This window comes from Flagellimonas sp. 2504JD4-2 (genome assembly GCF_053642935.1).
The window spans coordinates 1-115,343 of record NZ_JBSIOV010000005.1 but is presented as its reverse complement, the minus strand read 5'-3'; the positions used below and the strand labels follow the sequence as shown (position 1 = coordinate 115,343).

At 41.4% G+C, this 115,343-nt stretch carries 99 protein-coding genes and 1 tRNA gene (1 of these 100 running past the window's edge); 48 read left to right on the top strand and 52 right to left on the bottom strand.

Going from position 1 to position 115,343, the window contains the following annotated elements:
• A protein-coding gene (locus ACULLH_RS17420; protein WP_454090037.1) for an NAD(P)/FAD-dependent oxidoreductase crosses the window boundary here: on the top strand, positions 1 to 192 show its 3' end. 864 nt of this gene lie to the left of the window's left edge; the window shows 192 of its 1,056 coding nt (coding positions 865-1,056); the start codon falls outside the window, past its left edge; it ends in the stop codon at positions 190 to 192.
• Here the strand turns inward: ACULLH_RS17420 and ACULLH_RS17415 are convergent.
• Positions 180 to 569 carry a DUF983 domain-containing protein gene (locus tag ACULLH_RS17415; protein ID WP_454090036.1) on the bottom strand — a complete coding sequence of 130 codons (390 nt, stop codon included), beginning with the start codon at positions 567 to 569 and terminating at the stop codon, positions 180 to 182. The genes ACULLH_RS17420 and ACULLH_RS17415 overlap by 13 nt on opposite strands.
• Before the next feature lie 65 nt (positions 570 to 634).
• Between ACULLH_RS17415 and ACULLH_RS17410 the strand changes: the two genes are divergently transcribed.
• The 6 genes from ACULLH_RS17410 to ACULLH_RS17385 all read left to right on the top strand — a co-directional run bounded on the left by ACULLH_RS17410 (position 635) and on the right by ACULLH_RS17385 (position 9,660).
• Positions 635 to 2,548 (top strand): ABC-F family ATP-binding cassette domain-containing protein, encoded by a 1,914-nt coding sequence (locus tag ACULLH_RS17410; RefSeq protein WP_454090035.1) that lies wholly within the window; start codon positions 635 to 637, stop codon positions 2,546 to 2,548.
• Positions 2,549 to 2,688: 140 nt separating this feature from the next.
• The gene (locus tag ACULLH_RS17405) at positions 2,689 to 3,573 is read left to right on the top strand and encodes a leucine-rich repeat domain-containing protein (protein ID WP_454090034.1); all 885 of its coding nucleotides are present in this window, start codon (positions 2,689 to 2,691) and stop codon (positions 3,571 to 3,573) included.
• Between the two features lie 155 nt (positions 3,574 to 3,728).
• Complete coding sequence (locus tag ACULLH_RS17400; protein WP_454090033.1) at positions 3,729 to 4,865, top strand: efflux RND transporter periplasmic adaptor subunit; 1,137 nt, start codon at positions 3,729 to 3,731, stop codon at positions 4,863 to 4,865.
• A complete protein-coding gene (locus ACULLH_RS17395) occupies positions 4,862 to 8,152 on the top strand; it encodes an efflux RND transporter permease subunit (RefSeq protein WP_454090032.1) in 3,291 nt (1,096 codons plus the stop codon). Before ACULLH_RS17400 ends, ACULLH_RS17395 begins: the two co-directional genes overlap by 4 nt.
• Positions 8,149 to 9,474, top strand: coding sequence for a TolC family protein (locus ACULLH_RS17390; protein WP_454090031.1), 1,326 nt, complete (start codon positions 8,149 to 8,151; stop codon positions 9,472 to 9,474). The genes ACULLH_RS17395 and ACULLH_RS17390 overlap by 4 nt, the downstream gene beginning before the upstream one ends.
• 3 nt (positions 9,475 to 9,477) lie before the next feature.
• Complete coding sequence (locus tag ACULLH_RS17385) at positions 9,478 to 9,660, top strand: CPXCG motif-containing cysteine-rich protein (RefSeq protein WP_454090030.1); 183 nt, start codon at positions 9,478 to 9,480, stop codon at positions 9,658 to 9,660.
• 13 nt (positions 9,661 to 9,673) lie between these two features.
• Here the strand turns inward: ACULLH_RS17385 and ACULLH_RS17380 are convergent, their stop codons facing one another.
• Positions 9,674 to 10,780 carry a LytR/AlgR family response regulator transcription factor gene (locus tag ACULLH_RS17380; RefSeq protein ID WP_454090029.1) on the bottom strand — a complete coding sequence of 369 codons (1,107 nt, stop codon included), beginning with the start codon at positions 10,778 to 10,780 and terminating at the stop codon, positions 9,674 to 9,676.
• A gap of 235 nt (positions 10,781 to 11,015) precedes the next feature.
• On the opposite strand from ACULLH_RS17380, the gene ACULLH_RS17375 reads away from it, so the two are divergent.
• The 8 genes from ACULLH_RS17375 (at position 11,016) to ACULLH_RS17340 (ending at position 15,464) form a co-directional block, all read left to right on the top strand.
• The gene (locus ACULLH_RS17375; RefSeq protein WP_454090028.1) at positions 11,016 to 11,381 is read left to right on the top strand and encodes a hypothetical protein; all 366 of its coding nucleotides are present in this window, start codon (positions 11,016 to 11,018) and stop codon (positions 11,379 to 11,381) included.
• Positions 11,382 to 11,388: 7 nt separating this feature from the next.
• The gene (locus tag ACULLH_RS17370) at positions 11,389 to 11,949 is read left to right on the top strand and encodes a YceI family protein (RefSeq protein WP_454090027.1); all 561 of its coding nucleotides are present in this window, start codon (positions 11,389 to 11,391) and stop codon (positions 11,947 to 11,949) included.
• Positions 11,946 to 12,329, top strand: coding sequence for an OB-fold protein (locus ACULLH_RS17365; protein WP_454090026.1), 384 nt, complete (start codon positions 11,946 to 11,948; stop codon positions 12,327 to 12,329). The genes ACULLH_RS17370 and ACULLH_RS17365 overlap by 4 nt, the downstream gene beginning before the upstream one ends.
• 5 nt (positions 12,330 to 12,334) lie before the next feature.
• Positions 12,335 to 13,186, top strand: coding sequence for a DUF5777 family beta-barrel protein (locus tag ACULLH_RS17360; protein ID WP_454090025.1), 852 nt, complete (start codon positions 12,335 to 12,337; stop codon positions 13,184 to 13,186).
• Positions 13,187 to 13,197: 11 nt separating this feature from the next.
• Complete coding sequence (locus tag ACULLH_RS17355; RefSeq protein WP_454090024.1) at positions 13,198 to 13,479, top strand: hypothetical protein; 282 nt, start codon at positions 13,198 to 13,200, stop codon at positions 13,477 to 13,479.
• A 78-nt stretch (positions 13,480 to 13,557) separates the two neighbouring features.
• A complete protein-coding gene (locus ACULLH_RS17350) occupies positions 13,558 to 13,998 on the top strand; it encodes an OB-fold protein (protein WP_454090023.1) in 441 nt (146 codons plus the stop codon).
• The gene (locus ACULLH_RS17345; protein ID WP_454090022.1) at positions 13,991 to 14,545 is read left to right on the top strand and encodes a YceI family protein; all 555 of its coding nucleotides are present in this window, start codon (positions 13,991 to 13,993) and stop codon (positions 14,543 to 14,545) included. The genes ACULLH_RS17350 and ACULLH_RS17345 overlap by 8 nt, the downstream gene beginning before the upstream one ends.
• A complete protein-coding gene (locus ACULLH_RS17340; RefSeq protein WP_454090021.1) occupies positions 14,535 to 15,464 on the top strand; it encodes a DUF5777 family beta-barrel protein in 930 nt (309 codons plus the stop codon). The genes ACULLH_RS17345 and ACULLH_RS17340 overlap by 11 nt, the downstream gene beginning before the upstream one ends.
• A gap of 44 nt (positions 15,465 to 15,508) precedes the next feature.
• On the opposite strand, the gene ACULLH_RS17335 is transcribed toward ACULLH_RS17340, so the two are convergent.
• Complete coding sequence (locus ACULLH_RS17335; RefSeq protein WP_454090020.1) at positions 15,509 to 17,044, bottom strand: SMI1/KNR4 family protein; 1,536 nt, start codon at positions 17,042 to 17,044, stop codon at positions 15,509 to 15,511.
• Positions 17,045 to 17,380: 336 nt separating this feature from the next.
• Positions 17,381 to 17,938, bottom strand: coding sequence for an REP-associated tyrosine transposase (locus ACULLH_RS17330; RefSeq protein WP_454090019.1), 558 nt, complete (start codon positions 17,936 to 17,938; stop codon positions 17,381 to 17,383).
• A gap of 848 nt (positions 17,939 to 18,786) precedes the next feature.
• Here ACULLH_RS17330 and ACULLH_RS17325 point away from each other — a divergent pair.
• Positions 18,787 to 19,476, top strand: coding sequence for a hypothetical protein (locus ACULLH_RS17325; RefSeq protein WP_454090018.1), 690 nt, complete (start codon positions 18,787 to 18,789; stop codon positions 19,474 to 19,476).
• 130 nt (positions 19,477 to 19,606) lie between these two features.
• On the opposite strand, the gene ACULLH_RS17320 is transcribed toward ACULLH_RS17325, so the two are convergent.
• The 5 genes from ACULLH_RS17320 to ACULLH_RS17300 all read right to left on the bottom strand — a co-directional run bounded on the left by ACULLH_RS17320 (position 19,607) and on the right by ACULLH_RS17300 (position 31,298).
• Entirely contained in the window at positions 19,607 to 19,921 is a 315-nt protein-coding gene (locus ACULLH_RS17320; RefSeq protein ID WP_454090017.1) for a hypothetical protein, read from the bottom strand.
• Positions 19,922 to 19,989: 68 nt separating this feature from the next.
• Positions 19,990 to 25,725, bottom strand: coding sequence for a DUF6443 domain-containing protein (locus ACULLH_RS17315; protein WP_454090016.1), 5,736 nt, complete (start codon positions 25,723 to 25,725; stop codon positions 19,990 to 19,992).
• Between the two features lie 12 nt (positions 25,726 to 25,737).
• A complete protein-coding gene (locus ACULLH_RS17310) occupies positions 25,738 to 29,247 on the bottom strand; it encodes a hypothetical protein (protein ID WP_454090015.1) in 3,510 nt (1,169 codons plus the stop codon).
• The gene (locus ACULLH_RS17305; protein ID WP_454090014.1) at positions 29,244 to 30,797 is read right to left on the bottom strand and encodes a fibronectin type III domain-containing protein; all 1,554 of its coding nucleotides are present in this window, start codon (positions 30,795 to 30,797) and stop codon (positions 29,244 to 29,246) included. The genes ACULLH_RS17310 and ACULLH_RS17305 overlap by 4 nt, the downstream gene beginning before the upstream one ends.
• A 428-nt stretch (positions 30,798 to 31,225) precedes the next feature.
• Positions 31,226 to 31,298, bottom strand: a tRNA-Met gene (locus ACULLH_RS17300).
• Between the two features lie 221 nt (positions 31,299 to 31,519).
• Here ACULLH_RS17300 and ACULLH_RS17295 point away from each other — a divergent pair.
• Together ACULLH_RS17295 and era are read left to right on the top strand one after the other, a co-directional pair.
• Positions 31,520 to 32,887, top strand: a complete 1,368-nt coding sequence (locus ACULLH_RS17295; RefSeq protein ID WP_454090013.1) for an alanine/glycine:cation symporter family protein — start codon at positions 31,520 to 31,522, stop codon at positions 32,885 to 32,887.
• The gene (gene era, locus ACULLH_RS17290; protein ID WP_454090012.1) at positions 32,874 to 33,758 is read left to right on the top strand and encodes a GTPase Era; all 885 of its coding nucleotides are present in this window, start codon (positions 32,874 to 32,876) and stop codon (positions 33,756 to 33,758) included. Before ACULLH_RS17295 ends, era begins: the two co-directional genes overlap by 14 nt.
• A 140-nt stretch (positions 33,759 to 33,898) precedes the next feature.
• Here era and ACULLH_RS17285 read toward each other — a convergent pair whose 3' ends face one another.
• Positions 33,899 to 34,405, bottom strand: a complete 507-nt coding sequence (locus ACULLH_RS17285; protein ID WP_454090011.1) for a GTP-binding protein — start codon at positions 34,403 to 34,405, stop codon at positions 33,899 to 33,901.
• 76 nt (positions 34,406 to 34,481) lie between these two features.
• Here ACULLH_RS17285 and der point away from each other — a divergent pair, with 76 nt between their 5' ends.
• On the top strand, positions 34,482 to 35,783 hold the full coding sequence (der, locus tag ACULLH_RS17280) for a ribosome biogenesis GTPase Der (RefSeq protein WP_454090010.1): 1,302 nt from the start codon (positions 34,482 to 34,484) through the stop codon (positions 35,781 to 35,783).
• A 5-nt stretch (positions 35,784 to 35,788) separates the two neighbouring features.
• Here der and pbpC read toward each other — a convergent pair whose 3' ends face one another.
• A complete protein-coding gene (gene pbpC / locus ACULLH_RS17275; RefSeq protein WP_454090009.1) occupies positions 35,789 to 38,158 on the bottom strand; it encodes a penicillin-binding protein 1C in 2,370 nt (789 codons plus the stop codon).
• An 8-nt stretch (positions 38,159 to 38,166) separates the two neighbouring features.
• On the bottom strand, positions 38,167 to 43,722 hold the full coding sequence (locus tag ACULLH_RS17270) for an alpha-2-macroglobulin family protein (RefSeq protein WP_454090008.1): 5,556 nt from the start codon (positions 43,720 to 43,722) through the stop codon (positions 38,167 to 38,169).
• Positions 43,723 to 43,906: 184 nt separating this feature from the next.
• Between ACULLH_RS17270 and ACULLH_RS17265 the strand changes: the two genes are divergently transcribed.
• Positions 43,907 to 44,353 (top strand): nuclear transport factor 2 family protein, encoded by a 447-nt coding sequence (locus ACULLH_RS17265; RefSeq protein WP_454090007.1) that lies wholly within the window; start codon positions 43,907 to 43,909, stop codon positions 44,351 to 44,353.
• A 10-nt stretch (positions 44,354 to 44,363) separates the two neighbouring features.
• Here the strand turns inward: ACULLH_RS17265 and ACULLH_RS17260 are convergent, their stop codons facing one another.
• From ACULLH_RS17260 to ACULLH_RS17235, 6 genes are all read right to left on the bottom strand, one after another.
• Entirely contained in the window at positions 44,364 to 44,840 is a 477-nt protein-coding gene (locus ACULLH_RS17260) for a hypothetical protein (RefSeq protein WP_454090006.1), read from the bottom strand.
• Positions 44,841 to 44,913: 73 nt separating this feature from the next.
• Positions 44,914 to 45,708 (bottom strand): TPM domain-containing protein, encoded by a 795-nt coding sequence (locus ACULLH_RS17255; RefSeq protein WP_454090005.1) that lies wholly within the window; start codon positions 45,706 to 45,708, stop codon positions 44,914 to 44,916.
• On the bottom strand, positions 45,689 to 46,126 hold the full coding sequence (locus tag ACULLH_RS17250; RefSeq protein WP_454090004.1) for a TPM domain-containing protein: 438 nt from the start codon (positions 46,124 to 46,126) through the stop codon (positions 45,689 to 45,691). The genes ACULLH_RS17255 and ACULLH_RS17250 overlap by 20 nt, the downstream gene beginning before the upstream one ends.
• 2 nt (positions 46,127 to 46,128) lie before the next feature.
• On the bottom strand, positions 46,129 to 46,752 hold the full coding sequence (locus tag ACULLH_RS17245) for a LemA family protein (RefSeq protein WP_454090003.1): 624 nt from the start codon (positions 46,750 to 46,752) through the stop codon (positions 46,129 to 46,131).
• A gap of 18 nt (positions 46,753 to 46,770) precedes the next feature.
• Positions 46,771 to 47,100, bottom strand: a complete 330-nt coding sequence (locus tag ACULLH_RS17240; RefSeq protein ID WP_454090002.1) for a MerR family transcriptional regulator — start codon at positions 47,098 to 47,100, stop codon at positions 46,771 to 46,773.
• A complete protein-coding gene (locus ACULLH_RS17235) occupies positions 47,100 to 48,077 on the bottom strand; it encodes a M23 family metallopeptidase (RefSeq protein ID WP_454090001.1) in 978 nt (325 codons plus the stop codon). Before ACULLH_RS17235 ends, ACULLH_RS17240 begins: the two co-directional genes overlap by 1 nt.
• 105 nt (positions 48,078 to 48,182) lie before the next feature.
• Here ACULLH_RS17235 and alaS point away from each other — a divergent pair, with 105 nt between their 5' ends.
• The 7 genes from alaS to ACULLH_RS17200 all read left to right on the top strand — a co-directional run bounded on the left by alaS (position 48,183) and on the right by ACULLH_RS17200 (position 57,970).
• On the top strand, positions 48,183 to 50,807 hold the full coding sequence (gene alaS, locus ACULLH_RS17230) for an alanine--tRNA ligase (protein ID WP_454090000.1): 2,625 nt from the start codon (positions 48,183 to 48,185) through the stop codon (positions 50,805 to 50,807).
• A gap of 2 nt (positions 50,808 to 50,809) precedes the next feature.
• Positions 50,810 to 51,466: a hypothetical protein gene (locus ACULLH_RS17225; RefSeq protein ID WP_454089999.1), complete on the top strand. Its 657-nt coding sequence runs from the start codon at positions 50,810 to 50,812 to the stop codon at positions 51,464 to 51,466.
• A gap of 8 nt (positions 51,467 to 51,474) precedes the next feature.
• Positions 51,475 to 52,437 (top strand): GSCFA domain-containing protein, encoded by a 963-nt coding sequence (locus ACULLH_RS17220; protein WP_454089998.1) that lies wholly within the window; start codon positions 51,475 to 51,477, stop codon positions 52,435 to 52,437.
• A gap of 141 nt (positions 52,438 to 52,578) precedes the next feature.
• On the top strand, positions 52,579 to 53,781 hold the full coding sequence (locus ACULLH_RS17215) for a histidine kinase (protein ID WP_454089997.1): 1,203 nt from the start codon (positions 52,579 to 52,581) through the stop codon (positions 53,779 to 53,781).
• A complete protein-coding gene (locus ACULLH_RS17210; RefSeq protein ID WP_454089996.1) occupies positions 53,781 to 55,625 on the top strand; it encodes a histidine kinase in 1,845 nt (614 codons plus the stop codon). Before ACULLH_RS17215 ends, ACULLH_RS17210 begins: the two co-directional genes overlap by 1 nt.
• Before the next feature lie 3 nt (positions 55,626 to 55,628).
• Positions 55,629 to 56,234, top strand: a complete 606-nt coding sequence (locus ACULLH_RS17205) for a DUF4230 domain-containing protein (protein WP_454089995.1) — start codon at positions 55,629 to 55,631, stop codon at positions 56,232 to 56,234.
• 56 nt (positions 56,235 to 56,290) lie between these two features.
• Positions 56,291 to 57,970 carry a M1 family aminopeptidase gene (locus tag ACULLH_RS17200; protein ID WP_454089994.1) on the top strand — a complete coding sequence of 560 codons (1,680 nt, stop codon included), beginning with the start codon at positions 56,291 to 56,293 and terminating at the stop codon, positions 57,968 to 57,970.
• On the opposite strand, the gene ACULLH_RS17195 is transcribed toward ACULLH_RS17200, so the two are convergent.
• Positions 57,960 to 59,723 carry an aromatic amino acid hydroxylase gene (locus tag ACULLH_RS17195; protein WP_454089993.1) on the bottom strand — a complete coding sequence of 588 codons (1,764 nt, stop codon included), beginning with the start codon at positions 59,721 to 59,723 and terminating at the stop codon, positions 57,960 to 57,962. The two genes, ACULLH_RS17200 and ACULLH_RS17195, sit on opposite strands and share 11 nt — an antisense overlap.
• A 152-nt stretch (positions 59,724 to 59,875) precedes the next feature.
• Between ACULLH_RS17195 and ACULLH_RS17190 the strand changes: the two genes are divergently transcribed.
• Complete coding sequence (locus ACULLH_RS17190; protein WP_454089992.1) at positions 59,876 to 60,343, top strand: Lrp/AsnC family transcriptional regulator; 468 nt, start codon at positions 59,876 to 59,878, stop codon at positions 60,341 to 60,343.
• 156 nt (positions 60,344 to 60,499) lie between these two features.
• Here ACULLH_RS17190 and ACULLH_RS17185 read toward each other — a convergent pair whose 3' ends face one another.
• Together ACULLH_RS17185 and ACULLH_RS17180 are read right to left on the bottom strand one after the other, a co-directional pair.
• Positions 60,500 to 61,078, bottom strand: coding sequence for a DUF4136 domain-containing protein (locus tag ACULLH_RS17185; protein ID WP_454089991.1), 579 nt, complete (start codon positions 61,076 to 61,078; stop codon positions 60,500 to 60,502).
• A 66-nt stretch (positions 61,079 to 61,144) separates the two neighbouring features.
• Entirely contained in the window at positions 61,145 to 61,306 is a 162-nt protein-coding gene (locus ACULLH_RS17180) for a DUF5522 domain-containing protein (RefSeq protein ID WP_454089990.1), read from the bottom strand.
• Between the two features lie 159 nt (positions 61,307 to 61,465).
• On the opposite strand from ACULLH_RS17180, the gene ACULLH_RS17175 reads away from it, so the two are divergent.
• The 4 genes from ACULLH_RS17175 to hemL all read left to right on the top strand — a co-directional run bounded on the left by ACULLH_RS17175 (position 61,466) and on the right by hemL (position 65,105).
• Entirely contained in the window at positions 61,466 to 61,795 is a 330-nt protein-coding gene (locus tag ACULLH_RS17175) for a hypothetical protein (RefSeq protein ID WP_454089989.1), read from the top strand.
• A 9-nt stretch (positions 61,796 to 61,804) separates the two neighbouring features.
• Positions 61,805 to 62,710, top strand: a complete 906-nt coding sequence (locus ACULLH_RS17170) for a 1-aminocyclopropane-1-carboxylate deaminase/D-cysteine desulfhydrase (RefSeq protein ID WP_454089988.1) — start codon at positions 61,805 to 61,807, stop codon at positions 62,708 to 62,710.
• Positions 62,707 to 63,558 (top strand): glucosaminidase domain-containing protein, encoded by an 852-nt coding sequence (locus ACULLH_RS17165; RefSeq protein ID WP_454089987.1) that lies wholly within the window; start codon positions 62,707 to 62,709, stop codon positions 63,556 to 63,558. The genes ACULLH_RS17170 and ACULLH_RS17165 overlap by 4 nt, the downstream gene beginning before the upstream one ends.
• Positions 63,559 to 63,827: 269 nt before the next feature.
• Positions 63,828 to 65,105, top strand: a complete 1,278-nt coding sequence (hemL, locus tag ACULLH_RS17160) for a glutamate-1-semialdehyde 2,1-aminomutase (RefSeq protein ID WP_454089986.1) — start codon at positions 63,828 to 63,830, stop codon at positions 65,103 to 65,105.
• 18 nt (positions 65,106 to 65,123) lie between these two features.
• Here hemL and ACULLH_RS17155 read toward each other — a convergent pair whose 3' ends face one another.
• Positions 65,124 to 66,287: an MFS transporter gene (locus ACULLH_RS17155; protein WP_454089985.1), complete on the bottom strand. Its 1,164-nt coding sequence runs from the start codon at positions 66,285 to 66,287 to the stop codon at positions 65,124 to 65,126.
• A gap of 70 nt (positions 66,288 to 66,357) precedes the next feature.
• Positions 66,358 to 67,089 (bottom strand): hypothetical protein, encoded by a 732-nt coding sequence (locus tag ACULLH_RS17150; protein ID WP_454089984.1) that lies wholly within the window; start codon positions 67,087 to 67,089, stop codon positions 66,358 to 66,360.
• A 164-nt stretch (positions 67,090 to 67,253) separates the two neighbouring features.
• On the opposite strand from ACULLH_RS17150, the gene ACULLH_RS17145 reads away from it, so the two are divergent.
• The 3 genes from ACULLH_RS17145 (at position 67,254) to ACULLH_RS17135 (ending at position 69,372) form a co-directional block, all read left to right on the top strand.
• Positions 67,254 to 67,808, top strand: coding sequence for a TetR/AcrR family transcriptional regulator (locus ACULLH_RS17145; RefSeq protein WP_454089983.1), 555 nt, complete (start codon positions 67,254 to 67,256; stop codon positions 67,806 to 67,808).
• Positions 67,809 to 67,872: 64 nt separating this feature from the next.
• Entirely contained in the window at positions 67,873 to 68,829 is a 957-nt protein-coding gene (locus tag ACULLH_RS17140; protein WP_454089982.1) for an alpha/beta fold hydrolase, read from the top strand.
• Between the two features lie 123 nt (positions 68,830 to 68,952).
• Positions 68,953 to 69,372 (top strand): DUF1348 family protein, encoded by a 420-nt coding sequence (locus tag ACULLH_RS17135; protein ID WP_454089981.1) that lies wholly within the window; start codon positions 68,953 to 68,955, stop codon positions 69,370 to 69,372.
• Positions 69,373 to 69,453: 81 nt separating this feature from the next.
• Here ACULLH_RS17135 and ACULLH_RS17130 read toward each other — a convergent pair whose 3' ends face one another.
• The 3 genes from ACULLH_RS17130 to ACULLH_RS17120 are packed head-to-tail and all read right to left on the bottom strand — an operon-like array spanning position 69,454 to position 72,647.
• Positions 69,454 to 69,897 carry a DoxX family membrane protein gene (locus ACULLH_RS17130; protein WP_454089980.1) on the bottom strand — a complete coding sequence of 148 codons (444 nt, stop codon included), beginning with the start codon at positions 69,895 to 69,897 and terminating at the stop codon, positions 69,454 to 69,456.
• A 1-nt stretch (position 69,898) separates the two neighbouring features.
• Positions 69,899 to 70,528 (bottom strand): HmuY family protein, encoded by a 630-nt coding sequence (locus ACULLH_RS17125; RefSeq protein ID WP_454089979.1) that lies wholly within the window; start codon positions 70,526 to 70,528, stop codon positions 69,899 to 69,901.
• Positions 70,529 to 70,541: 13 nt separating this feature from the next.
• On the bottom strand, positions 70,542 to 72,647 hold the full coding sequence (locus tag ACULLH_RS17120; protein WP_454089978.1) for a TonB-dependent receptor plug domain-containing protein: 2,106 nt from the start codon (positions 72,645 to 72,647) through the stop codon (positions 70,542 to 70,544).
• Positions 72,648 to 72,751: 104 nt separating this feature from the next.
• Here ACULLH_RS17120 and ACULLH_RS17115 point away from each other — a divergent pair, with 104 nt between their 5' ends.
• The gene (locus ACULLH_RS17115; protein ID WP_454089977.1) at positions 72,752 to 73,660 is read left to right on the top strand and encodes a DUF6607 family protein; all 909 of its coding nucleotides are present in this window, start codon (positions 72,752 to 72,754) and stop codon (positions 73,658 to 73,660) included.
• A 49-nt stretch (positions 73,661 to 73,709) separates the two neighbouring features.
• On the opposite strand, the gene ACULLH_RS17110 is transcribed toward ACULLH_RS17115, so the two are convergent.
• Complete coding sequence (locus ACULLH_RS17110) at positions 73,710 to 74,126, bottom strand: hypothetical protein (protein WP_454089976.1); 417 nt, start codon at positions 74,124 to 74,126, stop codon at positions 73,710 to 73,712.
• Positions 74,127 to 74,195: 69 nt separating this feature from the next.
• On the opposite strand from ACULLH_RS17110, the gene ACULLH_RS17105 reads away from it, so the two are divergent.
• From ACULLH_RS17105 to ACULLH_RS17090, 4 genes are all read left to right on the top strand, one after another.
• Complete coding sequence (locus ACULLH_RS17105) at positions 74,196 to 75,053, top strand: helix-turn-helix domain-containing protein (protein ID WP_454089975.1); 858 nt, start codon at positions 74,196 to 74,198, stop codon at positions 75,051 to 75,053.
• A gap of 89 nt (positions 75,054 to 75,142) precedes the next feature.
• A complete protein-coding gene (locus ACULLH_RS17100; RefSeq protein ID WP_454089974.1) occupies positions 75,143 to 75,544 on the top strand; it encodes a DUF5367 family protein in 402 nt (133 codons plus the stop codon).
• Between the two features lie 14 nt (positions 75,545 to 75,558).
• Positions 75,559 to 76,050, top strand: coding sequence for an anthrone oxygenase family protein (locus ACULLH_RS17095; protein ID WP_454089973.1), 492 nt, complete (start codon positions 75,559 to 75,561; stop codon positions 76,048 to 76,050).
• Between the two features lie 25 nt (positions 76,051 to 76,075).
• Positions 76,076 to 76,912: an NmrA family NAD(P)-binding protein gene (locus tag ACULLH_RS17090; RefSeq protein ID WP_454089972.1), complete on the top strand. Its 837-nt coding sequence runs from the start codon at positions 76,076 to 76,078 to the stop codon at positions 76,910 to 76,912.
• 49 nt (positions 76,913 to 76,961) lie between these two features.
• Here ACULLH_RS17090 and ACULLH_RS17085 read toward each other — a convergent pair whose 3' ends face one another.
• The 11 genes from ACULLH_RS17085 to ACULLH_RS17035 all read right to left on the bottom strand — a co-directional run bounded on the left by ACULLH_RS17085 (position 76,962) and on the right by ACULLH_RS17035 (position 86,041).
• On the bottom strand, positions 76,962 to 77,687 hold the full coding sequence (locus tag ACULLH_RS17085) for a DUF3307 domain-containing protein (protein WP_454089971.1): 726 nt from the start codon (positions 77,685 to 77,687) through the stop codon (positions 76,962 to 76,964).
• On the bottom strand, positions 77,684 to 78,292 hold the full coding sequence (locus ACULLH_RS17080) for a transcriptional regulator (RefSeq protein WP_454089970.1): 609 nt from the start codon (positions 78,290 to 78,292) through the stop codon (positions 77,684 to 77,686). Before ACULLH_RS17080 ends, ACULLH_RS17085 begins: the two co-directional genes overlap by 4 nt.
• A 137-nt stretch (positions 78,293 to 78,429) precedes the next feature.
• The gene (locus tag ACULLH_RS17075; RefSeq protein ID WP_454089969.1) at positions 78,430 to 79,248 is read right to left on the bottom strand and encodes an SH3 domain-containing protein; all 819 of its coding nucleotides are present in this window, start codon (positions 79,246 to 79,248) and stop codon (positions 78,430 to 78,432) included.
• A gap of 99 nt (positions 79,249 to 79,347) precedes the next feature.
• Positions 79,348 to 80,058: a VOC family protein gene (locus tag ACULLH_RS17070; RefSeq protein ID WP_454089968.1), complete on the bottom strand. Its 711-nt coding sequence runs from the start codon at positions 80,056 to 80,058 to the stop codon at positions 79,348 to 79,350.
• A 2-nt stretch (positions 80,059 to 80,060) separates the two neighbouring features.
• The gene (locus tag ACULLH_RS17065) at positions 80,061 to 80,948 is read right to left on the bottom strand and encodes a sterol desaturase family protein (RefSeq protein ID WP_454089967.1); all 888 of its coding nucleotides are present in this window, start codon (positions 80,946 to 80,948) and stop codon (positions 80,061 to 80,063) included.
• 3 nt (positions 80,949 to 80,951) lie between these two features.
• Positions 80,952 to 81,446: a hypothetical protein gene (locus tag ACULLH_RS17060; RefSeq protein WP_454089966.1), complete on the bottom strand. Its 495-nt coding sequence runs from the start codon at positions 81,444 to 81,446 to the stop codon at positions 80,952 to 80,954.
• A gap of 66 nt (positions 81,447 to 81,512) precedes the next feature.
• Positions 81,513 to 82,076, bottom strand: a complete 564-nt coding sequence (locus ACULLH_RS17055; protein WP_454089965.1) for a Crp/Fnr family transcriptional regulator — start codon at positions 82,074 to 82,076, stop codon at positions 81,513 to 81,515.
• Positions 82,077 to 82,134: 58 nt separating this feature from the next.
• Positions 82,135 to 82,512 (bottom strand): VOC family protein, encoded by a 378-nt coding sequence (locus tag ACULLH_RS17050; protein WP_454089964.1) that lies wholly within the window; start codon positions 82,510 to 82,512, stop codon positions 82,135 to 82,137.
• A gap of 120 nt (positions 82,513 to 82,632) precedes the next feature.
• On the bottom strand, positions 82,633 to 83,073 hold the full coding sequence (locus tag ACULLH_RS17045) for a hypothetical protein (RefSeq protein ID WP_454089963.1): 441 nt from the start codon (positions 83,071 to 83,073) through the stop codon (positions 82,633 to 82,635).
• 104 nt (positions 83,074 to 83,177) lie between these two features.
• A complete protein-coding gene (locus ACULLH_RS17040) occupies positions 83,178 to 83,369 on the bottom strand; it encodes a hypothetical protein (protein WP_454089962.1) in 192 nt (63 codons plus the stop codon).
• Between the two features lie 173 nt (positions 83,370 to 83,542).
• A complete protein-coding gene (locus ACULLH_RS17035; RefSeq protein ID WP_454089961.1) occupies positions 83,543 to 86,041 on the bottom strand; it encodes a zinc-dependent metalloprotease in 2,499 nt (832 codons plus the stop codon).
• A gap of 268 nt (positions 86,042 to 86,309) precedes the next feature.
• On the opposite strand from ACULLH_RS17035, the gene ACULLH_RS17030 reads away from it, so the two are divergent.
• Positions 86,310 to 87,044, top strand: coding sequence for a hypothetical protein (locus ACULLH_RS17030; protein ID WP_454089960.1), 735 nt, complete (start codon positions 86,310 to 86,312; stop codon positions 87,042 to 87,044).
• A 356-nt stretch (positions 87,045 to 87,400) separates the two neighbouring features.
• The gene (locus ACULLH_RS17025) at positions 87,401 to 87,712 is read left to right on the top strand and encodes a hypothetical protein (RefSeq protein WP_454089959.1); all 312 of its coding nucleotides are present in this window, start codon (positions 87,401 to 87,403) and stop codon (positions 87,710 to 87,712) included.
• 70 nt (positions 87,713 to 87,782) lie between these two features.
• Here the strand turns inward: ACULLH_RS17025 and ACULLH_RS17020 are convergent, their stop codons facing one another.
• The 3 genes from ACULLH_RS17020 to ACULLH_RS17010 form a co-directional block, all read right to left on the bottom strand.
• On the bottom strand, positions 87,783 to 89,213 hold the full coding sequence (locus ACULLH_RS17020; RefSeq protein ID WP_454089958.1) for an SLC13 family permease: 1,431 nt from the start codon (positions 89,211 to 89,213) through the stop codon (positions 87,783 to 87,785).
• 119 nt (positions 89,214 to 89,332) lie between these two features.
• The gene (locus ACULLH_RS17015) at positions 89,333 to 92,512 is read right to left on the bottom strand and encodes a TonB-dependent receptor domain-containing protein (protein WP_454089957.1); all 3,180 of its coding nucleotides are present in this window, start codon (positions 92,510 to 92,512) and stop codon (positions 89,333 to 89,335) included.
• Positions 92,513 to 92,654: 142 nt separating this feature from the next.
• Positions 92,655 to 93,824, bottom strand: coding sequence for a FecR family protein (locus ACULLH_RS17010; RefSeq protein WP_454089956.1), 1,170 nt, complete (start codon positions 93,822 to 93,824; stop codon positions 92,655 to 92,657).
• A gap of 91 nt (positions 93,825 to 93,915) precedes the next feature.
• Here ACULLH_RS17010 and ACULLH_RS17005 point away from each other — a divergent pair, with 91 nt between their 5' ends.
• Both ACULLH_RS17005 and ACULLH_RS17000 read left to right on the top strand, forming a co-directional pair.
• Positions 93,916 to 94,461, top strand: coding sequence for an RNA polymerase sigma factor (locus ACULLH_RS17005; protein WP_454089955.1), 546 nt, complete (start codon positions 93,916 to 93,918; stop codon positions 94,459 to 94,461).
• Positions 94,462 to 94,625: 164 nt separating this feature from the next.
• The gene (locus tag ACULLH_RS17000) at positions 94,626 to 95,477 is read left to right on the top strand and encodes a tetratricopeptide repeat protein (protein ID WP_454089954.1); all 852 of its coding nucleotides are present in this window, start codon (positions 94,626 to 94,628) and stop codon (positions 95,475 to 95,477) included.
• Between the two features lie 2 nt (positions 95,478 to 95,479).
• On the opposite strand, the gene ACULLH_RS16995 is transcribed toward ACULLH_RS17000, so the two are convergent.
• The 7 genes from ACULLH_RS16995 to ACULLH_RS16965 form a co-directional block, all read right to left on the bottom strand.
• Positions 95,480 to 96,874, bottom strand: coding sequence for a c-type cytochrome domain-containing protein (locus tag ACULLH_RS16995; protein ID WP_454089953.1), 1,395 nt, complete (start codon positions 96,872 to 96,874; stop codon positions 95,480 to 95,482).
• 9 nt (positions 96,875 to 96,883) lie between these two features.
• Positions 96,884 to 97,759 carry a sugar phosphate isomerase/epimerase family protein gene (locus tag ACULLH_RS16990; protein WP_454089952.1) on the bottom strand — a complete coding sequence of 292 codons (876 nt, stop codon included), beginning with the start codon at positions 97,757 to 97,759 and terminating at the stop codon, positions 96,884 to 96,886.
• Positions 97,760 to 97,794: 35 nt separating this feature from the next.
• Positions 97,795 to 99,303 carry a DUF1501 domain-containing protein gene (locus ACULLH_RS16985; RefSeq protein WP_454089951.1) on the bottom strand — a complete coding sequence of 503 codons (1,509 nt, stop codon included), beginning with the start codon at positions 99,301 to 99,303 and terminating at the stop codon, positions 97,795 to 97,797.
• A 1-nt stretch (position 99,304) separates the two neighbouring features.
• Positions 99,305 to 102,040, bottom strand: coding sequence for a PSD1 and planctomycete cytochrome C domain-containing protein (locus ACULLH_RS16980; RefSeq protein ID WP_454089950.1), 2,736 nt, complete (start codon positions 102,038 to 102,040; stop codon positions 99,305 to 99,307).
• A 126-nt stretch (positions 102,041 to 102,166) separates the two neighbouring features.
• Positions 102,167 to 103,855, bottom strand: coding sequence for a lysine--tRNA ligase (lysS, locus tag ACULLH_RS16975; protein ID WP_454089949.1), 1,689 nt, complete (start codon positions 103,853 to 103,855; stop codon positions 102,167 to 102,169).
• Between the two features lie 262 nt (positions 103,856 to 104,117).
• Positions 104,118 to 104,672 carry a thioredoxin family protein gene (locus ACULLH_RS16970; RefSeq protein ID WP_454089948.1) on the bottom strand — a complete coding sequence of 185 codons (555 nt, stop codon included), beginning with the start codon at positions 104,670 to 104,672 and terminating at the stop codon, positions 104,118 to 104,120.
• A 137-nt stretch (positions 104,673 to 104,809) separates the two neighbouring features.
• Entirely contained in the window at positions 104,810 to 105,862 is a 1,053-nt protein-coding gene (locus ACULLH_RS16965; protein WP_454089947.1) for a response regulator transcription factor, read from the bottom strand.
• 91 nt (positions 105,863 to 105,953) lie between these two features.
• On the opposite strand from ACULLH_RS16965, the gene ACULLH_RS16960 reads away from it, so the two are divergent.
• The 3 genes from ACULLH_RS16960 to lipB are packed head-to-tail and all read left to right on the top strand — an operon-like array spanning position 105,954 to position 107,603.
• Positions 105,954 to 106,109, top strand: coding sequence for a YqaE/Pmp3 family membrane protein (locus ACULLH_RS16960; RefSeq protein ID WP_152131518.1), 156 nt, complete (start codon positions 105,954 to 105,956; stop codon positions 106,107 to 106,109).
• Positions 106,110 to 106,119: 10 nt separating this feature from the next.
• Positions 106,120 to 106,854, top strand: coding sequence for a hypothetical protein (locus ACULLH_RS16955; RefSeq protein ID WP_454089946.1), 735 nt, complete (start codon positions 106,120 to 106,122; stop codon positions 106,852 to 106,854).
• A gap of 32 nt (positions 106,855 to 106,886) precedes the next feature.
• Positions 106,887 to 107,603 carry a lipoyl(octanoyl) transferase LipB gene (lipB, locus tag ACULLH_RS16950; RefSeq protein WP_454089945.1) on the top strand — a complete coding sequence of 239 codons (717 nt, stop codon included), beginning with the start codon at positions 106,887 to 106,889 and terminating at the stop codon, positions 107,601 to 107,603.
• Between the two features lie 34 nt (positions 107,604 to 107,637).
• On the opposite strand, the gene ACULLH_RS16945 is transcribed toward lipB, so the two are convergent.
• The 4 genes from ACULLH_RS16945 to ACULLH_RS16930 form a co-directional block, all read right to left on the bottom strand.
• Positions 107,638 to 108,318 (bottom strand): TapB family protein, encoded by a 681-nt coding sequence (locus tag ACULLH_RS16945; protein ID WP_454089944.1) that lies wholly within the window; start codon positions 108,316 to 108,318, stop codon positions 107,638 to 107,640.
• Between the two features lie 2 nt (positions 108,319 to 108,320).
• The gene (locus ACULLH_RS16940) at positions 108,321 to 109,646 is read right to left on the bottom strand and encodes an OmpA family protein (protein WP_454089943.1); all 1,326 of its coding nucleotides are present in this window, start codon (positions 109,644 to 109,646) and stop codon (positions 108,321 to 108,323) included.
• A gap of 114 nt (positions 109,647 to 109,760) precedes the next feature.
• Positions 109,761 to 112,220 (bottom strand): ribonuclease HII, encoded by a 2,460-nt coding sequence (locus tag ACULLH_RS16935; RefSeq protein ID WP_454089942.1) that lies wholly within the window; start codon positions 112,218 to 112,220, stop codon positions 109,761 to 109,763.
• Between the two features lie 28 nt (positions 112,221 to 112,248).
• Positions 112,249 to 112,845: a ribonuclease HII gene (locus ACULLH_RS16930; protein WP_454089941.1), complete on the bottom strand. Its 597-nt coding sequence runs from the start codon at positions 112,843 to 112,845 to the stop codon at positions 112,249 to 112,251.
• A 134-nt stretch (positions 112,846 to 112,979) separates the two neighbouring features.
• On the opposite strand from ACULLH_RS16930, the gene ACULLH_RS16925 reads away from it, so the two are divergent.
• Complete coding sequence (locus ACULLH_RS16925; protein ID WP_454089940.1) at positions 112,980 to 115,001, top strand: putative porin; 2,022 nt, start codon at positions 112,980 to 112,982, stop codon at positions 114,999 to 115,001.
• Positions 115,002 to 115,343 lie beyond the last annotated feature (342 nt).

Below are 115,343 nucleotides of genomic sequence, written 5' to 3'. Positions count from 1 at the left end.
GTTGATAGAAGACCGTTGGTTGGCCAACATCCAAAATATAAGAACTTGTTTGTGTTGAATGGTTTTGGATCTAGAGGAGTGATGATCGCTCCCTACGCTTCGGCACAATTGTTCAATTATATTGAAAATGGAACCGACCTCGATTCAGAAATAAATATCGAGAGATTTACTAAAAAATACTATTCCAACTGACCGTTTACCTCAGGTTCGTACTTAAAGAAGAAATTGATCCAAATATTTCGTGATAGACGGATGATAACCGGCAAGAAAACGATCAGGGTCAAAACAATGGCAATAAAAGTATTGACCAATGAGGCTCCCAAGATCAAAAATGCGATTACAAAAGCCGCAGACGCGAAAGCAATCCCCACAGCATAGCTTACGTACATGGAGCCATAGAAAAATGAAGGCTCGATCTTGTATTTTGTGTCACAATGGGAGCAACGTTCGTGCATTTTAAATAATTGGGAAATGGCATAAGGATTGGTGTTCTGGTACATGCTTTCCTGATGACATTTAGGACAACTTCCTGTTAAAATACTGTAGAGTTTGTTTCCTTTTTTTAACATTTGCAGCGATTTTATGCAAAATTACGGATTCATGCACTTGTGTGCAGAAAATATGCCCATATAAAATGCTAAATATTCATAACCTTTCGGTTTCCTTCGGTGGAGAGTATCTTTTTGAGGAAATCGCATTCCGGTTAAACGGAGGTGACCGCGTTGGGCTTATTGGAAAGAACGGTGCCGGGAAATCTACCTTACTCAAATTGCTTTCCAAGGAAATGGCTCCAGATTCAGGAACCATTGCCACGGAAAAAGACATCAAAATTGGATTCCTAAAACAGGATATTGATTTTGAATATGGACGAACGGTTTTGGAAGAATCCTACCAAGCTTTTCAAGAAATCAAATCGCTGGAGCTAAAGCTTGAAGAAATCAACCAAGAACTGGCCGAGCGCACAGATTATGAGAGTGAGTCGTACAATCAGTTGATGGTAGATTTGGCCGATATCACGCACAGATATGAAATTCTCGGGGGATACAATTACCAAGGGGATACCGAGAAAGTGTTGTTAGGGCTGGGTTTCAAAAGGAACGACTTCAACAAACTCACAGATACCTTCTCCGGGGGTTGGAGAATGCGTATTGAATTGGCCAAACTCCTGCTGCAAAACAATGATGTGTTGCTTTTGGATGAGCCTACCAACCACTTGGATATCGAATCCATAATTTGGTTGGAGCAATTCCTTAAAAATTATTCCGGAGCTGTTGTGATCGTATCGCACGATAAGATGTTTTTGGACAATGTGACCAATAGGACCATTGAAATCTCGCTAGGACGTATTTATGACTACAATAAGCCCTATTCCAAGTTCTTGACACATCGTAGAGAGATCAAAGAGCAGCAATTGAATGCCCAGAAGAATCAAGAAAAGCAGATTCAGCAGACCGAGAAGCTAATCGAGAAATTTCGTGCAAAGGCTTCCAAGGCCTCCATGGCACAATCGTTGATCAAAAAACTGGATAAAATTGAGCGTATAGAGGTCGATGAGGAGGACAACAGTGTAATGAATGTTCGATTTCCGGTCTCCATTACCCCGGGTAAGGTAATAGCAGAACTTGAAGATCTCTCCAAAAGTTATGGCGAAAAACAGGTGCTTTCGGGGATTGATTTACTGGTCGAACGCGGAAGTAAGACTGCCTTTGTGGGTCAAAACGGACAAGGAAAAACCACCTTGGCCAAAATCATGGTGGGGGAGCTTGACCACACGGGAAAACTGAAAACAGGTCATAATGTACAGATAGGATATTTTGCCCAAAACCAGGCCGAATATTTGGATGGAAGCAAGACCATTTTGGATACCATGATAGATTCTGCCAACGAAAGTAATAGGAGTAAGGTAAGAGATATCCTTGGGTCCTTTTTGTTTCGGGGAGATGAAGTCGAGAAGTATGTGAAAGTCCTGTCAGGAGGTGAACGGAACCGTTTGGCATTGGCAAAAATGCTATTGCAGCCCTTCAATGTATTGGTGATGGATGAGCCTACCAACCATCTTGATATCAAATCTAAAAATGTATTGAAGCAAGCGTTGCAAAAGTTTGAAGGAACATTGATTTTAGTGTCACACGACAGGGATTTTCTACAAGGATTGACCGATAGGGTGTATGAGTTCAAGGATGGAAACATTAAAGAATATTTAGGGGATATCGATTTTTATCTGGAACAGCGCAAGGCGGAGGATTTTCGAAAAATTGAAAAAGGCGAAAAAAAGAGTCAACCTAAGACGGAAGCCAACCCTAAGCAAAATGATTATCAGACGCAAAAGAAAATCAAATCCCTTAAGAACAAATTGAGTGGGGTCGAGAAGAAGATTTCCCAACTGGAAAAGGATATTGCCGACATTGACCACCAAATGCTCATGGATTATGATGCAACCATTTCAGAACCCGGATTTTTTGATGCTTACCAAGGAAAAAAGGACGAATTGGAAGGCCTAATGGAAGAATGGGAGAAGCTCTCCCAAGACCTAGAATCCCTGGGTTAGACCTTAAAAACAAAGTTATACCACAGTTTTAGGTCTGTTTACAACAAAATTTCCCTATTACACCTATTTAATTTGTAGCAGCTCGCATTCTATTGTTAATTTGTAGGTAAATTCTTATAAACTGAATATATCAGCCTCCTATGCGACAGATTGTAATTTACATGTTGTTGTTTTTTATTCCTGCCGTTGCGTTCTCCAATGATGAGATTGCGCAGAAGGAAAAGAATGCCCTAATTGATCTATTCAATAGTACGAATGGGACGGATTGGAGCACCCCATGGGATTTGAATGCCTCAGTAAGTACATGGAAGGGAGTAAAGTTGAAGGACGGACATGTGGTTGGTCTAAACCTTTTTAGAAACAATCTGGAAGGAACATTGCCTGAAAGTATTGGAAGGCTCAGATACCTTACCCACCTGAACTTGGCATTTAACAGTATAACTGGGGTTTTACCTAAGGATATCGTAAAACTTAAAAACCTGAGGGTCTTAAGACTTGAGATGAATCGTATCAAAGGTTCTTTGCCCCTAGGAATTGGCCAACTTCAAGAATTAGAGGTGTTTTCCATGTTCAATAATTTTCTGAACGGCTCCATTCCCCCAACGTTTGGGGAGTTGAGTAACCTTAGGGAACTCAACCTTTCGAGCAATAATCTAAAGGGGATTATTCCAAACTCCATTGGAAACCTAACAAAATTGGAAGCCCTAGGGCTTTTTGAAAATAATCTTGAGGGGTCCATCCCTGAAGAAATGGGCAATTTGGGCGAATTAAAAGAGCTGGTACTGGCCAACAATCAGTTGGGAGGAGAAATTCCGGCAGAATTTAGTCAGTTGGCAAGCCTTAAAATACTGCAGATTCAAAATAATCGGTTTGATTCCTATACAGGGCTCAAACAAATGGATACCAACCAATTTTTGGTCTTTGATACAGATGAAAAATCCTTGAATCCAAGATTTAATGATATACAGCTTCAACGTACCCGCATGGCGGATACAAAATTTGAAGATGATGACGATAATGAGTAGTTAGTTATACTTTAGTTTGTTTGGTTTGGGGATACAGGCGTGTATCCCCTTTTTTTATGCCCTAGAACCGCACTTCTGCAATACAATTTATGAAATCTTTAACCTAATACAGCTGCAACAGCTAATAGCTTTGCAAAGCTAATTCACACCAACACATGCGTAAGTTGATTATTTCCGTCGTTGTGGGCGGGCTCATTATTTTCGGGTCGGTATATTTTGCAGGACTGATTGCCGGAAGCAAAAAAAATAGAAGACCACAAGCTCAAAAGGTTGTTAAAACTGTTTTTGTTGATACCGTGCAGAACGGTATTGTACCCATTGTTATTCCGGCCAACGGTAATCTGAAGGCAAAAAGAAGGGTGGAACTATTTGCCGAAGTCCAAGGTGTCTTTAGGTCGGGCAGCAAATTGTTCCGAACAGGGCAGGAATACAGCACAGGCCAAACCTTGATTCGGATAGACGCCAATGAGTATTACGCCAGTGTCCAATCGTCCAAAAGCAATCTGTACAATTTGTTGACCTCTATAATGCCAGACTTGCGATTGGATTACCCAGAAGTTTATCCCAAGTGGCAGGCATATCTCAATAGCTTCGATTTAAACAAAACAACCCCCAAACTACCGGAGATGGACTCCGAGAAAGAGAAATTCTTTATTTCGGGAAGAGGGGTGATCAGTAGCTATTACAACGTGAAAAACTTGGAGCAGCGCTTATCAAAATATACCATTACCGCTCCATTTACAGGCGTTTTAACTGACGCATTGGTTACCGAGGGTACTTTGATACGATCTGGCCAGAAATTAGGGGAATACATCAATACCGGTGTATATGAGCTTGAAGTTTCCGTAAGTAAGACTTTTGGTGATTTTTTAAAGGTTGGAAAGCAGGTGGAATTGTCCAATTTGGACAAAAGCCAAAACTATATGGGAAAAGTGGCCCGGGTGAATGGAAGGGTTGACCAAAACTCACAGACCATTACGGTTTTTATTGAAGTAAGCAACGATGAGTTAAAAGAAGGGCAATATCTCGAAGCTAATCTCGAGGCAAGGGATGAGCCAAATGCAATTGAGATTGATCGTTCCCTGCTACTTGAGAACAACAAGATTTTCGTGGTGCGCGATTCCATACTTGACATCATTGATGTTAAACCGGTGTACTTTACGGATAAAAAGGTGGTCTTAAAGAATGTCCCGGATAGTGAAGTAATCGTGACTAGGGTTATGACAGGAGCCTATGAAGGCATGTTGGTCAAGGTTTTTGACAGTACAAAATCCAAAAGAGCCAAGTCGTGAGAAAGGTCATTTCCTATTTTATAAAATACCATGTTGCGGTGAACGTGATCATCATCGCATTTTTCATTTTTGGTCTGGTTGGGGCATTTTCATTGAAATCTTCTTTTTTCCCTTTGGTAGGTTCCAAAAATGTCTTGATCAGCGTAACCTACCCCGGAGCTTCTCCTCAAGAAGTTGAGGAAGGTATTATTCTCAAGATTGAGGATAATTTAAAAGGTCTGCAAGGTGTTGAACGTGTCACCTCCACTTCAAGGGAAAACAGTGGGTCTATCAATGTTGAGATTGAAAAAGGGAGGGATATCGACTTTATGCTGTTGGAAGTGAAAAATGCGGTGGATAGGGTACCGACCTTTCCAACAGGAATGGAACCCTTGGTAGTTTCAAAATTAGAGCCGGTTCGTCCTACCATTAGTTTTGCGGTAAGCGGAGAAAACATTCCTTTGGCTACATTAAAGGAAATTGGCCGTCAAATAGAGAACGATCTCAGGGCTATAGATGGCATTTCACAAATAGATATTTCAGGGTATCCCGATGAGGAAATCGAGATTGCCGTAGATGAAAACAGTTTGTTGGCCTACAATATTTCTTTTAATGAGGTGGCTCAAGCTGTTTCCAATGTAAACATTTTGGTCACCGGAGGAAATATCAAAACAGATTCCGAAGAATATTTGATTCGCGCGAATAACCGCTCCTATTATGGCGATGAACTTTCCAATGTTATTGTTAGGGCAGATGCCAGCGGTAGAACAATTCGATTAAAGGATGTTGCTACAATTCGTGATCGTTTCTCTGAAACACCCAATGCATCCTATTACAATGGAGGCTTGTCAGTTACCGTAACCGTAACGAGTACCAATACGGAAGATTTGATTGGCTCAGCGGAAAATGTAAAGGAATACATCAAGGAGTTCAATCAAAAGTACACCAACATCCATTTGGATGTCGTACGGGATCTTTCAAAAACATTGACCCAACGTACCGATTTGCTTACAGAAAATGCCATTGTGGGAATGATATTGGTGCTTTTGTTCCTTTCACTGTTTCTAAATACTAGATTGGCATTTTGGGTGGCCTTTGGTCTCCCAGTTGCATTTTTGGGGATGTTCATTTTTGCCCCAATGCTTAATGTGACCATTAATGTACTGTCGCTGTTCGGGATGATCATTGTTATCGGGATTTTGGTGGATGACGGAATTGTAATTGCAGAAAACATCTATCAACATTATGAAAAAGGGAAAAGCCCTATAAATGCTGCTATTGATGGTACTATGGAAGTAATTCCACCCATTCTTTCAGCAATTATCACCACTATTTTGGCTTTTTCCATCTTCTTGTTTTTGGATGGAAGAATTGGGGATTTCTTTGGGGAAGTTTCGGTAATTGTAATGTTGACCTTGTTGGTATCCTTGGTAGAAGCATTGATTATTCTACCTGCCCACTTGGCACATTCCAAGGCCCTACGGCCTCAAAAAGAAGGGCCAAAATCCAGCATCGCACAAGCTTTTGCCAAACTTAGGGTCATCAACAAAATGGGAGACCAGGCCATGGGTTGGATGCGGGACAAAATTTATAGTCCGGTTTTGCGGTTTACATTGGAATACAAACTCCTGACATTTGCGCTATTTTTTATGGCTTTGGCCTTGACTTTTGGGTCAATTGGAGGAGGAATCATCAGAACATCTTTTTTTCCAAGAATTGCTAGTGACCGAATTGCGGTCGAATTGCAAATGCCCAATGGAACCAACGAAAAAGTAACGGATTCCATTATCAGCATGATTCAGGACAAGGCCCAAATCGTGAATCAAGAATTGACTGAGGAGTATTTGAAGGGTACGGATAAAGTTCTTTTCCAAAACATGCTTAAAAATGTAGGCCCTGGGTCCTCTGCGGCTACCTTGGTGATCAATTTGTTGCCAGGGGAGGAACGTCCCGATGCTATTGTGGCGGATTTGGTGACAGGCAGGTTACGAGAACTAGTTGGTCCTGTAATCGGAGTGGAAAGTTTGATTTACGGGTCTGGTGGAAATTTTGGAGGAGATCCCGTTTCAATATCACTTTTAGGAAACAACATTGCCGAATTAAAAGCCGCCAAGGCTGAATTGAAAACGGCTATGTTGAACAATGCACTGTTAAAGGATGTTGCCGACAATGACCCTGCCGGAATCAAGGAAATTCGATTGGAACTCAAGGAAAATGCATATTTATTGGGTCTTGATCTCCGAACTGTGATGAATCAAGTAAGGGCTGGATTTTTTGGAGCCCAAGCACAACGCTTTCAACGTGGTCAGGATGAAATTCGCGTTTGGGTCCGCTATGACCGCAAAAACCGATCTTCCATAGCGGATTTAGATGAAATGCGCATTTTAGCACCCAATGGAGAGCGAATTCCGCTAAAAGAGATTGCCAGCTATACTATTGAACGTGGCGATGTAGCCATCAACCACCTGGATAGTCAACGGGAAATACAAGTGTCATCCGATTTAACGGATCCCACCACCACAAGTGGTACTGATGCGATGGCATGGGCAAAAGATGAGGTGATGCCCGATATTCAATCCAAATATCCATCAATAACCCCGTCTTATGAAGGTCAAAATAGGGAAGCGAACAAGCTCTTGGATTCATTGACCTTTGTCGGCCTTTCCGTTTTGTTCTTGATTTATGTGACCATAGCCTTTACTTTCAGGAGCTTTAGTCAACCCTTGTTGCTGATATTATTGGTGCCTTTTAGTCTCACAGCGGTAGCTTGGGGACATTGGTTCCATGGATTTCCCATCAATATTTTATCGATGTTGGGAATCATTGCTTTGATTGGGATTATGGTAAACGATGGTCTCGTGCTTATAGGTAAGTTCAATATCAACTTGAGAAACGGACTTGAATTCAATGAAGCCTTATATGAAGCAGGTCGTTCCCGTTTTAGAGCGATATTTTTAACCTCGATTACCACGATTGCCGGTTTGGCCCCTTTGCTTTTGGAAAAGAGTAGACAAGCCCAATTTTTAAAACCCATGGCGATTTCCATTGCGTACGGAATTGGATTTGCAACCGTACTTACCCTATTGATGCTACCATTGTTCCTTTCCTTCGGAAATAATGTGAAAGTATTGGCCAAAAGGGCATGGACGGGTGAAAAAACCACTCGTGAAGAGGTGGAACGCGCTATTAAGGAACAAAACGAAGAACAACATATGTTGGAAGAAGGAGCCCATCAGCTTAATGGTAGTTCAGGCAACGGCGAACTGAAAGAAGAATCTTCACAAGTGCTAGAAGAAACAATAGAATGAAAAGTATTTTTTATACCCTATCCCTTTTTTTACTGGTTCAAATACATACTGCGCAAGCCCAGGAGAAAATGCTCACAAAGGAAGAGGCCATTGCTTTGGCCTTGGAGCATAATTTAGGGATTCAAGTTGCGAAGAACACCCGAAAAATAGATGAAAACAATGCCAGTATCTTAAATTCGGGCTATCTACCTACAGTAACCGCCAATGCAGGAGGAAGCATTGATAAACAAAATACAGAAGGACAGTTGGCCAGTGGGGATTCAAGGACTGCCGATGGGGTGGAAACCAGGCGTTATAATGCAGCTGTAAATGTTAATTACACCCTTTTTGATGGATTAAACCGCTATTACAGCTATAAAAGCTTTCAAGAACGTTCCCAAGAATCAGAATTGGAGGTTCGTCAGACCATTGAAAATACCATTTTACAGCTGTTCACAGTTTATTATGAAGCGGCACGCCTCACAGAGAACACCAAAAATTTGGAACAAGCTCTGGAGATTTCAAAGGACAGGTTAAAAAGGGCTAGATATCAGTTTGAATATGGTCAAAATACAGGACTTGATGTGTTGAATGCCGAGGTGGATATCAATACCGACAGTATAAATCTTTTGAACTCCCGTCAGCAGTTGCGCAATACGATGCGTGATTTAAACCTTGTGCTCAATCAAGATCTTGCGGCACAATTTACAGCGGATACAACGGTAAATTTTGTTCCCGGATTGGAGATGGAAAATATGCATAACGATGCAAAATTGAACAACATCAGGTTGCAATTGGCAGAAAAGGACATGAACATTTTAAACTACAATGTAAAGGCTGCCAAAAGTGTTTTCTTGCCAACTATTGGCCTTACAGGGACTTACGGATGGAACGAATCCAATAACAATAGCCCGCTGGCATTCTTGATTCAAAATACGTCTACTGGATTGACCGGGGCCGTCAACCTATCTTGGAATCTTTTCGATGGTGGCCGGGGAATTACGGGCATCAAGAACGTTAAAATTGGCTATGAGAACCAAGAGCTGCTTAAAAAACAGATAGAATTGGAGGTTGAGCGTGATATAAGAAATGCTTGGGATAGCTATACCAACGCCTTGTATGTTTTGGAGGTACAGGAAAAGAACCTTCAAACCAATCAGGACAATTTTAGCCGCACCGACGAAAGGTATAAGTTGGGCCAGATAACCTCCATAGAATTTAGACAGGCACAGTTGAATTTGTTGAATGCAGAATTGGCACAAAGTCAGGCCAAGTACAGCGCAAAACTTGCAGAACTTCAAATGTTGCAGGTGAGCGGACAGTTATTGAATGTGGAGTTTTAACCCATGCATGAGCATTTTTTCCAATGTCCCTATTGTTGGGAGGAGATTTCTTTCCTTCTGGATAATTCAATCGCAAAACAGACTTATGTGGAGGATTGTGAGGTATGCTGTAATCCCATTGAGGTAACCCCAATTTTTGAAAATAGTGAACTGATTGGTTTTGAAGTAAGGGAATTAGGGCAATAAAACGGGTGGAAATCTACAGATTCAACCACTGTTTAAACTCGGCCGCTTTGTTTTTGCTAATGATGATATTCGCATCAGGTTTGGGCGTCACCAATATTTTTAATTGATTGTTTCCGTAGCGGACAATTTTATCAATGCTCGATATCGCAATAATGAATTGCCTGTTGGCCCTGAAAAAGTGGGCGCTGTCCAACTGAGAAGAAAGCTCCTCCAGACTTGAGTTGGATGTGGAGCGCTTGCCATCAAAACACACTACGTAGGTAATGGTGTTTTCCGTATAAATATGTGCTATCTCTTCAATAGGGATGGGGAGCAATTCATCCCGCAGATAAGTAAGAATACGTCTTTTGGAAGGAGTATCTTCCGATTCTACCGTTGCCGAATCATGGACACGCTGCTGATAATCCCCAACAGCTCGGTTCAATTTTGAAAGATTGAACACTTCATCTTCCAATTGTCTGTTTTTTAGCTCTAATCGTTTTTCATAGGCACTTCCAAGGAATCGCACCGCGGCCACGTAGGTAAGCGCTACCAAAAGCCCCATAACCATAAAAATGAAAAAGAACCGGTTCCTCATTTCGTCAAGTTTTATGGAAATTTTGCCCAGTCCAATATGAGCGGCCACAATCCAATCGGTACCGGCAACCGAGTGCATATGAATCACTTCTGATGGGCTAACAAGGTTGTCGGGTCCGGCATTTTCCATTTCCTTCAACCTCGTCTTCAACTGCGTGTAAAAGCTTTCTGTGGTAAGCTCATCCGTAACTGATGAAACAAAGGACTTTGTTGCACCAGCTTGCTCTCCTACCCTTCTAATATCAGGATGGCATACTATCTCCCCTGACCAATCCAGAATACTTAAATATCCAATATCCAAATCCGTTTCTTCAAGACTTTGTTGCACATTTTGGATGACAGCTTCCTTTCCAATACCAGTGCTCATTTGATGACTTACCAGGGTGGCAAAAGTCTTGGTTTCGTTCTTACTGAACTCTAAACAGGTTTCCAGTAAAGTGATAGTTTCTGACCTGTTGATATAGTGCAGGGCAATACTTGCGATAACCGTATATATGATGGCTATAGTGACAAAAGTTAAGAAATAGAGTCTGTCTTTTCGCATGGAGATTATCCCTGTTTTCTCCGAATATATAATGATTTTACAATCCCACAAAACCTTATCAACGAATTGATAAATGATTCAAACCCGGATATTCCTTTTAACCTAGAATATTCCTCATCAAGGCCGATATTTCCCCTTCACGCACATTTTATAGGTGTACGAAAGAGATTTTCGATTGCTTTGATTTATCAAATTCGATTGGCTTTACCGCCATTAACTTAACAAATCCAACATTATGAAAAAAAGTTTGATGCTCTTCTCCACTTTGGTTGCTTTTGCAATGATTGCAAGTTGCTCCAGTGAAAGTGAGGATGATTTAGTAACCGATGACAATCCAGGAAATGGAGCAGTTACCTACGAGAGCCCTATTAGTGCCGTTATAGGCAGCAACTGTTTAGGTTGCCACGGTTCTCCAACAGCAAACGGAGCTCCTTTTTCATTGACGACTTTCAGTGATGTAAGTAGTAGGGCAAATACCATACTCACTGCGATTAGCAGACAGACTGGTGAAACAAGGGCAATGCCTCCTGCAGGTCGACTGCCACAATCAACCATTGATTTATTCGAGGAGTGGATTGATGCGGGAACCCCAGAAAACTGATTAGGGGATGTTTAGAAGTTTGATAAGTGGAATTGCAGGGTGTCTGATTTGCTTGGGCACCCTACAATTACAGGCCCAGGAAAAATTTATCGACAAAAATGGGATTATCATTTTTGAGGCATCTGAGGAAGTTTTCGAAGAGGTCAAAGCAATCAATAAGTCGGTCACGACTATTTATGACTCTCAAAGCAACAAGATTGCATCATTGGCCTTGGTTATAGGGTTTCAATTCAAGAATTCCCTGATGCAAGAGCATTTTAATGAGAACTATGTCGAATCAGAAACCTATCCGAAGGCAATTTTCAGGGGACAATTGCAAGATTTTGATTTAAAAGAATTGGGTCCGGAGATCATGGATGTGAATCTCGATGGTGTTCTAAATTTTCATGGCAAGGACAAGGAAATAGCCACAACGGTGCAAATGCAACGCATTGGGGATGTGCTCCAAATGATAGGCGGTTTTGTTGTGGCACCTTCAGATTTTGACATTAAGATCCCCAAGATTGTCAGAAACAAGATTGCTAAGGAAGTACAGGTGAAAATTGACTTTAAACTGAGCAAAAAATGATGTCCAAAAAGACTTTGACCATATCATTTACAATTCTGATAGCGTGCGTTTTAGCATTTATGGGCTACAAATACCTTAATCCTGGACAAAGAAATATAGTAGCGGAAACTGCTCGATACGAATTGTCCGCCAATGATCTTTTTTCAGGATTCAGCAAAGACGGTAACACTTACATAGATCAAGTGTTGCTTACCTCGGGACAAGTCACGGAAATTGATAAAAATTCAGTGACCTTGGATAATAAAGTACAGGTAAACTTTATTGATGCCCCACTGTCCAAGGTTGAAAAAGGAAGTCATATTTCCATTAAAGGAAGGTGCATTGGATATGATGACCTTCTCGAACTTGTTAAGATTGATCAAGCAACCATAACCAATTAATGAACATGAAAAAAATAAAAAAACTTTTTATCCTTTTGGCGGTGTTACCGCAGTTTGTATGTGGGCAGGACCTATTGGAGGAAATAGATGTGGAAACTTCCGAGAATTTTGAAACAGCGGCTTTTAAGGGGTTGAAAGTGGTGAATTTTGAATCCACAAAAATGGTGTCGGAAAGGGAACTGTATTTCGTTGTTTCGCATCGTTTTGGATCCATTAAAACCGGAATTGAAGATTTTTTTGGATTGGACCAGGCCGTTACCAGGTTGAATTTAATCTATGGTATTACAGATGGCATCAACGCTAGTATTTCAAGAAGCTCATTTCAAAAAACCTACGAAGGTGCCCTAAAACTAAGGTTGATACGGCAAAAAAAGGGAAGCTTTCCCCTTACGATCGTATGGCATAACAGTGCTCAGATAAACACCTCTTTGGATGAGGACAACTTGCCTGGACTGGAGTTTAAGCACAAACTCGGATATGCCACCCAACTATTGGTTTCAAGAAAAGTGAACGAAGAGCTTTCGTTGCAACTGGCCCCGACCTTTTTCCATAACAACCTGGTCAGTGTTGCCGAACAGGACAATTCACAATATGCTTTGGGCATTGGCGGAAGACATAAGTTGACCAAGCGTTGGAGCATAAATATGGATTATGGCATCCACTTTAATAGAGCTGATACCTCACCGTTCAGAAATCCACTCTCAATAGGTTTTGATTTGGAAACGGGAGGACATGTTTTCCAGTTGCACTTTACCAATGCGCAACCGATGAATATCAACAATTTTTTAGGTCAGGCCACGGGAGATTGGAGTGAAGGTGACATTTTTTTCGGATTTAATATCTCAAGGGTATTTTAAACCATTATGCCATGAACAAGAGTTTAGCAAGAATAAACGTACAGCAGTCATTTTGTATTGATTGTGCTGAAGGAATAGAAAAGGAATTATTATGCATTGAAGACATTTCCAATGTTTATGCATATCCATTGGATTCGTTGATCGTTTTTCACTTTGTCCGTGCCAATGAGCTATCAATGGCGCTTAACAAATTGATGGAACTTGGATACCCTCCAAAGGGAGATGTCATCAAGAAAGAAAACTATGTACCCCCTTTATGTAGCTGTGAGGAGATTGGGTACAGTGCGGCTTAACTAAATTGAAAAGGGAAATTGTTTTAGTAGTTTTGAATCCAGAGCTTGTCAACAGGCTCTGGGTTTTTATTGGAACCAATGCGAGGAATTAAAAAAATAAGTGCTTTTGGTAAAATAATACTAGCGTCCATTTTGCTTATTATGGGCCTTTGCCTTATTTGGTTTACCCTTCCCTTGAATGCTGAAAATGTCCACAATCGAGAACCCGATCTATTTATCAACGCCCACAACTTAATTTCAAACCTGGAAGGAAATGTTTCTGATAGTGTTGGTCTGGTTTCCGAAAAAGTTGTGGAAATTACGGGGAAGATTAAAGAAGTCAACGAACGTAATAATCGAATAACCATAATATTGGGAACGGGTGAAAAAGAACATCCAAGTATCATATGTGATATGGCCGAGGATCAAAGGGACTATGTAAAAAGCCTTTCTGCAAACGATACTATTGTGGTTAAGGGGATATATAAAGGATTTTTGAAAGATGCCATATTTTTGAACTGTATAGTAATTCATGAATAATAGGAACAGACTCATTCCGTTTTTTGTATTTTTTTGCTTTTGCACTTTCGCGCAAGAACATACGAAGTTCATAGAAAGACAAGGCCATGTATCTTTCTTTTCGTACACTTCTGTTGAGCATATAAAGGCAGAGAACAACCAGGTATTGGGAATTGTGGATTTGCAAACGGGCGAAATCGCTGTCAGTATGCTAATGAATGCCTTTATCTTTGAAAAAGCGTTGATGAGGGAACATTTCAACGAAAGCTATGTGGAAACCGACATTTATCCAAAGGCAATTTTTGAGGGAACTATAGCTGATTTTGACCCGTCCTTATCTGGTGAACAGACGCGAATGATAACAGGTAACTTTTCCATGCATGGAGTGACCAAACAATTGGAAATCAAAGCCAAAATAGAGCGAAGGGACCAAACATATCTGTTGTCGGGGACCTTTGAGACCGTAGTTCAGGATTATAAGATCAAAATACCGCCTTTGTTGGCAGGAAACATTGCGAAGACCATTTCAGTAGATTTTAGATTTGAATGTGTGCCTTATGAAGAGTAGAATTTTTTTGACAATGTTGGCATTAGTGGCTTTTGCATTTACGGCAGAAGCCCAAAAGGGTTTATTGGATATTCTGGAGAAAGAACAAAAGGATACACTTCCCCAATATACTTCCGCTACCTTTAAAACTACGCGAATTACGTATGGTCATTCTGTTGAAACCAGAAAGAAGGGAATTTTGGAGGTCTTTGTATCCAATAGATTCTGGAATACACCTGAACTAAGATCTCAAAGTTTTGGGGTGGATAAAATTAATGTACGGATTGCCTTAGAGTACGCTATAAGCGATAGGTTGTCAACAGGTTTTGGTGGATCTACCTGGGATGGACTTTTTGATGGTTATCTGAAATACAGACTTGTCAGGCAACGAAATGATGCCAATGGAGCTCCATTTAACGTCACGATTTTTCAGAACGCCAGCTACAATAGCAGCGCATTGGACAGTCCCTATTTTAACGATTCGTTTTCAGGGAGGTTGTCATACACCTCTCAGCTACTATTTGCACGAAAGTTCAACTCAAAATTCTCGTTGCAGTTAGCGCCTACATTTGTCCACAAAGGATTTGTGGATGGTCCAGGGGATACACAGAACCATTTTTCCCTGGGATTTGGAGGCAGATTCAAACTGAGCAATCATGTTTCCTTGGTGTCAGAGTACTATACCGTGTTTAATCCGATTGAATCAGCGGACACCTATGGGCCATTTGGCTTGGGTGTAAACTGGGAAATTGGTGATGTCATGTTGCAATTTATGCTTACCAACGCCCCGAGCATGGTGGAAGATTCCTTTATCACTAGAACCCGGAACAACTTCAACTTTAAAAATCCCAACCTGAACTTTGGCTTCAATTTTACTTACGTGATTCATTTCAATAGAAAATTGAAGGGGTTGAAGCGGACCAATGCAGGTCAGAATTGAATTTTTCGAGTGTAAATGTGTAAAAGTTAAAAGAGGTCCATCTTTCAATAATTAGGATCAAAAACCAATAGTTTTTCAGACAGCTCTTGCGCCTTTTCAACATTTCCTGAGCGCTTATATGCTTTAATTAGATTGGCATAGGGGACAACCCATTTTTTATTATCAAAACTTTTCTGGAAACTAATGATAGCCAATTCGGAATCTTCCATTCCTTCATAGCATTTTCCCTTTTGATCGTAAATCCAGTCTTGTTTATCTTCCAATAAATCGTCCCTGTTCTGCTGCAAAAAATCCTCATATTTTTCTAAATAGGAGAGTGCTTTAGAGAACAGGTTATGGTCGAATAATTCACGAAATATATCTTCATAGGGGAAGGGCTCCTCAGAGTTGTTCTCCATCTCGTTAAGGTAAAAATTGGCTTTGGTTTGATCATTCAATTTTGCGTACGAGCAGTACAAATAGTAATGCACATCCGATACATAATATTCATACTCTTCATCTTCTTTGAACAAATCAAACTCCAATAATGCTTCTCCCGCAAAAATGGTCGCTTCTGGTGTTTCAAAGTCAACGTAGATATCCGCTATTATTTCCGTACAGCTATCAATGTCATAAAAGTCTTCCCGTGGCAAGAGGTATTTCAGCGCCTTCTTTGTTTGGACAGTCTTCCAATAGGCGGATATTAGCCAATGGGTGAATCCTCCAATCATATCCTGTGGGGAATAATCTACACCAATTTCAAGTGCCTGTTCAAAACAAATAACTGCCTCCTCGAATTGCTTTGACTCCACTAACATTTGTCCTTTGTAGCATAGCATATCTTTATAAAAAGTGTCATCCTTTACCGAAGATTCCTTAAGTGCTCTGTTGGTAAATTGAAGCAACAAATCATAATCTGGTTCTGTGTTTTCGGTGAGAATATGATCAATGATTTCCTCGTATATGCTGCCATCAACATCCTTGACCTCCAAATATTTTGTCAACACCGCATCCAATGGCTTTTGATCATCTATGTCCTTGAATGCATAGAGGTAATCGTTATGCAAGGTAATTTTGTCTTTGGGTAAGGTATCATTCGTAACATTGGAGATCCTTCGGATAGTATCTCCTAAACGGGTGACTTTTCCATTGAGCCGGTCAATATTTTGATCCAACCAACTGTTGTACCAATCAAAGAAATTGGCACTCACGAATCGGAATCCCTCCTCCAAAAGATCCATCCATATTTCTCCTCTTCTTTCTCCTGAGATTACAAGAAGATTGGAAACACCACAACCTTCTGCACTTATGTACAATACCCCATAACTTGAGGATTCTTGGGTTGCATCATCTTCCCAAGGGAGGCTCAAATTTTGGTATTCACTGCTTAGTCGAAGTGGTTCAACATCAAATCCTCCATTTCCTATTTTTAACAAATATTCCCGATATTGTTCAGGAAGTATAATACCGCACTTTTCTTCAAAAGCAACCACTTCCGATTCCTCAAAGGGTAGAAATTGAAGGCTTTTCAATCTTTCAGAAGTGGTTTTGTGTATCAACTGTTTTAAAAGCTGTGTTTTTTCATTCAGGATATCGATCATATTAGAAGTAAAGTAGTAGGGTGTTCTGAATTTATTCAGTAACCTACCGGTGGTGTTTGTGTATCACAAATTATTTGAAGTGCCTACTATTGCCGGAGGTGAATTTATGGATGGCCGATTTGGGTTGATGGAAATATGGAAAGGGTTAAGGGTGGAAGGTTAAATGTGGAGGGTAAACGATAAGGAGAAAAGTCCCTCGCTACCACCAGTTTGCCCCCGCTACCGCCAGTTTACTTCGGCAGGCTCAGTACAGGTGCAACTGGTGGTGTGTAGATTATTCTTTAAATGTGAATAGATTCCCCCGCTACCGCCAGTTTGCAACTGGTGGCATTTTAATCAACCTAAAAAACCTATTTCATCGACCTCTAAAATAGTTGAATCTCCGTTAAAATTCCGTGCGCTACTGTATTTCCAATCCTCCGGGTTGACCACCAACCCAGAGTTCACAGGATTGTTATGGATATAATCCAGTTTTTGTTTGATGACCGCAGGACTCCATAGTTCAATGGGCTTGTTGTGGTGTTGCCAAAACTGTTGTTTCTCAACGTTTTTCTTTTTTTGGGCTGCCCGTTCAAACATTTCAAGTAGCCACTCCTTTCTGCTCTCCTGTGGATTTTCTCGAATCATTTTTAATACTTCTTTGGAAGTATGTCTTTTGAAATCCCGTAGCAATCCGGAAGGGTCATTGTTTTTCGAACGAAACATCAAATGGATATGGCTTGGCATAAAACAATAGGCAAAAAGTTCCATGCCTTTTTCTTTTCTGCAATGAGCAATGCTGTTTGCCAAGACATCGAAATATTTCTGTCTTGTGAACACATCAATCCAATAGACCGTGGCAAAGGAAACAAAATACACTCCAGCCTGATTGTGGAACTTGTAGTTTCTGCTCATGCGGAAAAGATAACCGTTCCTTTTTTCACCCTCCGGTCTAAATTAATCTATGTATGCTATCAATTCATAACTGTTGTGTCTAGAGCAAATGTAAAAGCCACAACCTTCGCCGTGGCTCTTTCTTTTTCATTTTATCGCTTACTCGGTACGCCACTAGACATAGTCTAGCGGGAGCGGGGGCAAAAGATAACCGTTCCTTTTCACTCTCCGGTCTAAATTGATGTACGGATGCCATCAATTCATAACTGTTATGTCTAGAGCAAATGTAAAAGTCACAACCTTCACCGTGGCTCTTTCTTTTACATTTTATCCCTTACTCGGTACGCCACTAGACATAGTCTAGCGGTAGCGGGGGCAAAAGATAACCGTTCCTTTTCACTCTCCGGTCTAAATTGATGTACGGATGCCATCAATTCATAACTGTTATGTCTAGAGCAAATGTAAAAGTCACAACCTTCACCGTGGCTCTTTCTTTTACATTTTATCCCTTACTCGGTACGCCACTAGACATAGTCTAGCGGTAGCGGGGGGAAAAAACAGCAGCTCAAAATGAACTGCTGTTGTTGGTTTTCAAGACCACTAGTTAAAAACTAGCGGTAGCGGGGGGCAACGAATTCGTCTTCGTTAAGATAATCGGCAGTTGGAGTTGAATAACAGAAATAACCAACTGACACAAAATTTTCTATAGTACAAGTGTAGTATAGTAGATTGTTATACCTAAGTACTCTACGTTTTTCAGCTCAAAGTCATTATTTCCATTATTCCTTGTATGAGCTAAATCCAAACCTGTTAACTTTACAGAAATCAAAAAACAGTCAACGATTAAAACAAAATTTCCAAAGGTTGCCTTGATATCACTTATTTTTTTGACTGTTATTGTAGTAGTGGTCAAACTGAAGTTTCTCCACTACAATCTGCTCTTTCCAATAGTACTTATTATCACAATTGCTTTTATCTTAAAGAAATGTATTCTATCCAAAGATTATAAATTCTTCTTTATTGGATTATTAGTATTGAATTTTCTTTGCTTGGTTGTTCCTGATAAGATGGTTTATAAACTTCGAAAAAACCATAGATACTTTTGGTCCGAAAAACCTCTGAATCTTTCCCATTTTAAAATAGTGGTGAATACTGAAACTGATACTACAGCCATGGTACATCCTACTTTAATTGGTGAAATAAGTAAAGTATACAACTATCCTCCGGCGATACTTTTTACTTCGGACCAAATAGGAATATCATGGATTGATACAACTTCGTTTGACGATTCGCCTGAAGGTAAAAAAGCATTACAAGAATTGTTTGAGCATGAAAAAAGGCATTTGGATATAAATGAAATCTATACGAGAAAGGCTCAGGACAGTATTGACCAAATGCTATTTTCGTCGTACATGGAAAAATATAGAGTGATTGATTACTTTTTTGAAATCTCGGATAGTATCCAAGATGTTTTTGATGTTGAAACAAATCATGGATTGGATGAAGAGCAGTCTGAAAAATGGAATGCTTTTGTAAAAGAAGAACTTCATTACAAATAATAGGTGTTTAGCTCCTCCTCTTAACCATCCAAAAAGGGTAGAGGGGTTGGGGGAGGGTGAAAAAACAGCAGCTCATTATGAACTGCTGTTGTTGGTTGTATTCTAAATTACTAGTTAACATATTACTTTATCAAGTAATGTCCAATACTGTTACATCTTTCTTCTGAAGAATAAAACTTGCCCACGAAACATAGTCCCATTTAAAATTACCATTGGATATACCAGAGAAATCAAAATCTTCCATATCAAAGTTTTCCGGTAAATCGACAGACCAAGAAGTTGATATTTTAGATATTTTATCCAGTACTTCAAAAGTAATGTCTTGTTGATTTTCGCTTGATATATCTTGGGTTATTTCCAAATTGAAGAGCGTTTTATCCTTCCAATATAATTCTAAGGAAACTTGCTTCGAATTTACCAAAACACCCAAAATTGTTTCGCTCATCTTTCTTGCCTTTGATTGATTCGTCGTTCTGAGGAATAGTCTCAAATAAATCTCCTTTGCCATAAAGTTTAATGAGTTATTTTACCTTTCAAAGATACATTTAAATGTTTGCCATCCCTAGATAAATGGCCCAACTGAGCTTTTCCTTTAGCTGACAGTTGAACGTCCCATTCGAACGCTTCACCCGCAGTTCTTGAAGGTCCTTTTTTCCATACATTTCCAAATTTGTCAACATAACCCCCATTTTTCTTAAGGATCTTTCCATTCAATATATCAACTTTTCTAGGGATAAATCTTATCTTTCCGGTAATAGGAAGTTTTAATAATTTAACCAGCCTTCGAGCAGAGATGAGCGCTTTAACACCCATAGCCAATTTTACTCCAGCACCAGCACCATTAATATACTCAAAAGGAGAATGGTAAGAAGGTGTCGGTATTTCATAAGCAATAATAGATAATTGTTCTGCTTCTGCTTTTGCTTCCTCCGCTCTTCCTTGTGATGTTTTACCAGTCTTTAAAGTGGCCAATTTATCCAATATCAAAGCATTTTCATTGATCTCTTTCCAATAGGCTTCATTGGCTTTGGTCTGCTCGCTTTTCTCTCCTTCAACAACAACTTCGTCCAATACATTGATATGGTTTTCTTCATTGTCCCGATAATCATCATATAACTCATCTTCGGGACAAGCAATTTGATTTCCGTTAGCATCGTAGCAATACCCCCCATCTGGATCAAAAGAGACAACCGGATTGTTACCCATAGCCAAATACGGAGAATCGAACTGCTCGTACGGATCAGTGGTTACAAACCTTCCAATTGCAGCATCGTAGTGTCTCAACTCAAACTCATACATGTTGTAGTCCAAAGATTCGTTGAGTTCTTGTTGCTGATACTTCCACCGATTCGCAACACTGTTCCCCAACTCAGAAACTGCATCATTGTACCCTTTGTGCTTAAGGCCAAAGGGGTAGTAGTTGTTTTCCTCCACAATTTCCGTGGTCAAAGGGTCGTTGGTCACATCTATATCACCATCACCGTTACCATCAGAAAAGCTTAATCTAATGTTGCCCAAATGGTCTTTGTATTGGTACACATAATTGTAAGACCCCTCGACTGCGCTCGGGGTGACATAGCCCTCGGGCTGGTCAAAAAACTGCAGTGTAGTAGATGTTGTATTCCCCGAATACACGTAGTTGCCGGCATATTCTGTCACAGAACCTTCCGCGGTCTTTTTTAATTTGGTGCCCACGGCATCGTAAATATACGAAATTGTGCCCCCTGGCAAGGTCACCGAGGTAGGTAGGTTTAAGTGGTTATAGGTAATACCATCAGCTTGTATGCCCTTGTTTAGGTCCATGGTCATGTTACCATTGGCATCATAGGCATAGTCATCACCAGAATTGGTGCCATCGGTAAAACCTTCGGCACTTCCACTGGCATCCGCAACGGTTCGCAAACGGTTACTTATCTCAGTGTTGTGGTAATTATAGGTAAGATTATCAATGACTCCAGCAGCTCCTTGGCGCTGAAGATTTCCAATATTGTCGTTACGGTCATATGTAATATTGGAAACATTGTAGTCCCCATTATAACTTGTGGCATCCGTTATACGGTTAAGCGCATCGTAACCATAATGGTACCATCGCTGTATGTTGTCGTTGGCGGTTTCCCATTCGGTTTCGGCGATATTGCCATTAAAGAGAGCTGTTCCCCCATGGGCAACCGTATTGTAATTGATCCCAAAGTTGAACAGGTCATTGTCGTTGTTGGCATCCTCGTTTATGCTCTTGAGCCATCCCCGAACGTTATAGGTGTAGTCCACCTCTTGTAATGGGGATGCAACGGTATTCCCCACATTCTTTTTGATCAATTGACCTAGATTGTCATACTCGTTATCGGCTATCAACTCTTCCTGTCCGCCATTGCCGGTCACTTCCAATTCTCCGTTGGTAATCTCTGTTACCGGTTCCACCGTAATGCTGTTCTGGGCAGCTTGATCAGTGGTCACCGTGGTATTCTGCAACACCAAGTTTACAGTGCTGGCTGCATCACAGGTTCCGCCCAGCGTCTCGTCACCCACACATTGGGTCTGTTTGAGCAAGCGGCCCACATGGTCGTATTCAAAATTGTCCAAGGTGACAATGGTCCCTTCGACTCCGCTCAGGGTCCTGGTATGGGTGCTGCGTACCCTTGTTGGCCTGGCCACAAAATCGAGTTCAGACTCCACTATATCAACTGTCTCCAGATATTCGTTTTCACTATAGGTATAGATGGGTCTGCCCTTGTCATCATAATAGGTGGCCGTGGTAATCCATTGGGCAGGGGTTTGATCTAACACCTTTACCCTGGTTCCTGTAGCTAAACTTCTAACATCTGTATCTATGTTTTCAGTAAATACGCTGGTAGGTACGGTAGGCCAAGTCCCTGGCACAAAACTATAGCCGTCGTAGTAATTCACGGTCAAAATTTCGGACAGCTGCGCTTCCGTGGTCGATTGTGTCGGATATGCCCCATTGTCATAAAAAATATCAGTTCCGCCAAAATTGGTCTGGCTTCCTTGGCTTACCCAAAGATTACCAGACAATCCGTCCACTTCATCTTGCACAGTAGTTCTCGCTGTTCCAACCACCGAGGTCGCCTTACCTGTATAAGCCACTCTTCCGAAAGCATCGTATTTGGTAAACAGCCACTCACCCGCGGCACGTTGTATGCTATCACGGGTCATAACGGGCTGATCCAATTTGTTGTATACAATATGTTCCCATCCCTTGCCTGGAATCTTTTTCTCCACCAAACGGTTGCGATGGTCATAGACATACTGGTAACCCAGTTCGTCCATGTTGGCATTGATATTGGCCAATGTTGCGCTACTGGCATCCATTTTTGGGGACAGTACATAGGTAAGGTTACCATAATCGTCGTACACGTAATAGGTGTCGTGCGCCTCGACTACGCTCGGTGACCCAACTTCGGCATAGGTGCGCTTGAGCACTACCCTGCCTTGCTTATTGGTGAACTCCTCGGTGGTATGCAGTTTGGATGTGGTACCATCATGGTTTTCATCATAAGTGATATTCTTATAGAGTTCTCCCTCACCATATTCTCCGTTGTTATCGGGCGATACAAGTAAGGTCGGCACATGGGTGTTGCCCGTGTGGTTTAAGCTCACTTGGTATTGTTTTATACCGTCCGCCGATGTATTGGTCACGTAACCGAACTCGATCTCATGACCATTACCTAGGGCCCAATCATTACCGGGAGCTCCTTGTTTAAGTACCCTATTGATCGGGGATGCTTCAAATTCCTTTTCAGAAAAGGGATTGGGGGCATTGGATAGGATATCTTGTCCATAATGCTGCACATAATGGGTATCCGTATCTGCCTCAGCAGTTGTCCGGAAACTACCCAAAGCTGCCAGTGGATCAATATCGGTATAGGGAAGCCACTCCTTTTTTAGTCGCCCGAAATTGTCGTAAGCAATGTGGGTGACAATGTCATCTTTAGCAGTATTTGGTGATTGCGCTATACCAACTTGCTGAAAAGGACGTCCTAGACCATCAAAAAAGGCAATCTGCTGTACTAGTGCATCGTTCTGCGTAAAAAATTGGGCATCTATAACTGACTGGCTCTCTTGTTGGTAGGTTCTGGAATAAACGTAATTGTGGTCTTGTGGGTCGCTGCTAAGGCAATCGCCTTGCAGGGGATCTACCACCGCCGATAATGACACAGGTGATGTACAGCCGTTTTGCGTAGCCGTGACGGTATAGTTTCCTGTCGGTGCGGTGATGGTCCCATTTAATATGTTCACTCCTGCGGATGGTTCCACGGCATAAGTGTACAGGGCGTTGTAGTTGGTTATCGAAAAGGTTCCCATCGGGGATGCACAGGTAGGTTGCGTTACCGTCCCTAACACGGGAACATCGGGTGTTGTTGGCTGTGCACTTATGGTCCTGCTTTCTGAGGCCACCGATGTACAGCTTCCCGAAGAGGCTGTTACGGTATAATCCCCCTCGGGGGCTGTGATCAAACTTCCCGCTATGGTTACACCAGTGGATGGATTCACAGAGTAGGTATAGGAATCGTCATAATTGGTAATGGAAAATGTACCATTGGTATTGGAGCACGTAGGGTCTGTGACAACACTTAAAGTGGGTGTCCCCAGTGCGGAGGGTTGTGGGTCGATAACCATCTGGCTCGAAGCTCCCGAAGTGCAGTCATTCAAGGTTGCTGTAACCGTATAGGTGTTCGGTGGAGCTGTTATGGTATCATTGGATATGGTAACTCCAGTTGGTGGACTTACGACATAGTTATAGGTGTTACTGTAGTTTGTGATTACAAAAGCCCCGTTGGGATCAGAGCAACTGGGTTGTGATATAAGGTTCAATGTCGGAGGGGGCGGTAACGGTTTTACCGTAACCGGCACCGGTATCCTCTGCATGGGAAAATCGCAGCCTAGTGCATTCTTCAATGTACCTCCTAAATAATAGGTTTTAATTCCATTATTGGTTTCATTGTAGTTTACGGCCGGTGGGTTAAAGTTGCTTCCCTCATGAAGCGCAGTTCCTCCCGTAGAAACATCATACCACTCATAAACACTTTCACTTGTGCCGCCTGTAGCATAGAGCGTAAAACTGGCCGGTTCGCACAAGGCGCCATTGTTATCAATAAATCCCAGAACAGGTGTGGTGTTACTTGTAAAAGTGGCCGTTACTTGTTGGCGTGCCGTTTCGCAACCGTTGCGTATGGCGCTCACCCAATAGGTAGCGTTCTGGGTTACTGTTTTTTCGGTGGTGTAAGATGCTCCTCCATTAACTACCGAGTGTGTTGTGGTCCCTGATCCAAACTCACTGGTGTACCATATATGTTGAATATTGGAGTCGGATGGGGAAATACCACTGCTCCTTGCGGTAAGTGCAACGCTATTGGGTGTGGAGCATTGATTTTCCACAGGTTCGAGAGGAACCCACAAGGGGGGAGTGTCATTGACCGTTACGGTTACGGTTCTTTTTTCCCCTTCACAGCCATTGACCGTAGCGGATACCCTATAAGCAGTGCCGTCAACAGGGTTGGTGACCGTATAATTTGCTCCGGTCCCAATAGGGCTATCTGATGCATTGTACCAATTATAAGTAGCCCCACTTATCCCAGAAGCGGAAAGTACGGCATTGCTGCTATCACATACCGCAGGGGCACTAGCATTAGGAGTGCCCGTAACCGGTGGGATACTGGCTACATATACCGATGATGAGCTTGCACTCCATTCACCGCTTTGGTCATCTCTGGCTCTGATATAATGACTTCCAATCTCAGTCGCTTTATATGGTTGAGTTGCATTTACTGAAGCTGATGAATCCGTACCATTGGAATTGGTTCCTTGCCAGAACCACGAAACCCCGGTTGCTCTCGGTTTTAAGGAGTCATTATGGTCTACAGTAAGGGTGGCTTCACCACAGCTAGCGGAATCTATCGTTGGGGTAGCTGGACTTTGCAAGGTAACCGTTACATTGAAAACATCAAACCCAGGTGTTCCACTATAATCCGCCCTTACAAAATAGGTTCCTGCACGGTCCCATCGAATTACTACAGTGGAACCCGTGTTTGAACCGATTATGGTTGCAGCGGCAGGAACGGACCAAGTAACATTGGAAGCTGCTGAGCTAAGCGTATAACCTTCTTCGTCACCTCTTTCCACAGGGCTAGGCCCTAGCACTTGCTGAGACCATGTCGTGGTTGAAAAGAACATTAAAATTATCCCTAGAAAAAGGGAGTACCGTATATTGTTTTGATATTTTTTTGTTATCATTTTTGGCAAGTTTTAGTTCTGGGATTTATAGTGGTACTGATAGTCCGTGACCAGGTTATTGGCACCATCCCTGACCTCTTTAAGGCGATTGAAACTGTCATAGACATAATACATGGTATAGCCCTTTGGATCTGTGACACTGTTTAGGCCAATCAAGGGGTCGTAGGTATAGGTAGTGACAAAAGCACCTGTTGCAGCGCTCCTTATATTATCTAGTGCATCACGAAGAGCGCTCTCTGAGGTATTGTCAACATCTAAATTTGAAGCGTTTACGGCGGCGTTAATTGTAGCTTGGATATTCGTGGCGTCCGCTGTTGTGAAATTCTCCAGCTTTGCAATAGGAACCGTGCCGTTATAACCCCAGACATAATACGTATGGGCAGCGTTGGCCTTGCTGAATTCTATCGGATTCCCGCCGGTATCATAATCGTGGTACACAATACGTTCCTGCATGGGGTTGTTTGAAGCATTATACCCATCTTTTAATGACTTGACCGATTTTGGCAATACTAAGTTTACATCCCAATCTTGATAATCCGTCCTTTGGACGTAGCTGGACAAGATATTGTCGTTGGCATCTCTTACAACGGTTTCCACCTGAACGGGTTCGGCAATGCGATGCAATGGCCCTGTTGTTTTCAAACTATCAATGGCCTGTTTTTCCAAGGTGCTCAAATCAGGGCCTACCAGGAAACTGAGTGACGCAATATCATCAGGGTAGGTGATAGTGGTTTCCTGGACCTGCCCCAGGCTATTAAAGGTCTTAGTGCGTGTAGGTTGCTTGTGCACCAAGTTGTCGTAAAAATATTCCATTGTGGTCACCACGGGGTTTTGGCCATTATCATCGTATTTTGTGTTGATGGTCTTGCTCACGACCTTCCTTCCGATCTCGGTCTCCCCAGCCTTATAACAGAATTGTATACTGTTAAAATCCGTATCCGGATTGTATGGGGCCGTTATGGTCCAACCTGACTCATAGGCTGAATGAAATGGGGAAAAGACAAAGTTTTCTCTAATCTTCAGGGATTCAATAGTGGAATAGATGTTCTCCGTCTTTGCAATGAGCATGTCCGAACCGCTTTCGGTCTTGTACACCTCTTCCATGGAAAGCCTGCCACGTTTCCAGCCACGGCTCTCATAAAAGGAATATTCCTCCGGTCCCGCCAATGCATCGAGAAGAAGGTTTTGGGCACTGAGCGACCACCCATTGCCATCAACAAGGTTCTGCGCAAAAAAATAGCTCCAGACAAAACCGGGATGTTTGAACACCTCCGGCCCGGTAATAGAATTGTAAGTTCTGGTCAAGGGTACCTGTTCATAGTACGAAACGGTTTTCCCATTGTCCAATCCAGTAACAGGGTCATGGTCGTACTCGGTCACCATACCATATTCGATAACAGGCTCACCTCCCAGATTGTTGTTAAAATGTGGGGAGGTGGATATAGTGGGTTTTAAGGAAAAACCTGTGTCTAGAATTGTTTTTCTTATATATCCTCTGTTGCGTTCCGGATGAATTATATTGGGGTCTGCATATTCAAAACGTTTTACCCTTACAGGAACGGATGAAACACCGTCATAACTGGAAATGGTTTTGGTTCTCAAGCCACCCACCAATTTTTCCACCTGTTGGGTACCACTAGGCTCATCCCAGGTTATGGTAAGCGCCATAAGCGAACAGTCATAGGCGGCAAAAGGGCCATAGCCAGTGTCAAAAGCTTTGATGGTATGGGTTCCTGGCTGGAAAGGGACAGGTGTCAGGATGTCCGGGCCAAGATTGTACCCAAAATTGATATCAATGGTCTCGTACCATCCATCAGAACTGTCACTCGGGCCTCCACTGCTGTTCGGTGTCGGACGATAGAAAAATTTGCCGTCCAAGGCCACATAGGAAGCCGAACTACCCTGATAATCCACCGGGCTCATGGAAATATGCAGTTTAATATTCTTTGCCCCAGTTGGTATTGTAAAAGTGGTTTCATCATAATGCGGATAAGCGGGGTCGTTGCACTCTTCCCCGAATGCCCTGACCAAATGGGACCTGGGAACATACACTTGATCCGTTGACAGATACCGGTTGGCCTCATATTCGAATGTGGTATATCCTCCGGTCGGGAAGGTAATTTTTTCAAGCACCCCTGCCTTCATCGTAATCTCGTTGGACGAACGGTCGCCATTTCCAACGACATAATAAACGCTGTTGATAGCTTCCACAGTCGTTTCCGTCTGTGGCAACAAGGTGCCCATATTGGTATTGGGATGGCCCCAGGCATCCTGTGCCGTGGTACATCTTATGGGCAATTGCGTATTGTTGTATTCAAAACTGTGCACTTGGCCGTCATTGGGCGAAGCTCCACGATACATCATCAAGAGCTTGAGGGACCTTTCCCGACTGTTAATCTGTCTTGCGGTGTTGAAGAATATGGGAGCGATCTCAAAGTCACGAGAGAAATTCCCACCTGAACGCACAAACTCCCCATATGTAAAATGATACTGGTCAACTAGTTTGTCGTTGATAGTGCCATCTTCGAAATAAACCATTATAGAATCCAATTTATAGTCATCCTCCAAGTCGGGGCGCCCAAATGAAGATTCAAAGTCTATATGGCCATTATCAAAGATGATTGATTCAAGGGTCTGTCTATCAATCTGAGAAAGTTCCCGGTAGGGAGCCTTTAAATCCAGGTTGGGATCATAGGGGGACGAACTGGGATTCACATAAACCGACTCTCCCGCAGGGTCGGTATATCCCTGAACCAACGTCTGCGATTTGTACCGAAAAGAAATGCTATCTTGTCTGTCACTGGATACCAACTCGGTAAGGTACCATGCCGAGACATAATCAAGGGTGTAATTGGGATTGCTGTGTCTAGTGACCTCAGTGGCCACGATATTGTCACTTGTTGTGCCAAAAATAAGTAAAGTACCATCTTCCAGGGTCACGTGCATTTCATCGGCCGAGATCACTTCAACTCGTATCGGGCTACCATCCTCAAATTTGGCCTGACCACTATCGGGGTCAAAATAAAAACTACCGCCAATACCAAGGGCACTGAGCACATACTGGTCAGGGGCGGTATCTCGCAATCCCTTCACCGCTCCCAGCATATAATCGTAGTTAGCCTGAGTAAAAGCGGCATTTTGTAAATTGGGGATACTGGCATTATATGTTATGTCCGGGAGTCCCTTGGTGTTTCTGATAATAGCACCGCCAGCATTGAGCGACCAACCAAGGCCCACCCATGAAGCAAGATCATTCAGCTTGACCCCAGAGGTATTATAGGTAAGAGATATTGGCACATTAAGCCCATTTTCCGATAAATTATAGATGGGGACACTGATATTCGATGTGCCAAGGTTTTTATTGACAGGGTATAGACCAAAACTTCCTAAGCTGGCTGCATTTGGAGATACGGGATGGTAGTCGGGAAGGTTAAAGGTCGATTGTTGTGCCTGAACCATAAATATTCCCAAAAACAATAGTTGCGTAAAAGCCTTTATGGCCTTGGATAAGTACTTAATCATAGTTTATCTTTTTCGAGCTTGATGATTCTTTTTTCCATTTGCCTTTTGTCATTTTCCAGTTTCAGGATATACAGGGTAAGCTCTTCTATCTTCTGCAACAATAACCTATCCATTTCGCCCAGTTCTACACCATTGGTCTTCACTTCCTTGGCCGAGGGGATGTTTGGCAGATGCCCTTTTTCATTGATATGTTGTTGGATCTCTTCCAGTGTGGGAAGGTCATAGCCTTCCTTAAATACATAGTCCGGCCAAGTATCTTGGTCCACCCTTATTTTGCGGGTTCGGATATCACCGTCCACGGCAAGCTTATAGCCCGATGGTACCGAACTTGTGCCAATGGCAACTTCCCCTGTGTGGCTCAAGGTAGAACCGCTTTCCGCCCAAACTGAGCTTCCACCCCCACCGGATGCAGCATCCGTGGTCACCGGTACGGCGGTACTCTGAGCGCTTTCGTTTCCGGCAGCATCCAGGGCAGAAACGGTAAAGCTGTAAGCAGTGCTGGCCGAAAGTCCATCAGCTTGGTATGAAGTTGCATTGACATCGCTGGCCATTATGGAGCCGTCACGATAAACATTGTAGCCCGTAACGCCAACATTGTCCGTGGCCGCGTTCCAGGAAAGGTCAACGGTGGTGTCGGTCTGTCCCGAGCTGTGCAATGCCGTTGGGGCGCTGGGGGCCTGTGTGTCCGGAGCGCTGTTCGTGGTTACCGATATCGAATTGCTGTCCGCACTTTCATTTCCCGCAGCGTCCAGTGCGCGTACAACAAAATTGTAGGCCGTGGAGGCACTGAGCCCAGTTGCCTGGTAGATGGTCAACGGGATATTGTTGGCGATTTCCGTACCGTCCTGATATACATTATACCCGGTGACCGCAACATTATCCGTGGCGCCATTCCATGAAAGATCTACAGTGTTCTCAGAATGTGCAGTGCTCGACAATGTGGGCGCAGTGGGAGCCTGGGTATCGGTTGCACCTATCGGCATTACGGAAAAATTGTCTATAAATACATGCTCTCCCGCAAGTGCAGGTGAACCTGGATAAACGTTCATTCCTATGGTAGTCCCCGAGGCGGTAACGGTTTTGGAATATTGTGCCCAACCCGAACTGGTTATTTGGATCTTTTGGTTTTCAACGACCCCACCACCGGCCCAGTAGAGCGCCGGGTTGGTGGTACTGGCACTCTTGGCGTAGAACGATACTACATATTGCTCTCCCGCGGTGGTTGGAAAACTGTATGAGCTGTAGTTCCAACCACCGTTGGTTGATTCAATCCTAATACTATATGTTCCGGCATATGCGTCGGTATTTACCGAACTTCTCGACGCACTGCCTCCCCATCCCGAGACCGAGTTGGCCTCATTGGCAATGCTGGCCGCATTTGAATGGGTGTGTAGTTCTTGGGAATTTGCAGTGTTACAAACGAAAAATAGGGCCAATACAAGGCCAAGTGAAAAAGTGTTTTTCATGTCATTGGATTTAAAGGAATGTGTTCTATAAAGTTTTAAAAAAGAATTGCTATTTACTGGTGGGGTAGGTTTGGTTGGTGTCATTTGGGAAGATTAGTATTGATGGTTAGAATATTTGTGAGGTTTTGTCTTACAAATTAAATAATAAATGATTATACATTATGAATATATTCTGTTATACATAAGAAAAATCAAAATATTATTTGTGAAAAATACTATAAATAATAAAATACCCCATTCCAAATGGGTATAAGAGAATCGAGGTAAGTATATGGTTAGTGTTGTTAGTCCACCCTTTTATTGAACAGCCTACCTATATTGTTTGTGTGTCACACAGTATTTGAAGTACCTACTATCACCTAAGGTGAATTTATGGATGGCCGATATGGGTTGATGGAATTTGGGTGGGGGTCAAAGAGGTAAAAGGAGGAAGGTAAAGGATAAGGAGAGAATTCAGTTTGACAATGTCCTAAACAAAAAAGACCGAATACTTAAGTAATCGGTCTTCGTAGTAGCGGGAACAGGACTCGAACCTGTGACCTTCGGGTTATGAGCCCGACGAGCTACCTACTGCTCTATCCCGCGATGTATGTTTTAATCGGAATTTAAAACCCGATTTACTTGTTTTTCCTCTCCAGAAGTAAAGTAGGTACTTTATCCTGAGCCTAGTCGAAGGATACTGCTCTATCCCGCGATGTGGACGGCAAATATACAACCGTTTTTGGTTTATTTCCAAATAATAATCCATATTCACGAAATCCTTTTGGCCAAGTCCGGTTGAAATCCATAAATTCGGATTTTACTTTATGGAAGCTATCAACAACTTTTTATCCAACATGTTGCCCTATACCGAATGGGCTATGTTAATTCTTTTAATAGGAGGAGGAATATTCCTTGTTTTTCAATCCAAATTTTTACCATACCGATATTTTGGCCATGCCATAGCCATTACGGCAGGTAAACATGACAAAGAAGGAGCGAAAGGAGATGTGAGCCATCTTCAGGCCTTGTCCGCGGCGGTAGCTGCAACTGTGGGTCTAGGAAATATCTCAGGGGTGGCTATAGCTATTTACATGGGGGGTCCAGGAGTTGTGTTTTGGATTTGGATTACGGCATTGATCGGAATGTGTATAAAGTTTTATTCCTGTAGCCTTTCCATAATGTTTCGAGGAACTGATTCTGACGGTAAGTTGCAGGGTGGCCCCATGTTCTACATCACCCAGGGAATTGGGGAAAAAGCCAAGCCCTTGGCTACTTTTTTCTGTATTGCCGGTCTTTTCGGTTTTTTAGGTGTATTTACGGCCAATCAGTTTACCCAAACTTTTATGAATGTGGTGAATCCTAACGAAAACCTGGCATTGCTCGGAGATTTCAATTGGAAATTGATTGTTGGAATCATTTTAGCGGTAATTACTTCATTCGTCATTTTTGGAGGGTTAAAAAAAATAGCCAAAGTAGCTTCAGCCATAGTTCCCTTTATGGTTTTGGTCTACTTTATTGCTGTGTTAGTAGTAATGATGAATAATGCATCTGAGATTATACCATCCTTAAGACTAATTGTTACCGAGGCTTTTAACTTTGATACTATGGTCAAAGGTGGTTTTTGGGGATTGGTGATTTTGGGAGTGCGTCGTGCCATGTTTTCTAATGAGGCAGGATTGGGAAGTGCTCCTATGTACCATGGACAATCCAAGACCGATGAACCTGTCCAAGAAGGTTTGGTTGCGATGTTGGGCCCTTTTATCGATACGATCATTGTTTGTTCACTAACGGCTATTGTGATTATTTTAAGTGGTGCCTATTTGGAGGCGGAAAGCAACGGAATTTTAATGACACTGATTGCCTTCAAGAAATCTTTGTTCGGTTTTGGAGATGTGCTGCTTATGGTAATTGTAGCAGCCTTTGCTTTATCTACTTTGTTCACGTATTCCTATTACGGTGTAAAATGTCTTTCTTTTTTGACCAACGCCAAGATTGGTAAATACTATAATTGGTATTTTGTGGGCACCATCATTTTTGCGGCGGTGGCCTCGGTAGATTTGGTAATTAATCTCATTGACTTGGCATATGCGCTTATGGTAATCCCCAATATGATTGCAGTTTTGATTTTAGCACCAAAAGTGAACAAGGCAGCTAAGAAGTATTTTGAAAAAATGAAGCATGAAAAAGCATAAATCTGGATTCGTAAATATTATTGGCAATCCCAATGTGGGTAAATCCACACTGATGAACGCTTTTGTGGGGGAGAAGCTGTCCATTATCACTTCAAAAGCACAAACTACGAGGCACCGTATTTTGGGAATTGTGAACGGGGACGATTTTCAGGTAATCCTCTCGGACACCCCCGGGATCATAAAGCCGGCCTACGAACTACAAACATCCATGATGGATTTTGTGAAATCTGCCTTTGAAGATGCCGATGTGTTGGTTTATATGGTTGAAATTGGGGAAAAAGCATTGAAAGATGAGGCCTTTTTCAAGAAAATAGAGAACAGTGGAATACCTGTGTTGTTGCTCATTAATAAAATAGACACATCGGAACAGCAAGTGCTGGAAGAACAGATTCAGCACTGGCAAAACCTATTGCCTCAAGCCGAAATACATCCGATTTCCGCTTTGGAAAACTTTAATGTGAAAGAAGTGTTTGAGCGGATTCTGGAATTGCTTCCCGAAGGACCACCTTATTATCCCAAAGACCAATTGACCGATAAACCGGAACGCTTTTTTGTGAACGAGACCATTCGGGAAAAAATATTGCTGCACTACAAAAAGGAAATCCCTTATGCGGTGGAAGTGGAAACCGAAGAATTTATAGAAGACAAAGATATTATCCGCATCCGTTCGGTGATCATGGTAGAGCGAGATACGCAGAAGGGAATCATTATTGGCCACAAAGGGAGTGCCCTAAAGAGGGTTGGAGTGGAAGCTCGAAAAGACCTGGAAAAATTCTTTGACAAACAAGTACATATTGAACTCTATGTCAAAGTGAACAAAAACTGGCGAAGCAATGCCCGTCAACTTAGGCGTTTCGGGTATAACAATTAATAGCTTTTGTACAATTGATGGAATTTATGTCAATCCTTCTACTGCCTGTCCTCCGTACGAGACTTCGGAAGGCAGGAGCTCAGGATGACACTTCCAAGAATAAACATTTGTGAAAATTAGTGCGATTCGTGTCCGACAAATTATGATTGCATTGAAAAATCTGAAATCAGCTCCCTTAAACAGGTTTTAAGTTGGTCCATTTGAGGTTTCCCTTTGGATTTACCCATTCTTCCAAAGGCATAAAGTGCAAACCAAAGAATGACCAAAAGTACCATTCCGGCAATCCATAACTTAATATCCTTGCCCAGGGAATAGTTGGAATATGCGAAAGCCAAAAGAATCAAAAAAAGAGTGCCAACACCAAAATGCAGGAACATGAAAAAGGTCCAAAGGGTAGGATTGGGGCCAAAAACGCCATGGATTTTACTTATTCCTTTTTCAAAAGAGGTAAGCTCTAAATGCAACTGAGGAGTCCAAAAAGTAGTCTCCTTCTTGGTAAACCGGATGTAGATATGCTCATCCAAGCGTTTTATCAAGAACGGTTCTTTGGATGCATTGTCAAAGGCATGCTTTAGCCGCTCCAATTCGGTATTCAAAGACAGTTCGAACCGGGGGCGCAAAACAACCTCATTGGTAAGATCACTCATAAACGATTGACATTGATTAAAAAAGGTATCATTTTTTCTTCATAAATAGTGGTACTTTTGCCAAAATTTAATGCAGATGGGCGCTATTGTTGCCATTGTGGGAAGGCCTAACGTTGGGAAATCCACTTTTTTTAATCGATTGATACAACGTCGCGAAGCGATCGTTGATGCTGTGAGTGGGGTTACGCGTGACCGCCACTATGGAAAAAGTGATTGGAACGGGAAGGAGTTTTCAGTGATCGATACTGGCGGCTATGTCGTTGGTAGTGACGACATCTTTGAGCAAGAGATCGATAAACAGGTAGAATTGGCCATTGAGGAAGCGGATGCCATAATTTTTATGGTGGATGTGGAATCTGGGGTGACCGGAATGGATGAAGATGTATCAAGATTGCTTCGCAAAGTAGATAAGCCGGTGTTTTTGGCCGTCAACAAGGTCGATAATGCACCACGTGAGGCGGATGCAGTGGAATTTTACGCCTTGGGACTGGGGAATTACTATACGTTATCGAGCATTAATGGAAGTGGAACGGGAGAACTTTTGGATGCTTTGGTAGAAGTGCTTCCAGATGTTGAAGAAGAGGAAAGTGAACTTCCACGATTTGCGGTGGTCGGTAGGCCTAACGCTGGGAAATCATCCTTTATTAATGCGCTAATTGGAGAAGACCGTTACATTGTTACCGATATCGCTGGAACTACCCGCGATAGTATCGATACCAAATACAATAGATTTGGATTTGAATTCAATTTGGTGGATACCGCTGGAATTCGAAGAAAGGCCAAGGTAAAGGAAGATTTGGAATTTTACTCGGTAATGCGTTCCGTCCGGGCCATTGAACACTGCGATGTCTGTATTTTGTTGTTGGATGCCACCCGCGGATTTGATGGACAAGTACAGAATATTTTTTGGCTGGCACAACGAAACAACAAGGGTGTTGTCATCTTGGTGAACAAATGGGATTTGGTTGAAAAAGAGACCAATTCGGTAAAAGAGTATACCCAAAAAATTAAAAAGGTCATTGAGCCCTTTGATGACGTGCCCATCCTTTTTGTTTCTGTATTGACCAAGCAGCGTATCTTCAAGGCGATAGAAACTGCAGTTGAGGTCTATAAGAACCGTTCAAAAAAGATTGTGACACGAAAGCTGAACGATGTGATGCTACCCATCATAGAGCACACTCCACCGCCGGCCTATAAGGGTAAATTCGTAAAAATCAAGTTCTGTACGCAGCTTCCAACTCCTTATCCACAATTTGCTTTTTTCTGCAACCTACCGCAATATGTAAGGGATCCGTATAAACGGTTTATGGAAAACAAGCTTCGCGAAAACTTTGATTTTAGCGGTGTTCCGATTACCATTTTTATGCGGAAGAAATAAGGGCCTCAGTTTTCAGAAGCCATTTGTACATTTAAGCTCTGCTGTACCCTATTACCTTCGTTATCCACTGAGGTAAGAACATACTGCCCAATAGATGTCTCAAAAATCAGTTCATGGAAATTGGTCGTGGAGCCGATATAGGTTTCATCCAAATACCAATGTACTGTACTTTCAGACTGTTGATGTGCCAATTTAAAGACAACCTCTTTGGAGGTCTTGCCCAAATCCTTGGGAAGCAGTATTTCTTCGTTTTTCTTTGGATAAACAAATTCCATTAAGGTACGCTCCTCCGCATAACATCCTTCTAAAAAAGAAGGCATGTTTTTATAGTTGGGGTGGGAATTGGAATAATAATGCTCCACCACCGTGGGCAAACTGAACCAATTGGTATGGACCATATCTTCCAGGGGATAACATTCCGAATTCACCCTAAATTGCTCTTCTTTATCTAAAAAAATGGGATGGTGATACGGACATTGTCCACTTTTGGCACCGTTCACAGGCTGAAATTCTTTTGATATTGTTTCACAAAATGCAGAAGCTCTAAACCCGCTTTCCTTGCAAGTTTCCAAGGCTACCAGGTCGTCATAGGGTTCTTGAAACCATCCACTTTGGGGCAATAGGTCCAAAACATCAAAAAGAACCGGAGCGGCCGCTGTGATTCCTACAAGGCCGGGCCTACCTTCTCCGTCCGCATTACCCGCCCATATGCCAATAGCGTACTTTGGGGTCACTCCAACGGCCCAAGCGTCTTTAAATCCGAAGCTGGTTCCCGTTTTCCAGGCAATTGGTTGGGATGAATCAAAAAAATGCCAGTTTTCGTCTCCTTCGGGTCGATTTACTTCCTGCAACGATTTAAAAGTATGGTAAAGCGACCCAGCATTTAGTACTGGAGACTCAAACTGCTGTGGACCAAAATCAATCTCATAGTCCTCTAAATATGATGGTTCCACAAACTCGTTGGCTCGATAGGTACTCGAGTTGGATACAAAGTGATTTAATGTGGATGCTGCTGAGGCGTAGGTTTTGGTGATATCCCATAAAGAGCTTTCGGCACCCCCTAATATCAGGGATAATCCGTAATAGCTTGAAGGTTTGTCCAGCGAACCCAAGTCCATTTTATGTAGCTTATTATAGAATTTTTGAAGTCCGAATTGTCTTAGTAATCGAACGGCAGGCACATTAAGGGAGCGTGAAAGTGCCCTACTGGCGGGGACAGCCCCTGCATATTTTTTGTTGAAGTTTTTCGGATTGTATCCATTGATTACTGTGGGAATGTCTTTGACCAAACTGTTCGGCAACAATAGCCCCTCGTGCATCAAAGAAGCAAACAAAAATGGCTTTAACGTACTTCCGGTACTTCTGTTTTTGGTGATGATATCCACATAGTTGCCATGCGCCTCCGCAGTGGGGGAATTACCCACATAACAAAGTACTTTTCTAGTTTCCACATCCAAAACTAAAATGGATAAATTGTGGATTTCATTGCTTTTTAGTCGATTGTAATGGCGTTCTGCCACAATATTGGCTTGTTGCTGCAAATGCCTATCCACGGAGGTCTTTATCCGCTTGCCAGTGTGCTCCTTTTTTATCCGTTCGGTCAGATGTGATGCGATATTGGGCAAAACTTTGGGTTTTTGGGGTAAAGGCTCCAAAATGGCCAGTTGGTAAGTTGTTTGATCAATAAATTCCTTATCCAATAGTTTTTTCAAAAGACGATTGCGCTTTTCCATCAAAGTTTGTTCATTCCGTCCAGGAAAAATCAAAGATGGTGCGTTGGGCAATACGGCAAGCGTAGCGGATTGCCCCCAACTCAACTCATGCGCGGGAATCCCAAAATAACGCCATGAAGCAGTCTCCAACCCGACCACATTTCCACCATAGGGTGTGTATGTCGCATACAACTTTAGAATCTCGTCCTTGGAGTATCTGGCTTCCAATCGGGTGGCCATCAAAAGTTCGATGCTTTTTTCAAAATAGGTTCGCGGTCTATTTTTTCTGCTCAAACGAACCACCTGCTGTGTGATAGTGCTACCTCCTCTTCGGGTTTTTTTGGTGAGGTTATGCTTTATGGCATTGAAAATGGAAATGGGATTGAACCCGGGATGTTTGTAAAAATATTCATCTTCAAACAGCAATACACATTGTTTGAACCGTTTGGGGATCGAATCCATTTGCGGAAATCGCCATTGACCATCATCCGCAATACGGGCACCTATCAAAACACCATCAGAACTTGTGACCACAGTAGAGGTTGGAGCCTCAAACATTACTTTCGGCAAACAGAACAGCCATATTAAAAAGAAAAGAAGCAAGACCGAAAGTTTGACCTTATGTCTTTGAATACTTCTTTTTAATACCATGACCCGCTTCATCTATAATCCTATTGAACCACTGAAATCCACTTTCCTTTGTTTCTTGCTTTGTAATTATCATCGTACATCGCCTCAACCTGTGACCCGGGTAAATAATAATCCCCCAAGAAAGAAGCATTGAGCTTTACAGTGAAGGTCTTGGACTTTTTGGCACCCAAATCAAAATAGAAATGGGTACGGTCATCACGCACATCAATATGCTCAGCTTTACTCGAATTGGGATCGCTGGTTCCTGCATAGGAAGTATTTACGATTTCCCATCCACTAGGAACAATTTGCGTCAAGGCCAAGTTGTCAATATAATCATTGGTGCTATTGAAAACAGTAATGTTAGCCTGTAGTTCTGTGCCCTGCCTAAGTTGCGTGACATCAATGTTATTTCCAATAGCATCTGAATACGCAACGGATAATCGGAGATTTTGCTCCTGGGCCAACTCCTGTCCGACCGGAAGTTTCCCACTTTGAACCAGTGTGGCATAAATGATATTGTTTTGATTGTTTTTGACCTGAATCTCCTCTTTCAAGGCTGAAATCACAAGACTACGTTGCGCGATGGCCCTATCTGATTTTACCACAATGTTCTTTCCATTATTGGTGTACGTTAGGTCTAGGGATTTACCACCACTTTTGGCTACCATTTTGGCCATGGCCAGCAAGGCATAAGCGGTTTCTTGCGTACTATACCATCGTTGCGAGGATAGATTTTTCGCCAGAGAAACAGCTAGATCCCGTTGTTGGGGGTCATCTAAAATTACCAGGGTTTCCAAAGCCATTGCCCGATTCCTGAATACAGAACCATAGGTCCGATAGTTATAGGAATTTGGTGCAAAATTGATGTTGGCAATTTGAATCAACTCCTTGGCCACTTCTTTTTTACCAATAAGTGCGTAAGATGCTGCCAATCTCCATTTCGCTTCGTTGCTTAGGTTGTTTGCTTCACGAAGACGATTCATGGCTGCTAATTCAGGCTGTTGTGCCAAGGCCAAGGTGTACAAGCGGTATGCTTGGGCAATATCATCATTGTAATAGGTTTGCTGATTGCTCCATTGTTGTGCCGCATTCTTTTGATAGCGCAGCCAATTGCTCAAAAAGGTCAAAGGCAATTGATACCCTTTTTGTTTGGCTTCCAGCATAAAATGACCTGCATAAGAAGTTCCCCAGTCATCTGTGCGACTATAGCCAGGCCAGTAGCTCAATCCACCGCTTGAAGTTTGGAAATTATTCAATCTTTTTATCGCCGCTTTGATGTTTTTTTCGGCCTCTTTTTTCTTTTCGAAGGTGATATCAAGTACATCATCCAAAAATAACTGGGGGAAGGCCGAAGATGTCGTTTGTTCGACACAGCCATGAGGATATCTCAGAAGATATTCCATGCGTTTGGAAAAATCCATGGGCGGAAGCGTTGAAAACTCGATAGTGGCCGTATTGGTGCCCGAAGTACCAAATGTTTCCATGGAAATAGCTTGTGATTGATTGGCACCTAAAGTGTATAAAGTACTCTTTGTTGTAATGGGATTGGGATTTTCCACATCGATTTCAATCTCATTGCTTGCTTTTTCCCCAGCACCCGATGCGGTTACTTTTATGGTTTGAAAGGACCTGGTCGGATTCACCTTAAAATCAAAATTCACTATTTGTTCCCCAACAGCATTGAAAACGATATTTTTTGAAGTTGCCCCCAAGGGCTCCAAAGCTTTACCAGCATCAATGGAAACGGTTACATTTTTCACCTTTTTTTCCATGGCGAATACCGTGACCGGAATGGTTACTTTTTCACCAGGAGATAGTTTTCTGGGCAAAGAGGTCAAAACCATCAATGGTTTTCGCACAGGGGTTGCTTTTTCAGCATTGCCATAGGCGCTGTTCTGATTTCCGGCAATCAACATCGTTCGGACAGAACCTACATAATTAGGCATATTGACAGTATGGGACGCTTTTTCACCAGCTTTCAAATAAAACGGGCCTAAGTAAGTGACAACGGGCTTAAAACGCTGTGCTTTTCTGTTTTTGGCCCCTTCACCGATACCACCACCACCGATTTCGTAGATGTTGTCAACGCTTACGGAATAAGCGCCCATGACATCATCAAAAATGTCGAAAGTCTTTACTCCCAGCGCCTGTCTCGCGTAAAAAGCGTTATGGATATCAGGCGTTTTGAATCGCGTTAGATCTAACAAGCCTTCATCTACCACTGCCAAAGAATAGGTCATGGGTTTGTTGTTGGTTTCTGAAACATTGACCTTAAACGAAGTTTCGAGTTGTAATACATCGGGCATTTGAAGTTTTGGATTCAAGTGGGTTGCAGGATTTTCTATCAGCAATGGCACCACTCCGTACAAACGGATAGGAAGGTCATTCGCTACTTGCCCATGGGGTTGTAACAGTGAAATATTGATGTAGACATTGGGTGCCATCTCGGCGTTGATAGGAACTTTGGCTATGGTTTCTTTTGCCGAGGTTTCAATCCATTGTTGAGATAATACTTCGGAACCATTTTCGATACTCAAAAGCGCTCTACCGCCTCTATCCGAAGGAAAGGTGATTACCGCCTCCTCTCCCAAAGCGTATTTTTCCTTATCCGCAGAAAAAACCAAAATCTTAGAACTTTCTGAATCCCCCGAAGCGGGCCTTCTCCACCAATTACGATAGAAATAAGCCGTACGCCCCGTGGCATGACCGGAGACTTCATCGATAACCCGAATCAAGAAACGTCCGCCATCATCATCCGGAATGTTTACACTAAAATTACCCTTTCCATTGTTGCCGGTGATAACGGACAGTTCCTTATAGGGTCTATGCACGGTGGCATTTTCATATCGAGAGAGATTGTCACGACCTCGATTCCACCACCAGCGCCATTCAATCTTAAAGAGCTGCACTTTTAATTTGCGATTGCCAACGGGTTTGCCATCCGCATTCACGCTCGCCACATCAAATTCGGTATTTGCGTCCGTCAAAAACGAGCCATAACGGTGCGCTTTTGGGGAACGAAGTCCGACAAAATGCGAAAAAGGAGCCAATTTTTTGGAGAATACATCAATGGAGAAATCACCCCCACCTTCAAAAACCTTTGTGGTAAATGTAGCTTGGAGCATTCCAGGGGCATTTCCGTTGATATTTATTTTTTCATTGATGTTGAGTACCCCATTTCCATCCAATTTGGATTGAATGAATTGATTTTCTATCTCATTGAACGTGCGAACCGGGTCTTGGAACGTATAATCCTTAAATTTTGGGAAGGCGGCTGAGGCACTTTGTATTTTGGCGTTGATATCAATCTTAAGATTACGGGCGGGAGCGCCATGTAGCCATTGGACTTGGGCTTTGCCTATATTGTTTTTGTTTGCCTTTAATATTTCATCCTCAAAAGAGAAATCTACCTTGAGTCTATTCGGTTTTATAGTGGCAATTTTTAGACTTTTATGATATTCCGCGCCGCCCACAATAATCTTGGCATTCCAAGTCCCAGTCGGTGCCTCAGGTTTGGTAGGTATGGGGAAATAATAAAAAGCCTTTTCCTTTTTGGCATACAATCCATCCTCAATGTGCAAGGAACCTCCTTTTAATACATTTCTTTGAACCAATTTACCTCTGGCATCACTTACTTCCAACGTTACGGGATGGCCATCTGGAATAGGGTTGTTTTTATCGTCCAAAACAAAGGTCAAATGGACGGTGTCGCCTGGACGATGTACACCTCGTTCCGTATAGATAAATCCTTGCAGACCATTTTGCAAAGTTTCACCGGAGACGTCAAACTTGCTTAACGAAAGCGCATTTCCATCGGCTAGTTTTGCATAAGCGAAATGGTTGTTTTTTTCCGCCACCGCGAAAGCAATCTGTTTTTCACCATCGTAGATGCCAAATCCGGAGGCGTCTGTGGTAATTTCACCCAATAACTGTTGTTGATAGTTGTACAATTTGATGTTCGTATCGGCCTCTGGTTTGGTGGTAAGCAGATTGGTCGCTGCAAAATGATAGGAGCGATTGTTTCCTTTTTTTACGATTAATCCCAAGTCGCTTCCCAATAAATTTGTAGTGACAATACGGTTGTCGTTGTAATAGGCTTGATGACATGGATTATCCCTTTCCTCCCAGTTCCAATCGTAATTTCTCCAATTGTATATTTCATTGTCCCAGTAGCGCTCTTCCAGAGTCTCGTCTTGGGCGGTAAAGCCAATATCTTCTGCAATTTCTTTGGATTCCTCAATTGCTCCGCAATCGTAATTGGTGTGTTCCTTTTTAAAACTGAACTCAACCCGATACAAGGATCCTGGATTCACTTTGATCAATTCGGAAAGGTCTAAGGCATGCGCCTTCCAGTAGCTTGTGTTTTCATCACCTTGTTTAGAAAGAGGAATCACTTTATAGGCTACTCTTCTACCCACAGTTCTGAGGTCAGAGTTGTATTCTTGGGTGAGATTGTTCGCTTGAAGAAATTGCAACATGTTGTTCTCAAAAACTTGAATCACCCGGACTTCCACAGCGGAAAGATTTACAGTTTCAAAATATATTGGGGTTGAACTTGCATTGGGCAAGATGGTTCCCTTGGAGATTAACCTCACGGAAGGCTTTAGTTGTTCAAAGGATACCAATTCTGAAAATGGTTTTTTAAGGGTGAAGCCATATTCACTTTTTATCCCCTCGAAAACGGTGACTTTCACCTCACCCAAAATCCGATTGGAGGGATATACCTTAAGCAGATTTCCATCAATTTCATAACGGAGATTTTGTGCATTTTCTATGGTAACAAGACCTTTTAGGTTTTGATTTTGTTTTAGCGGCTCCGAAAAATTAAGGGTCAGGGCAGCGTTAGGTGCCGATGCGGTTTTTGCATCCACCACCACAAATTTGTTCAGCCCGGGAATTGGATATTTTTCCTCCCCTTGGTTATCGATACCGAAGTCTTTTCCATTCCATCGAATAGTTAATTCGCTATCCTCCGTTTTGCGTTGGATACTGTCGATTTTAAAGCTGAAATATTGGGCGTTTTCCGAGCTATTGTCCCATTTGACCGGAATTTCCTTTGCTCCCTGCCTAACGGAAATAATACCCTTAATCTTTGAAGCATCCATAATGTCCGAAGCATTCAAAGTTCCCGATAGATACTGCCAATCTTTGCTGTAGGATTGCAGATTGCCCAAATTGATTTTGAAGTTCGGAGCTATCGTTTTAAAGCTAAAGGCGTATTTTTTGAAATCACGGTCGATATCCTCAAAAAGCTTGTTTAAAGCCAAATCCACTACATATTCGGTGTCGGATTTTAAATATTCCGATGGTTGAAAAACAAGTTCTCTTCCGTTTTCGATGGACAGTTTTCCATCGACCTTTGGAGAAATTTTTAAGTATTCCGAAGGAAGCTCTTGCGTAAGCTCGAATTGACTTAGTTGTTTGGCAAGAACAATGGTAATCGGAGTGGAAATACTTTGATTACCATGTGTGTGGTAGCTGATATAATCCTTGAACTTGAATAAGTTATCAGTTTCTGTTGAGGGGGCCTTTTTTTTACAGGAAACCGAAAAAATAATCAGGAAAAAAAATAGAATTCTTAACGAACGGAACATATCAAAAATGGAATATAATTAGACTGTGACTTAACCACAGACAAGATAGCTTAAAAATGGATTGAGGGGGCTAGCGAGTATATAAACTACTCGTATAGATTTACGGATGGTTTTTATATGCTGGATTGAACCTTATGAAATATTTATGATTTGAAAATAAATCTCCGGTTTTAAAATTGATAAATTGAAAGCACTAACAACAAAAAACTTTACAGCCATGATGCGCAATCTTCTCTTATTTTTCTTTGTAGCAAGTGTTTCTTGCACTGTAAATGCCCAAGAATCGGATTATCAATTGATAGAGAAAACCCTAAATTATTATATGGAGGGTGGTTCAAACCGGGATTTTGATACCCTTAAAAAGGCCTTTCACGATACGGCGACCATGAAGTACGTAACAGAAGAAGGGTACAAAGAAGTCAACGCCCTTGAGTTTTTCAGTGGGATGAAAAAAGGAGATAGGATTGATAGGGCCAACCGTATAGCCGAGATCACGGTTTCTGGTCATGCCGCCAATGCCAGATTGGAGCTGGAATACAAGGATTTCACATTCGTAGACTTTATGAATCTGCTAAAGATTGATGGAGAGTGGAAAATCGTAAATAAGATTTTCTACAAGAGGGTGGATTGATCCTTGCTTACTAAGGAATAAAAACCGTAACCGCAATGGGAAGAACACCACTGTTCGAGAATTCTCCAGTAATTCCTGTTAGGGATGCATCATCAACCCCTGTGTAGGGGCCGCAACAGTCACTTCCTCCTCCATCAAAAGTGGTTAGGCTAAAATTGAACAGCGGTATGTCTCCAAGTCGTATTTGGTAGGTTTGTTCCCCAATCGACTCGTTTTGTAGGTCGATTACCAAAAGATCTTGGTTTTCAAAATCTTTTTGCAATTCAAAATCCACAGCATTCGTGTTGGCATCCAAAATCGATATTTGGGAAGCTTGGTAGGTGCCGTTGGTGATGACATTTGCTCCATTTTCATTGTCGATAAATTCGATATAGATTGAATTGTCCACGGTTAAACAGTCCACCAAGGAACAATCCGGATCATCTTCTGAGCAGCAAAAAGCGGCACAGAGTAATATCGAGGAAAAAATCAGTTTTTTTAATAGCATGGGAGTGTTTTTTTGTTGAAGATGGTAGAATCGAACCAGCGTTGCGTCGAAACCAAAAACTTAGGACAGCAGGTTACCAACCCCCAGAGGCGCCTCCGCCACCAAATCCGCCTCCGCCAAATCCGCCTCCGAATCCACCAGAACCAAACCCTCCACCACCGAAACCACCCCCGGAGGAGCGGGAGCTACGCCCCATATTGCTTAGGATGATCATATCCCAAATATCCATTCCTGAATTTCGGCCTCCGCGACCACCTCTATTGTTGCGGTTGTTTTTTCGACCTCTTGCAAGGATGATCAGAATGATGATGAAAATGATAAATGGCAGCAATGATTTAATGGAAAACCTAGGGTCGTTTCCAAAACTGCGTTCTTCCTTAAACTCTCCAGTTAAGACTTGAAATATAGCATCAGCTCCTTTATTGAGACCCCCGTAGTAATCACCTCTTTTAAATTCCGGAATAATTACGGATTCGATAATGCGTTTCGACATGAAATCGGTCAAAGCGCCTTCAACCCCATAGCCGGTGTTAATGGCTATTCTTCGGTCATCCCTAGCTAAAAGTACAAGCACACCATTGTCCTTGTTTGCTTGTCCAATTCCCCATTTTTGGCCCCATTGAGCACCGAGAAAGTTGATGTTCTCACCTTCAGTGGAAGCAATAATGGCTACAACTATCTGTGTAGAGGTACTATCGGAATAGCTGATGAGTTTTTGCTCCAAAGCTTTGCTTTGAGAAGCTGGTAACAGGTTTATATAGTCGTAAACACTAGTTTGCTTTTGTGGTTTTTCAGGAATAGTGAATTGCCCCCAAGAAAGAGAAATGCATAAAAACGCGAATAAAAAACTAACCTTTGGATATGGCATCGCTCAATTCATTGGTATCGTTATGATCCCATGGAAAATGGGCTTCCAGTTCCTTGCCGGCCATCAATACACCTTCAACAATACCTTGCTTAAAGTTCCCTTCTTTAAAATGGGAGGAAATTACATCTTTGGTACTGTTCCAAAATCCTTTGGGAACAGCTCTATCAATTCCGGTATCGCCATATATGACAAACTTTTTGTCATCAACGGCCACATAGAGCAAAACTCCATTTTCATCTTTGGTGTTGTCCATTTTCAAAAAGTGGAAGACCTGCTGGGCTCTGCTGAAATGGTCCATTTTGGCGGTTGCTTCGATATGCACTCGAATCTCACCTGAAGTGTTCTTCTCAGCTTCTAAAATGGCATTGATAATTTCTCCCTCCTCTTCGGCGGTCAAAAATTCCTCTACGTGCGACATGTTTAATTGAAATCAAAATTTACATCTGTTGCATTTTCTGCGCCTGGATCGGATTTAAAACGTGGCATCTCTTCAAAACCGAACCATCCTGCAAACAATTTCCCAGGAAATTTAGAGATGTATTTATCGTAAATATTTACTGACTCATTATAGCGATTTCTTGCTACGTTTATTCTATTCTCAGTACCTTCCAATTGCGATTGCAATTCCAAAAAGTTTTGGTTTGTCTTGAGCTCTGGGTAGCGTTCCACCGTCACAAGTAATCTGGAAAGGGCGGAAGAAAGACCCGTTTGTGCCTGTTGAAACTCAGCTAGCTGTTGTGCATTAATATTATTGGCATCAATGGTAGTGGAAGTAGCTTTGGCACGTGCCTCGATGACTTCCTTGAGTGTATTTCTTTCAAAATCAGCTGCACCTTGAACAGTTTTGACCAAATTGCCTATTAAGTCGCTTCGACGTTGGTACGAACTCTCTACATTGGCCCAAGCAGTTTCCGCATCTGCTTGATATTCCACTGCTGTGTTATTAAAAGTAAAGGCATATAGAGCTCCTGCAGCTGCTATTACGACAATGGCTATTATCGAAATTCCAGCACAGCCAAGCCCTGCGAAGATTCCTTTTTTCATTTTCTATGGATTTAGTGTTTATAGTTGTTCTTTGATTTTTAAAAGTTCAGCCTTTACCATTTGTAGTTTTTGTATGACCTCAAAATTGGAAAGTGCCTTTTGTTTTTCTTCTTTCAAATGGATTTTGGCCCCTTCAAGGGTAAAGCCCCTTTCTTTGACCAAATGGTAGATAAACTGAAGGTTTTTTACGTCCTGAGGGGTGAACTTTCGGTTGCCCTTGGCATTTTTTTTGGGTTGAAGCACATCAAATTCCTTTTCCCAAAAGCGAATCAGAGAGGTATTCACCCCAAAGGCCTTGGCCACTTCGCCAATGCCATAATATCGCTTTTCCGGAAGATCTATGTGCATTAATCCAAGGATTGATTCTCTTGATTGGCGAATTTGAGCATATTTTCAAACTCTTCCGCCGTCAAACTTCCATAGTAGAAGTTAATGGGGTTGATGCGTTCATCGTCCTTAAACACTTCGTAATGCAAATGGGGAGCCTCTGAGCGCCCTGTGTTGCCCACAAAACCTATCAGATCTCCACGTTTTACTTTTTGACCTTTGGTCACATTGTATTTGCTCAAGTGGGCATATAAGGACATATAGCCGTACCCGTGATCAATTCGTATATGTTTTCCGTATCCCGAGGAGCGATTATCGGCCCGTTTTACAACACCATCCCCAGTTGCATAGATGGGAACCCCTCGAGGAGCAGTGAAATCCATTCCCCAGTGGAATTTACGTGCCTTGGTAAAAGGATCCGAACGCCATCCATAACCTGAGGCCATGCGGGTCAAATCCTCATTTCTAACAGGTTGGATTGCAGGAATGGAAGCCAAAAGCTTCTCTTTTTCCTCGGCCAATTTGGCGATTTCATCCAAAGATTTGGATTGGATAACCATCTGTTTCTGGATAATGTCCAATCGCTGGGCAGCGTTGATAACGATTTCTGAATTATTGAAACCCTCTAGGGATTTATATCGATTGACCCCTCCAAAACCTGCCCTACGTTGTTCTTCGGGAATGGGGTTGGCTTCAAAATAGAGGCGGTATATATTATTGTCACGATCTTCAATATTGGTCAAAACCTGCTCCATTTGCTCCATTTTTTTGGTCAGTATCTCAAATTGGAGCTCATAATTGCGTACTTCCCGATCTAAAGAAAGCTCTTTGGGAGTGTTCAATAGATTGGTGTTCAGCAACAGTATAAGGCCAAGGAACCCAAATAGGGCGGCACCCACAATAAAAAAGAAAAGATTCCGGTACTTTTTGGATTTTTTGGGCTCTATCTTTCGATAGGACAGCGTATCGGGATCGTAATAGTACTTAACTTTAGACATGAAGGGATTTTATCCTATTTTTGCGCATTCTTTTTTAAGAAAACAAACAAATATAAAAATTGTTTTCCGTAAAGTGTTAAATTTAATAAAACCCTAGCAAATTCAATGACATCCCAAGAAGTCAGATCCCAGTTTTTAAACTTTTTCAAAGGGAAGGAACACAAAATTGTTCCATCCGCGCCCATGGTGATGAAAGATGATCCTACTTTGATGTTCACCAATGCCGGAATGAACCAGTTTAAGGAATTTTTCTTAGGGAATTCAATATCCAGCTCCAAAAGGGTAACAGACACACAAAAATGCCTTCGTGTAAGTGGAAAGCACAATGATTTGGAGGAGGTTGGTAAGGATACCTACCACCATACCATGTTTGAGATGTTGGGCAATTGGAGTTTTGGGGATTATTTTAAGAAGGAAGCCATTCAATGGGCTTGGGAATTATTGACCAAGGTCTATAAGATTGATAAGGACAGCCTTTATGTTTCCGTTTTTGAAGGAAGTGATGATGCGGATAATCTTGAAATGGATAAGGAAGCCTTTGACCTCTGGAAGGCTATAGTGCCCGAGGACCGAATTATCATGGGCAATAAAAAGGACAATTTTTGGGAGATGGGAGACCAGGGTCCCTGTGGTCCTTGTTCAGAAATCCATGTTGATATCCGATCTGCCGAGGAAAAAGCAAAGGTTTCCGGAGCATCATTGGTGAACCAAGATCATCCCCAAGTGGTTGAAATTTGGAATCTGGTTTTTATGCAATACAATAGGAAAGCCAACGGATCTTTGGAGAGCCTTCCAGAAAAGCATGTGGATACTGGAATGGGCTTTGAACGCCTTTGTATGGTTTTGCAAGGCGTACAATCCAACTATGATACGGATATTTTTACCCCTCTTATTCGGGAGGTAGAAACCATTACCGGTCATAAATATGGAAAGGATGAACAGACCGATATTGCTATCCGCGTGGTGGCTGATCATATTCGGGCTGTGGCTTTTTCCATAGCTGACGGTCAATTGCCGAGCAATAATGGTGCGGGATACGTTATCCGAAGGATACTAAGACGGGCAATCCGATATGGGTTTACCTTTTTAGATACCAAGAAACCTTTTATCTATAGATTGGTAAAGGTTCTTGGCGAAAACATGGGTAAAGCTTTCCCAGAGCTAAGGGAGCAATATCAGTTGATCGAGAATGTGGTCAAAGAGGAAGAAAATTCCTTTCTGAGTACTCTCGAACAGGGATTGGTGCTTCTAGATTCTGTCATTAAATCAACCAAAGGAAAGACCATAGAAGGAGAAAAAGCATTTGAGCTATACGATACTTTCGGGTTCCCAATTGACCTTACTTCCCTGATTTTAGAGGAAAAAGGATATCAATTGGATGTTGAGGGCTTTGAAAAGGCCCTAAAGGCCCAAAAAGATCGCTCCAGAGCTGCTTCGGAAGTGTCAAAAGATGATTGGACCGTTCTACTGGAAGATTCAGAACAGGAGTTTATTGGGTACGATAGCCTTGAGGCCGATGTGAAATTGGTCAAATATCGCAAGGTAAGTAGTAAAAAGGGCGGAGATCAATATCAAATGGTCTTTAATTTGACCCCATTTTACGCTGAAGGCGGCGGACAGGTTGGAGACAAAGGTTATTTGGAAGTTTCCAATGGTGATGTGATCTATATCATCGATACAAAAAGAGAGAACAACGAGATTGTCCATTTCACAGAGAATCTACCCAAGGATGTTTCAGGGACGTTTAAAGCCGTGGTGGACAAGAAACAACGTCAACGCACAGCTAGTAATCATACCGCAACGCATTTATTGCACCAAGCACTTCGAGAAGTTTTGGGATCCCATGTGGAACAAAAGGGTTCTGCAGTGCATTCCAAGCATCTTCGATTTGACTTTTCCCACTTTTCCAAATTGACCGTCGAAGAACTTCGTGATGTGGAAAACTTTGTCAATGCTCGAATCGAAGGGCAACTTCCATTTGAGGAAAATCGGAATATTCCCATTGACGAGGCTATGAAACAAGGGGCTCTGGCCCTGTTCGGTGAAAAATATGGCGATACCGTACGGACAGTCCGCTTTGGGCAGTCTGTAGAATTGTGTGGAGGAACGCACGTGAAGAACACAGCGGATATTTGGCACTTTAAGATCATATCCGAAGGAGCTGTGGCAGCTGGAATCCGTAGGATTGAGGCCATTACCTCGGATGCCGTAAAGGAATTCTATTTTAAGAACAACCGAATGCTGTTCGAAATCAGGGATCTGTTGAACAAAGCACAAGATCCTGTAAAAGCTGTTGAAGGTTTACAGGAGGAAAACGCGGCTTTAAAAAAGCAGGTTGAGCAATTGTTGAAACAGAAGGCAAAAGGACTTAAAAACGACTTGATTTCCGAATTGGAAGAGGTCAATGGAGTTCAATTTTTGGCCAAAAAGGTCGATTTGGACGCTTCCGGTATCAAAGATTTAGCTTTTGAGATTGGCGGTCAGGTGCCCAACTTATTCCTTTTGTTGGGGGCCGAAAATGATGGAAAAGCCTTGTTGTCTTGTTACATTTCAAAAGAAATGGCGTCAAACAAGGGATTAAATGCTGGCAACATTGTCCGTGAGCTGGGTAAATATATTAAAGGCGGTGGAGGTGGACAGCCCTTCTTTGCGACCGCAGGAGGTAAAAACCCTTCTGGGATTACGGAGGCATTAAAAAATGCCCGTGAGTTTGTTGCCGCAGCAAACTAATTATGCGATTCTTCAAGCTAAAAAGTTTTAACTGGAAATACATTGTCGGGGAGATATTGCTTCTTTTCGTTGGAATCAACCTTGCCATCTGGTTCAATGATTGGAACGAGTCCAAAATCATTCAGAAGGATAAGGAGATTGCCCTGACCAAAATCAAAGGAGAAATAGAAGCCAACCTGAACGAACTGGTCACGAACAGGGCTTTAAACCAACGAATACCTTCGTTTTATAGGGAGTTGGACAGTTTAAAAAGCAAAGAAGGAGCCTTGGTGCTTTCTCCCGGAGGAATGTCCAGGTTTGTAGAAAAGTATCCTGAGTATTTTGTAAAGGTTGATTCTGTTGCTGTTGGCGATGGGCTTTATCGATACCAAGGTGACACTTTTTTGAATCTTGAAATCAGTGATTTAAGCAGTATTGCCTGGGATATCTCAAAATCCACTGGAATATTTCACGAATTTGGATACGATTGCCTCTATGAGCTACAAGGAATGTACTATACCCAGGATTTGGTCAGAAATGAGTTCAAAAATGCTACGGAGGCGCTAAGAAATCGTGCTATAGATGACTTGGTCCGGATTATTGGTATTTTAAGTCAATTGGAAGGGCAGTTGGAAAGCCAATACAAGGATATGATCATCAATATAGATAATTGTAAGTAAGGCAGCGTATGAAGCTTCAAACAACAATTTCGTTTGAGAAAGCTGAAGACCAGATTGGTTATCAAGACAAGATACTATTGTTAGGGTCTTGTTTTGTTGAGAATATAGGCAAAAAATTTGAGTATTTTAAGTTTCAGACTACCCAAAATCCCTTTGGGATACTTTTTCATCCACTTGCTATTGAAAATTTGGTTGAAAGGGCGATGGACAATACATCTTATCAAAAAAAAGAGGTTTTTGAGCATGCCGGAATTTGGCATTGTTTCGATGCGCATTCCGACATACGTGCTGCCTCAGAACAGGAATTGCTCCGTAATTTAAATCAGGGGCTACAGGACGTCAAGCAAGCACTTAATGACGCTACCTATATCATAATCACCTTAGGAACATCATGGGTTTATCGATACAATGCTACCCAAAAAACCGTCGCGAATTGCCATAAAGTTCCCCAGAAAGAATTCTCCAAAGAGCTGTTATCAGCCCGGGAAGTCCAATCAAGTCTTGAAAAAATTGTCGATTTGATAACTTCAGTAAATACAGGGGCAAGTATCATTTTTACGGTTTCGCCTGTACGCCATTTGAAAGATGGATTCGTGGAAAACCAGCGGAGCAAGGCGCATCTAATTTCTGCCGTTCATGCAACATTGTCCTCACGAGAAAATGCAAACGGTGTTTCTTACTTTCCTAGCTATGAGATTATGATGGATGAGCTTCGCGACTACCGTTTTTATGAAAAGGATATGGTACATCCCAATGAGTTGGCCGTGGATTACATTTGGGACAAGTTTAAATCGGTGTGGATTTCCCCTGAGTCTTATCCAATCATGGATGAAGTATCGAATATTCAAAAGGGATTATTGCATCGGCCCTTTAACCCCACTTCGGAAGAACATCAAAAATTCCAAAAATCACTACAAACAAAAATTGAACACCTACAAGAAAGATATCCTTTTATAAGATTCAATTCATAGAAGTGACATACAAAACTTTGTAAGTCCATTCATCAACTCTAGAACTTCATAGGTCAATACAAAAAGCCTATTCGTCAATTGAGGTATAAAGCGGCGTGTGAAACATGTTATATTCCTGTGTTAAACCTCAGCATAATACCCATGGCAAAAATTACCCAAAATGCACGGTTGTTTCCAGAAACCGAGGAGATAAAATTTGCCAATGTACTCATGTACTTTTCAGAATCCCTGCTGGGGATAGAAAACGAAGAAGAGATTCTATGGGATTTGGCGAAAAACTGCATTGCCAAATTGGGCTTTATTGATTGTGTGGTGTATCTATTGGACGAGGATAGGGATGTTATGGTGCAAAAAGCGGCCTATGGCCCTAAAAATCCAAAGGATTTTGAAATATATGAACCTGTGGAAAGGCCTTTGGGATTTGGAATTGTAGGCCATGTGGCGCAATCGGGCAATGCCGAACTTTTACATGACACATCCAAGGATAAGCGCTATAGAATGGATGATGAATTCAGGTATTCTGAGGTTTGTGTGCCTATTATTATCGATGGTGAAGTAATTGGCATCATTGATTGTGAGCATAACGAAAAGAATTTCTTCTCAGAGCACCATTTGCATATGTTACTTACCATATCAGCGATTTGCGCCATAAAAATTAAAGGCGTACGAGACAACAAAGCACTGGTCAAAAAACAGAAAAAGCTCCTAAAACTAAGGAAAGAAATGATGGAGTTACGATTGAAGGCCCTAAACTCCCAATTGAACCCACATTTTGTGTTCAATGCCCTAAACTCCATCCAGTTTTTTATCACTTCTGAAGATAAAAAGTCGGCACTTGAATACCTCACGGTCTTTAGCAAGCTTGTACGTTTCTATTTGAAGCATATCGATAGTGATAAAGTCAAAGTTTCGGATGAAATCAATATGCTGATATGGTATTTAAAGCTTCAAAAACTGCGGTACATTGAGCGACTGGAATATGAGGTCAATATTGAAAATGATGCAGCGCTGAGGAGTGCGATGGTGCCTCCTTTCGTTGTCCAGACCTTATTTGAAAACATTATTGAATATGCCGCATACAATCAATATGAAAACCAAAAATTGAGGGCAAACTTCAGGAATGAAGAAGGCTATGTTGTTTTGGAGCTGGAGTACAGAAATGTAGCTGGACAAAATGTTGAGCATAACCCGGAGTATCGGGATCTTATACTGGGTTGGCAAGACCAGATCAGATTATTGAATTCCGTTAGAAATTATAATATCGAAAAGGAGGTCACCTGTATCGATAAGAAGAACAAAAAGGGCGGGAATGTCACTTTAAAACTCCCAAATCTGCATGAATAATGACAAAGCCCTGTTTACACCTACTACTGTTGGTTGTTTTCGGATTTGGATGCCACTTTTCTGTTAAGGCACAAAACACACTTGACAGCGAGGGGAAAAATCTAACATTCGAAGTATTTAAAACATCCAATCAAAAGCTGACCATACATGATATTCTGGACCAAGAATATCCTTTTAAAAATTCTTTGGATTACTCAGAAAGAACGTGTCCCGACGATATTTTTTGGATTAAACTGGATTTCACAAATGAGCTTGATCATTTAAAGAAAGATTCAATTTGGATATTGACACCGCCACTTTTTGACTATGGTACGTTATATCAGAATGAAGGTGGATCCATCATCCGAACAAAATTTGGGTGGTTCGAGGACATCCCTTTTGAGGGATCTATGTTGCACAGTCCGGGAGTTCCATTCAAACGTACAGCACTTTTTCAAAATAAGTATATCTATCTGAGGGTAAAAAGTGTTGTTGATCTAGAAAAAATAAACGGTTGGAAAATAAGTTATCGATCGCAATTTAAGAATGGGCTTTCCAAGAATTTTTATAACACGGCAAATTTGAAATTTGTGATTCCTTCCTTTCTTTTTGCAGGGATGTGCATTATCATGTTTTTAATGATGATGATGTTCTTTGTGTACTCCAAACGAATGGAGTTCTTATTTTACTGTACCTACGTATTGTGCTTGTTTCTCTATTTGTTGCCCTACGTTTCCAGGCTTCATGTGCTGTTTCTGCCAAGTTTTAACTTGATCAGTTATACCTTTTATCAGCAAATGCAAATGTTGATCAACTTGAGCTATGTCCTGTTTGTGATGTATTACCTCAATACAAAAATTCTATATCCAAAATTGCATGCTGTCTGTAAAAAAATTGCTTGGATGTTGGTCATTGTCACTGTTTTGGACGTAATTTTTTTATTGGGCAAAAATTTCTTTGGACATATCTACCTGCTGCATTTTCAACGCTTGTTCATGACCCTGTTCGGACTAATTGCGATGATATATGTGTTGCTAAAAAGGAAGAACCATCTTGCCAGTTTTATCGTAGGGGGGTCCTTTTGTTATATGCTGGGCGCCTTGGGATTTTTATTCTTTAGAAATGGCTATTTCATGATTATAGGATCCAGTTTGGATATTTTAATTTTTGCAACTGGACTAACCTATAAAATACAAACAGAGTACAAAGAACGTCTTCAATTTCAACGGGAGGCACATATAAGTAAGGTCAAGGCACTACGGGCCCAGATTAATCCGCATTTTATTTTTAATTCCTTAAACTCCATACAAAATCTTGTTGCACAAAATGATAAGACATCGGCTTTAAAATATTTGTCCAGATTTAGTAGGCTTACCCGCAATGTTTTGGAGAGTTCCATAGAAACTAAAATAGCGTTGGTCAATGAGATCAGCATGCTTAATGATTACCTTGAACTGGAATCGCTCCGTTTTGACAATGCATTTGACTATGAGATAGCAGTAGACCCGTCATTGGATGTTGACACGATAGGATTTCCTTCGATGATCATACAGCCCTTTGTAGAGAATGCCATCATACACGGATTGTTGCCAAAAAAGGACACGGATAAAAAACTCTCCTTATCTTTTAAGAATGAAAACAACCATGTGCTATGCGAAATTGAGGACAATGGCGTAGGACGAAAAGCAGCTGGCAAAAAACAGAATGGTTATAAAAATAAAAGAGCAAGAGGAATGCAAGTGACCCTGCAACGCATAAAAGCCCTTACACATACGGAACACAAAAGCGCAATCAAAATTATTGACAAGGTAGATGGAAATCAGAATGCTTTGGGGACAAAAATCAGTATAGAAATACCAATCTAAACCATGAGAAAAGTTCTAGTAGGAGCAGTCATTGCCTTAGCCTCGGTGTTGATCTACAAATCCTGTGCGGATGATAGGGAACAACAAACCATGCTTGAAGAAACCTCGATGCTGATTCAACAGGAATTGAAAAATGTCTCCAAACTGATTGTGACAGAAGGACATTTTGTTGAGGTTTACAATTATGCAGATTCCAAAGAACTGTTCGGGTCCCTGGTCACTGCGGATAAAAAGGCTTTGGTAGTGGTGAATGCCGAAGCGACAATTTCCTATGATTTGAGTAAGATTGTCTATGAATTGGATGAAACGCAAAAAACCATTCGGATTTCTTCCATTCCAGAGCCTGAGATTAAGATCAATCCCGATTTTGAGTATTATGATGTGACCGCGGATTATTTTAACCCCTTCAATGCCGAGGACTACAATTCCATTAAAGAGAGCGTAATGGAGTCACTTTTAAAAAAGATAGAGGCATCCAATTTAAAATACAATGCTGAGAATCGATTACTGAGTGAACTTTCCCGAATATATGTACTATCAAATTCCATGGGATGGACGCTTCAATACAACAACAAACCGATTTCCGAAATTTCCAACTTTTTGGATTAAGTTGTTTTTGTAACATCACGGACTTTCTAGAGTCTTATGTAGAAATAAAAGGGATAATGAGGTACTTTCTTTTCGTTTTTGGCTGTGGTTTGCTGTTCACTTCTTGCATCCAGAACAGCCCCAATCAAATTGAATATGCAATCCGGACAATACATCAGGACAGTATCCATCAATTAAAGGTGGACATGAGTTTTATGCCCTCCGAGGACGGAATTACCATTTTGGAGTATCCCAATGAAGCATGGGGGCAACAGGATCTGCACAATGCCATTCAACATATGGAAGTGTCCGATGTGGCGAGCGATATTGAAGTCAATAAGGATAGCGGGTGGGTAATAATTAATCATCCCAAGAATCTAGATGAATTGAAGTTTCAATATGTATTACAGCAAGATTTTTCACACCCAATTACCTCCAGGAAAACATATAGGCCTATAATTCAACCAGAATACTTTCACCTATTTTCGCATAACCTATTTATGGTTCCCAAAACTGCGGGCGACACTTTGAACGTGCATATGGAATGGCAAGGACTGTCGAATAAGGAGGTTGTTCATAATAGCTTTGGAAGCAATGAGATAAGGCAGATTTTAAAGAATATCCCCAAAACTGAGTTTTTGGAATCCATTTTTGTAGGAGGGGATTTCGCCATCGAAGAAATCAGCATAAAAGGAAACAAGGTGTATTTGGCTACTAGGGGGAACTGGATTCCATTTTCAGTTGATGATGTAAAGGAACTTCTTGCGGAAACTCTGAAATATCAGCGTGAATTTTGGAACGATCATAGTCAAGAATATTTTACAGTGACCATGCAGCCCATTCAACAAGAAAATGGCAGTAGTTTTCAAGGTACGGGCCTAACCAATTCTTTTGCTACCTCGATTTCCAATAATGATTTTACAGATTTGGGTCAGATAGTATATCTCTTCAACCATGAATTGATGCACAACTGGATAGGGCATGTGATCCAAAATGAAAATGAAGAGGAACAATATTGGTTCAGCGAGGGATTCACAGAATATTATACCTATAAGAATGTAGCGAAAAACGGCATCAATGGTAAGGATGGAAGTTACTTTATCAATGCAATAAATGACCTTGTCAAAAATTTGTATTCACTTTCGATAAAAGAAGCTCCCAATAGTGATATGAACTATGAAAATTTTTGGTCCAACCCGGAGTATCAAAAATTACCCTATTACCGGGGCGCGTTGTTGGCCTTTTATCTGGATTATGGTATTATGAAGGATTCTCAAGGGAAGCATAGTTTGGATGATTTGATGAAAGAGGTGCTGACAGCGGCGAAGGAAAAAGGACAAAAACTCAATCATCCCTATTTCTTAAACGTATTGAAGAAATATTTGCCTAAGGATTCAGCCCATATTTTTAACACCCATGTAAAAGATGGAAAATTGTTGCCTTTGGCAGATTTTTATAATACCATGGGATTGGATTATACCGAAGAGATCCATGTTTTTGACCTTGGATTTCAATTTACCGAAGATAGGAGGGGTATACTTTCCGTTATTGAGGGAAGTGAAGCGGATAAAGCCGGATTGAAGCCAGGCGATAAGATAATTTCGCAAAGCATTTGGTTCGGCGATACCAATATGCCTGCGGAAATTGGTGTGGGCCGAAACGGGGAGAAATTGAATTTCTCATACATGCCGGTCAAGGCAGAAAATGTGGCTGCGTTGGTAAACTCAAAGGAGAATATTGAAAAACTCAGGCTTTAACGTGTGCATTTTCGATTAAGCCTATCCCATCATCAATCAGGTGACCCACTTTTGGGTTGTTTTGCTTAACGGTTTCCAGATGTGTCTTAATTTCTTGCTGAAACCCTGGGTCATTGCTTTTTCTGGCAAGTTCAAAAAGTTCTACGGATAACAGCCAATCATCAGGATAGTTTTCCTGAAGCTCTTTAAAAACTTTATTTCTAGAAGTTGTGGTGTTCGTGCCCTCTCTGAAATCCCGTATCTGCTGATAATACAGCTCCAATTGTTTTGTTGAAGTGCTTTTTTCCTGTTTAATGGTCGTTTCGGAAAGCTCGTGGGTGATGAGATTAAAACTGTGCAAATCAGCCGGTCCGTTAAAGGCTGAGACTACTTCTTGACCAACAGCCATATGGTAGAGACCCCATTCCGGCAAAAACAAAATGGTGCCATCGTGGGTGACTTTGCAATCCTTGAACGTGATCAACAAGATTTTTCCCTGCAGATTTCGGGTTCCGGTAATAATAGTGCCCTCAACTTTGACACCGCCTTCAAATTCCAAGGAAATCTGCTCGCCTTCATAAATTTTGTATGCTTTTAAATCTCTCGGGCCCATATCCTCTATGGCCAGATTAATGCCCTTTAATTTTCCAATGGGAGAACCGAATCCTTCAGCATGGTGGGCCGTGCTATGTCCTACCAGTTCCTTTTCCCGATAAGCTAAGGCGGTAGGTCCAACAGTCCTTACGTAAATGGGTTTACCATCATGTGCTATAACCGAATTGAACTGTCCTGAAATTTGCAATCCAGTACTGAGTTCTATGGTGCCCAATGCCCTGGATTCAACCAGTTTATCAAGTCCTTTGAGTCCGCCTGTCCTAAGGGCCATAGTGTTAGCAAAATCTTCCAGTACCTGACTCAAATGGGCAAAGTCGGGAGTTACAAACAACTGTGGTTGTGGTTTGGTGATATCAAAAGCTCTTTGAGCAGTTTCAATGGTGTATGGTAATTTTTTTACATCATCTTGCATGCACCATGTACTTTCCCCTATGGAGGACAGGAGACCAGCACCATAAATTTTTGGGTCTTCAACCGTTCCGATCAGTCCATATTCGACGGTCCACCAATGTAAATTTCTTATTAGGGCCATTTCGCTGGGATTGCCCATGTTTTCCTGAAGGTGTTCGATGTGTTTTTCAGCCTCATCGATTTCATTCTGGGGAGTGCCTTGCGCTTCTTTGATTATGGAAAGATGCCTTACCGCTTCATAAAGCTCATAATCCTTGGCACTGGAAATAGCCTTGCTTCCAATTTCGCCGAACCGTCTAAGATATTCTGCATATTCAGGGTTAGCTATGATTGGGGCATGGCCCGCTCCCTCGTGGATGATATCCGGTGCCGGGGTATACTCAATGTTCTCCAATTGTCGTATATCCGAAGCAATGACAAGTACATTATAGGCTTGAAATTCCATAAAGGCGGAGGGCGGAATAAAACCATCCACTGCAACAGCGGCCCAACCTATCTCCTTTAAAATACGGTTCATACCGTACATGTTCGGGATATGGTCAATAGAAATGCCTGTCTGTTCCAATCCCTCCACATACGATTGATGTGCTACTTTGCTCAAGTAGTCCACATTCTTTCGCATCACATACCGCCAAACAGCTTGGTCAATGGCCGAGTATTCCTCATAATTCTGGGGCTTTATAAACTGCTTTAAATGTTTCGGCAGTTTATCTAGAATGGGATTGCTTTCGTATGCGCTTTTTTTCATGGTGATATCATAACAACTTCCTATAAAGGTAATATGATTAGAAAAAATAGCATGTTAAATCGAATATCGTAGGAATATATACTTTTTTAATGCTATATTTTAGGAATAAGTTATATTTTTAATATGTTGAAAATCGCAAAACAGGAAAAAGTATGCAAGCTCAATTGGATACCATTGATCGGGAGATTCTAAGAATCTTGGAAAAAGATGCCAAAACGGTTGCTAAAACCATTGCTGAGCAACTTGGCCTGACCAAAACACCGGTATATGAGCGTATACGAAGATTGGAGAACGAAGGTTTTATTAAAAACTACTCAGCCATCATTAACAAAGAACTGGTTGAGAGCAGCATTACGGTATTTAGTTTTGTTTCTCTGGAAGCCCAAAAAGGACATTTGATGGATGATTTTTTAAATCAGATGAAACAGTTTCCAGAGGTTACGGCCTGTTTTGTAGTGGGCGGGGAGTTTGACTTTCTATTAAAGGTTATTGTGAAGAATCTGGATGCATACTACAATTTTGCGAAGACTAAAATTGCATCTTTGCCCAATATCGGGGCAGTCAAAAGCGCATTTGTTTTGAACGAGGTAAAGAATGAAAATACTTTTCCTTTACTATAAAGCGTGAAAAAGAACGAAGAACCCACTTCACTTTTCCAACTTCGATGAACACATTCAACTTAGCTACTTTGGATTCTTCGCCCTATTTTTTATTATGCTGTCATTCCCGTTTTCGCGGGAATCCATAGATTCAGGATTTTATTATAATAAAATCTTCTAGTTTGCGGCTACAGCCGTCGATGATGGAGGATATTCTTCAAGAATATGCGATACGAATTCGCGAATACGCTCCTCTTTCTTTTCGATATTCTTGGTGTTGTTTAACGTACCTACACCACGACCTTGCCATACCAATTCTTTCTTTTTGGCGTCAATTACGTCTATATAAAGTGATCCTTCTGTACGGGTACTTACATTGGGTTGATTATTCCAACCCCATCCCCATCCAGGGCCCCAGACCCACGGGTTGTAGAAACCACCCCAACCCCAGCCAAAGTTGTTGTTATATACATCAACACGTTCGCGCTCCTTGGTAAAGATGCTCACCAGCACATCCGGATTTTGGGATTTTACAAAGCCTCTCGAGCTCATTTCGTTATCAATGGCCCGTAGAATACGTTTTTTGTCCAAATCGGAAATTTGGGCTTTGTCTATACCTGTCTTATAAAAGGCATAGGATTTATAGGTTTGAAAATCGGCTTTTTTATCGTAATCGGAAATCACCCTAACAGAGCTGCAGGATGCCAATAAAACAACTGCAAGGGCAGCTAAGGAAAACAGTTTTACATTTTTCATAGGAATCTTTTTTGAGTTCAACGAAATCATTAAAATAAAGTCACAAATATTATGCCGAAGATTGCCTTAAAGCCTTGAATTTGTTTTTTTATCATATCCATAAGGGCAATGGCGGCAACCGCTCTCGCAACAATACCCTCGCTTAAGATGATATTGCTTTGTAAACACTTTATAACCTTCCTCCGAGAGGTAAAAATCACCCTCTTCCAAGGGAATATATTCCTTCATATAAATCTAAACCAATATAAAATTAAGGTATTCCGATGAAAAGCACCCAAAGCACAATTGTTAAGTAATTCACCGAAATTGTTAATGTTATTATCGGATCATTTCAATTTTCTAATATCTTGGAGGTTATCTTTGTAGGAAACCTATTATAGTTTTAGCGTGATATTGGTTTTTAAACATTTCTTTTATAAAAACTACGTGGGCCTTTCCCTATGGCCATTTATCTTTTTAAAAGAAGATACCCTTAAAAATGATGAAGTACTCATTAACCATGAGCGTATTCACCTAAAACAGCAGAGAGAGTTGCTGATTCTCCCATTTTATATCCTGTATATTGCTGAATGGTTGATAAGAACCCTTTGGTATTTGGATAGTTATAGGGCATACCAAAACATTAGTTTTGAACGCGAAGCCTATGCCAATGAGGATGATAAGCAGTATCTTGCACGCAGAAAGTCCTTTGGTTTTTTGGACTATTTGACGCGTTAATCATACCACTTGCTTGTTCCCAATCAAAAAATAGATTTACCTATTCTTAAGGAAAAGGCAGTTTCTCTTTGTATCAAAAGGGAAGATACCATCCACCCCCATATTTCAGGGAACAAATACCGAAAGCTTAAATACAACCTGCTCGAAGCAAAAAAACACAACCATTCCACATTGCTCACCTTTGGAGGGGCTTTTTCCAACCATATAACCGCAACAGCTTGCGCGGGAAACGAAAAGGGATTTAACACTATTGGCGTTATTCGGGGGGAAGAGCTCAAAGCCGACTGGCAAGATAATCCGACTTTAAAACTGGCACACGAACACGGGATGACATTTCATTTTGTTTCCCGAAGCGATTTCAGAAAGAAAAACGAAAAATCTTTTTTAAATGGATTGAAGGATGCTTTTGGCGAGCTTTATATCCTTCCTGAAGGAGGAACTAACGAGATGGCCGTAAAAGGTTGTGAAGAAATCCTGACCGAGGCCGATGCCGAGTTCAATCTTGTTTGCAGCTGTGTGGGGACCGGTGGAACCATTGCAGGTCTTATCAATTCAACGCTGTCCCATCAAACTGTTTGGGGGTTCCCAGCACTTAAGGGGGATTTTCTAAAGGAAGATATCCGTAAATTTGCCCGAAATAAAAATTGGGAACTGATTTCCGATTACCATTTCGGAGGGTATGCCAAAGTTGATGCAGGTTTAATTGAGTTCATCAACACCTTTAAAAGGGAAACTGGGATTCCTTTGGACCCTATTTATACAGGAAAGATGCTTTTTGGTATTTTTGACTTGATTAAAAAGGATGCTTTTAAAAAAGGAACCCAAATTTTAGCCATCCATACCGGAGGGCTGCAAGGAATAAAAGGTATGAACCTTGTATTAAAGAAAAGAAACTTACCGCTGTTGGACGTATGATAAGGAGAATAGGATATGTTTTGGCGCTTGTTATCGTGCTCGCAAGTTGTAAATCCAAAAAAAGGACGGTAACCCAGCAACCCAAACCAGTTGTTGAGGTAAAAAAAGACCGGAATCCCAATGCTGGGATTCCCAAAGATGGACCCAAAGATTCTGAACTATACCCATTGCCGGTTAATCCGGGTCGATTTGTAAAATTTCCCATTGCCAATACCCAGGAATATATTGAAACCTTTGCCGAAATGGCTAAGTATGAAATGCGGGCTTTTGGCATTCCGGCCAGTATAACCTTGGCCCAGGGTATTTTGGAAAGTGGTTCGGGCAAGGGAGAACTTACCCGAAAGACGAACAACCATTTTGGGATAAAATGTCACACCGGGTGGGATGGAGAGTTCGATTTTCATGATGATGACGCCAAAGGGGAGTGCTTCAGAAAGTACAATCATCCCATGTATTCCTTCCGGGACCACAGCATTTTCTTGTCGTCACGTTCGCGCTACAAGTTTTTGTTCAATTACCGAAGGGATGATTATAAAAAATGGGCCTACGGTTTACGCCAGGCAGGTTACGCCACCGATCGAAAATATCCTCAAAAGCTGATTGCCCTGATCGAACGGTACGATCTAGATCAATATGATGAAGAAGTGGTACGTGGCGGATTGGAAACTGTTCGTAAACCCATACAATACGAAGTGTTCACCCATGTTGTGGAAAAGGGGGAGACCTTGTATGCCATCTCGCGGAAATATGCCATTTCTGTGGATGAACTAAAACAAATCAATAACCTAAGCAATAACACCATTTCCATTGGGCAGGTGCTCAATATCCGGAAAGAAAAAACCAAATAAACTGTCATGTCGAGTGTAGTCGAGACGTGACAGTTGTAAAAAGATGTCATCCTGAGCTCCTGCCTTCCGAAGTCTCGTGCGGAGGACAGGTAGTAGAAGGATTGACTTCTTAAACAAGCAAATTGATTTTTTGGAAAAAGAAACGATTGCTAAGTTTGCATTTCATTTTTTATTACCGATGGATGCTGAGCGGAGTCGAAGCATGATGCGGAATCCAAAAACATGAGAATTAAAGATTCCTGCCTTCGCAGGAATGACAAGAAAATTAAATGATCTATCAAAGAAGCAGTGCCCTGTTCGCAGAGGCCAAAAAGTATATCCCAGGCGGAGTAAATTCCCCGGTTCGGGCGTTTAAGGCCGTAGGAGGCGACCCCATTTTTGTAAAAGAAGCCAAGGGAGCTTATCTATATGACGAAGATGGAAGCCAACTTATCGATTACATTGCCTCTTGGGGACCACTGATTCTCGGTCATGCACATGAGCCTGTAATCAATGCGGTGATAGAGAAGGCTAAAAAAGGGACTTCTTTTGGAATGCCCACTGAAATTGAGACCGAACTGGCCCAACTGGCTGTTTCCATGGTGCCCAATATTGATAAGATTCGTTTTGTAAATAGCGGTACCGAAGCTTGTATGAGTGCAGTTCGCTTGGCGCGAGGTTATACCGGAAAAGATAAGATCATCAAGTTTGCGGGTTGTTATCACGGTCATTCGGATTCATTTTTGATTCAGGCCGGGAGCGGCGCCGTAACTTTTGGAAGTCCTAATAGTCCCGGGGTGACCCAAGGAACCGCAAAAGATACTCTTCTTGCCAATTATAACGACTTGGAAAGTGTAAAAGCTCTGGTTGAGGCCAGTAGGGGGGAGATTGCCGCCTTGATTTTGGAACCTGTGGCTGGGAATATGGGCTGTATTATTCCAACTAATGAATTTATTCATGGTTTGCGTGATATCTGCACCCAAGAAGGCATTTTGTTGCTGTTTGATGAGGTCATGACCGGATTCCGATTGGGCAAGGGAGGTGCACAGGAAGCTCTGGGTATTGATGCCGATATCGTAATGTTCGGAAAAGTGATTGGAGGAGGACTTCCCGTAGGGGCATTTGCCGCACGAGCGGAGATTATGAGCCATTTGGCACCAGAAGGTCCAGTGTACCAAGCAGGAACATTGAGTGGAAACCCCTTGGCCATGAGTGCCGGACTTGCCATGCTCACAGAACTCAATAATAAACCCGAAGTATTTACCAGTTTGGCTCAAAAAACGGAATATCTGCATAAAGGGATAGCTGATGTGTTGACCGATAAAGGGGTGACACATCAAATCAATCGCTATGGAAGTATGATTTCGGTACATTTTTGTGAAGAACCGGTAGTGGATTTTGCATCTTCCGCCAAGGGGAATAACGATACCTTTAAAAAGTACTTCCACGGCATGTTGGAGCAGGGGGTTTATCTCCCTCCCTCTGCGTTTGAAAGCTACTTTTTGAATGATGCCTTGAGCTATGCTGATTTGGACAAGACCATCGAAGCGGTTAAAACGGTTTTTTAGTCCCTAGTTCTTAGGATATTACTTTTTTCGCAATCCCAATAACCCAAGAATGGGACCGATGGCCAACACCACAAAAAGGTATTGGGATGGAACTAAATCTTGAAGTAAAGTAACCACCTGCAAGCTCACAATGGTGATGGCAAAACCAATGCAATTCACAATGGTCAGGGCGGTACCCTTGATTTCCATGGGTGCATTTTGAGCCACAAGGGTTGAAAATAAAGGTGAATCCATGATGACCACCATACCCCAAAACAAAAGAAACAGAACAAAAACAGGAGTAGTGGCATAACTCAAGAATAATGGAGATGCCAAGCAACACAGGCCGGAAAGCAATAATGCGGTTGTTGCCGTTGGTTTGGCTCCTTTGTGAAGCGAAATGTATCCCCCAATCACACAGGCCAACCCGCCAATGGCGATAATCCAGAACGACCAAAAGGAAATTGGGAAGAGGTTGAGACCTTTCCATTCCATATGTAGCGCCAGTAATACAGGAACAAAGGCCCAAAAGGTGTACAGTTCCCACATATGTCCAAAGTAGCCGAAGGCCGCAGCCCTGAATTTTTTCTTTTTAAATACGGCGTAAAATGCGGTCAGGTCCAAATGCTGACTGGGTTTTCGGTATGGACCATCAGGAACTAAAAGTACCATTAAGATTCCGCCTAAAACTGCCAAAGCTGAAATAGCGTAGATTACATATTGCCAGGGAAACACTGCAGAAATCCATTTTAGAAAGTGCGGTAGGGCTGTACCGACAACCAAAGCTCCTACCAAGTATCCCAATGATTTTCCCAAGCCCTTATCGAAATAATCAGCGGCTATTTTCATTCCAACGGGATAGATACCTGCCAAAAAGAAACCGGTAAAAAAACGAGAAAGTAATATATGGGTGCCGCTTATTCCATCCCAAACCAGGATCAAATTGCTCAAGGCCCCCAAAATGGCACTCCATAAAAATACTTTGGAGGGTGAAAAACGATCCGTGATGGTCAGGAGGGCGAATAACAACGTACCCACAATAAACCCAAATTGAACGGCTGAGGTAATGTTGCCAACACTATCCACTCCCAAATTGGAATCCGCAATCAGAGAGACCAATACCCCATTGCCTGCAAACCACAAGGATGTGCAAAAAAATTGTGCGATTACAATGGTGGGTAAAATGTGCTTGGGCGGTTTCACAAAGGTGTTTGCTTAAAACTGTCGTCTAGATTACAACAGCTTTACGAAAATAGAGGATTATTTATAGGTTCTACCCTTTAATTATATGGCGCAAAAAAGTATCCACGGCCTCTGACCGACCTAGTGGCTCCAAAAAGCAAGTATAGACGTTTACCATAACCGCCAAATACGTTGCTGGGTGTTTGAGTTTTTGATATTTCCAGGCTGCAAGAAGAATGAGTGAAATAATAATCGTCTGAGTCAAATATACAGGAGCCATAATGTCTATATTGGGCCAATCATCAAGATGTATCAAAACTTGTGTGTTCTGAACTCCGCGACCGAAAGCGGGCATCATAATGATAAAAACAGTCGTTATCAACCACCAGGCATGGTCTTCCAGATTTTTGCGTTTAATGATGCTCATGACCACGGCATAACCAAATGCGATTATCATTACAATTTCTACCGCTGCTACGCCCATAAAGAACCAAGGCTCAAACGGACCAAAAGCATCACGCAGTTCAGCGGAGCGATTAGCATGGACAATATCCCGGTGTAACATGCTAAAAGCCGTAATGCAAACTCCACCAGCCAAAAACATTCCGATAATACCATTGGTTCGGTGTTTTTCCAATCGACCATGGGTAGCATAATAAGGTTGCAGCATCAGGAAGAGATACCAAACAGTACCTGTCCAATAATGCACGTGTACAGCCCATGTATTTTCAGTGAAGTCTCCCCAATAATCCCTAAAAATTCCAAGTTGCATTAACACCATAGGAATAAGCATCCAAAGGTGGAGTGTTTTGTATTTGTTCATAAGACCAATATTTAAGGGGGGACTTTAAAGGGGGGAAATTCGTTGGCATTAAGATAGTTAAAAGATATGGAAAGGAAAAAATAAAAGGTTGGTTCATAAAAAATGTTAAAATTTTACCGAACGTTTGGTAAAATTGAAATTCTTGTTACATTTGCCCCATGAGAATGGCAAAAGTATCAGATCAGGAAATTTTAAACGGACTCATGTCCGTGTTTCGCTCCAAAGGCTATGACGGGGCCAGCTTAAACGAGTTGGCTGAGGCTACGGGGCTTAAAAAAGCCAGTCTGTACCATCGCTTTCCCGGAGGAAAAAAAGAAATGACCGCTGCCGTGCTCGATTGTATGGAATCATGGATCAACGATGAGGTGTATAAGGTGTTGTCCAACGACCAGATTGCCCCTACTCAGCGCTTGAAGGATGCTTTAAAGAACATTAATGGCGTGTACAACGGAGGAAGGGAAGTATGCTTGTACCGTTCGCTTTCCATGGATACGGGAATGGCACTGTTTGGTGAGAAAATAGAAAAAGGGATCAACCAATGGTTGGCGTCCTTCAGCATTTTGGGACAAGCTTTCGGACAGGATACAGAAACAGCCATGCAAAAAGCGAAGCAAAACTTTATTGAAGTGCAGGGAAGTTTGGTACTTTCAAAAGCGATGGATAGCACTGAGCCTTTTCAGCATGCCATCAAACAAATTGAAAATAGGTATAAAAACTAAAAAAATTTAAGCATTAAAATTACCGAACGTTCGGTAAATAAAATAACAATTAAATATAAAAACAATGAAAACTAGAAAAACAATTGTAACACTATTTACGATGGCGACTTTGCTCGCTTCGAACCTTAACGGACAAAGGTCCAATGCAAAACAAGATTATCCAACTACATATCACACTGTACAGGTGTCCGGATTGGATATTTTTTACCGCGAAGCGGGTCCAAAAGACGCACCAACCCTACTTTTATTACATGGCTACCCTACTTCTTCGCATATGTTCCGCAATTTGATGGAAGATTTATCGCAAGATTACCATTTGATCGCACCCGATTATCCTGGTTATGGACGTAGTTCCCAGCCGCCAATGGCAGAGTTTGAGTACTCCTTTGACAACTTTGCGGAGATTGTTGACCAGTTATTGACACAGCTCAAATTAGATCGTTATAGCTTGTATTTAATGGATTATGGAGCACCAGTTGGATATAGGATATTTGAAAAACATCCTGAAAGAGTAGAGGCATTTATAGTGCAAAATGGAAATGCGTATGACGAAGGATTGGCGGATTTTTGGATTCCTTTAAAGAAGTATTGGAACGATTACACCATTGAAAATGGAAAGGCTTTGGAAGGATTTCACCAACTAGGAGGTCTTAAATGGCAGTATTTGCACGGTGTACAAGACAGCACGAAGGTAAGTCCAGATAATTGGAACCAGGATTTACAACACCTTACCCGCCCTGAGAACAATGAGATCCAATTGGCAATGTTCTACGATTATCGCACTAATGTGGATAGATACCCTGGATGGCAAAAACTGTTTCGCGAGTATCAGATACCCACTTTGATTGTATGGGGAAAGAACGATTACATCTTCCCGCCTTCTGGAGCATATCCATATAAAAGGGATTTAAAGAATGTGGAATTCCACTTACTGAACACTGGGCACTTTGCCTTGGAGGAAAAGGGTGATGAAATTGCCAACTATATCGATAATTTCTTAAAGAAGAACAAGATTCAGTAATTAGGTTCGCTGCCCGTAGCACAGTTTTTTCATGATGCTGCGGGTAGTGTTTTTTACCTTTTTACGACATAATCCAAGAGACCTTTGCAAAGGTCTTTCGAAATCAAAAATTATACAAACATCATGGAAAAAGACGAAATAAAATTGCCCGTACCTCCCTTTACTTTGGAAACGGCCAAACAGAAAATACAGATGGCAGAAGATGCTTGGAACAGTAAAGATCCTGTTAAAGTATCGAAAGCATATACGGTAGACAGCGAATGGAGAAATCGTTCACAATTTATTCACGGAAGGGAAGAAATCCGGTCATTTTTGGAAAACAAATGGCAAAATGAACTCAATTATAAGCTGAAAAAGGAATATTGGGCGCATGGAGATGACCGTATTGCGGTTCGGTTTGAATACGAATACCAAACCAAGGAGGGTGATTGGTTTCGGGCCTATGGCAACGAGAACTGGGAATTTGAGGCAAAAGGCTTGATGAAAAAGCGCTATGCCAGCATAAACGATGTACCCATTAAAGAAGAGGAACGGAAGCTGTAAGAGATATGGGTAAAGAAAATGGGGCCAAGGCCCCATTTTCAACAAAACAAACTAAAACTAACCAACTCAGACTTGGCTCGATCAAATCGGTCTAATCCAGAGCAAGTGTTTCCATTTATCACGCTCCTTAAGGATGAGCAATATGTTGATGGCAAAAAGCCCTCCCGTTTCAAGGAGTTCACCTATCTCATCCGCTTCCAGGAAAACGTGAAATAAAAAGATATGTAGCGTAATGGGCAAGAGAAAAATAGCTCCTACAAAACTGGTTCCCTGCAACAGCAGCAATAATCCAAAAAGCAGTTCGGCAATTCCCAATACCTGCCAAAAATATCCGGTTTGTTTGGCTCCGCTGATGTACAATATCTTTTGAAGTGTACTTTCCTTTTCAGGAGCTTTGAACTTTTCCGCTTTCTCCAATACTTCGATGGGATATGGAATAGGTTTTTGGAATTTTTGGAATCCGCCATACACCATCATTCCGCCCAAAATAAGACGCAGGATAATAAACAAAATGTGTGCCTTCATCTTACTGGGTTAAAGTAGTTTCACCTGCATTGGGATTGTACACGTAGTTAAACGTGTAAAATCTTGAGGCATCTGTGTTTGGATCAGGATTGGCTGGTGCGTCCTCATAATAACTTAAAAACTCAACCTTGGCATACTTTCCATCATGGGTGCGTATTACAAACACCTTTCCGGGTATTGCAGATACCACATTGGTCATAAAATTATAATTGTACCAACCATTGTCGCTACCTGTTGGAATTGCAAAAGCACCGTCGGCATCCTGGGTAAATGTCAATCCTTCTGCACTGGTGATGCTTGCGAAGGTTCCTGATTGAATAGACACCCCTCCATTTCCATTTCTGCTGGGTTCTTCGGCAGTTCCGGTCACTGCACCACCATTTACCGCTACCGTAGTACCTCTAAAAGCAAGATCCCATTCGGTATCACTTGAGGTAACCTCCCCGGTGGCAAAACTAAATTTGGTGAAGTCACCTCCCACAGGTTGACCCTGGCCACCCGTTTGGGGAGCAGCAATGTTTGAGGCAGTCCTGCTTTCAACGGGATCCAGATTTGGACCGTCATCGTCACTGCAGCTTACAAAAGCAATATATAAGAATAAAAGGCTGAAAAGTTTAAAATTGGTTTTCATGAGTATTTATGAATTAAAATTGAATATTAAGTTTTGTGAATAGTTGAATTCCAGGGTTTATGAGCACTTCGCTGTCCTGGGCCGCCAATGGGTTGGTTCCTTTAAAATTCAAAAGGTTGTTGGCTCCCAATTGTAGCTGATAGTGCTTTAAAAAAGTTTTGCCAAAGGCCAGGTTCACCAATGCATAACCGTCTACGAATGAATCATCAAAATCATCCAACAACCCATTGCCATTGCGATCTGTAAGTCCAAATTTGCTTCTATAGGTAACCCTTAGATTGGCATTGGCCTTCCATTTGGGGATTTCGTAAAACGTTTTAAAATTGAGGGTATGTCTAGAGCGGTTTTCCAATCCAAAGTAATCCGATTTTTCCAGCTGGATGGTGGCTAAAGTTTCCGGATCACGGGCAAACACCTCACCATTGTCAATAGCATCCAATTTATCCTTGTCGTAGGCAAATAAAAGTTGATATCCCGCTGAGAAATTAAGTTGATTCGAAGGTCTGTACTTTATGTCTACCTCCAGACCTTGGGTATATACACTTTCCCTGTTGATGTAGCCAAAAACATTTTGTCCGTTGGTTTTGGCTGCCAAGATTCTGGTATCGATGAGGTTTTTAAAGTCATTTCTAAAGAAATTGAGGTCAGCTGATAACTTTCCCTTTTTAAAAGCAAAGCCCAGATTGTAGCCGATGGAACTTTCCGCATCCAATTTTTCCCCTAATTCAGAGGCATCTACCTGAAGCGTTGCTATTTCACCGTTATTTTGAAGTCTTTGTATGCCTGCAGCTTCAACCTCTTTCCCAAATACGGAATACCCGCCTCCCGCGGCATTGGTAAAATCGAGGTAGAGTTGCCTAAAATCAGGCGCTTTAAAGCCACTGCCGACCGAAGCTTTGACCGCTATATTTTCTGAGAGTTGGTAACGCGTTGAAATTTTTGGACTCAGCTGTGAATTATACTCGCTGTGATTGTCGAAACGCGCACCAGCAATTAGATTTAGGTTTTGCAATGGCAAAAAATCATACTGGGCGAACACGTATTGGGAATCGAAGGATACGGTTTCAGCAAAAAGAGAACGGTTTAGACTTTCAAAATTATAGCCTCCACCTATGGTGAGCGTGTTGTCTGCTTTAAAAGTATGGTTGAAACGAATTTCAGGTCGAAAGAGTTTTTGGTCGAAGTCATTTTCAATTAATACTTCATTATCTATGGGATCGACGGTGCTTTCATTGGTGATATAATTGGTATAATAAAATTCATATTGAAGATTGGTCTTTTTTGAAGGATCATGATTGACTTTCAATTGCAGGTTGGTGTCCTTTTCTTCACTGGTACTTGGGGAAACATCAAATTCTTGAAAAAAATGGCGGCCAGAGGCATAAATATCCAACTGATCTGAGAATTCATAAAACAAACGTCCATTGAAGGTATAATTGAAAAAAGGGTTCACGGTGCTACCTTCTTGACCTGGAGCCAGGTCATACCCATCCGTACTTAGTCTGTCACCAAAAAATGAATAGCCAAGCTTATCTAACCGTTGGTTGATGCTGAGATTGCTGTTCTGGTTATTAAAGGAGCCCACGCGATGAGATACTTGGCCACTTACTTTGTCCGAAACTGGTTTTTCGCTGATGATATTGATAACTCCGCCCAAGGCTTCTGAACCAAAAAGACTGGAGGAAGGTCCTTTAACGACCTCAATTTGTTTAATGTTGCCTATGGCAAACCGGCTCAGGTCAAGATTCCCGGAACTTCGACCCACAACGGGAACACCATCTATAAGTACCAAAATGTAATCTGATGCTATACCTTGAATCTGGACGCCCTCGCCGCCTCCGATGGTGGCATCAGGTGTCATTATGATTCCAGTCTGCTCGTTCAATATCTCATTCAAACGGGTTACGCCGGTCTGTTCCAATTGTTTTTTTGGAATCAAGGTCACAGGGAGGGGGAGGGAAGATAACTGCCTTATAGTACGAGTGGCGGTCACTACAACTTCATCCAAGTTTTCTGTAAGAATGGAATCTTTTTCCAAAGATGGATTTTCCTGGGCGCTAAGTCCAAGGGCAATCAAGCAGGAAAAAATAAATGCAATATTATTTTTATTTAGACTCATTCTAGTTTAGATTTGCGACAAATATATATTTATTTTAATTCAATCTAAATAAGAATAATATTAATTTTTAATTTTTTTTAATTCCAAAAAACAAGACGTTTAAAATGAGACACGTAACACTTTTTACTGTATTGAGCTTAATGTTTGTGGTGGGTGCAGAGGCCCAGAGCAAGAAAAAACAAGACCAAAAAGCCATCAAGAACATGTGTGGTTGTTATGAGGTTGGTTTCAATTTTGCCGAAACTTTTGAATATTCCGATGATGAAAACTATGTGCCATCCAAAGTAAAACACGATAAAGCACTAGAATGGGTGCAACTGGTATCGGACGACAAGGACAAGATTGCCATGCAGCACCTTTTAATTGTTGGAAAACCGGATTCTCCAAGGATAATCAAGCATTGGAGACAGGATTGGTTGTTTGAGAACACGGATTTATACACCTATAATGCAGACAATGCTTGGAAATATGTCTCACTTCCAAAGGAAGAAGTGAAAGGGCAATGGACACAAAAAGTGTATCAAGTAGACGACAGTCCTCGGTATGAGGGATCTGCGACCTGGATTCATGGGAATGGACAAAGTTATTGGGAAAATGCTACTGACGCACCGCTACCCAGAAGGGAATACACCAAAAGAAGTGATTATAACCTGACCCTTAGAAACAACAGGCATGTTGTAACTGAAGAAGGATGGGTGCATGATCAAGACAATAAAAAAATCATTAGAAAAGAAGGTACTTCAGATGTGGTTTTGGCCGAGGAAAAAGGTTTCAATACCTATAAAAAAGTAGCGGACAGTCGATGCAAAGCTGCCCAGGACTGGTGGAAAGAGCATGGTGCTGATTGGGCCAAGGTTCGAACCAAATGGGATAATGTCTTTGCACAAAAACAGGACTTGAAACTAAATGCCAAAGTGGACGGCATGCCGCTTTATGCCCATCTTTTTTCTGAGGATTTTGATAGTTCAGAAGAGAATATTGCTAAGACTATAGATGCTTTTATTTCAAAGTAATATAGAGATTGGTTAGTTTGGTTGAAAGCCACCTGCATGGGTGGCTTTTTTATGCTTGGTAGTTTTTTTCCACCAACCGTTTGGAAATCCACCAATAATTACCCGCTGGATCAATGATGCCTCCTTGACGGTCTTCATAATCCATATCCATCGGATCTAAACAGTTTTGGGCACCATGGTCCAATGCATTTTGAAATACTTGATCAACATCGTTTACAAACAGGTAGAATGAAGTTCGCATATTTTCAAACTCTCCTCGGGCCTGACTGATCATAAAACAACTATCCCCAATTTTAAGGATAACATTGGCGACATCGCCGGTTTTTTCATTTACGGTGCGATTCAGTTCCTCGGCATAAAAAGCTTCCTTTAAAAAATTGATTTCTTCTTCCGGATTCACAACAAATAAATAGGCGTTTACTGTATGAAATCCTTCGGGTCTGAACGTATTAAATATTGCTTTCATAGAACGTGAATTTTATGTGAGCGATTATTAGCTCAAATTAGGTAAATTTAATATGTACTAGTAAGACGAATGACCCGCGATATTTTGGACATAAATGATTTTACCGTCTTGGTCGAGGTGGCAAATTCGGAGAAGACTATTGTCGACTCCTGCTATTTTGATGAACCATTGATTGCCGTTGCACTCTATGGTTCGGGCAACGTGCACTTGTCCATGAAATATGGGGACAAACAAAAAGAGTATGAGCATACGAAAGGGCTGGCCCTCTCCTTTTATGCAGATGAAACAGTGGAATGTGTTCATACCGTATCGGCCAAAAAACCGTTGCAGTGCCTAGTAATTGCCACTTCCCCCAAAAATCTTGTCAAATTGCCCAACAACGAAGGGGAATTGTTTGCCGAACTTTTGGATCAATTGGTAAAACCTTCGGATAGTTATGTTGAGGGACCACGATTTTTTATGACCCCGGAGATGCAACATATTGTAGATGGCATTTTCAAAAATACTTATGAAGGAAAAGCTAAGATGATGTTCTTTCGAAGTCAGATAACGGCCTTGTTGTCACATTTCTTTTGGCAGTTGTCGACTTTGCAGGACCAGGGCATTAAAAATATCGAACGGAAAAAATTATATGAAGCCAAAGAAATCTTATCAAACAATTTGGACACTCCTCCTTCACTTACCGAACTTTCACGTCAGATAGGATTGAACACTTTTAAGCTTAAGAAAGATTTCAAAGAGCTTTTCGGCGTACCGGTATTCAAATACCTTCAGAATGAGCGTATGACCAAGGCCCATGACCTTATCCGAAAAAATGAGGCTACGGTCCAGGAAGCCGCATGGCATGTTGGATATGATAGTCTGAGCTCCTTTTCCAACGCTTTTTCAAAGAAATTTGGTTTCCGTCCCAGCGAAATCAAGCATTAATACTTTTCGAACAAATCATACTCCTTTTCGAACAACTGCTCCCTTGAGAGCTGCTCTAGTTTTGTCTTGTAATTAAAAAACGAGCAGTCATGAAAAACGTAAGAGCAATTTTAATTGGAGTATTGATTTGGATCCTTGGTGTTAGCGCATACGCCTTATCCTTTTATCTCCCCTTTATGGATGATAAGGAACAACAGGCCAATGCTGTCTTATTTGCAACTGTGATACCCTTGGTTTGGATGGGGTCGTGGTTGTACTACAAAAAAGGAGCCAACACACATGGGTGGCAACTTGGCCAAACACTTTTCCTTACAAGTGCAACGTTGGATGCCCTAATTACCGTACCCTTTCTGATCATACCTAACGGAGGTAGTTACTATGCATTTTTTACCGACTTGGGCTTTTGGTTGATTGCCCTGGAATTTATGGCAGTGGCCCTGCTGTATTGGTACATCAAAGTCCACTTGAAACTTAACAAACTACAGAACTAATCAAATTATGAATCATGGAAATTACAATGAGCAATCTCACACTTTTCGCGGTCACGTTATGCTTTGGCCTGGTCGCAGGACTATGTTTTACATGGGGAAACGCCGTAACCCCTGGTATTGGACAATTGGACGACCTGAGTTATCTGCAGGCATTTCAGAAAATGAACCGCAGCATTGAAAACCCTTTGTTCTTTACCGTATTTATGGGGTCATTTTTGATGGGCGTAGCTGCCATATTTGCGAACAAAGGTATTTCTACGACGCATTTTTGGTTGATCTTGATCGCCGTGGCCATATACTTTTTTGGATTGATTTTGGTCACTGTCGCGGGCAACATACCCCTAAATCAAATTTTGGACAAGACGGATTTACTCCAAAGCAGTGCCGAAGAATTGAAAATACTCCGCGAAAAGTTTGAAAACCCTTGGAATCGGTTTCACACCATCAGGATGGTGTCTACCACGATTTCATTTGCACTATTGATCATAGCTGGAATAAGTAAATAAGTATAAACATCTAAATCGAACAATTATGAAAAAAAACATTTTAGTATTAGGAGGAACTGGAAAAACTGGACGTAGAATTGTCCAAAAACTGAACAAACGTGGGCACAATGTGCGCGTTGGATCACGAAACGCAAACCCAGCTTTTGATTGGAACACCCCTGAAACTTGGGGAACGGCCTTGGAAGATATAGAGAGCGTTTATATTACCTATCAACCCGATTTGGCAGTTCCAGGTGCCTTGGAAGCCATTGAAAGTTTCGTAAGAGAGGCGAAGAGAAAAGGTGTACAAAAATTGGTGCTGCTTTCTGGAAAAGGTGAGCGCGAGGCCGAATTATGTGAACAAGTGGTCATTAATAGCGGAATTGATAGCACCATTGTTAGGGCCAGTTGGTTCAACCAGAATTTTAGCGAGAGTTTCTTTTTAGAGCCTATTCAGGCAGGTTTTGTGGCCTTGCCCCATGCGGATGTGAAAGTACCCTATGTGGATGCTGATGATATAGCCGAAGTTGCTGTTGAAGCTTTGCTTGACAATAAACATAATGACAAAATTTATGAACTCACTGGAGGGCGTTTTTTGACTTTTAGGGAAGTCATTGCCGAAATCACTGAAGCCACAGGAAGGGAAATTGCATTTACACCGATTGGGTTGCCGGCATATACCCAAATGTTGAAGGAACATGGCGTGCCAGAAAATTACGTTTGGTTGATTAATTATCTTTTCACGGAAGTTTTGGCCAATGAGGCAAATCAAGTCATGACGGATGACGTCGAGAAGGTGTTGGGTAGAAAACCAAAGGACTTCTTAACTTATGTAAAGGAAACAGCGGCAACAGGTGTTTGGAACCAAGCTGTGGGAGTTTGATAAGATTCATGCCTTTATAGATAAAGCAGATCTAAAAGATCTGCTTTTTTTATGGCTGAATTTCAGACAAATGATTGTAAAACATTCCGGCCAAAATAGCCAATCCAAAACTCAGGAGGGTTCCAATTAGAACATACTCGGTAAGTTTTCGGTTCTTGCCCTTGTTGAGGTCTCCAAATCGGAATACGGATTTGGCCGCTATTAATAATCCAATGGCAGCCCATTGATTGATCAGGATAAAGCCAAAAACAAATAATCGTTCCAACATACCGATGTACTTACCGGCATTTTTAAGGGAGCCTCCTTCGTCAGTATCATCTTTCAATACCTCCGCAACGTAAGGAGCCAATAACATTCTCATGATAATTCCTGAAACATAGGTCACGAATACCAAGAACGTAAAGAATAACAGATTTTCTTCACCAAATAAAGATTGAAAATCTACCTCAAATGGGGAAACCCATTGAATTATGGCTATAAGAACACCTATGTGCAGCAATTGATCTAGTGCAAAGAGCCATCTATAATTTTTTTCATTGGTGAACGCTAGTTTGCCTAGATCGATCAAGTAATGGGAGACAATTATTATGGCAATAATTCCCAAGTGTTGAAATTGCAATAAAAGGAGCAATGCCAACAAATGGACGGCCATGTGCCAATAGAGGTACTTTGACCTCCATTTTTTTTCAAGTTTATCGTCGACCCAGTGGACAGGCTGGAATACAAAATCGCCCAGAAAATGGGCCAGAATCAGTTTTAAGGCAAATAACGTCATAGTTGTGCGAGTTGGGTGGTATAAAATTGGATCATTTTTTGCACTTCATCAAATCCGGCACGTATCAATGCTTCGCTGATGTTGCTTTGTGATTTTTCCAAAAGGGCTGCCAACTTTTTTTGATTGGCTTCAGGGTTTTCCATAGCTGTTTTAACAACCCTTGAGGTTGCTGGCAACCAGGTATCTGTAGTTAGGGATGCGAGTTGTAGCATAAGATTGATTTGGGTGTCGAATGTTTTGGAATTGGATTTTATGGCCAATGTTTGTTTTTTCAAATTTTCGAAGCACTCCCCTGAATATACAAAGGCAGAACCGTTGGATTCGGTTATTTTCTCAGAGATATAGTCTTTTTCTCCTAGACCGATACCCATGCGAACATCTATACCTTTTTTCTGTTTCAAGCTAGCTTTGATATGGATTGCCGTTTCAAGGGCTTTCTCCGGGGATATCTCCAATTGGAAGCTATCTCCTCGATAAATCTCCCATTGTTCGGGTTCTTTTCCATGGGCGTTCAATGCTTCCTTTAAGTTAGGTAACCAAGCTTCTGGGCTATCCTTTCGGGAATTGATAATATCTCCAGTGATTATGGCTGTTGCTATATCCATAAAGCAAATATCGGTTATTTTACCGATATTTGCAAATATCGTTGAAATAGCCGATAATTTAATATATCGGTAAAATAGCAGATAATAATATCAAAAGATGGAACCCTTCAAGTAATTTATATAGAAGGGTCCCTTTTTTAATTCGCTACTTTCTGTTGATAATCCGGAATCAACTTGCCATTCTCCCAGCTCAATTGACGGGTCTCGACAAAGGTCCTGGTCCAAAGTGAGGCTTCATCCAAGTTTTCTCCTTGTTCTTTTTTGAAGAATATTTTTCCTGGAATACCACCTTGATCATCTGGGAAGATAAAACGCTCAGAACGGTAAAATACCCCTGCATCGGAAACTTCAGAGAGCTCCGCAACTTTAGTAAGTCCATTGGCATTGGCAAAAAGATAAACGCCGCCGCCCTCTACACCACAAGCCTCCGCAATGTAATCAACATATAAAATTCCATCCAGATTGGGAACACCCTTACCATTATTGAGGGTGCGGATGGTAATATTGGTATGGGACAGGGCAATTTTTTGCTCGTGGTATTCCCCGCCAATCACATTTCTGATATTTAAGAAATTACGGTCACCTTCTTTGGAAAAGGCGAAAAAGAAATCCATTCCATTCAAGGTTTTCTTTTCAACGGACAATAAGCCAGCCAGAATATATCCTGTTTTATCATCATATTTTACCTTGTAGAAAAAGGAATCATAACCTCTATAGGGCCATGAAAATTCCGTTTTTTCCAAAATTTGGATCCACTCCCCAATTTTCAGGAACTCCAATACTTCAGATTCCATTTTTGGGGCGCTACGCAATTTTACATTGTTGCCAAACACATAGACCTGTTCTCCAGGTTCAAAATCATTCCCATTCCAAGCGTGAAGATTTTCATCTTGGGCTGAGCAAAAGAATATAGTTAATAGATAGGTTAGGGCCGAAATCAGATAGTCTACTTTCATTTTTATCATTTTAGGATTAAGACAGCCCTTATGGGTGTTATATTATATACGCCCCAAAATGTTAAAATGGTTTTGGCTAAGTCGAATTAATGCATGAAACTAGTTCTCGACTACCTGAAACATAGCGCCAAAGGCATCGGTCAACAGTGCAGAATGATTATCTTGATAAATCAACTTGCCGCCCAATTCCAAAACCTTGGAAATGGTTGAATCAATGTTCGCTACCTTGAAAAACACCGCCCAATATTCATGTTTTCCTTTGATCTCATTATCCAGCTGTTGAATAGCTGCTATGTTTTCACCTACATTATTGTGAACCAACAACCTCTTGTGTTCGGTCTCTTCCATGGTCCAATCAAAAAGATGGGAGTAGAAATCCAACACCAACTTTATATCCGAAACAAAAAGTTCATTCCAAACCATGGTACCTTCACTATCCACGGTTCTAGCGTTTAATTGATTTCCATCATAAACGGTAAAACCGGCGCCAGAGGGATCTCTGATCAGGGCTACGGATCCAAAACCGCCCATAGATTCGGTCAACTCGACACGCCCGTCAAGGGTTTTGGCCTTTGAAACAGCTTCTGAAACGCTGTCCACTTGTATGTAGGGCATCCAAAAAGAAGGCATACCCATGTCTACAAAAGTCTTGGGCATTAAATAGAGACCCGATGTTTCCTTATTTGCTTTGTAAGCATAATGGTAATCTGTATCTATTTGCTGATAATTCCAACCAAAAACTTCCGAATAAAATATTTTGGAAACCTCAAGGTCGAAAGTTGATAAATCCGTCCAAACAAAATTGTTCATTTTCATTTAGATGTTTTGGGTTGCCAATCGGGTGGCATGATCAATACCTTCAATTTATTGATAAAACCTGGAGTGTCCGAAACCTTGTTGAACAAACGCTGCAAACCATGGAAAAACACTTTAATTGGGTTGTTGGAATTTAGGGGTTTATTGATGCCATACCTTACTTTTTCGACCTCAGGTTCAAAGGTTCCCAACATTCTGTCCCAAATAATCAGGATACCCGCATAATTCTTATCCCAATATTGACGATTTGATCCATGATGCACTCTATGATGCGATGGAGTATTGAAGATATACTCAATTGGTCTTGGAAGTTTTTTAATGACTTCGGTATGCAACAAAGTTTGGAAAACCTGGACAAAAACCTCCGACAACAATACCAGAATGGGATCAAACCCCAACATCACTATAGGTATGGAAAACAAAATTGGAAAAACGGCATCCAAGGGTCCAAACCGGTAAGCAACCGACATATTGAAGTGCTTTGAACTGTGGTGAACCGTATGGGTCGCCCAACCCAAACTTACCCTATGTGTCATCCGATGTTCCCAATAGTAGGCGAAATCTGCCAATAAAACACAACAAATAATGGTAGCCCAGCTAAGGGGCAGATGCGGCAGACTTAGATGCTCATAGACCCAAAAATATACTTTGGTGATCAAAAGAAGCCCCAAGATGTATTCTATCAATACAAAACCAACAAATGTGATAACATTGGCAATAGAGTCAAAAACAACATCCATAGTGAGCCTTTTAAGAATCGTATATCGAATCAATTCTACCAAAAAGAAGGGGATGATGATATAAATAAGACTCCAATCATTAAGGACGGAGAACCAGTATTCAACGTCGATCCAGTTGAGCTCTTTGGATAAAAATTCAATCATTTGTCAAGGTATTTTGTTCCAAATTTCGGTGTCGGCATAACCGTAATAGTCATAGCTCAATCGTAGCTGTGTTTCAGAAACCAATTGAATTTTACAGGGGACTTTATAACTCTCACCTTCATAATCCAATCTATAGACTCCTTTATAAAGCTCAGTTTTTTCAGCGGTTATTTCCAAGATAATGTCATTGGCTTCTTCCACATTGCCATATTCGTCCATATAAGCAACCGTGACACCAGTGATCTTTCCATTATGTTCCGATATTTTGTTGATTGCGGCACCTTTGAATTCTCCTGGGTCATAGGTTACCTTCCATTTACCCAATAAAACATTGTTGTTCTCCTTTTCAACCTGATCAGGTTGTTGTAGGGTCTTTTGCGGGGTTGTTGTTAACACTTCCTTGGACTCTGGCTTGGTTTGCTCTGCCACCAAATGGGGAATCCCTGCAAGTGTAACTATCACCACTAGACTTATGACAAATAATTTAAGATTATGCATTGTTCCAGCTTTATGGGACAAAAATAAATCAGAGGAATGGATAACTTTTTGACCTATATCAAAAAATCACTTTTGGGTCCTTAAACGGCTTAGGGTCTCCTGCGACATTCCCAAAAAAGAAGCAATATGCCCGAGTTTGGCCCGTTGTTCCAATCCGGGCATCTCTCGCATGGTAAGCTCGTATTTTTCTTTGGCCGAAAGGTCTTGAAAGTTTTTAATGACAAAATCCATTAATGCGTACTGTTGCTCTACAAAGCAGCGTGCAAATTTTTCAAATTCGCGAAAATCATCGATCAATTCTTGGAATTGACTTTTTGATATTGTAAATATTTCGCTGTACTCAACCGCTTCAATAGATTCAAAACTAGGTTGATTGGCATAAAAACTATACCATGATGTGAAAAAATCCTTTTCTGAATAAAACCAATAGGTCCTTTCCTTTCCCTTGTTTAGATAATACGAACGAAAAATACCTTTATCTATAAAGTAGTATTGCTTGCAGTACTTACCTTCCTCAACAAGTTTGTCATTTTTGGGGACTACGATTTTGGTAAAGGCGCTAGCCATTCTAGACTCCAATTGGTGAGGAACCACAGTAAACTGTCTTACTTGTTCGATTAGGTTTTTCATGTTGATTAAAGATATTCCTTTTTAAACCCATTTGGATTCCAAAACTTGGGAAAGAAAATCAATTGATGCGCCACGGAGGATTTAACCTATTTTCTCCGGCGAAAAATAAAATCAGGTGATTGTTATCAGGATCTTGAAGCCTTGCTTCTCTCCATAACCATGTACGATCGGCAGGGGGTTCATAAAAATCAATACCTCTCGCTTGAAGGAATGCTACCTTCTCATCGAGATCTGAACATTCGAAATAAACGGAAATACCCTCTCCTTTTGGCAATTCTTCCACCAAATGCACTGAAAACGTACTGTTACCATCCGGACAAACAAAACGGGCATAGTGGGGAAGTGCCTTTACAATTAGCTGTAGGCCCAAGGTGTTATAAAAGGTAATGCTATTTTCAACGTTTAGGGAAGGAACCGTAACCTGATTGAGATTCATAAAATTGTATTAAGAATATAAATTCCAAAATACGATTTTCGTTTTATAGGAAACTGGGATTGGGGCAAAAAAAGAAGCCACGTCCATGGCAGGCGTGGCTTCTAAAATCAACAAAAAACACTATCCTCTTCTTCCCTTCTCCTGCATTTTCTTTTTGCCGTTCAATCCTATTTTCATTTTCAATTCTTTCCAAGTTTGATATTGATCTTTGGTCAATACCTCCTTCATTTTTTGCTGATGGGCAATTTGACGGTCCAATCGAGCATTCTCCAGTTCATACCGCTCATCAGATGTGGGCTTTTTCCATTCGCCACTTTCTTTTCTGGACCGAATCTCTTCAAATCTCAATTTTCGAAATTCTGCCTGTTCCAGATTAATGTCCATTACCTTTTCTTGCTGCGCTTTGGTCAGGTCAAGGGCCAAGGTCATTTTTTTTGTCTTTAAGGTGGCCATTTGCACGGCTGTCAAATCCATTTTTGATCCCTTTCTGGTCTGCGTGTACTTTTGTGCCACAACATTCATAGTGGTCATTAAGACCAACAATACTGCTATCTGCTTCATATGTTTAAATTTTAATGATTTGGTTGTTGGACAGTACTTGCGTACTATGGTTTAACTACCATATCATCATTTATGAAGCATTTAACACATGGGATCTTTGGGTGCTACTCTAAATCAATTTCAGGATTTTCTGGTATCTCCTGGAGCTTGTCAACATCTTCGAAATCAGTTTCAACTATGGAAGAGGTGTTTACCTGATCTTGGAACCTTTTATCTGCTTGTTCAATGTTGTTGTAAATATAGGCGGCGATTGCAAAGCATAAAAAATAGAGGAAGCTCTTGATTTTGTAGGTCATGATTTTGAGATTTGGGATTACTAAAATAGGGAAAGCAAGAGCACTTACCCATCATATGTTGTGAAATGACCTTTTTTAGATGTGAACTGGACGAAATGTATGGTATAATCGACAAAACGCACAGTTTAACCAAAAAAGGCCATTTTTCAGTGTAAGTTCCTACATATAGGAAACTATTTTGGATCCAAAATCCTATCAATACGCTCCAACGCGTCTTGAAGGTGGTATCTGCTCATGGTATCGGAAATCCGCCCAAGACCATTCCTAATATCCCTTTTTAAATTATTGAGCTCCGCTCTGGCTACGGAACGAATATCCGATTGACTGGTATTTACGACTGTGGATTTACGATATCCTCCAAAATCCGATAATTTACCCTGATTTTCAGCCGTCATCAAATATTCCAATCGGTCAATATGGGCCTTTTGGAGGTTTCTTCGATAGGTATCTATGGACTTGCCACTTCGGGTTTCTGCCCATATACCCCTTCTTAGATCACGCATCATTTCCAATAGACCATAAGCATCATTTCCATTTACGGTTTCATTCTCAATGATTCGAGCCAGTTTTCCCAGATGCATGATGTTGTTCAAATAGCGTACTTGTGTGGAGCGCAGTCGTTCCACCGAACCAGAATATTCTGTTTTATTGAAAATCTCATGATCGATAAGCCATTCTGGCGTTTTGAACAATTGTTCTTGCATAAAGGCCATAGCATTTTTTTGATGGTCTTTGTCCACATGGGTATAGACGGCTCCTTCTTGGTCGGCTGTCTTATAATATTCGTAAACACCACCAATATTATTGGATACATGACCCATATATCGTCTGTACTGCGCAACTACCTGACCATATAATGTTCCAAGGTCATCATAATCTTTTCCATCTTCGGTTGTCCATTTGGCTAGGTTCGGTACAATGCGTTTTAGGTTGGCAATACCATATAAACTTGCTTTTATGGCATCATCTCCTAAATCTTCGGTCTGGGAGCTAGGATCATGGATGTCACCTACTTGCTGATGCCCAAACCTGTACCTAGGGTCATTTTCATGAGCTATGATCCAGCTATTTAATATAGGTTTCTCATCTTCGGCACTGGTGTTTAAAATAGGCTTGTACCCCCATCGAATGGCATGTTTATCGTAGATGCCAATATTTGGCATAAGAGCTACACCTTTATCCTCCGGTTGGGCAACATAGTTGAACCTCGCATAATCCATGATTGAAGGTGCCGTACCATATTTTTGGGTAAAACTTTTGGAACGTAGTGAGTCAACGGGATAAGCCACACTACTTCCCATATTGTGGGGAAGCCCGAGGGTATGTCCTACTTCATGAGCCGATACAAAACGAATCAATCGACCCATAATCTCATCCTTGAATGCAACGCCCTGCGCTTCTGGATTGATGGCAGCTGTTTGTACAAAGAACCAGTTACGGAGCAAAGTCATCACATTATGGTACCAATTAATATCTGATTCCAAAATCTCACCACTACGGGGATCACTAACGTGTGGACCATTGGCATTGGGAATGGGTGAAGCCAAATAGCGGACCACAGAATATCTAACATCCTCTGGAGACCATTCGGGGTCCTCATCTTCCGAAGGAGGATCTTTTGCTATGATGGCATTTTTAAACCCGGCCTCCTCAAAAGCAACTTGCCAATCTTCTATTCCCTGCTTTATATAAGGAACCCATTTTTCAGGTGTGGCACGATCTACATAATAAACAATTTGCTTTTTGGGCTCTACCAGTTCGCCTGCCTTATACTTCTCAACGTCCTCATCCTTGACCTCAAGTCGCCAGCGGTCCAAGTAACGTACCATTTTACTTTCTTGGGCCTCCAAGCCATAATCAACCTGACCCCTTGCAAACCAACCTACACGCTCATCAAAATAGCGACGTTTCATAGGTTCTTTAGGTAGAAGAATCATGGAGTTGTTGATTTCCACGGAAATGGAACCCAGGCTTTGATTACTTGGGGGAGTTCCCGCAGCATAAGTTTTTACATGCCGTGCTTCAATATTTAAAGGATAACTTTTGATGGATTCGATATAGCTTCGGTCACCCTCCAAGCGACTTATTTTAAACTGTTTTCTTCTTCCATCCGGCATTCCAAGTGCCTTTACATCTTTGCTAAATAAAGGGTCGACCTCTATAACTGTTGCTGGATTCAAGGAATCTTTTTTGTTGAAGGCTTTAATGTCAAAGGCAAAAAGCACCGGTTCAAAATTAGAATTGACCACGGCTTCATGAACAGGGAGCGAATCTGCTGCTACATTTCCGTAGGAAACAACCCTAAGCAATACCTTTTTAGGCTTTTTTTCCCAACGTAGTACCTGGGTGTTGATTTTTCCTCCCCCAAAACCAATACCTGTTGCGGTTTTGGAAATTCGGCTGACCATCAACATTTCCCTATTAAAAAGGGAATCTGGAATCTCATAGAAATATTTGTCATCCACTTGATGAACTTGAAAAAGACCTTCATCGGTTTTTGCATCTTTGGTGATGACCTTTTCATAAGGTTTGATATCCCCTTTTTTGGGTTTATCCTCCGCCTTTTGCTCGGTCTTCTTCTTTTTCTTTTTAAAAAGTTGTGCATCTGAAGTCTGTACGGCAGCTAGAAGAAAAAGCGCCAAACAAACTTTGGAAAGAAGCGTTTTGATCATTTTATATTGGTTTGATGTGTTCAATAGCTACCAAAGAACCTAAAAAACATAAAAAGAGACTGTTAAATAAATATTAACTCTCCATTTTTTCCAAAGATGCCCCAACCTTCGGGAGTGTCTAATTTTACTAGAGTTTCCCGTTGAAACGCCACCTATAGTTGGGCTGAGGGGTAATTCGTTTTTCCTAAAAAAAATGAAAAAGTTGTAACAATTTAGAATTTGGATAGTCTTATAAGCATACATCATCAATCAAAAAATTCAATCAAAAATGAACAAGTTATTAATGATTTACGGTTGCGTACTCTTAGGTAGTACGGCTGTAGCAAACGACCAACAAAGTACGGCGGTCTCTGTTGTAGAAACCAGATTGGAATCCTCCGGTACGTTTGAGAACAATTTTACAGTATTGCAGATCAATGCTGAGGTAAAAGAAGCAGCTTCAAAATTATACGCCTTGTATAGTGAAGAGTTGTTTGAACTGAATTTAAATGACATAGAATTCGTAGAAGAAGAATCTTTGGAAGATTTGGGGTTTGATACCTCCGACTACCTTCCCGAGGGCTTCAACCCTTACGAAACCTATTTTGATTTGAATTCCATTATATACATCGAAGACGAAACTGAGTTAAACCTAGATTTTAATACCTCGGAATATTTACCTGAGGGATTTGATCCCTACACCGACATCGTTGATGTCCACTCCATTAACTATATGGAGGATGAGGATACCGATTTAGGTTTCGATACCAAGGATTATTTGCCAGAGGGTTTTTCGCCTTACAAAGCATATATAGATTTGAATTCCATCCCTTACATTGAGGAAGAAGTTGAACTTAATTTGGGCTTTAACGGTGAGTATTTACTGCCAGAAGGATTTGATCCATACGAAGATTCAGTGGAAGTTGCTTCCATCAATTATATAGAGGAAGAAGATATAGATTTGGGGTTTGATGCCTCAGTGTATCTCCCTGAAGGTTTTGACCCATACACAAGGGCAAACTAGGTAGGATGTTTTAGTTTTCATTTTACAAATTTTTGAGTTAGTTAGTTAGAAAAGCCCTCGATCGAGGGCTTTTTGTTGTCTTAATGTTAATTTATGTGCTCAGGACCACAATTTGAGGCAGTTAACAAAAAAATAACACAAAATTCGACCAAGTGTAAATGGCAATAAATTCGTTTTAATACTAACAATCCTACAAGTTTTGCCTTCCAGAATCGCTAGTTTTTCAATAATTGAAACCTAGAATTACCGACTTCATTTTTCACCTGATTTCCCCCCTACGTTAACAAAAAACTAATTGTAATAAACTTCACATATTCTGGTTTTACCTTTGTATAACAATTAAAAAAACGACGGTTATGAACTATAAAAACTTTAAACTAGGAATAGCATCAGGCTTGGCCTTTATCATGGTTTCACATGCAATGCAGCCTAAAGAACTTGAATCGCCAAAAGAAGAATTCGATATCAACAAAGTAGTGTTTATCGAAGAGGATCAAAATTGGGAACTGGGATTTGATACATCGCTATATCTACCTGAAAATTTTGACCCTTACAATGGCGAATTTTCATTGAAAGCAATCAATTATATGGAGGAATGTGACCATATAGAACTCGGATTTGACACATCTGGATATCTACCAGAGGGTTTTGATCCGTATATACAGTAAAGTTAGTTTCATACTTTTTTTGAGTTAGTTAGTTTGATAATGGCCCTTCCAATTTGGAGGGGCCATTTTTTTAGAACAAAAATGGTATCACAAACTGAAAAACCAATATCAACAGTCCAACTGCAATAAGGTTCAAGATTATACCAACTCTGGCCATCTGGGCGATTTTTACATAGCCGCTGGCAAAAACAATGGCATTGGGCGGCGTTGCCATGGGGAGCATAAAGGCACAGCTGCTGGCAATGGTCACCGGAATCAATAGATACAGGATAGGAATGTTCAATCCTATGGCAATACCGGCAACAACGGGAGCCAATACGGCCACCAAAGCCACGTTGCTCATCAATTCGGTCATAAAGAGCATCAGGAGGATTAGCAAAGAAGCGGTCAGCAAAATACTGATGTCACTGCTCGCAATGGCAGCAGCGACCATATCCACAATTCCACTAGTGGACATTCCCTTGGCCAGGGCAAGTCCCCCACCAAAAAGAATTAAAATACCCCAGGCCAGTCTCGATGTGTCCTTCCAATGAATAATAAAATCTCCCTTTTTAAGATTGTAGGGAATAGAAAACAGCGCAACTGCGGCAAAAATACTGATCATGGTATCTGTAAGGCCCAGTTGAGGGAAAATAGCATTGATAAGGGTACGGAAAATCCATAGAAAAACGGTAACACCGAATATGGCCAATACCAATTTTTCTTTTCCAGAAGTCGGTCCCAATTTTTTTAGCTCCGTGTCGATTACCTCTTTGGATGCATTGAACTTCAAATCACGATTGGGAAACATCCATTTTACCAACACCACATAGCAAATGGTGACCATAATGATTGAAAAGGGAAGACCCAAGGTCATCCATTTCAAAAATGATATCTCGGTATTGTATTCATTCTCCAACAGCCCGATCAAGACGGAGTTTGGGGGAGTTCCGATTACTGTTGCAATTCCCCCGGCGTTGGCCGAAAAAGCTATCCCCAGCATTACACTAAGGGCAAAATTCCTGTCATTCTTGGTAAATCCGTCTTCGTCATTGATCAACAGATTGATTACCGATAAGGCTATGGGCAGCATTACCACGGTACTCGCCGTATTGCTGATCCACATGCTTAACGAAGCGGTTGCAATCATAAAACCCAGGATAACCTTGTTGGGGGTTGTGCCCGTCAATCTTATAATGTTAAGTGCGATGCGTTTGTGCAAATTGACCTTTTCCAGGGCCAAGGCCATGACAAATCCGCCAAAAAAGAGAAACACTATTGGACTGCCATAGTTGGCCCCCACCTCCGCAATGGGCAATATTTTTAGAATGGGCAAAAGCAACAGCGGCAATAATGCCGTAACCGAGATGGAAACGGCCTCCGTAATCCACCAAATAAGCATCCATACGGCCACTGCGATTACCGAGTCGCCTTTTTCAGATACCATTTGCCATGGGAGGTTAACAAGGATAAGAAATGCAATCGGGCCTAATATGAGGCCCACAATTTTGGATTTTTCCATTTTGGGAACGAGAATTCAAAGCTCTAAAGATAACGGTCTCACGGTCATAAAAAAAACCCTCCGTGGCAGGAGGGTTTCTTCAATAAACCAAACTCAAATAATTCAAGCAGTATGAAATATTAAAGACTAAAACGTAATCTTGCGAAGAGGTAACGACCACTGTACCCGAATTGGGAAGTACGTCTTGAGAACACAAACTGATCTCCGGAGGTTCCTCCTTCTCTATTTTCATCGGGATATACATCAAAAAGGTTGTTGGCACCTACAGTCAATGACAAGTTTTCTGAAAATGATTTTGTCACGGTAAGGTCCGTAATCAATTTTCCTCCATAAACGGCGTCGTCACTTACTTCTGTACCTTCTACCCGAGCATCTCCGTTAAAATCGTCGGGATCGGTAACTTCTCCAAAAAAGACATTTCTCATTAGGAAATCCCACGAATCATAGGAGATCATATTGGTCAAATTTAATTTGGCCCGCGGCTGCGCCAAGGTCAAGAAAGCCTCTTCTTGTCCATCAAAAAAGGAACCACTCAAGCCGGCGTTGGCTATAAGCGTGGGGACAAAAATATCTTCTACTTCAGTTTTGTTGAAGCTAGCTGCAAAGTCATTCTTTATAGTAGCATCTCCCAAGGAGGCCTTATGTGAAATCACGACGTCCAAACCGGTGGATTTGGTATCGATTGCATTCACAAAAAAGCGGGCACTTGTAGCTCCAGCAGCGTCAAAAATTGCCGTAAGCTCCGGGTCACCTCCGTTACCAAAGCTTCCACTATACACAATACGATCATCAATATTGATCAGATATCCATCTATGGTTATGGTAAATTGACCAAAGGTTCCTGTCAATCCTGCGCTAAAACTGTTGGAGGTCTCTTCTTTAAGTTTGTCAATCCCAATCAGGGAAGCCGCTCTACTGTCGTTGGTGAAAGTACCTTGTTCAAAAGGAACATTGTCCACAAAAACTGTACTGGTTCTACTGAAGAACTGCTGGTGAAGCGAGGGGGCACGGAAACCTGAACTACTTGCAGCCCTTAAAGCCAAGTTTTCAGATAGTTTCAATCTTGTGGCCAGTTTGTAATTAAAGGTGCTTCCAAAATCAGAATAGTTCTCATACCTACCCGCTAGGCTCAATAGCCAGTTTTCAGTAAAATCGGCTTCAAAATCGGCGTAGATTGAGATATTGTTTCTAAATTTTTCTGTGGCATTCCCTGGATCGTAGCCCCTGAACACCTGCGCTCCTCCTCCCAAAGGTGCTCCCGTAAAATTATTACGTACCAATTGGTCGTCTGGAGTGACACTGTTGACCGGGTTGCCGTTGATATCATAACTGGTGTATGACGATTCTTCTCCTGCAATAATTTCATATTTCTCTACTTTGTATTCAGCACCGAAGGCTACGTTAAAGCCTTCAAAAATGTCTTCATGGAATCTGCTAAAATCCAAATTTGTGGTATTTTGGGTGAAGCCCAATCCGCCAGCATCGAAAGAGCGGGGAGTAGCTACACCAAGGGTTCCGTTACTGGAGTTTCCAACAGTGATATCAAAAGTATTTCTTCCATAAGTATTTGAAAAATCGACATCCCATTCATTGATTTTTCCACGAATTCCAACAGCAAGGGACTGATCCAGGATATCGGTTCCGATATTGGGCAAGAATCCATTTGGAAAGGCTGGAGTGTTGGCACGACCATCACCCTGGGCGGGTCTTCTATAGAACCCGGAAGCCAAACCTTGGCGATAGCTAATGCCTCCAAAACCATAAATTTCGGTTGATTCGGAAACTGGAATCGACATGTTGGCAAAGAATTTACCTTCCCTCAGTCTGGAAGTACCCACTTTGAATCTGAAATCCTTTCGGGTAAGTCCGCGGGCGGCAAGCTCATCTTCGTCAGCATCAAAGCTCAATAAATCCCGGAACGTAGCAATATCGGTATCATCATTCAGATTCAAGCCCACTATTTGATCTTTGACTGATTGATCTAAATAGGTGATGCTCTGTGCGGCATTGGCATAGTCTTGCAGGGTCATATCGGCAACAGTACCTCCACCAGCTGCAAAAATGCGCTCAGCTCCATGAAATCCCTGAAAAATATCTCCAGCATAGTCCTTATTTCTCAATGCAGGTTCCCTTGTGGAAAGTGATCCTGTAAAATTGATGTATCCTCGGTCACCAATAGGCAGTCCGAAGTTGGCATCCAACTGAAATTTTTCACCATCGCTACCGCCTTCAAACTGATTGCTGTTTTCACTAAAGTTGGCACCAGAGGTCAAGGAAAGGTCAAGTTTTCCCGTTGATTTTTTCAGTACGATGTTGATGACCCCTGCGATGGCATCCGAACCATATTGTGCCGCAGCTCCATCCCTCAACACTTCAATACGTTGTATGGCAGCAGCAGGAATTGCGTTCATATCGGTACCTACGCTACCAGCACCTACAGTACCATTTACATTGATCAGGGCGGTATTGTGTCTTCTTTTACCATTGATCAACACCAAAACCTGATCTGGACCTAATCCACGCAAGGAAGCAGGGTCAATATGGTCGGTACCATCCGAAACGGTCTGTGATTGCGAGGTAAACGATGGTGCGACATAGTTCAAAATCTGATTTACGCTCACCTGCGGCCCTTGATTTGCAATTGTGGCCACATCGATAACGTCAACAGGAACAGTCGTCTCGGTTGCGGTCCTATTTGGATTTCTGGATCCAACCACAACGACATCATCTAATTGGGCGGCATCTTCCTTAAGAACAATGGCAATGTTTGATTGGCCATTCAAAGCAATTTCGGTAGTCTTAAATCCAAGGTAGGAAACTACAAGAGTGGCGTTTGAATCATCTACCTCAAGTGTGAAATTTCCATCAAAATCAGCTTGGGCTCCATTTGTGGTTCCCTTGACCAAAATATTAGCGCCTGGCAAGGGATTACCATCACCATCCTTTACTGAACCCCTGATTTCTTGTTGATCCTTGGAGTGAGACTTCATATTGTCCAACGATTGTTTTTTGAGGACAATCTGATTTCCGTTTATGGAATATTCAAGATTTTCCTTAGCCGAAAGTCTGTCCAAAACCGCAAATATCTTTTCGTCCGAAGCAGATAGAGATGTTCTTTTGGTATCGTCTATTTCTTTTACGTTGTAGAAAAATTTAAAGCCCGACTGTTTTTTTATTTCGTTGAGCACTTCTTTCAAAGGAACATTTTCCAAGTCAAAATGAACCCTTTTCTGCGAATAGACATCACTCGCAGAGAGCTGACAAATAATAAAGAAAGTAAGCAGGAAACTTAGCTTCATTTTAAGATTGATTTTTGTGCATGACACCACAGAAAAGGGTGGCTTGCAAACCATGCTTTTTTTCATAATTTTGAGTGTTTGATTGTTAATAATCCATGTTAGCGATCTGATATTCGGGAAGGTGGTGCAACACCTTCCCTTTTTATTTTGAAATGGTAATTACATTGTTCTCAATTTTATAAGTGAATGGGGTACTCGAGGCGATGGTGCCCAAGATAGTCTGTATATCCTCTCTTTCAAATTCTCCTATGAACACTTCATTGTTTAAATGCCTTGCATTGTTTGTGATGGAGACATTGTGCGTTCTTTCCAATTTATCCAAAATCTCTTGGAAGGAAAGGTTATCGATAATTAACTTGTTCTCCATCCAGCTTGTGTATATCCTAGTATCCACTTTTCTTTTGGTCAGAGTCCCTTGTTCTTTGCTGAAAGCTGCCTGATAGCTTGGTGTCAACAAGATTTTAGCGTCTGGATTCGAGTTTTCATAAACGTTTACTGCACCTTCAACCAGGGTAGTGGCAATATTACCATCCGATTTATATGCTGATACATTGAATTGCGTTCCCAATACTTGGATATCAAGATTTTCGGCATTCACTATAAAGGGCCTTTTTTCATCCCTGGTAACATCAAAATAAGCTTCTCCATCCAAATAAACGATTCGGTTTTGCGCAGTTGCATTCAAATTTTGTGGGAACTTCAATCGGGTTCCGGCGTTCAACCAAACTTTGGTTCCATCCGAAAGGGTAAGGTTAAAAGTTTGTCCGTAAGGAACGTAAACTTCATTGAAGATTAGGTTCTGGCTCTGCTCATTATCAGCAAGACTGAAGTCCAACCCTTGGGCTTGCTTCTTCGCGATGGTGTTTCCATCCTTATCAACAAGTTCTGTAGCTCCATCAGCGGTAATAATCTGTTGTGTGCCATCAGCCAACGAAATCACTACGTTGTTTTGTTGGTTTTCGTTGGACTCCTCAATTTGAACTACAGCATTCGTATGTTCTGTATTGGTCAAAGATTGATAAGCGACAAATCCGACCGACAATACCCCCACAAAAACGGCAGCATATTTCAAGAATCTTTTTGGGAACTGTTTTTTGGATTGTTTCTTTTCCACAGTAGCCATGAATCTCCTAAAGGCCTCACTTTCATCAAAATGATGGTAAAGGCTATTTCTAGAGCGCTTTCTTATTTCCTGCTTGAAGAATTCAAGGTTTTTACGCTTCTTAAGCACCCATTTTTTTAGAATTTTCCGCTCATTTGGCGAAATGGTCCGGGCTAAAAACTTCTCAATTAATGCTTCTTTGTTTTGCATTTTTGCATAGGGTTGTGTTATAAAGATGCAGGATGTTCAAAAAACCCCTATTTATTTTATTTTTTTACTTTTAACCAGTTTATGCAAAACCATGGATGAGCAAGAACTTATTGAAAAGCTGAAGCAAGGAGAGATTCATGCTTATGAGTATTTGTTCCACGAACATTACGATTGGTTGTGCAATTATATTTTTCAACTGAGTGGGGATAGGAACTTATCCAAGGATATTGTTCAAGAAGTGATGGTCCGAATTTGGGAGAAAAGGAAAAAACTGACCATTAAAGGCGCTATCAAAGGATATTTGTTTAAATCTTGCCATAACCAATTTCTGCAACAGCTAAGAAAACAAAAGAAACAGCCCGATTTGTTGGATAAAATCCGATGGGATACCATTCATGATAGTTATTTTGAACAGACGGAGGACGATACCTATTTAAAATCGACACTGCTCAAACTGGAAGAACTCATTGATAAACTCCCACCAAAATGCAAGGAGATTTTTATCATGAACAAACTGGAGCGAAGAAAATATCGTGAAATAGCCATGGATATGGGAATCTCCATAAAAACTGTGGAAAATCAAATGTCAAAGGCGCTGAGAATTATTAGGGAAAATGCTTCGGTTTTGATGTTTTAGTTTATTTCTTCAAGCGGAATACATCAATTCATTAGAAATAATGTGATTATTCACAAAGACTTGCCCAGTTTGTTATGTTACTCATTTAGGCACACGTTTCACTCATTCCTGGTGGATTTATTCTGATTGTTTTTGGAATTTCAATTGAACTAAATTTCACCATTATGAAAAGAATTTTCCTTTTAGCGATCTTATTTTTCGGTTTCCACGGCATTTCTCAGAACAATAATCCCAAAAAAGAGGTGGAATGGTACGACGAACTTATGGAGAAATATTACGAAGGGGATTACATGACTGCTTATTTAGGTTTGGGAAGGTTTGTTGAGCAATATCCGAACTCTGAATTGGTGCCAAGGGCCATTTTTAATCAAGCTTGCCTTTTACGGGATCTTGGAAAAGATGATGAAGCAAAGTCCATTTTTCAGCGGATTATGTTATCCGATTATGATGAGCATGAGGCGTACGGTGGAATCATGGAGCAATACGCCCTATATAAGAACCGCAGTGCGAAACACCTTGCCGAAATTTTTCTTGAGGAAGGGAATTTTAAAATGGCTGAGAAATATATCTATCTTTTTGACAAAGTCTATCCTTACAAGCATTTTTGTGGTAATGAGCTGTCTGCAAATGCCATTTATACCGATGTCATGTATGCCAAAATTTATCATGGAAAGGGCAAAACAGACAAGGCTATAAAAAAGCTCCTACCACATTTATTCTACAATGGTTTGACAGGAAATCAGAGTGTAATCGATTTACTTCAGGAGTATCTTCCTTTGGCATATACCAATAACGAACTAAAGGCTTTGTTGAAGGACAGTTTGGAGAACTTCAAAATAAAAAGTGATGAAGAGGGGTTTTTGAAGTTTTTGGGCGTGAAGATACCGGTATATACCTATCTGTTGTATGATTTCACGAATAAGGATTTGGCTGACAACCTAGATTTGGACCAAAAGTCAAAATTTTTGAAGGTGTTTGCATCGCATCCAGTGCTTTCAACATATTTGGAGGAATAAAATCAGTAAATAATGGAATCCGCCGCTATTTTTGGCAATTCGTAGTTGCCATAATCTAAAATGGAATCACTTTTACTAAGACGCTTAGTGTCTTCTTTGCTTGCCTTGGTGTTGTACAAATAGACTTTTTCCAATTTTTTGAACTCACCAAGGGATAGGATATTGGAATCCTCGAAATTGGAATGGGTCAGATTTATCGATTTCAAATGCTCCAATTGGGCAAGAATGGCTATTCCGTTGCCGGTTATGGAAGTATTATCGAGTTTTAAAGTGGTCAAATGTGGAAGCAAGACCAGTTTTTCAAAAACAGTATCAGTTATCTGGGTTCCACCAAGATCTAAAACCACTATTTGTTCTTTGATTGGATTGAAAACCTTAAAGTCATGGTCTTCAAAAGCGGGTTTATTGATACAGGAAACACTTAAAAAGTTGGAGGTATTGCTAATTTGCTGCACATGAACTCCAAATTTTTTAATCTGTGCTATGGAATCGATGGAAGCCGCTGCAATAGTAGTGTCGGGATAGAATTTATTTTCTTTTTGAGGGAAAAATGAAAGAAACAATTCCTTGGGCAATCCCATTTCACCAATAGTTGTTTCGGAGGGATTGCCATTGGCTATCCAGGTTTTTATGATAGCGATTTCTTCCTTGGTCAATTGCGTTTTTTCTTTCGGAGGCATATGGTCCTCATCATCCTTGGGCAATATAAGTCTTGAATATAATTCACTTTCATCCGGATTGTTTTGCAGGATAACCTCCCCATGTTCCCCACCACGCAACATAGCTTCCAAGGAATGTAGCTCCAGATCTCCTTTTGATTTCTTTGGATTGTGACAGCTTACGCATTTGTTATTGATAATTGGGTGCACCACATCTTCATAAAACAACGAAGTTTCCCAATTTTCCTCATGGAGTGTTATAGGTTTTTCCTCAAAGGTTGCAACGCCGAAAAATGATTTTACACTGTTGGGAAAAGGTTCGATCAAATAGCCCTTGCCATGGGTAATATCACCACCAAGATGCCCTGTGAATGAAACCAAAACAAATAAAATCAACGAAAGCGGCCTTATGGAAAATCGTTTCGGAAGTTCAAAAAATGACTTTTCGGCAATCTTGAGATACATCAAAAAACAAAATAGCGTTGTGGCGATACCCAGCCATAAATGCCATTTTACCGTGTTAAAAGCATATCCCTCACCCAAATATTGAAGATATCCGGTTATACAGGTGAATATGGAGCAGATACCAGCCCAAAGGAATACGAGTGCGATTATTTTTTGATAAGTATTTTTCTTTCGGGCATACCATTGTAGCAATAGCCCTAAAATGATAAAACCAATGGGCAAATGGACAAGGAGTGGGTGCAAACGACCTAAAAACTGCTTAAGGATTTCCATAGTGTGGGGTTATTCAGTTTCCATTCTTTTTTTCAGGACGTTCATGATGAATACATTGGCTTTCCACTGGTCCGCCACCGGAATCTGGGTATACGGAAGGGCCGGTAAATAGGTGGGCGGGCCAAACTCTGAAGTAATTGTAACGGTCTGTTGTCCTTCTGCCCAACGTTTACGGATGATTTGCTCCCAAATATCCAAATGCCTCTGCAAAGCTTTTTCCCATTCAGGTGCTTCTGGGTCGTTCACCTGAGGACCCTCGGCATGACCTACCCTAGCATGAATGTGATGTGAGCGATCAACAACTTGCTCTAAATCCTTTGTCTGCCCTTCGAGCAACGACTCATGAACCACCATCCAATGACTGATGTCCAAAGTCAATTTTAAATCTGGAATTGCGCTAAGGTATTTTTTGGTGTCTGGAAGATTATAGCTAAAACGTCCGCGATGGGTCTCATGATAAACAGGAATACCACTTTCTTTGGAAATTTTGTTGGCAACATCGATAAAGGCCTGATTCTGTTTCAGGGTGAAAAAGTCACTTCCCGTATGGCAATTGACTAACACCGGGTTCCATTTCACCAGAACCTTAAGTTTTTCTTCAAATTGCTTCAGGCTCTGCTCAAAAGGAATGTTTTTGTTGGTCCCATGCATAAGATTGAGCAGTAAACCATGCTTTTTTAGTGCGGTTTTGAGTGCTTCTTGACTTTCGGGAGCTGCCGGCAACCATACATCAATTCCATCAAAACCAGATGTTTTTGCCCTTTCGCAAAATGCATCCCAGGAAAGCGTGTTGCCCCAATTTGTCTGAAAGAATAAAAGTTTTTGCTCTTGGGCATACAATTGACCCCAGAGGATTAAGAGAAGGACAGTAAGAATGTTTTTCATAGGCATTTAAAGCTCAGTTGTTGGTTGTGGTCGGTTTAAGCAAGTATTTCTCGTATGATCTCTCCTTCGACATCGGTCAACCTAAAATGTCTTCCTTGAAATTCAAAGGTGAATTCTTCATGATTGAAGCCCAGCAAATGCAAAATAGTGGCATGAACGTCATGCACCGACACCCTTCCTTCAATACCTAAAAACCCGATATCATCCGTTTTTCCGTGACAGGCTCCTTTTTTCACACCTCCACCGGCCATCCACATGGTAAAGGCATCACCGTGATGATCTCTACCTTTAAAGCCCATTTCCCTATTCCCTCTGTTTTCCCGCATAGGTGTACGACCGAATTCGCCTCCCCAAACCACCAATGTTTCATCTAACAATCCTCGTTGTTTTAAATCCAGCAACAAGGCGGTTATGGGTCTATCTATTTCACGGCACTTATTTCTTAATCCTAAATCTACTGCAGTATTATGACTGTCACCATGACTGTCCCAGCCCCAGTCGAACAATTGCACAAAACGAACCCCATCTTCCACTAATTTTCTGGCCAAGAGACAATTGTTGGCAAAGGACTCCTTACCTGGTTCCACGCCATACATTTCCTTGATATTTTCGGGTTCATTTGCAATGTTCATAACCTCGGGAACGGCTATCTGCATGCGATAGGCCATTTCATATTGGTTGATACGGGCCAAAATTTCCGGGTCTGCATATTTGGTGTATTCTTCCTTGTTGATTTTGTTGATGGCATCTATGGTGCTCTTTTTCAAATCCCTCGATAGTCCTTTGGGGTCTTCGATGTAGAGAACGGGGTCTCCTTCAGATCTACATTGCACACCTTGATAGACGGATGGTAAAAAACCACTTCCCCAAACACTTTTCCCTGCATCAGGAGTTTTTCCGCCAGAGGTCAAAACCACAAAACCTGGTAAATTTTGGTTTTCAGACCCCAAACCATAGGTTGCCCATGCCCCTATACTGGGTCTTCCCAGCCTCGGGCTTCCAGTGTGCATGAATAACTGTGCAGGACCATGATTGAATTGATCCGTGTGGACAGCTTTCAGAAATGCCACTTCATCAATCACTTTTTTGAAATGAGGCAAATAGTTGGATATCCAATTCCCGGATTCGCCTTCTTGTGAAAATTCTGCTTGTGGGCCCAACAATTTTGGAGTCCCTTTGATAAACGCGAACTTTTTTCCTTGCAAGAGTGATTCAGGACAATCCTGATTGTTCAATTTATGAAGAACAGGTTTGTAGTCGAACATTTCCAGCTGGGAAGGGGAGCCCGCCATGTGGAGATAGATGACCGATTTAACTTTTGGAGTGTAAGGAGGTGCCAAGGTGGCCAATGGATTTAGGTCACGTTCGGAAAAAGTAACCTTTGTTTTCTTCGTCTTTGGTCCCAAGGGGTCACATCCTAAAAAAATAGAACCTAACGCAAGTCCTCCCAGACCGGTAGCACAATCTTTGATAAAGTGCCTCCGGGTCTTCGCCTGTGCGTCCCGCATCAATTGCTCTCGAATAAGTCGTTCGATTTTGTCCATCTTAGGCCTTGGTTAAAAATTCATCCAGATTCATTATGGCATTCGCTACTACAGTCAATGCTGCTAGCTCGGCAGTTGGGCTGGGGTCAAAATGTAAAAATTGAACCAAGCTATCGTTGTCATTCTTAAATTCGTTCAGGGATGCGTTGTACAGCTCCTTTAACGCGTCTAATTTTTCAGGTATTATTTTGGTTAAGGTTGCTTTTTCATAACCGAGGGTCAATTGTCCGTCAATATCTTCAGAGGATTGCATGGCCTTGGCCAAATGGTATGAAGCTTCCAGATAAACGGGGTCATTTAACGTAACCAATGCCTGCAAAGGTGTGTTGGTTACGGTTCTTCGGATTGTACAGACCTCCCTACTGCCAGCATCAAAAGTTACAAACGAAGGATACGGACTTGTTCTCTTCAAATAGGTATATACAGCCCTTCTATAGCGGTCCTCATCCTTGCTCTCAACCCATTGTTCGCCGCTGTATACAGTTTGCCACACTCCATCGGGCTGTGGCGGCATTACTCCGGGGCCGTACATTTTTGGACTAAGCAATCCGGAAACGGTCAAAGCTTGGTCTCGGATTTGCTCTGCACTCAAGCGCTGTCTAGGACCTCTGGCGTAAAGCTCATTTTCCGGATCCCGTTGATAGGATTCAGGGGTCAACTCCGATTGTTGACAATAGGTCCCGGACAATACAATTTCTTTTACGAGTGATTTTATGCTCCACTGGTGTTCATTCATAAATCGCAATGCCAACCAATCCAATAAACCTGGGTGTGATGGGAAATCGGATTGGGATCCAATATCTTCAACGGTGGAAACCAGACCTCTTCCAAATATCTGATGCCATACGCGGTTTACCAATGTCCTTGCAGTTAAAGGATTTTTCTTATCAACCAACCATTTAGAGAACCCTAAACGGTCATTGGACCAAGTTTTGTCCCACGAATTTAATACAGCAGGGGTCGATGGTTGTACAGTATCTGTTTGCAGTAACCAATTTCCGCGTTCAAAAACTTGGGTTGTACGCGCCATATAGTCGGGGTTTTCAGCCATAACAGGCAGAATGGGTGCCTTAAAATCGACAGCTTGCGCAAACTCCTTTTGAATTCTGGAAAAACCAGCTTGATTTTTCCCAGGAATATCCGGTAAAAACCCAACCCAATAAATATGCAAAGCATTGGTGGTTTTGGGAATCCTTGGATGATTAATTTCGATATGAATGTCTATTGGCCCGTTCACTCTTTTGATAGGAATCCGTTTAGTGGTGGGATATTCCGTTTTATTGAGTGTGAATTGGGTCAGAATTTCGCCTTCGGCATTGTCTTTTCTTACGGTGAATGAAACACCACTATAATAGGAATAATGATTGAAGTAGAAATATTCCGCTCCGTGGGTCCATACGTTTTCCAAACGACACGAACCATTATTCCATAAAACGGATGAAGCATGATCATCATAGGAACCATTGACGAAATCCTGCAACGAATGGGATTTGTAAACAGGTTCCTTGAACCTTAAAAAATCTTTGTATGCTTTAACAGTGCTTGGGTCACCGTATTGTGCCACCCAACTATTGATTTCATCCACGGACTTTTGTTGCTCAGGGGAAAAGAATCGTAATGCTGGAGCCTCATCTGGCGTATCTTCGTCACGGGTATTGTTGAAAAAAGCCATGACATCATAATAGTCCCTTTGCTTGAAGGGATCGTACGGGTGACCGTGACATTGCACACAGCCCATGGTTGTACTTTGCCACACGTCAAAAGAGGTGTTTACCCGATCGATTATGGCTGCGACCCGAAATTCTTCGTCATCGGTACCACCTTCGTCGTTGTTCATGGTATTTCGATGGAAGGCTGTGGCTATGAGTTGATCAATTGAGGGGTCGGGCAACAAATCTCCCGCCAATTGCTCTATCGTAAATTGGTCATACGGCATATCATCGTTCAACGCTTTAATGACCCAATCACGGTATTGCCACATACTACGTCCCAAATCTTTTTCGTAGCCTTTGGTATCGGCATATCGAGCCATATCGAGCCACCAACTGGCCCATTTCTCACCGAAATAGGATTGCGCCAAAAGACTGTCGACCATACGCTCATAGGACAGCTTCCCTGACTTGAAATTTTGAAAAAGAGCGGGATCCGGTGGAAGCCCGGTGATGTCCAAAGCCACCCTTCTGGCCAGAATATTGTCGGGAGCAGATGGACTTGGTTCAACAGCTTCTTTTTTCAGGCGATTTAATATGAAATGGTCTATGCTGTTTTTAACAAAGGCTGTATTCTCATTCGAAAAACCTGCTTCTTCGGTGAGGGTAGGAACTTCAACTTTTTCTGGTAAGGTATAGGCCCAATGTTCGCCCCACTTCGCCCCTTGATTCACCCATTTGGTCAATAGGCCGATTTCTTCATCGGAGAGTCTAGGTTTTTCATAGGGCATGCGAAGTTCTGGGTCTTCTTCCTTCAATCGCTTTATGAATTCGCTCCCCGAAGCATTACCAGGGATAATGGCGGGTTTGCCAGACTCCGTATTTGCGAAGGCCTCTTCCTCAAACAAAAGACTGAATCCTGCATTTTTTTTAACCCCACCATGGCAGGTGATGCAATGTTTGTTGATGATGGGCTTGATTTCAGCACTGAAATCCACCTCATGTGAAGGTTTGAGCAAATTCCAGAGCAATACCAAGGCAAGCAACCCCAAAACTAGCCCAATGCCTGATGTTACTTTCTTGCTCATATTTATGTTCGGAATACGCTAAACGCTGTGAATCATAAATATAGCAATTTTGAAAACGGTTTGGTCTAAACTTCGCCGAACGACTTTTGAAAGATGCCGAACAAAGATTTAGGAAAGAAGCACGTCTTATTTTTGGGAAGCGAAAAGCCCGTCTTCCCTCTTCTCAACCTTAAAAATTCCCAATTTGGAAAGGTTCTTGGTGCTCTTGTCCCATTTTTTTCCACTGAGGTCAGCTTTTTCCTTCAATTCTGCCAAAGGCATCTCATCAACGGGTTTTAAAATATCCATGATGATTTTCTCCTCTTCAGTAAGCTCCACCTGCTTTTTCTCTGGACGCATTTGTGGGAAGAAAAGAACCTCTTGGATGGATGAGTTATTGGTCATCAACATCACCAAACGGTCTATTCCGATACCAATTCCGGAAGTGGGCGGCATTCCGTATTCCAGAGCCCGAAGAAAATCTTGATCAATGAACATGGCCTCATCATCTCCCTTTTCAGAAAGACGAAGCTGCTCTTCAAAACGTTCGCGCTGATCTATAGGGTCGTTCAACTCAGAATAGGCGTTGGCCAATTCCTTTCCATTCACCATAAGCTCAAAGCGCTCGGTTAGGGCTGGATTGTCTCGGTGCTCCTTGGTCAACGGACTCATTTCTTTGGGATAATCCGTAATGAAGGTAGGTTGTACGTAGTGATGCTCGCATTTTTCACCGAATATTTCATCGATCAACTTGCCTACACCCATGGTTTCATCCACTTCGATTTCGAGCTTTTGGGCCACTTCCCGCAATTCGTCTTCGTTCATTCCGGCAACGTCATGACCGGTATGGATTTTAATGGCTTCCAAAATTGGTACGCGGGCATAGGGAGCCTTAAACTCAATTTCATTGTCTCCAACAGTCACTTTTGTGCCCCCAGTCGCATCCAAAGCAATTTTTTCCAACAACTGTTCGGTGGTGTCCATCATCCAGTTGTAGTCTTTATAGGCCACATAGAGCTCCATTACGGTGAACTCTGGATTATGGGTACGATCCATTCCCTCGTTTCTAAAATCTTTGGAAAACTCATAAACTCCATCAAAACCGCCTACAATCAACCTTTTCAGGTACAATTCATTGGCAATTCGAAGATATAGAGGGATGTTAAGGGCGTTGTGATGGGTCAAAAAAGGCCTTGCCGCAGCTCCCCCTGGAATGGGTTGCAGGATTGGGGTCTCAACTTCCAAATACCCTCTTTCATTGTAGAACTCCCGAATGCTATTGGTGATTTTGGTACGCTTGATGAAAGTATCCTTTACTGACGGATTTACCACTAAATCCACATAACGCTGACGATAGCGAAGTTCTGGGTCATTGAATTCGTCGAATACTTTTCCATCAGCATCTACCTTTGGTAGCGGAAGCGGACGTAGCGCCTTGCTCAACAACGAAAAGTTTTTGACCATGACCGTTTTTTCACCCACCTGGGTAGTGAAAAGTTCCCCTTCTACACCGATGATGTCACCTATATCCAACAGTTTTTTATAAACCTCGTTGTAATGGGTCTTGTCATCACCAGGACAGATTTCATCACGATTAAAATATACCTGAATACGTCCTTCGCTATCTTGGAGTTCTGCAAATGAAGCTTTTCCTTGGATTCTTCTCGACATCAGTCTACCGGAAATCACCACCTTCTTTCCTTCTTCAAAATCGTTTTTAATGCTCTTTGATGTTGCATCCACTGGATAAAGTGCAGCAGGATACGGGTTGATTCCCAGTTCCCTAAGCTTTGATAATTTCTCCCTTCGAACGATTTCCTGTTCCGATAGTTGCATAGTCGATAAAAAATTAAAGCGCAAAATTACACTTTTGCGCTTTAATCAAAAGAATGGAGGTTGTCTAAAAAGTCTTTGAAATAAAAAAATGTCAGTCTGAGCTTGTCGAAGACATCTTGATGATGGAATAGTTAAAACTTCGACAGGCTCAGTTTGACGATATGGCACTTCTTTTTAGACAACCTAATTCCGCTAAAATGTCATTCCCACAAAAGTGGGAATCTAAACAAAGAATTTCAATTTGAAGAAATTCTTTGTTTCCTTACTTGGCCTTGCTTAATGTCGCATAATTGGGTGTATACAATTCGCCCATCATGATTTGGGCCATATCTTCTTCCAAAGATTCGAGCGGGCTTTCGACAATTCTGTTCACTTCTTTTTTTCCTTTGAAGAAGACCATCGTGGGAACCTTAATGATGTTCAAGCCTTTTTCCTCGCCTGTTGGACTCTTCTTGTAATGTCCCTTACGATAATCCAAAGCAACAATCTGCAATTGGTCCATGGGGAATTTGGCATCATGTAGAATTTTCAGCATTCTGGGGACTTCTCTTTTACTATCCCCGCACCAGGTACCCAGAAATAGTTTGATGTGATGTCTTTTAAGCTGTTTTTTAAACATTTTCACCATGGATTGGTCCACCTCATAGTTTTCATAGTTTGTATTGAACCAATTGGAATAGGGTTGGGATTGGAGTCCTTCCATTGTAATTTGACCAATCAGAAAATTTTTACCGTTTTCCAGTTTAATTTCTTTGTTAAAATCTTGTGCAAGCAAAGAGGTACTCGCAAACAAAAGCGCAATTAAAATTGATTTCATGATTTTCAGTTTAAAATTTGGAACCGAAAATTGACCAAAATCAGAACGTCAATGGCTTTTTGAAGGATGGAAATGGGGACTAGACCCCGGGTGGAATTTTAGAGATTTAACACTTCGAGGGTGTATGCTGAGGAAATTTATTTTTTGTTGAAGATGGAAACAATTTCTTGCCGTGATGAAACTTCCAGTTTTTTGTACAGATTGTTGATGTGGGTTTTGATCGTGCTATGACTCACAAAAAGTTCGGAAGCAATTTCCTTGTTGCTCTTGTCTTTCAGAATCTGCTGTACAATTTTCTGCTCTTGCGGAGTCAATTTTTGGAGCAGATTATTGTTTTTTGCTCGGGATGCGGACTTTCTGGTGATAATCAGGTACAAATTCAACACCAGGGATAGACCAAGAAGGATCAAGGCGGCCCATTTCCAATTCCAATCCGAAGACCCACCAAAATTGGCCAATTGTCTGTCCACGGTAATTTCAGCTTCAAATTGTTTGGTAAAGAGGGTGTTTGGATAGCTTGTGTTCAACCGATCCAGAAGCTGGTCATAGTATGGGTTCGAAGCAATATCCTTGAGATAATGGGCATAGGTTTCATTCCGTTTGTCCGATAGATAATCGTAAATAAGTAACTCCACCAAAGGTTCGCTGGAATCCTCACCGAATTTTTGAAGGGTAGCGAACCATTTTTCCAGATTCAGTTTTCGGTTGGCTTCACTGCGATAATCAACAAAATCAAATATCATTTCCTCTTTTAAACTTTCAATTTCCAAAAGCAGCGAGGATTTAGGATTGGTTGAGGTGATGGTGCAGAGTGCTTGATCTTCAAAAGAGGTTGGGAATTCTATGGTATCTCCATTGTTTGCTATAAAAAGGACGCTTTTGCTATCATCGCAACTACCCATAAAATGACTTGCCTCAGAATTGTTTGAGCAACCATCCAGATGAAGGCGGTATATGCGATTATCTCGTAACAGATTGTCGCCAGTGAACTTGAAATAACCAAAGGAGTCAACGGTTGTCTTGCTTATAATTTGCTCTAGGTACACCCGGGAGGTCTTCCGGTAATCCTCGACCAGGGACAGATAAATGGCATTTCCTTGATTAGCCTTGGAGACACGGCCCGAAAAGTTGAACTGGCCTACTACGGACAACTGGCTCAACAGTAAAACAAGAAATAGGGCAATCCTCATAAATGCGTTCTAACGTAATAAAAATAAAGGTTTTGTGTAACAAATAAGGTAAATTATATACTAATGAGGTACATCAATCAAAATCAAATCAATGAGTTTCTGGAGAGTTTTATTGGCCATTCTATTTCCACCCTTGTCGGTCATCGGAAAAGGTTGTGGTTCTTTTCTTATTGTATTACTTTTAACGCTTTGTGGATGGGTGCCTGGAGTTATTGGGGCACTTGTCATATTGAATAACACAAACTAAAACCACCAAAATGAAAAAAATCCAAATCTTGGCATGGGCAATTATGGTTGCCTTGACCTCTTCGTGCAATTTTACAGAAGAAATTACGCTACAAGAAGATGGCTCTGGAAAACTTTCCATCAATTTTGATGGGTCCGAACTTATGGAAATGGCCGGTGACGAAATGAAAAAGAGCAACGAAAAGCCTGTTGACTCCCTAATTTCCTTTAAAGATTTGCTGGAAGATAAAAAGGATAGCATAGCTACGTTGTCCCCAGAGGAACAGGCCAAGCTTAAAAAACTTGAGCCTTTTAGTATGCATATGATAATGAATCCTGATGAAAAGTTGATGAAGTTTGATTTATTCAGTGAATTCAAAAATGTCAATGAGGTAAACGATGCATTTAATGCCTTTCAAGGGGCGAACATACTAGGGTCCCAAAAAGAGGGAACTCCACCTGCTCCTATGGAAAGCTCAGCCTCGGAAGTTAGTTACTCTTTTGACAACAATAGTTTTACCCGAAAAGCCACGATTTTGGACCAAGAGCTGTTTCAACAACAAATCGATAGTCTACAGGGTGCTGAAATGTTTCTTTCAGGCTCCACATATACCCTCAAATACCATTTCCCAAGAAAAGTAAAATCCACCTCTGCTGAGGAAGCTACCTTTAGTGTGGATGGCAAAACACTGATTTATGAAGTGAAGTTTCTGGATCTGATGAAGGATCCTTCGCTTTTGGATCTTGAGGTACAACTCGAGGATTAGTTTTGCGATAAAGCTCTTCGTATCTTTGCTGGATGAATAAGAAAGTCCAGTTACAGGATTTAGGCCATAAGGATTACAAAGAAACTTGGGATTACCAGGAAGCACTTTTTAAAGAGATTGTTGATCTGAAGATCAAGAATCGAAGAGAAGAAGCCAACCTTGAAACTCCAAACCATTTTCTGTTTGTAGAGCATCCCCATGTTTATACTTTGGGCAAAAGCGGGAATATAGACAACCTATTGGTCGATGAGAAAAAACTGCAGGAAAAGGGCGCTACCTTTTATAAGATCAATCGGGGAGGAGACATTACCTATCACGGACCCGGACAAATCGTAGGCTATCCCATCTTGGATTTGGACAATTTTTTTACCGACATCCATAAATATCTCCGCTTGCTGGAAGAAATGGTAATCCTGACCTTGGCCGAATATGGGTTAAAAGGTGTCCGTTCTGAAGGGGAAACAGGAGTGTGGTTGGACGTTGGAACCCCTTTCGCCCGAAAAATTTGCGCTATGGGCGTACGGGCAAGCCGTTGGGTGACCATGCACGGCTTTGCATTGAATGTGAATGCTGATTTGGGTTACTTTGATTTAATGATTCCCTGCGGGATAAAAGGCAAGGCTGTTACTTCCCTGAATGTGGAGTTGGGCCAAAAGACAGTGGATATGGATGAGGTAAAAGAGAAACTGAAACATCATTTCACAACACTTTTTGAAGCAGAACTATTAAAAGAAAAAACCGAAGCCTAAACTTCGGTTTTCTGTTTTTTGATTGGTTTTGTCGTTATCTCTCATAGGAAGTGAGTAAACTCATGCTCCGTAACTTTCCTTTTTTGTTGTAATCTTCGGTTTTTACCATGCCGATATCTTCCGCTAACCATTGTTTTGTTTTCCCCGTGGATTTAATGCCCATTTTCATATCGGTATCATAGCTGATAACAAAACATTCAAAAGTACCTGCGGGAGTAGTTATGGTTTCTTTGGCATCCACTGTTCGGTTATACATTCGTATGAATGATTTCATGGCAATTGGTGCCCCGGTAATGGTCATTTCCATCTCGGCATCTGGTAATGTCTGACCTACGGACAAATCGTTAGGAATATAAATGTTGTTTCCTTTTATGTCCAATTCCATATTATCAAACTGACTGGGCCTTCCGCTTCCCATTAACGATTTAAAATCAATGGAAACACCATTTTCTTCACATTTCATCCCATAGGAAGAATCTCCGATTTGAGTGCCATTCTTATCAAACATTTCCATGGTGTAGAGCACGCTATCGCCACCGTCATCAGTAACAGAATAAACTACTTTCCCTTCTTTGTTCATTCTATTGCCATAAAGGGTATGTTCAAATTTAGCACCATCAGAAACCGGATAGTACTTGCTGCAATCAGTCTGTGCTGAAACAGCCACACTTCCTATTAAACAAAGGATGGTCAAAATTGATGTAGATATTTTCATTTTTATTGTCTTATGAATTCAACTCTTCTATTTTGGGCTTTTCCATCAGGACTATTGTTGTCCGCTACGGGTTCACTTTCACCCTTACCGTCAACGGTTAAGCGGGAAGCATCAATATTATAAATGTCCACAAGTGCGCTTTTTACAGCAGCGGCCCGATCTTTGGATAGTTGCGTATTGGTTGTATCGGCACCATCAGAATCCGTATGCCCAATGATTTTAAGATTGATAGCGGATTCTTGGAGCAATACCTGGGAAATTTGGCGAATAACGCCCATGGATTGTGGCTGTAAGTTTGCCGAACCAGAATCAAATAAAATGGCATTGGTGGATATTTTTCCTTCGGAAATAAGTTTTCGTCTTAAATCCACGCCACCTTCTGCAACCTTGAGATTGGTGATAAAGACTTTTTCCTTTCCATCCTTAAAACCGTTCGCAAGGAATTTAACTGTATGCAAGACTGCTCCAGGAGCCACCAATCTAGGCACATCGATATATTTTGCTTCATTGACCCACAGCCTAAAGCGCTGCTTGTTCACTGCAATGGAAACGTGCGGGTTGTTCAACACCACATCCCTGATATCCGCTTTGACCGTACTTCGTATCTCCCTTTTATTGTTGATATTGTTTTGGACTGTGATTCCGATAGCCGAATATTGGCAAAAAGGAATCTCGGCATAGGCGTTATAACTACCAGACTTAAATTTATCATCATTACTTAAGGTGATGGCCACTTTTGCTTGCGAGGAGGTTTGTCTGTCCAGACCTACGGCGGCAAGATCAAATTCGATGGTATATTCTTCCGGCAGTTGCGGAACGTCGGGGATATAATAAATATTAAAACCCGATTTTAGTTCCAGCCATTTTTGGGGTGACTCGCCTAAAGTGACCAGCTCGCCACCGGCATTAGTGTTCCATTTGGATGGAAAATCCCCAATAAAATCATAGCCGAAATCGTCAAAGAACAGTTGTTTGTCGCCAGGTACATAGTCAAACTTGCTGTACACCTGAATGGTTTTGGCACCAGAAGCATCGGACCCACCCGTATTTGGGGATTGGCCTTGAGTTTCTCCCGAGTTTGGTTGTTTTTCATCATTACCTGGTGCCTTTGGGTTCTTTTTGCCCTTTGACCCTGGTTCTAGAATACTGTCGAGTGCCTGATCGGTTTTTTTTGCGGTTTCAGATTCCACACGACGTTCTATGGTACGTTCAGCAGCTTTTTCCGCTTTCTTTCCCAATTTCTTTAATAATTGGCCATTGCTGTTCGTGTTAAAGGTAAATGCTAGGATTGAGCAAAAAAGAACTTTGCCCAAAATGGAGGTTTTCATTGTAATAGTGTTTAATTAGTGTAATTACCTGTAAATTAAAAATTTACAATGTAATTGGAAAGAATGGTTGTGTATGTTGTCTGAACTATTGTATAGGTTGCAGAATAGGGGCTACTAGTTCATTTTGTACACAATTATGGAATTTTCTTGATCTTTTGCCACCAGTTCCAACTTGTTGTCATTGTCCATATCCACCATATCAATCAGGGAATTCCCAAAAACCGGAAAATTGGGAATGGGTTTGGCTTGGCTATCGAACAAGTATATTTTTTGGCTTTGGATGTCGGTTACACTTACATAGATTTTATCATAGATGTAAAAAATCTTGGGTTTGGTGTATACTCCAAGATCTAACTCTACTTTTTTTCCTTTAATGCTTAGAATGTTATCATCCATAAAGACCAAGGTTTTGCTGGTAGTATACATTCCATGGTCTTTGCTAAGGTTAAAATTGGTGGCTGTTAGTTTCCCTTTGGTATCGATTTGATGCAGTACTCCCTTTTTATTGGTCATGGAAAACTTATTTTTATACAGAAACACATCATTGTCTGAAAAATCTATTTTCTCCGCAATTTTTAAACGTTCATGCCCTGTCCTATGTAAAATTTTGAGACTGTTGTTTTCCAACTGAAATACCAAGTAATCCTTGTTGGCCACCCTAAAGTGTTTTGGTGGGGTTAAAATTGGGCTTTGGGCTTGTGTGTAGGTAAACCCATTTACCGCCTGCATTTGGTTGTTGTACATAAATACTTTATTGCCCTGGGTAATTACAAACCGGTAATTTTTATTGCCCTCGTAATCAAAAACGGCCAAGGGATTTAAATTTCCTCCTTCGAATGTTTTTTTGAATGGAGGTACGTCTTCCCCATTGCGGTCTATGAGCATAAATTCGTTGCTGGTGCAAAAGGCCAATTGCAAGCGACCATTTTTGTAGATATCGACCTGCTTTATAGGTCCTTGTATCCTTCCGTTCAGCTGTTTGCTCCAAATTACTTTTCCTTCCGTGGAGATTAGGTACAAAACATTGTTTTGGTCTTGGACCACAATTTCCTGTTTATTGGTGCGATGGTTTTTGACGAATTGTGGATCCAAAGTGAGGTCCGTATCCAATTCCAAAGTAAATAATGGTGTAACCGAATTGACTTCGACGGTTTTCCCTATCTCGGAGACCAAAAAATTGGCATGCACAAAATTTTGATCTGCCACCGCTTGGCTAGCGAAGACATGATCAGAAAAATCAACTTTTTTGACAGCATTAAAAAACTCAGGGGCAAAATGTTGTTCCGAAAGAAAATCGATGCCTGAATCATTTGATATGAATAAGATACTTGATTCATTCGCAAGCTGCCCCATTGCTGTTTTATAGACCGATGAATTGCTGAAAGAGGATGCATTGCCATGATTACTTATGATGGTCTGCAAAGGCTCCCTACTTTGGGCAAAAAGAAAGGTGTTTTCTATGATGACGCAAAAATTGGACTCAAAATCTTTGACCAAAGGATCAAAATTATCGAACAAAAAACTGCCATCTTTTAGGTTCATGATCTCACTTCCTTGATACATGGTGGAAGCCGTTTTCTGATTATTTAAAGTCTCGGTAAGGCCTTCGGCCCCAAACGAACTGAGAAGAACAACCTTTTGTTTATTTAAATAGATTGTCCCGACTTCCTCAATGGTGTTGAAGAGCGAATCTATCTGTTTAACCCTGTCCAAATAGCTATTTTGATTTTTGGCAAAAACCTGATAGTCATGAAAGGTATATGAACTTATCGCCTGAGCACTTAGGGGTGCAAATTGAGTGGTTTTATGGGCCAAAGGATTGGTTCCCCGGAAAAGGTTGATAAAGTTTTTGGTCGAGTCGGAAGCTACAGCCACTCCCGAGAGCGCCAGATTATCCGAATTGGCAGAAAAATCCATAGAAATCCAGTCCGCAAATGAAGTTACCTCGTCACTTTCATTTTTCAACTGATTTGAAAATAATGATGACGGTTCATCCAAATTCACAAATAGGGTGGCCGATTTATTTGGGCTCGAGGTATCGTATAGTTTTTTCAGCGTGCCATTGACCGGATTGGTCTTTTTAGTCCGAACTATATTTTCCATCAACATTAGGGAGCTGCCGATGACAATATTTTCATCCAGTTGCAAACTAAATACCTCCTGGTCATCCAAGGTGAATTTGGTGATGTTTTTATTTTGGTAGCTAAGGGTTTCAACAGTTTTATTCCCCACATCATCCAAATTGAAATAATCAGGGGATGCTTTTAAGATAAGAACAAATTCATAGTTGTCCTTTCCAACGGCATAGAGTGCAAACAAGCTTTTGGATTCGGTTTTTAAATGATCGAGCACCTCAGTTTTTTTGGCTATTTCTTTGTAAAGTGAAAAGCTCTCGAAAGTCTCAAAAACCGAACTGTTCTTTAACTCGCTTTTAAAATTGGTAAGGTTGTTTATTTTGATGATCAAAGAGGCATTCGATGGAAAATAGCCCAATAACGAATCTGTGGTTTTTACTTCAGTTTTACAATTGATAAGAAAAAGTACAAGCAGGACCAGGAGTGCCTTTGATTTCATTGTTGAAGTTTCGAACAAATTTAGGGTTTTAGATATCGAGTGTCAACTGTTCAGGAAGTTGTCGGAAACTTTTTCTGTGATATTTGGTCAACCCATATTTTTTTATTGCCTCCCTGTGCTCTTTGGTAGGGTATCCTTTGTTTTGTATCCAATTGTACATCGGGAACTCTTCGTGGATTTTCGCCATATAGGCATCGCGATGTGTTTTGGCCAGAACCGAAGCCGCTGCGATACTCATGTACTTGCCATCGCCTTTAATAACGCATTCATGCGAAATGGAAGCATAGGGTTTAAAACGATTGCCATCTACCAAGATGAAACGGGGAGGTTCCTTTAACTGGTCCAACGCCCTGTGCATGGCCAAAATGGAAGCATTCAGAATATTGATTTTGTCAATTTCCGCTTCAAAAATGTGGCATACCGCATAGGTGACTGCCTCTTTTTCCAAAATGGGGCGAAGTAGTTCCCTTTTAGATTCCGATAGCTGTTTGGAATCGTTCAGCACAGTATTGGTGAATCCCTTGGGTAAAATAATGGCCCCTGCAGTGACCGGACCTGCCAAACAGCCTCTCCCGGCTTCATCTGTTCCAGCTTCGTTGGGGTATTTAAAAAAATGCTCAAGCATGGGCCCGTTCTTGGATTTGGTCGCTATAAAACTGGATAATGTTAAAGTTGTCCAATATTATTGATTTTTATGATATAAACTTTCACATTTCTTTAGAAACAAAACATATACCTTTGCCTGACCAATAATATGGAATGAGATTTTTAGTATTTGCCCTTCTTCTTTTGGTAAGCCCATCTTTAGTTGCCCAACAAGATTCAATCCCCCCAACACAGGAAGCAGATTCTATAAGTAAGGTTGATACCGTCGAGACCAAAGATTCCATAGGGGCCAGAAAACCGAAATTCCGCATTCCGGAAAGACCTGAACAGGAAAAGGACACCGCCCATATCTCAGATTATAAGATTATATCATACCATAGAGATACGACCTTTGTAGATACCACCCTTACCATAAGAAAGGAATACAAGTACAATTATATAAGGGAAGATGATTTTGAATTGATGCCCTTTTCGAATATCGGACAACCCTACAATGTTCTTGGGAGGACTTTTTCCAAGAATACACTGTATCCAAAGATAGGGGCCGTTGCCAAGCATTATAATTATTTTGAGATAGAAGATATCAACTATTACCATGTGCCAACGCCAATGACCGAGCTGATGTTTAAGACCACATTGGAACAAGGGCAGTTATTGGATGCGTTGTTGGCATTTAATTTCACGGAGAGGTTTAATGTCTCCGTAGCGTACAAAGGTTTTAGATCGCTGGGTAAGTACAGATTCGACCAAGCACAATCTGGGAATTTTAGAACGTCCTTTAATTATATAAATAAAAATGGCAAGTATAATATTAGGGGGCATATTGCGGCCCAAGATATTGAAGCTGAGGAAAACGGTGGGTTGTTGGACCGGGATCAGTTTGAGATAAACGAAAACAATGACTTTACGGACAGATCTCGGATAGACCTTAGATATGAAAACGCCAACAACCGAATTTTAGGTAAACGGTATTTTCTGGATCAAGAGCTTAAGCTTTTTCGGGGGAAGGACTCCACCAATACCAGAAGTACTTCATTAGCTATTGGACATGAGTTTAGTTATGAAACAAAATTTTACGACTTTACACAATCTGCCCAGAACGATGCTTTTGGTGAAGATCCTTTTGTGACCCCAATTGAGGACCGGGCCAGATTGAAGACCATGTTTAATAGAGGGTCCTTAAAATTCTCGAACAAAACTCTGGGAGATGTAAAAGGATGGGCTAGCCTCTATAACTATAATTACTTCTTCAATAGTATTCTAGTAACTGATGATGGGACTATTCAGAATCAATTGAAAGGTGAGGAAATCGCTATAGGTGGAAGCTATAAAAAGAATTTTGGACGATTATTGTTGAAGGGGGATATCAATTATAACGTATCTGGAGAGTTGGGAGGAAACACTTTCAATGCTTCAATAGATTATGGAATCAATGACAATAATATGATTTCCGCTGGCATCCATGCATCATCACGCATGCCCAATTTCAACTTTCTATTGTACCAAAGTGATTACCGTAACTTCAATTGGCAGAATACCGACACCTTCGATAAGCAGCAGGTACAAAGTATTCGTTTTGGGCTGAACTCAAAAAAATTGGGCTACCTGCAAGCGGAGTACAGCGCATTGGATAACTACACCTATTTTGCATCAATTGCCACGCAGGAACAAATAGACAATGCCCAAGAAACAGCCTTTGTAAAACCTTTTCAGCAGACAGAGACAATTAATCACCTTAGGGTTAAGTATACGAAAGATTTTATATGGAGAAGATGGACGTTGACCAACACGGTACTCTATCAGGAAGTTACCCAAGACGAACAGGTGCTGAACCTGCCCCAATTGGTGACAAGGAATTCGCTCTATTTTTCAAAAGATATTTTTAAGAAGGCCATGTTCCTGCAAACAGGAGTTACCTTTAAATATTTTACCTCATATAATATGAATGCCTATAACCCACTGTTGGGAGAGTTCTACATTCAAAATAATGAGGAATTAGGGGCATACCCGCTGTTGGATGTATTTATCAATGCCAAGGTTAGGCAGACACGTATTTATTTAAAGGCAGAACATTTGAATTCCATTTTTTCCCCGCCGGAATATTATTCGGCACCTAACTATCCGTATCGTGATTTCGTAATCCGTTTTGGACTGGTTTGGAATTTCTTTTCTTAAAAATTCTTTAAGTTGAAATATTTTGGGATTGAAAAACAGTGATTTACGGGAGAAGGGAGATTTTTGACAAAAAAATAGTTCAAAACTATTTGCGGAGAAAAAATAACCTGATTATATTTGCACCCGCTTAGCTGATAGGGCTGGGTGTTTAGAGGGGGATATATAGGGCTTGATTTGGCCCGATTTTTTTCTCTTGGAAAGATTGAAGAAGTTCATTTGACATATTGTATAGACAGCGTAAAAGAGAATAACAAGGAACCATTTTGATGTCAAGGACTTGGGTATTGTTTTAGGGAGTTGAATAGATATTTAACGATAGACAATGAAGAGTTTGATCCTGGC

What these genes read in the sequence shown, in the direction of transcription:
- ACULLH_RS17415 (WP_454090036.1), bottom strand. Translation starts at nt 569, where the DNA reads ATGTTAAAAAAAGGAAACAAACTCTACAGTATTTTAACAGGAAGTTGT.
- ACULLH_RS17410 (WP_454090035.1), top strand. Translation starts at nt 635, where the DNA reads ATGCTAAATATTCATAACCTTTCGGTTTCCTTCGGTGGAGAGTATCTT.
- ACULLH_RS17405 (WP_454090034.1), top strand. Translation starts at nt 2,689, where the DNA reads ATGCGACAGATTGTAATTTACATGTTGTTGTTTTTTATTCCTGCCGTT.
- ACULLH_RS17400 (WP_454090033.1), top strand. Translation starts at nt 3,729, where the DNA reads ATGCGTAAGTTGATTATTTCCGTCGTTGTGGGCGGGCTCATTATTTTC.
- ACULLH_RS17390 (WP_454090031.1), top strand. Translation starts at nt 8,149, where the DNA reads ATGAAAAGTATTTTTTATACCCTATCCCTTTTTTTACTGGTTCAAATA.
- ACULLH_RS17385 (WP_454090030.1), top strand. Translation starts at nt 9,478, where the DNA reads ATGCATGAGCATTTTTTCCAATGTCCCTATTGTTGGGAGGAGATTTCT.
- ACULLH_RS17380 (WP_454090029.1), bottom strand. Translation starts at nt 10,780, where the DNA reads ATGCGAAAAGACAGACTCTATTTCTTAACTTTTGTCACTATAGCCATC.
- ACULLH_RS17375 (WP_454090028.1), top strand. Translation starts at nt 11,016, where the DNA reads ATGAAAAAAAGTTTGATGCTCTTCTCCACTTTGGTTGCTTTTGCAATG.
- ACULLH_RS17370 (WP_454090027.1), top strand. Translation starts at nt 11,389, where the DNA reads ATGTTTAGAAGTTTGATAAGTGGAATTGCAGGGTGTCTGATTTGCTTG.
- ACULLH_RS17365 (WP_454090026.1), top strand. Translation starts at nt 11,946, where the DNA reads ATGATGTCCAAAAAGACTTTGACCATATCATTTACAATTCTGATAGCG.
- ACULLH_RS17360 (WP_454090025.1), top strand. Translation starts at nt 12,335, where the DNA reads ATGAAAAAAATAAAAAAACTTTTTATCCTTTTGGCGGTGTTACCGCAG.
- ACULLH_RS17355 (WP_454090024.1), top strand. Translation starts at nt 13,198, where the DNA reads ATGAACAAGAGTTTAGCAAGAATAAACGTACAGCAGTCATTTTGTATT.
- ACULLH_RS17350 (WP_454090023.1), top strand. Translation starts at nt 13,558, where the DNA reads ATGCGAGGAATTAAAAAAATAAGTGCTTTTGGTAAAATAATACTAGCG.
- ACULLH_RS17345 (WP_454090022.1), top strand. Translation starts at nt 13,991, where the DNA reads ATGAATAATAGGAACAGACTCATTCCGTTTTTTGTATTTTTTTGCTTT.
- ACULLH_RS17340 (WP_454090021.1), top strand. Translation starts at nt 14,535, where the DNA reads ATGAAGAGTAGAATTTTTTTGACAATGTTGGCATTAGTGGCTTTTGCA.
- ACULLH_RS17335 (WP_454090020.1), bottom strand. Translation starts at nt 17,044, where the DNA reads ATGATCGATATCCTGAATGAAAAAACACAGCTTTTAAAACAGTTGATA.
- ACULLH_RS17330 (WP_454090019.1), bottom strand. Translation starts at nt 17,938, where the DNA reads ATGAGCAGAAACTACAAGTTCCACAATCAGGCTGGAGTGTATTTTGTT.
- ACULLH_RS17320 (WP_454090017.1), bottom strand. Translation starts at nt 19,921, where the DNA reads ATGAGCGAAACAATTTTGGGTGTTTTGGTAAATTCGAAGCAAGTTTCC.
- ACULLH_RS17315 (WP_454090016.1), bottom strand. Translation starts at nt 25,725, where the DNA reads ATGATAACAAAAAAATATCAAAACAATATACGGTACTCCCTTTTTCTA.
- ACULLH_RS17310 (WP_454090015.1), bottom strand. Translation starts at nt 29,247, where the DNA reads ATGATTAAGTACTTATCCAAGGCCATAAAGGCTTTTACGCAACTATTG.
- ACULLH_RS17305 (WP_454090014.1), bottom strand. Translation starts at nt 30,797, where the DNA reads ATGACACCAACCAAACCTACCCCACCAGTAAATAGCAATTCTTTTTTA.
- ACULLH_RS17295 (WP_454090013.1), top strand. Translation starts at nt 31,520, where the DNA reads ATGGAAGCTATCAACAACTTTTTATCCAACATGTTGCCCTATACCGAA.
- era (WP_454090012.1), top strand. Translation starts at nt 32,874, where the DNA reads ATGAAAAAGCATAAATCTGGATTCGTAAATATTATTGGCAATCCCAAT.
- ACULLH_RS17285 (WP_454090011.1), bottom strand. Translation starts at nt 34,405, where the DNA reads ATGAGTGATCTTACCAATGAGGTTGTTTTGCGCCCCCGGTTCGAACTG.
- der (WP_454090010.1), top strand. Translation starts at nt 34,482, where the DNA reads ATGGGCGCTATTGTTGCCATTGTGGGAAGGCCTAACGTTGGGAAATCC.
- pbpC (WP_454090009.1), bottom strand. Translation starts at nt 38,158, where the DNA reads ATGAAGCGGGTCATGGTATTAAAAAGAAGTATTCAAAGACATAAGGTC.
- ACULLH_RS17270 (WP_454090008.1), bottom strand. Translation starts at nt 43,722, where the DNA reads ATGTTCCGTTCGTTAAGAATTCTATTTTTTTTCCTGATTATTTTTTCG.
- ACULLH_RS17260 (WP_454090006.1), bottom strand. Translation starts at nt 44,840, where the DNA reads ATGCTATTAAAAAAACTGATTTTTTCCTCGATATTACTCTGTGCCGCT.
- ACULLH_RS17255 (WP_454090005.1), bottom strand. Translation starts at nt 45,708, where the DNA reads ATGCCATATCCAAAGGTTAGTTTTTTATTCGCGTTTTTATGCATTTCT.
- ACULLH_RS17250 (WP_454090004.1), bottom strand. Translation starts at nt 46,126, where the DNA reads ATGTCGCACGTAGAGGAATTTTTGACCGCCGAAGAGGAGGGAGAAATT.
- ACULLH_RS17245 (WP_454090003.1), bottom strand. Translation starts at nt 46,752, where the DNA reads ATGAAAAAAGGAATCTTCGCAGGGCTTGGCTGTGCTGGAATTTCGATA.
- ACULLH_RS17240 (WP_454090002.1), bottom strand. Translation starts at nt 47,100, where the DNA reads ATGCACATAGATCTTCCGGAAAAGCGATATTATGGCATTGGCGAAGTG.
- ACULLH_RS17235 (WP_454090001.1), bottom strand. Translation starts at nt 48,077, where the DNA reads ATGTCTAAAGTTAAGTACTATTACGATCCCGATACGCTGTCCTATCGA.
- alaS (WP_454090000.1), top strand. Translation starts at nt 48,183, where the DNA reads ATGACATCCCAAGAAGTCAGATCCCAGTTTTTAAACTTTTTCAAAGGG.
- ACULLH_RS17225 (WP_454089999.1), top strand. Translation starts at nt 50,810, where the DNA reads ATGCGATTCTTCAAGCTAAAAAGTTTTAACTGGAAATACATTGTCGGG.
- ACULLH_RS17220 (WP_454089998.1), top strand. Translation starts at nt 51,475, where the DNA reads ATGAAGCTTCAAACAACAATTTCGTTTGAGAAAGCTGAAGACCAGATT.
- ACULLH_RS17215 (WP_454089997.1), top strand. Translation starts at nt 52,579, where the DNA reads ATGGCAAAAATTACCCAAAATGCACGGTTGTTTCCAGAAACCGAGGAG.
- ACULLH_RS17210 (WP_454089996.1), top strand. Translation starts at nt 53,781, where the DNA reads ATGACAAAGCCCTGTTTACACCTACTACTGTTGGTTGTTTTCGGATTT.
- ACULLH_RS17205 (WP_454089995.1), top strand. Translation starts at nt 55,629, where the DNA reads ATGAGAAAAGTTCTAGTAGGAGCAGTCATTGCCTTAGCCTCGGTGTTG.
- ACULLH_RS17200 (WP_454089994.1), top strand. Translation starts at nt 56,291, where the DNA reads ATGAGGTACTTTCTTTTCGTTTTTGGCTGTGGTTTGCTGTTCACTTCT.
- ACULLH_RS17195 (WP_454089993.1), bottom strand. Translation starts at nt 59,723, where the DNA reads ATGAAAAAAAGCGCATACGAAAGCAATCCCATTCTAGATAAACTGCCG.
- ACULLH_RS17190 (WP_454089992.1), top strand. Translation starts at nt 59,876, where the DNA reads ATGCAAGCTCAATTGGATACCATTGATCGGGAGATTCTAAGAATCTTG.
- ACULLH_RS17185 (WP_454089991.1), bottom strand. Translation starts at nt 61,078, where the DNA reads ATGAAAAATGTAAAACTGTTTTCCTTAGCTGCCCTTGCAGTTGTTTTA.
- ACULLH_RS17180 (WP_454089990.1), bottom strand. Translation starts at nt 61,306, where the DNA reads ATGAAGGAATATATTCCCTTGGAAGAGGGTGATTTTTACCTCTCGGAG.
- ACULLH_RS17165 (WP_454089987.1), top strand. Translation starts at nt 62,707, where the DNA reads ATGATAAGGAGAATAGGATATGTTTTGGCGCTTGTTATCGTGCTCGCA.
- hemL (WP_454089986.1), top strand. Translation starts at nt 63,828, where the DNA reads ATGATCTATCAAAGAAGCAGTGCCCTGTTCGCAGAGGCCAAAAAGTAT.
- ACULLH_RS17150 (WP_454089984.1), bottom strand. Translation starts at nt 67,089, where the DNA reads ATGAACAAATACAAAACACTCCACCTTTGGATGCTTATTCCTATGGTG.
- ACULLH_RS17145 (WP_454089983.1), top strand. Translation starts at nt 67,254, where the DNA reads ATGGCAAAAGTATCAGATCAGGAAATTTTAAACGGACTCATGTCCGTG.
- ACULLH_RS17140 (WP_454089982.1), top strand. Translation starts at nt 67,873, where the DNA reads ATGAAAACTAGAAAAACAATTGTAACACTATTTACGATGGCGACTTTG.
- ACULLH_RS17135 (WP_454089981.1), top strand. Translation starts at nt 68,953, where the DNA reads ATGGAAAAAGACGAAATAAAATTGCCCGTACCTCCCTTTACTTTGGAA.
- ACULLH_RS17130 (WP_454089980.1), bottom strand. Translation starts at nt 69,897, where the DNA reads ATGAAGGCACACATTTTGTTTATTATCCTGCGTCTTATTTTGGGCGGA.
- ACULLH_RS17125 (WP_454089979.1), bottom strand. Translation starts at nt 70,528, where the DNA reads ATGAAAACCAATTTTAAACTTTTCAGCCTTTTATTCTTATATATTGCT.
- ACULLH_RS17120 (WP_454089978.1), bottom strand. Translation starts at nt 72,647, where the DNA reads ATGAGTCTAAATAAAAATAATATTGCATTTATTTTTTCCTGCTTGATT.
- ACULLH_RS17115 (WP_454089977.1), top strand. Translation starts at nt 72,752, where the DNA reads ATGAGACACGTAACACTTTTTACTGTATTGAGCTTAATGTTTGTGGTG.
- ACULLH_RS17110 (WP_454089976.1), bottom strand. Translation starts at nt 74,126, where the DNA reads ATGAAAGCAATATTTAATACGTTCAGACCCGAAGGATTTCATACAGTA.
- ACULLH_RS17105 (WP_454089975.1), top strand. Translation starts at nt 74,196, where the DNA reads ATGACCCGCGATATTTTGGACATAAATGATTTTACCGTCTTGGTCGAG.
- ACULLH_RS17100 (WP_454089974.1), top strand. Translation starts at nt 75,143, where the DNA reads ATGAAAAACGTAAGAGCAATTTTAATTGGAGTATTGATTTGGATCCTT.
- ACULLH_RS17095 (WP_454089973.1), top strand. Translation starts at nt 75,559, where the DNA reads ATGGAAATTACAATGAGCAATCTCACACTTTTCGCGGTCACGTTATGC.
- ACULLH_RS17090 (WP_454089972.1), top strand. Translation starts at nt 76,076, where the DNA reads ATGAAAAAAAACATTTTAGTATTAGGAGGAACTGGAAAAACTGGACGT.
- ACULLH_RS17085 (WP_454089971.1), bottom strand. Translation starts at nt 77,687, where the DNA reads ATGACGTTATTTGCCTTAAAACTGATTCTGGCCCATTTTCTGGGCGAT.
- ACULLH_RS17080 (WP_454089970.1), bottom strand. Translation starts at nt 78,292, where the DNA reads ATGGATATAGCAACAGCCATAATCACTGGAGATATTATCAATTCCCGA.
- ACULLH_RS17075 (WP_454089969.1), bottom strand. Translation starts at nt 79,248, where the DNA reads ATGAAAGTAGACTATCTGATTTCGGCCCTAACCTATCTATTAACTATA.
- ACULLH_RS17070 (WP_454089968.1), bottom strand. Translation starts at nt 80,058, where the DNA reads ATGAACAATTTTGTTTGGACGGATTTATCAACTTTCGACCTTGAGGTT.
- ACULLH_RS17065 (WP_454089967.1), bottom strand. Translation starts at nt 80,948, where the DNA reads ATGATTGAATTTTTATCCAAAGAGCTCAACTGGATCGACGTTGAATAC.
- ACULLH_RS17060 (WP_454089966.1), bottom strand. Translation starts at nt 81,446, where the DNA reads ATGCATAATCTTAAATTATTTGTCATAAGTCTAGTGGTGATAGTTACA.
- ACULLH_RS17055 (WP_454089965.1), bottom strand. Translation starts at nt 82,076, where the DNA reads ATGAAAAACCTAATCGAACAAGTAAGACAGTTTACTGTGGTTCCTCAC.
- ACULLH_RS17050 (WP_454089964.1), bottom strand. Translation starts at nt 82,512, where the DNA reads ATGAATCTCAATCAGGTTACGGTTCCTTCCCTAAACGTTGAAAATAGC.
- ACULLH_RS17045 (WP_454089963.1), bottom strand. Translation starts at nt 83,073, where the DNA reads ATGAAGCAGATAGCAGTATTGTTGGTCTTAATGACCACTATGAATGTT.
- ACULLH_RS17040 (WP_454089962.1), bottom strand. Translation starts at nt 83,369, where the DNA reads ATGACCTACAAAATCAAGAGCTTCCTCTATTTTTTATGCTTTGCAATC.
- ACULLH_RS17035 (WP_454089961.1), bottom strand. Translation starts at nt 86,041, where the DNA reads ATGATCAAAACGCTTCTTTCCAAAGTTTGTTTGGCGCTTTTTCTTCTA.
- ACULLH_RS17030 (WP_454089960.1), top strand. Translation starts at nt 86,310, where the DNA reads ATGAACAAGTTATTAATGATTTACGGTTGCGTACTCTTAGGTAGTACG.
- ACULLH_RS17025 (WP_454089959.1), top strand. Translation starts at nt 87,401, where the DNA reads ATGAACTATAAAAACTTTAAACTAGGAATAGCATCAGGCTTGGCCTTT.
- ACULLH_RS17020 (WP_454089958.1), bottom strand. Translation starts at nt 89,213, where the DNA reads ATGGAAAAATCCAAAATTGTGGGCCTCATATTAGGCCCGATTGCATTT.
- ACULLH_RS17015 (WP_454089957.1), bottom strand. Translation starts at nt 92,512, where the DNA reads ATGAAGCTAAGTTTCCTGCTTACTTTCTTTATTATTTGTCAGCTCTCT.
- ACULLH_RS17010 (WP_454089956.1), bottom strand. Translation starts at nt 93,824, where the DNA reads ATGCAAAACAAAGAAGCATTAATTGAGAAGTTTTTAGCCCGGACCATT.
- ACULLH_RS17005 (WP_454089955.1), top strand. Translation starts at nt 93,916, where the DNA reads ATGGATGAGCAAGAACTTATTGAAAAGCTGAAGCAAGGAGAGATTCAT.
- ACULLH_RS17000 (WP_454089954.1), top strand. Translation starts at nt 94,626, where the DNA reads ATGAAAAGAATTTTCCTTTTAGCGATCTTATTTTTCGGTTTCCACGGC.
- ACULLH_RS16995 (WP_454089953.1), bottom strand. Translation starts at nt 96,874, where the DNA reads ATGGAAATCCTTAAGCAGTTTTTAGGTCGTTTGCACCCACTCCTTGTC.
- ACULLH_RS16990 (WP_454089952.1), bottom strand. Translation starts at nt 97,759, where the DNA reads ATGAAAAACATTCTTACTGTCCTTCTCTTAATCCTCTGGGGTCAATTG.
- ACULLH_RS16985 (WP_454089951.1), bottom strand. Translation starts at nt 99,303, where the DNA reads ATGGACAAAATCGAACGACTTATTCGAGAGCAATTGATGCGGGACGCA.
- ACULLH_RS16980 (WP_454089950.1), bottom strand. Translation starts at nt 102,040, where the DNA reads ATGAGCAAGAAAGTAACATCAGGCATTGGGCTAGTTTTGGGGTTGCTT.
- lysS (WP_454089949.1), bottom strand. Translation starts at nt 103,855, where the DNA reads ATGCAACTATCGGAACAGGAAATCGTTCGAAGGGAGAAATTATCAAAG.
- ACULLH_RS16970 (WP_454089948.1), bottom strand. Translation starts at nt 104,672, where the DNA reads ATGAAATCAATTTTAATTGCGCTTTTGTTTGCGAGTACCTCTTTGCTT.
- ACULLH_RS16965 (WP_454089947.1), bottom strand. Translation starts at nt 105,862, where the DNA reads ATGAGGATTGCCCTATTTCTTGTTTTACTGTTGAGCCAGTTGTCCGTA.
- ACULLH_RS16960 (WP_152131518.1), top strand. Translation starts at nt 105,954, where the DNA reads ATGAGTTTCTGGAGAGTTTTATTGGCCATTCTATTTCCACCCTTGTCG.
- ACULLH_RS16955 (WP_454089946.1), top strand. Translation starts at nt 106,120, where the DNA reads ATGAAAAAAATCCAAATCTTGGCATGGGCAATTATGGTTGCCTTGACC.
- lipB (WP_454089945.1), top strand. Translation starts at nt 106,887, where the DNA reads ATGAATAAGAAAGTCCAGTTACAGGATTTAGGCCATAAGGATTACAAA.
- ACULLH_RS16945 (WP_454089944.1), bottom strand. Translation starts at nt 108,318, where the DNA reads ATGAAAATATCTACATCAATTTTGACCATCCTTTGTTTAATAGGAAGT.
- ACULLH_RS16940 (WP_454089943.1), bottom strand. Translation starts at nt 109,646, where the DNA reads ATGAAAACCTCCATTTTGGGCAAAGTTCTTTTTTGCTCAATCCTAGCA.
- ACULLH_RS16935 (WP_454089942.1), bottom strand. Translation starts at nt 112,220, where the DNA reads ATGAAATCAAAGGCACTCCTGGTCCTGCTTGTACTTTTTCTTATCAAT.
- ACULLH_RS16930 (WP_454089941.1), bottom strand. Translation starts at nt 112,845, where the DNA reads ATGCTTGAGCATTTTTTTAAATACCCCAACGAAGCTGGAACAGATGAA.
- ACULLH_RS16925 (WP_454089940.1), top strand. Translation starts at nt 112,980, where the DNA reads ATGAGATTTTTAGTATTTGCCCTTCTTCTTTTGGTAAGCCCATCTTTA.